Source organism: Actinomadura sp. WMMA1423, assembly GCF_006547145.1.
GTDB lineage: Bacteria > Actinomycetota > Actinomycetes > Streptosporangiales > Streptosporangiaceae > Spirillospora.
The window spans coordinates 2,357,022-2,469,994 of the sequence record NZ_CP041244.1 but is presented as its reverse complement, the minus strand read 5'-3'; the positions used below and the strand labels follow the sequence as shown (position 1 = coordinate 2,469,994).

At 72.8% G+C, this 112,973-nt stretch carries 101 protein-coding genes and 2 pseudogenes (2 of these 103 cut by a window edge); 56 read left to right on the top strand and 47 right to left on the bottom strand.

All coding sequences use genetic code 11. The annotated features are described in order from the left end of the window. The 5 genes from FKD65_RS11425 to FKD65_RS11405 form a co-directional block, all read left to right on the top strand. Window positions 1–1,054: the 3' portion of a pitrilysin family protein gene (locus tag FKD65_RS11425; protein ID WP_141577429.1), read on the top strand. The gene continues 266 nt to the left of window position 1, outside the view; the window shows 1,054 of its 1,320 coding nt (coding positions 267–1,320); its start codon lies off the left edge, out of view; it ends in the stop codon at window positions 1,052–1,054. A gap of 118 nt (window positions 1,055–1,172) precedes the next feature. After that, window positions 1,173–1,796 carry an FMN-dependent NADH-azoreductase gene (locus tag FKD65_RS11420; RefSeq protein ID WP_141577428.1) on the top strand — a complete coding sequence of 208 codons (624 nt, stop codon included), beginning with the start codon at window positions 1,173–1,175 and terminating at the stop codon, window positions 1,794–1,796. A 36-nt stretch (window positions 1,797–1,832) separates the two neighbouring features. After that, window positions 1,833–2,570, top strand: a complete 738-nt coding sequence (dapB, locus tag FKD65_RS11415; RefSeq protein WP_141577427.1) for a 4-hydroxy-tetrahydrodipicolinate reductase — start codon at window positions 1,833–1,835, stop codon at window positions 2,568–2,570. Beyond that, entirely contained in the window at window positions 2,570–3,097 is a 528-nt protein-coding gene (locus FKD65_RS11410) for a transglutaminase family protein (protein ID WP_141577426.1), read from the top strand. The genes dapB and FKD65_RS11410 overlap by 1 nt, the downstream gene beginning before the upstream one ends. After that, a complete protein-coding gene (locus tag FKD65_RS11405) occupies window positions 3,097–3,537 on the top strand; it encodes a GNAT family N-acetyltransferase (RefSeq protein WP_141577425.1) in 441 nt (146 codons plus the stop codon). The genes FKD65_RS11410 and FKD65_RS11405 overlap by 1 nt, the downstream gene beginning before the upstream one ends. Before the next feature lie 8 nt (window positions 3,538–3,545). Here the strand turns inward: FKD65_RS11405 and sigJ are convergent, their stop codons facing one another. Beyond that, window positions 3,546–4,427, bottom strand: a complete 882-nt coding sequence (gene sigJ / locus FKD65_RS11400) for an RNA polymerase sigma factor SigJ (protein WP_141577424.1) — start codon at window positions 4,425–4,427, stop codon at window positions 3,546–3,548. A gap of 100 nt (window positions 4,428–4,527) precedes the next feature. On the opposite strand from sigJ, the gene FKD65_RS11395 reads away from it, so the two are divergent. Then, entirely contained in the window at window positions 4,528–5,367 is an 840-nt protein-coding gene (locus FKD65_RS11395; protein WP_205718631.1) for a hypothetical protein, read from the top strand. Window positions 5,368–5,383: 16 nt separating this feature from the next. Here FKD65_RS11395 and FKD65_RS11390 read toward each other — a convergent pair whose 3' ends face one another. The 3 genes from FKD65_RS11390 to modA all read right to left on the bottom strand — a co-directional run bounded on the left by FKD65_RS11390 (window position 5,384) and on the right by modA (window position 9,160). Beyond that, window positions 5,384–6,073, bottom strand: coding sequence for a Uma2 family endonuclease (locus FKD65_RS11390; RefSeq protein WP_141577423.1), 690 nt, complete (start codon window positions 6,071–6,073; stop codon window positions 5,384–5,386). 92 nt (window positions 6,074–6,165) lie between these two features. Beyond that, on the bottom strand, window positions 6,166–8,235 hold the full coding sequence (gene ftsH, locus FKD65_RS11385; RefSeq protein WP_240810088.1) for an ATP-dependent zinc metalloprotease FtsH: 2,070 nt from the start codon (window positions 8,233–8,235) through the stop codon (window positions 6,166–6,168). Between the two features lie 145 nt (window positions 8,236–8,380). Then, window positions 8,381–9,160, bottom strand: a complete 780-nt coding sequence (gene modA, locus FKD65_RS11380) for a molybdate ABC transporter substrate-binding protein (RefSeq protein WP_141577421.1) — start codon at window positions 9,158–9,160, stop codon at window positions 8,381–8,383. Between the two features lie 113 nt (window positions 9,161–9,273). On the opposite strand from modA, the gene FKD65_RS11375 reads away from it, so the two are divergent. Together FKD65_RS11375 and FKD65_RS11370 are read left to right on the top strand one after the other, a co-directional pair. After that, window positions 9,274–9,948 carry a uracil-DNA glycosylase gene (locus FKD65_RS11375; RefSeq protein WP_141577420.1) on the top strand — a complete coding sequence of 225 codons (675 nt, stop codon included), beginning with the start codon at window positions 9,274–9,276 and terminating at the stop codon, window positions 9,946–9,948. Window positions 9,949–10,041: 93 nt separating this feature from the next. Then, the gene (locus FKD65_RS11370) at window positions 10,042–11,052 is read left to right on the top strand and encodes a DUF3995 domain-containing protein (RefSeq protein WP_141577419.1); all 1,011 of its coding nucleotides are present in this window, start codon (window positions 10,042–10,044) and stop codon (window positions 11,050–11,052) included. Here the strand turns inward: FKD65_RS11370 and FKD65_RS11365 are convergent. The 4 genes from FKD65_RS11365 to FKD65_RS11350 form a co-directional block, all read right to left on the bottom strand. Next, window positions 11,016–11,882, bottom strand: coding sequence for a 1,4-dihydroxy-2-naphthoate polyprenyltransferase (locus tag FKD65_RS11365; protein ID WP_141577418.1), 867 nt, complete (start codon window positions 11,880–11,882; stop codon window positions 11,016–11,018). The genes FKD65_RS11370 and FKD65_RS11365 overlap by 37 nt on opposite strands. A gap of 16 nt (window positions 11,883–11,898) precedes the next feature. Next, on the bottom strand, window positions 11,899–13,566 hold the full coding sequence (locus FKD65_RS11360; protein WP_240810087.1) for an MFS transporter: 1,668 nt from the start codon (window positions 13,564–13,566) through the stop codon (window positions 11,899–11,901). 48 nt (window positions 13,567–13,614) lie between these two features. Beyond that, window positions 13,615–14,175: a GNAT family N-acetyltransferase gene (locus FKD65_RS11355; protein WP_141577417.1), complete on the bottom strand. Its 561-nt coding sequence runs from the start codon at window positions 14,173–14,175 to the stop codon at window positions 13,615–13,617. A 68-nt stretch (window positions 14,176–14,243) separates the two neighbouring features. Beyond that, window positions 14,244–14,840, bottom strand: a complete 597-nt coding sequence (locus tag FKD65_RS11350) for a CGNR zinc finger domain-containing protein (protein WP_240810086.1) — start codon at window positions 14,838–14,840, stop codon at window positions 14,244–14,246. 105 nt (window positions 14,841–14,945) lie between these two features. Here FKD65_RS11350 and FKD65_RS11345 point away from each other — a divergent pair, with 105 nt between their 5' ends. Together FKD65_RS11345 and FKD65_RS11340 are read left to right on the top strand one after the other, a co-directional pair. Next, window positions 14,946–15,200, top strand: a complete 255-nt coding sequence (locus FKD65_RS11345; protein ID WP_141577416.1) for a hypothetical protein — start codon at window positions 14,946–14,948, stop codon at window positions 15,198–15,200. Next, window positions 15,197–15,550 (top strand): VOC family protein, encoded by a 354-nt coding sequence (locus FKD65_RS11340; protein ID WP_141577415.1) that lies wholly within the window; start codon window positions 15,197–15,199, stop codon window positions 15,548–15,550. The genes FKD65_RS11345 and FKD65_RS11340 overlap by 4 nt, the downstream gene beginning before the upstream one ends. Window positions 15,551–15,584: 34 nt before the next feature. Here FKD65_RS11340 and FKD65_RS11335 read toward each other — a convergent pair whose 3' ends face one another. Then, window positions 15,585–16,976: a PLP-dependent aminotransferase family protein gene (locus FKD65_RS11335; protein ID WP_141577414.1), complete on the bottom strand. Its 1,392-nt coding sequence runs from the start codon at window positions 16,974–16,976 to the stop codon at window positions 15,585–15,587. On the opposite strand from FKD65_RS11335, the gene FKD65_RS11330 reads away from it, so the two are divergent. Next, window positions 16,975–17,952 (top strand): DMT family transporter, encoded by a 978-nt coding sequence (locus FKD65_RS11330; RefSeq protein WP_141577413.1) that lies wholly within the window; start codon window positions 16,975–16,977, stop codon window positions 17,950–17,952. The two genes, FKD65_RS11335 and FKD65_RS11330, sit on opposite strands and share 2 nt — an antisense overlap. A 2-nt stretch (window positions 17,953–17,954) precedes the next feature. On the opposite strand, the gene FKD65_RS44135 is transcribed toward FKD65_RS11330, so the two are convergent. Then, window positions 17,955–18,131 carry a hypothetical protein gene (locus FKD65_RS44135; protein ID WP_168221009.1) on the bottom strand — a complete coding sequence of 59 codons (177 nt, stop codon included), beginning with the start codon at window positions 18,129–18,131 and terminating at the stop codon, window positions 17,955–17,957. Window positions 18,132–18,409: 278 nt separating this feature from the next. Between FKD65_RS44135 and FKD65_RS11325 the strand changes: the two genes are divergently transcribed. The 8 genes from FKD65_RS11325 (at window position 18,410) to pgsA (ending at window position 28,355) form a co-directional block, all read left to right on the top strand. Next, window positions 18,410–19,408 carry a hypothetical protein gene (locus tag FKD65_RS11325; RefSeq protein WP_240810085.1) on the top strand — a complete coding sequence of 333 codons (999 nt, stop codon included), beginning with the start codon at window positions 18,410–18,412 and terminating at the stop codon, window positions 19,406–19,408. Between the two features lie 136 nt (window positions 19,409–19,544). Then, window positions 19,545–19,766, top strand: a complete 222-nt coding sequence (locus tag FKD65_RS11320; RefSeq protein ID WP_141577412.1) for a hypothetical protein — start codon at window positions 19,545–19,547, stop codon at window positions 19,764–19,766. A gap of 155 nt (window positions 19,767–19,921) precedes the next feature. Further along, on the top strand, window positions 19,922–20,860 hold the full coding sequence (gene dapA, locus FKD65_RS11315) for a 4-hydroxy-tetrahydrodipicolinate synthase (RefSeq protein WP_141577411.1): 939 nt from the start codon (window positions 19,922–19,924) through the stop codon (window positions 20,858–20,860). Further along, complete coding sequence (locus FKD65_RS11310) at window positions 20,857–22,542, top strand: ribonuclease J (protein WP_141577410.1); 1,686 nt, start codon at window positions 20,857–20,859, stop codon at window positions 22,540–22,542. The genes dapA and FKD65_RS11310 overlap by 4 nt, the downstream gene beginning before the upstream one ends. A gap of 123 nt (window positions 22,543–22,665) precedes the next feature. Further along, on the top strand, window positions 22,666–25,329 hold the full coding sequence (locus FKD65_RS11305) for a DNA translocase FtsK (RefSeq protein WP_141577409.1): 2,664 nt from the start codon (window positions 22,666–22,668) through the stop codon (window positions 25,327–25,329). Window positions 25,330–25,474: 145 nt separating this feature from the next. Further along, a complete protein-coding gene (locus FKD65_RS11300; RefSeq protein ID WP_141577408.1) occupies window positions 25,475–26,224 on the top strand; it encodes a helix-turn-helix domain-containing protein in 750 nt (249 codons plus the stop codon). 107 nt (window positions 26,225–26,331) lie between these two features. Then, a complete protein-coding gene (gene rimO / locus FKD65_RS11295; protein WP_141577407.1) occupies window positions 26,332–27,765 on the top strand; it encodes a 30S ribosomal protein S12 methylthiotransferase RimO in 1,434 nt (477 codons plus the stop codon). Continuing rightward, window positions 27,762–28,355, top strand: coding sequence for a CDP-diacylglycerol--glycerol-3-phosphate 3-phosphatidyltransferase (gene pgsA, locus FKD65_RS11290; protein WP_141577406.1), 594 nt, complete (start codon window positions 27,762–27,764; stop codon window positions 28,353–28,355). Before rimO ends, pgsA begins: the two co-directional genes overlap by 4 nt. Window positions 28,356–28,359: 4 nt before the next feature. On the opposite strand, the gene FKD65_RS11285 is transcribed toward pgsA, so the two are convergent. Continuing rightward, entirely contained in the window at window positions 28,360–29,145 is a 786-nt protein-coding gene (locus FKD65_RS11285; RefSeq protein WP_168221008.1) for an MOSC domain-containing protein, read from the bottom strand. Window positions 29,146–29,232: 87 nt separating this feature from the next. Between FKD65_RS11285 and FKD65_RS11280 the strand changes: the two genes are divergently transcribed. The 5 genes from FKD65_RS11280 to FKD65_RS11260 all read left to right on the top strand — a co-directional run bounded on the left by FKD65_RS11280 (window position 29,233) and on the right by FKD65_RS11260 (window position 33,175). Further along, entirely contained in the window at window positions 29,233–29,745 is a 513-nt protein-coding gene (locus FKD65_RS11280; protein WP_141577405.1) for a DUF1990 family protein, read from the top strand. Between the two features lie 432 nt (window positions 29,746–30,177). Beyond that, window positions 30,178–31,473 (top strand): CinA family nicotinamide mononucleotide deamidase-related protein, encoded by a 1,296-nt coding sequence (locus FKD65_RS11275; RefSeq protein ID WP_141577404.1) that lies wholly within the window; start codon window positions 30,178–30,180, stop codon window positions 31,471–31,473. Between the two features lie 111 nt (window positions 31,474–31,584). Beyond that, entirely contained in the window at window positions 31,585–31,938 is a 354-nt protein-coding gene (locus tag FKD65_RS11270) for a helix-turn-helix domain-containing protein (RefSeq protein WP_141577403.1), read from the top strand. 128 nt (window positions 31,939–32,066) lie between these two features. Then, complete coding sequence (locus tag FKD65_RS11265) at window positions 32,067–32,534, top strand: Dps family protein (RefSeq protein ID WP_141577402.1); 468 nt, start codon at window positions 32,067–32,069, stop codon at window positions 32,532–32,534. 140 nt (window positions 32,535–32,674) lie between these two features. Then, window positions 32,675–33,175, top strand: a complete 501-nt coding sequence (locus FKD65_RS11260; RefSeq protein WP_141577401.1) for a hypothetical protein — start codon at window positions 32,675–32,677, stop codon at window positions 33,173–33,175. On the opposite strand, the gene FKD65_RS11255 is transcribed toward FKD65_RS11260, so the two are convergent. From FKD65_RS11255 to FKD65_RS11225, 7 genes are all read right to left on the bottom strand, one after another. Further along, entirely contained in the window at window positions 33,176–34,060 is an 885-nt protein-coding gene (locus FKD65_RS11255; protein ID WP_141577400.1) for a LysR family transcriptional regulator, read from the bottom strand. It lies immediately after the preceding gene. A 130-nt stretch (window positions 34,061–34,190) separates the two neighbouring features. Continuing rightward, entirely contained in the window at window positions 34,191–34,994 is an 804-nt protein-coding gene (locus tag FKD65_RS11250; RefSeq protein ID WP_141577399.1) for a DNA-formamidopyrimidine glycosylase family protein, read from the bottom strand. Between the two features lies 1 nt (window position 34,995). Further along, on the bottom strand, window positions 34,996–35,460 hold the full coding sequence (locus FKD65_RS11245) for an Rrf2 family transcriptional regulator (RefSeq protein WP_141577398.1): 465 nt from the start codon (window positions 35,458–35,460) through the stop codon (window positions 34,996–34,998). Between the two features lie 105 nt (window positions 35,461–35,565). Then, a complete protein-coding gene (locus FKD65_RS11240) occupies window positions 35,566–37,023 on the bottom strand; it encodes a glycoside hydrolase family 3 protein (RefSeq protein ID WP_240810084.1) in 1,458 nt (485 codons plus the stop codon). Further along, window positions 37,020–37,859 (bottom strand): carbohydrate ABC transporter permease, encoded by an 840-nt coding sequence (locus FKD65_RS11235; RefSeq protein WP_240810316.1) that lies wholly within the window; start codon window positions 37,857–37,859, stop codon window positions 37,020–37,022. The genes FKD65_RS11240 and FKD65_RS11235 overlap by 4 nt, the downstream gene beginning before the upstream one ends. A 44-nt stretch (window positions 37,860–37,903) precedes the next feature. Continuing rightward, entirely contained in the window at window positions 37,904–38,875 is a 972-nt protein-coding gene (locus FKD65_RS11230; RefSeq protein WP_141577397.1) for a carbohydrate ABC transporter permease, read from the bottom strand. A gap of 22 nt (window positions 38,876–38,897) precedes the next feature. Next, entirely contained in the window at window positions 38,898–40,169 is a 1,272-nt protein-coding gene (locus FKD65_RS11225; protein ID WP_141577396.1) for an extracellular solute-binding protein, read from the bottom strand. Window positions 40,170–40,423: 254 nt separating this feature from the next. Here FKD65_RS11225 and FKD65_RS11220 point away from each other — a divergent pair, with 254 nt between their 5' ends. Beyond that, entirely contained in the window at window positions 40,424–41,647 is a 1,224-nt protein-coding gene (locus FKD65_RS11220; protein WP_141577395.1) for an ROK family transcriptional regulator, read from the top strand. 79 nt (window positions 41,648–41,726) lie between these two features. On the opposite strand, the gene FKD65_RS46220 is transcribed toward FKD65_RS11220, so the two are convergent. Further along, window positions 41,727–41,861 (bottom strand): hypothetical protein, encoded by a 135-nt coding sequence (locus tag FKD65_RS46220; RefSeq protein WP_302931595.1) that lies wholly within the window; start codon window positions 41,859–41,861, stop codon window positions 41,727–41,729. Between the two features lie 235 nt (window positions 41,862–42,096). Between FKD65_RS46220 and secA2 the strand changes: the two genes are divergently transcribed. Further along, a complete protein-coding gene (gene secA2, locus FKD65_RS11215; RefSeq protein WP_141577394.1) occupies window positions 42,097–44,433 on the top strand; it encodes an accessory Sec system translocase SecA2 in 2,337 nt (778 codons plus the stop codon). Here the strand turns inward: secA2 and FKD65_RS11210 are convergent. Further along, window positions 44,414–44,986, bottom strand: a complete 573-nt coding sequence (locus FKD65_RS11210) for a TetR/AcrR family transcriptional regulator (RefSeq protein WP_141577393.1) — start codon at window positions 44,984–44,986, stop codon at window positions 44,414–44,416. The two genes, secA2 and FKD65_RS11210, sit on opposite strands and share 20 nt — an antisense overlap. 88 nt (window positions 44,987–45,074) lie before the next feature. On the opposite strand from FKD65_RS11210, the pseudogene FKD65_RS11205 reads away from it, so the two are divergent. Further along, window positions 45,075–45,908: pseudogene (locus FKD65_RS11205) on the top strand (DMT family transporter); the annotation flags it as partial. A gap of 29 nt (window positions 45,909–45,937) precedes the next feature. On the opposite strand, the gene FKD65_RS11200 reads toward FKD65_RS11205, so the two are convergent. After that, window positions 45,938–50,647, bottom strand: a complete 4,710-nt coding sequence (locus FKD65_RS11200) for a DEAD/DEAH box helicase (RefSeq protein ID WP_141577392.1) — start codon at window positions 50,645–50,647, stop codon at window positions 45,938–45,940. A 317-nt stretch (window positions 50,648–50,964) separates the two neighbouring features. Here FKD65_RS11200 and FKD65_RS11195 point away from each other — a divergent pair, with 317 nt between their 5' ends. Together FKD65_RS11195 and FKD65_RS11190 are read left to right on the top strand one after the other, a co-directional pair. Next, a complete protein-coding gene (locus FKD65_RS11195) occupies window positions 50,965–52,257 on the top strand; it encodes an alpha/beta hydrolase (RefSeq protein WP_141577391.1) in 1,293 nt (430 codons plus the stop codon). A 10-nt stretch (window positions 52,258–52,267) separates the two neighbouring features. Then, window positions 52,268–52,462, top strand: coding sequence for a DUF3046 domain-containing protein (locus FKD65_RS11190; RefSeq protein WP_141577390.1), 195 nt, complete (start codon window positions 52,268–52,270; stop codon window positions 52,460–52,462). Between the two features lie 6 nt (window positions 52,463–52,468). On the opposite strand, the gene FKD65_RS11185 is transcribed toward FKD65_RS11190, so the two are convergent. The 3 genes from FKD65_RS11185 to FKD65_RS11175 form a co-directional block, all read right to left on the bottom strand. Then, on the bottom strand, window positions 52,469–53,626 hold the full coding sequence (locus tag FKD65_RS11185) for a glutathionylspermidine synthase family protein (RefSeq protein WP_141577389.1): 1,158 nt from the start codon (window positions 53,624–53,626) through the stop codon (window positions 52,469–52,471). Window positions 53,627–53,629: 3 nt separating this feature from the next. Next, window positions 53,630–53,941, bottom strand: a complete 312-nt coding sequence (locus FKD65_RS11180; protein WP_141577388.1) for a hypothetical protein — start codon at window positions 53,939–53,941, stop codon at window positions 53,630–53,632. A 165-nt stretch (window positions 53,942–54,106) separates the two neighbouring features. Then, complete coding sequence (locus tag FKD65_RS11175) at window positions 54,107–54,976, bottom strand: ATP-grasp domain-containing protein (RefSeq protein ID WP_141577387.1); 870 nt, start codon at window positions 54,974–54,976, stop codon at window positions 54,107–54,109. A 241-nt stretch (window positions 54,977–55,217) separates the two neighbouring features. Between FKD65_RS11175 and recA the strand changes: the two genes are divergently transcribed. The 4 genes and pseudogenes from recA (at window position 55,218) to FKD65_RS11155 (ending at window position 60,898) form a co-directional block, all read left to right on the top strand. Continuing rightward, window positions 55,218–56,333: a recombinase RecA gene (gene recA, locus FKD65_RS11170; RefSeq protein WP_141577386.1), complete on the top strand. Its 1,116-nt coding sequence runs from the start codon at window positions 55,218–55,220 to the stop codon at window positions 56,331–56,333. Window positions 56,334–56,460: 127 nt separating this feature from the next. Beyond that, window positions 56,461–57,066 (top strand): annotated as a pseudogene (gene recX, locus FKD65_RS11165) (recombination regulator RecX); the annotation flags it as partial. 866 nt (window positions 57,067–57,932) lie between these two features. After that, window positions 57,933–59,504, top strand: a complete 1,572-nt coding sequence (gene rny, locus FKD65_RS11160; RefSeq protein WP_141577385.1) for a ribonuclease Y — start codon at window positions 57,933–57,935, stop codon at window positions 59,502–59,504. 131 nt (window positions 59,505–59,635) lie between these two features. After that, on the top strand, window positions 59,636–60,898 hold the full coding sequence (locus FKD65_RS11155) for a glycerophosphodiester phosphodiesterase family protein (RefSeq protein WP_141577384.1): 1,263 nt from the start codon (window positions 59,636–59,638) through the stop codon (window positions 60,896–60,898). Window positions 60,899–60,911: 13 nt separating this feature from the next. Here FKD65_RS11155 and FKD65_RS11150 read toward each other — a convergent pair whose 3' ends face one another. The 5 genes from FKD65_RS11150 to FKD65_RS11130 all read right to left on the bottom strand — a co-directional run bounded on the left by FKD65_RS11150 (window position 60,912) and on the right by FKD65_RS11130 (window position 66,539). Next, window positions 60,912–62,831, bottom strand: coding sequence for a prolyl oligopeptidase family serine peptidase (locus FKD65_RS11150; RefSeq protein ID WP_240810083.1), 1,920 nt, complete (start codon window positions 62,829–62,831; stop codon window positions 60,912–60,914). A gap of 283 nt (window positions 62,832–63,114) precedes the next feature. Beyond that, window positions 63,115–64,119: an amino acid ABC transporter permease gene (locus FKD65_RS11145; RefSeq protein WP_141577382.1), complete on the bottom strand. Its 1,005-nt coding sequence runs from the start codon at window positions 64,117–64,119 to the stop codon at window positions 63,115–63,117. Further along, entirely contained in the window at window positions 64,116–64,799 is a 684-nt protein-coding gene (locus FKD65_RS11140) for an amino acid ABC transporter permease (protein WP_141577381.1), read from the bottom strand. The genes FKD65_RS11145 and FKD65_RS11140 overlap by 4 nt, the downstream gene beginning before the upstream one ends. Window positions 64,800–64,908: 109 nt before the next feature. After that, a complete protein-coding gene (locus FKD65_RS11135) occupies window positions 64,909–65,778 on the bottom strand; it encodes a glutamate ABC transporter substrate-binding protein (protein WP_141577380.1) in 870 nt (289 codons plus the stop codon). Window positions 65,779–65,816: 38 nt separating this feature from the next. Beyond that, on the bottom strand, window positions 65,817–66,539 hold the full coding sequence (locus tag FKD65_RS11130) for an amino acid ABC transporter ATP-binding protein (RefSeq protein ID WP_240810315.1): 723 nt from the start codon (window positions 66,537–66,539) through the stop codon (window positions 65,817–65,819). A gap of 283 nt (window positions 66,540–66,822) precedes the next feature. On the opposite strand from FKD65_RS11130, the gene miaB reads away from it, so the two are divergent. Both miaB and FKD65_RS11120 read left to right on the top strand, forming a co-directional pair. Next, a complete protein-coding gene (gene miaB / locus FKD65_RS11125; RefSeq protein ID WP_302931594.1) occupies window positions 66,823–68,352 on the top strand; it encodes a tRNA (N6-isopentenyl adenosine(37)-C2)-methylthiotransferase MiaB in 1,530 nt (509 codons plus the stop codon). Window positions 68,353–68,407: 55 nt separating this feature from the next. Beyond that, window positions 68,408–69,118, top strand: a complete 711-nt coding sequence (locus FKD65_RS11120; protein ID WP_141577377.1) for a hypothetical protein — start codon at window positions 68,408–68,410, stop codon at window positions 69,116–69,118. Here FKD65_RS11120 and FKD65_RS11115 read toward each other — a convergent pair. Beyond that, a complete protein-coding gene (locus FKD65_RS11115; RefSeq protein WP_141577376.1) occupies window positions 69,115–69,450 on the bottom strand; it encodes an antitoxin in 336 nt (111 codons plus the stop codon). The genes FKD65_RS11120 and FKD65_RS11115 overlap by 4 nt on opposite strands. A 135-nt stretch (window positions 69,451–69,585) precedes the next feature. Here FKD65_RS11115 and miaA point away from each other — a divergent pair, with 135 nt between their 5' ends. Continuing rightward, window positions 69,586–70,497, top strand: coding sequence for a tRNA (adenosine(37)-N6)-dimethylallyltransferase MiaA (gene miaA, locus FKD65_RS11110; protein WP_141586739.1), 912 nt, complete (start codon window positions 69,586–69,588; stop codon window positions 70,495–70,497). An 8-nt stretch (window positions 70,498–70,505) separates the two neighbouring features. After that, window positions 70,506–71,303 (top strand): diaminopimelate epimerase, encoded by a 798-nt coding sequence (gene dapF / locus FKD65_RS11105; RefSeq protein ID WP_141577375.1) that lies wholly within the window; start codon window positions 70,506–70,508, stop codon window positions 71,301–71,303. A gap of 258 nt (window positions 71,304–71,561) precedes the next feature. Here dapF and FKD65_RS11100 read toward each other — a convergent pair whose 3' ends face one another. Together FKD65_RS11100 and FKD65_RS11095 are read right to left on the bottom strand one after the other, a co-directional pair. Further along, the gene (locus FKD65_RS11100; RefSeq protein WP_141577374.1) at window positions 71,562–73,523 is read right to left on the bottom strand and encodes a sensor histidine kinase; all 1,962 of its coding nucleotides are present in this window, start codon (window positions 73,521–73,523) and stop codon (window positions 71,562–71,564) included. A 297-nt stretch (window positions 73,524–73,820) separates the two neighbouring features. Next, complete coding sequence (locus FKD65_RS11095; protein WP_141577373.1) at window positions 73,821–74,432, bottom strand: TetR/AcrR family transcriptional regulator; 612 nt, start codon at window positions 74,430–74,432, stop codon at window positions 73,821–73,823. Window positions 74,433–74,535: 103 nt separating this feature from the next. Here FKD65_RS11095 and FKD65_RS11090 point away from each other — a divergent pair, with 103 nt between their 5' ends. From FKD65_RS11090 to FKD65_RS11070, 5 genes are all read left to right on the top strand, one after another. After that, window positions 74,536–75,543 carry a hypothetical protein gene (locus FKD65_RS11090; protein ID WP_141577372.1) on the top strand — a complete coding sequence of 336 codons (1,008 nt, stop codon included), beginning with the start codon at window positions 74,536–74,538 and terminating at the stop codon, window positions 75,541–75,543. A 90-nt stretch (window positions 75,544–75,633) separates the two neighbouring features. Next, window positions 75,634–76,626 (top strand): ABC transporter permease, encoded by a 993-nt coding sequence (locus FKD65_RS11085; protein ID WP_141577371.1) that lies wholly within the window; start codon window positions 75,634–75,636, stop codon window positions 76,624–76,626. Beyond that, window positions 76,623–77,432: an ABC transporter permease gene (locus FKD65_RS45455; protein WP_141577370.1), complete on the top strand. Its 810-nt coding sequence runs from the start codon at window positions 76,623–76,625 to the stop codon at window positions 77,430–77,432. Before FKD65_RS11085 ends, FKD65_RS45455 begins: the two co-directional genes overlap by 4 nt. Continuing rightward, the gene (locus FKD65_RS11075; RefSeq protein ID WP_141577369.1) at window positions 77,429–79,255 is read left to right on the top strand and encodes an ABC transporter ATP-binding protein; all 1,827 of its coding nucleotides are present in this window, start codon (window positions 77,429–77,431) and stop codon (window positions 79,253–79,255) included. The genes FKD65_RS45455 and FKD65_RS11075 overlap by 4 nt, the downstream gene beginning before the upstream one ends. 110 nt (window positions 79,256–79,365) lie before the next feature. Next, window positions 79,366–80,922 carry an ABC transporter family substrate-binding protein gene (locus FKD65_RS11070; protein WP_240810082.1) on the top strand — a complete coding sequence of 519 codons (1,557 nt, stop codon included), beginning with the start codon at window positions 79,366–79,368 and terminating at the stop codon, window positions 80,920–80,922. A gap of 34 nt (window positions 80,923–80,956) precedes the next feature. Here the strand turns inward: FKD65_RS11070 and FKD65_RS11065 are convergent, their stop codons facing one another. From FKD65_RS11065 to aceB, 5 genes are all read right to left on the bottom strand, one after another. Next, window positions 80,957–81,673, bottom strand: coding sequence for a hypothetical protein (locus FKD65_RS11065; RefSeq protein WP_141577367.1), 717 nt, complete (start codon window positions 81,671–81,673; stop codon window positions 80,957–80,959). Between the two features lie 104 nt (window positions 81,674–81,777). After that, entirely contained in the window at window positions 81,778–83,064 is a 1,287-nt protein-coding gene (locus FKD65_RS11060; protein WP_141577366.1) for a (Fe-S)-binding protein, read from the bottom strand. Next, window positions 83,064–84,260: an FAD-binding oxidoreductase gene (locus FKD65_RS11055; protein ID WP_141577365.1), complete on the bottom strand. Its 1,197-nt coding sequence runs from the start codon at window positions 84,258–84,260 to the stop codon at window positions 83,064–83,066. The genes FKD65_RS11060 and FKD65_RS11055 overlap by 1 nt, the downstream gene beginning before the upstream one ends. Continuing rightward, the gene (locus tag FKD65_RS11050; RefSeq protein WP_141577364.1) at window positions 84,260–85,708 is read right to left on the bottom strand and encodes an FAD-linked oxidase C-terminal domain-containing protein; all 1,449 of its coding nucleotides are present in this window, start codon (window positions 85,706–85,708) and stop codon (window positions 84,260–84,262) included. The genes FKD65_RS11055 and FKD65_RS11050 overlap by 1 nt, the downstream gene beginning before the upstream one ends. Before the next feature lie 97 nt (window positions 85,709–85,805). Further along, a complete protein-coding gene (aceB, locus tag FKD65_RS11045) occupies window positions 85,806–87,413 on the bottom strand; it encodes a malate synthase A (protein ID WP_141577363.1) in 1,608 nt (535 codons plus the stop codon). A 218-nt stretch (window positions 87,414–87,631) separates the two neighbouring features. Between aceB and hflX the strand changes: the two genes are divergently transcribed. From hflX to FKD65_RS11030, 3 genes are all read left to right on the top strand, one after another. After that, window positions 87,632–89,068 (top strand): GTPase HflX, encoded by a 1,437-nt coding sequence (gene hflX / locus FKD65_RS11040; protein ID WP_141577362.1) that lies wholly within the window; start codon window positions 87,632–87,634, stop codon window positions 89,066–89,068. A 474-nt stretch (window positions 89,069–89,542) separates the two neighbouring features. Continuing rightward, complete coding sequence (gene hutI / locus FKD65_RS11035; protein ID WP_141577361.1) at window positions 89,543–90,757, top strand: imidazolonepropionase; 1,215 nt, start codon at window positions 89,543–89,545, stop codon at window positions 90,755–90,757. A gap of 161 nt (window positions 90,758–90,918) precedes the next feature. Continuing rightward, window positions 90,919–91,782, top strand: a complete 864-nt coding sequence (locus FKD65_RS11030) for a DegV family protein (RefSeq protein WP_240810081.1) — start codon at window positions 90,919–90,921, stop codon at window positions 91,780–91,782. A gap of 15 nt (window positions 91,783–91,797) precedes the next feature. On the opposite strand, the gene FKD65_RS11025 is transcribed toward FKD65_RS11030, so the two are convergent. Continuing rightward, on the bottom strand, window positions 91,798–92,547 hold the full coding sequence (locus tag FKD65_RS11025) for an AraC family transcriptional regulator (protein WP_141577360.1): 750 nt from the start codon (window positions 92,545–92,547) through the stop codon (window positions 91,798–91,800). Between the two features lie 66 nt (window positions 92,548–92,613). Between FKD65_RS11025 and FKD65_RS11020 the strand changes: the two genes are divergently transcribed. The 4 genes from FKD65_RS11020 to holA all read left to right on the top strand — a co-directional run bounded on the left by FKD65_RS11020 (window position 92,614) and on the right by holA (window position 99,358). Beyond that, entirely contained in the window at window positions 92,614–93,924 is a 1,311-nt protein-coding gene (locus FKD65_RS11020; protein ID WP_141577359.1) for an MFS transporter, read from the top strand. A 67-nt stretch (window positions 93,925–93,991) separates the two neighbouring features. Further along, entirely contained in the window at window positions 93,992–94,717 is a 726-nt protein-coding gene (locus tag FKD65_RS11015) for a ComEA family DNA-binding protein (protein WP_141577358.1), read from the top strand. A gap of 650 nt (window positions 94,718–95,367) precedes the next feature. Then, a complete protein-coding gene (locus FKD65_RS11010) occupies window positions 95,368–97,455 on the top strand; it encodes a ComEC/Rec2 family competence protein (protein WP_240810080.1) in 2,088 nt (695 codons plus the stop codon). Window positions 97,456–98,404: 949 nt separating this feature from the next. Next, a complete protein-coding gene (holA, locus tag FKD65_RS11005; RefSeq protein WP_141577356.1) occupies window positions 98,405–99,358 on the top strand; it encodes a DNA polymerase III subunit delta in 954 nt (317 codons plus the stop codon). A gap of 575 nt (window positions 99,359–99,933) precedes the next feature. Here the strand turns inward: holA and FKD65_RS11000 are convergent. Continuing rightward, a complete protein-coding gene (locus tag FKD65_RS11000; protein ID WP_141577355.1) occupies window positions 99,934–100,338 on the bottom strand; it encodes a nuclear transport factor 2 family protein in 405 nt (134 codons plus the stop codon). A gap of 82 nt (window positions 100,339–100,420) precedes the next feature. Between FKD65_RS11000 and FKD65_RS10995 the strand changes: the two genes are divergently transcribed. Continuing rightward, the gene (locus FKD65_RS10995; protein ID WP_141577354.1) at window positions 100,421–100,966 is read left to right on the top strand and encodes a TetR/AcrR family transcriptional regulator; all 546 of its coding nucleotides are present in this window, start codon (window positions 100,421–100,423) and stop codon (window positions 100,964–100,966) included. 22 nt (window positions 100,967–100,988) lie between these two features. On the opposite strand, the gene FKD65_RS10990 is transcribed toward FKD65_RS10995, so the two are convergent. Beyond that, on the bottom strand, window positions 100,989–101,417 hold the full coding sequence (locus tag FKD65_RS10990; RefSeq protein ID WP_141577353.1) for an SRPBCC family protein: 429 nt from the start codon (window positions 101,415–101,417) through the stop codon (window positions 100,989–100,991). Further along, window positions 101,357–102,277, bottom strand: a complete 921-nt coding sequence (locus FKD65_RS10985) for a LysR family transcriptional regulator (RefSeq protein ID WP_141577352.1) — start codon at window positions 102,275–102,277, stop codon at window positions 101,357–101,359. Before FKD65_RS10985 ends, FKD65_RS10990 begins: the two co-directional genes overlap by 61 nt. 69 nt (window positions 102,278–102,346) lie before the next feature. Between FKD65_RS10985 and FKD65_RS10980 the strand changes: the two genes are divergently transcribed. Beyond that, window positions 102,347–102,874 carry a hypothetical protein gene (locus FKD65_RS10980; protein WP_141577351.1) on the top strand — a complete coding sequence of 176 codons (528 nt, stop codon included), beginning with the start codon at window positions 102,347–102,349 and terminating at the stop codon, window positions 102,872–102,874. On the opposite strand, the gene FKD65_RS10975 is transcribed toward FKD65_RS10980, so the two are convergent. Both FKD65_RS10975 and rpsT read right to left on the bottom strand, forming a co-directional pair. Then, a complete protein-coding gene (locus FKD65_RS10975) occupies window positions 102,816–103,352 on the bottom strand; it encodes an RNA 2'-phosphotransferase (RefSeq protein ID WP_141586737.1) in 537 nt (178 codons plus the stop codon). The genes FKD65_RS10980 and FKD65_RS10975 overlap by 59 nt on opposite strands. A 47-nt stretch (window positions 103,353–103,399) precedes the next feature. Further along, window positions 103,400–103,669 (bottom strand): 30S ribosomal protein S20, encoded by a 270-nt coding sequence (rpsT, locus tag FKD65_RS10970; protein ID WP_141577350.1) that lies wholly within the window; start codon window positions 103,667–103,669, stop codon window positions 103,400–103,402. Between the two features lie 242 nt (window positions 103,670–103,911). On the opposite strand from rpsT, the gene lepA reads away from it, so the two are divergent. Next, window positions 103,912–105,753, top strand: a complete 1,842-nt coding sequence (lepA, locus tag FKD65_RS10965) for a translation elongation factor 4 (protein WP_141577349.1) — start codon at window positions 103,912–103,914, stop codon at window positions 105,751–105,753. A gap of 6 nt (window positions 105,754–105,759) precedes the next feature. Here the strand turns inward: lepA and FKD65_RS10960 are convergent, their stop codons facing one another. The 3 genes from FKD65_RS10960 to FKD65_RS10950 form a co-directional block, all read right to left on the bottom strand. Further along, window positions 105,760–106,269, bottom strand: a complete 510-nt coding sequence (locus FKD65_RS10960) for a DUF4870 domain-containing protein (RefSeq protein ID WP_141577348.1) — start codon at window positions 106,267–106,269, stop codon at window positions 105,760–105,762. A gap of 148 nt (window positions 106,270–106,417) precedes the next feature. Next, window positions 106,418–107,824, bottom strand: a complete 1,407-nt coding sequence (locus FKD65_RS10955) for a hypothetical protein (protein ID WP_141577347.1) — start codon at window positions 107,822–107,824, stop codon at window positions 106,418–106,420. A 100-nt stretch (window positions 107,825–107,924) separates the two neighbouring features. After that, a complete protein-coding gene (locus FKD65_RS10950) occupies window positions 107,925–108,809 on the bottom strand; it encodes a hypothetical protein (RefSeq protein WP_141577346.1) in 885 nt (294 codons plus the stop codon). Window positions 108,810–108,994: 185 nt separating this feature from the next. Here FKD65_RS10950 and FKD65_RS10945 point away from each other — a divergent pair, with 185 nt between their 5' ends. From FKD65_RS10945 to FKD65_RS10935, 3 genes are all read left to right on the top strand, one after another. After that, window positions 108,995–109,435 (top strand): hypothetical protein, encoded by a 441-nt coding sequence (locus tag FKD65_RS10945; protein WP_141577345.1) that lies wholly within the window; start codon window positions 108,995–108,997, stop codon window positions 109,433–109,435. A gap of 39 nt (window positions 109,436–109,474) precedes the next feature. Beyond that, window positions 109,475–110,683 (top strand): radical SAM family heme chaperone HemW, encoded by a 1,209-nt coding sequence (gene hemW / locus FKD65_RS10940; RefSeq protein ID WP_141577344.1) that lies wholly within the window; start codon window positions 109,475–109,477, stop codon window positions 110,681–110,683. A 118-nt stretch (window positions 110,684–110,801) separates the two neighbouring features. After that, window positions 110,802–111,800, top strand: a complete 999-nt coding sequence (locus FKD65_RS10935; protein WP_141575150.1) for an IS481 family transposase — start codon at window positions 110,802–110,804, stop codon at window positions 111,798–111,800. Here the strand turns inward: FKD65_RS10935 and FKD65_RS10930 are convergent. After that, window positions 111,797–112,621, bottom strand: a complete 825-nt coding sequence (locus tag FKD65_RS10930) for a DUF3097 domain-containing protein (RefSeq protein WP_240810079.1) — start codon at window positions 112,619–112,621, stop codon at window positions 111,797–111,799. The genes FKD65_RS10935 and FKD65_RS10930 overlap by 4 nt on opposite strands. 204 nt (window positions 112,622–112,825) lie before the next feature. Here FKD65_RS10930 and hrcA point away from each other — a divergent pair, with 204 nt between their 5' ends. After that, window positions 112,826–112,973, top strand: the beginning of a protein-coding gene (hrcA, locus tag FKD65_RS10925) for a heat-inducible transcriptional repressor HrcA (protein ID WP_141577342.1). The gene runs 863 nt beyond the window's last position; 148 of the gene's 1,011 nt are visible here — the first part of the coding sequence; it begins with the start codon at window positions 112,826–112,828; its stop codon lies off the right edge, out of view.

Below are 112,973 nucleotides of genomic sequence, written 5' to 3'. Positions count from 1 at the left end.
GATCGACGCGGTCGGCGGCGACCTCAACGCGTTCACCGCCAAGGAGTACACCTGCTACTACGCGCGGGTCCTGGACTCCGACCTCCCCCTCGCCGTGGACGTGGTCTCCGACATGGTCGCGGCGTCGGTGAACCGCCCCGAGGACGTCGAGGCCGAGCGCGGCGTGATCCTCGAAGAGATCCACATGCGCGACGACGACCCGGGCGACCTGATCCACGACGAGTTCGCCACGGCGCTGTACGGCGACACCCCGCTCGGGCGCCCCATCCTCGGCACCGAGCAGTCGATCAACGACCTGTCCCGGGACCGGATCCACGGCTACTACCGGGAGCACTACGTCCCGTCCAACCTGGTGGTGTCGGTGGCGGGCAACATCGACCACGACGAGGTGGTCCGGCTGGTGTCCGGCGCGTTCGCCGAGCACCTGCACGGCGACGCCGCGCCCGCCGCGCCCCGGGTGGACGGCGCGCCCGTGCCCCTGGACCCGCGCAGCGTGGTGATCGACAAGGACACCGAGCAGGCCCACATCATCATCGGCGGCGCCGGGACGTCGCGCACCGACGAGCGCCGGTTCGCGCTCGGCGTGCTGAACGCGGCGCTCGGCGGCGGCATGTCGTCCCGCCTCTTCCAGGAGATCCGGGAGAAGCGCGGCCTCGCGTACTCCGTCTACAGCTACACGGCCCAGTACGCCGACTCCGGCGTCTTCGGCGTCTACGCGGGCTGCCAGCCCGCCAAAGCCGAGGAGGTCCTGTCGATCTGCCGTGAGGAGCTGGCCGGGGCGGCCGGGTCGGGCCTCACCGACGAGGAGCTGGAACGCGGCAAGGGCCAGCTGCGCGGCGCCATGGTCCTCGGGCTGGAGGACACCGGCTCCCGCATGAGCCGCATCGGCAAGAGCGAGCTGGTCTACGAGTCGCTGCTGCCCGTCGAGGAGGTGCTGGCGCGCATCGAGGCCGTCACGCTCGACGACGTCCGCGCCATCGCCCGCGACGTGCTGTCGGGCCCGCAGGCGCTCACCGTGATCGGTCCGGTGGGGGACCGCGAGTTCGGCGCCTGACGGCCGGCCTCCGGCCTCCCCGGGACGGACGGCCGCCGACTTGTTAAACGGACCGGGGTCCGCTACTCTCGCCAGAGTAAGCGGACTCTGGTCCGTATGCTTGCCGAGAGGATCCGTCATGTCCCGTCTGCTGCACATCTCCGCGTCCCCGCGGTCCGCCGCCTCCGAGTCCCTGGCGATCGCCGGGGTGTTCGCGGACGCCTACCGCGAGACCCACGGCGACGTCGTCGACCACCTCGACCTGTGGGATGCCGGCCTTCCCGCGTTCGGCCCCGCCGGGGCCGGGGCGAAGATGGCGGTGTTGGCGGGGGAGGAGCCGTCCGGCGAGCAGGCCGCCGCCTGGAGGGCCGCCTGGGAGGTCTTCGAGCGCTACGACGCCTACGACCGCTACCTGTTCAGCGTCCCGATGTGGAACTCCAGCGTCCCCTACATCCTGAAGCAGTTCATCGACGTCGTCTCGCAGCCCGGATGGGTGTTCCGCTTCGACCCCGAGAAGGGCTACACGGGCCTCCTCCAGGGAAAGAAGGCCGCCGTCGTCTACACCAGCGCCGTCTACGGCGAGGGCCGTCCGCCCGAGTTCGGCCGCGACCACCAGGCCCCGTTCCTCGAGGGCTGGCTGCGCTGGACGGGCGTCACCGACATCAGCACGGTCGAGTTCCGCCCCAACCTCGCCACGGCCGACGCCGACAGCGGCCGCCGCGCCGCGCACGCCGAGGCGCGGGAGCTGGGCAAGCGTTTCTGACGATAGGCTCGGGGCGAGGCCAACCAGGAGGAACACGTGACAAAGGTCGGGGTGCTGGGCGCGCAGGGGCGGATGGGCGCCGAGGTGTGCCGTGCCGTGGAGAAGGCCGACGACATGGAGCTCGTCGCGGCCGTCGACCAGGGCGACGCGCTCGACGCGCTGACCGCCGCCGAGGTCGTCGTCGACTTCACCCACCCCGCCGTCGTCATGGACAACCTCCAGTGGTGCGTGGAGCGCGGCCTGCACGCCGTCGTCGGCACCACCGGGTTCGACCCGCCCCGGCTCGACACGGTCCGCTCCTGGCTGACCGACGAGTCGTCCGGGAACGTGATCATCGCTCCGAACTTCGGGATCGGCGCGGTGCTCATGATGCACTTCGCGCAGAAGGCGGCCCCGTTCTTCGAGTCCGTCGAGATCGTCGAGACGCACCACCCGAACAAGGCGGACGCCCCGTCCGGCACCGCCTACCGCACCGCGGAGCTGGTGGCCGCCGCGCGCGCCGAGGCGGGCGTCGCCCCGTCCCCTGACGCCACCACCTCCGGGGTCGACGGCGCCCGGGGCGCCGACGTGGACGGCGTCCGCGTGCACGCCGTCCGCATGTCCGGCGCCGTCGCCCACCAGGAGGTGGTCCTCGGCGGCCACGGCGAGCTGTTCACCATCCGGCACGACGCGATGAACCGAGAGTCGTTCATGCCCGGGGTACTGCTGGCCGTCCGCAAGGTCCCCGAACTCGACCGCCTCACGCTCGGCATCGAGGCGCTCCTCGGCCTGTGATGGACTTCGACGCCGAGCCCTGGGACTACCTCGCCGCCTCCGAGGCGATCGACATCGAGCACCCGCTCGTCCAGTCGGTCGCCGCGCGGCTGCGCATCGGTGACGACATCGCCTTCGCGCACGCGGCCTTCGACCACGTCCGCGACGAGATCGCCCACTCCATGGACACCGGCGACACCCGCGTCCCCTGGCGGGCCTCGGACGTCCTCGAACAGCGCACCGGCCTCTGCTTCGCCCAGTCCCACGCCTACGTCGCCCTCCTGCGCGCGGGCGGCATCCAGGCGGGCCTGTGCTACCAGCAGCGCCCCGGCTTCGTCCACGGACTTGCCGCCGCCCTCATCGACGACCGCTGGGTCCGCCTCGACCCCCGCGACCCGGCCGTGGACTTCTCGGCCTCCGACGACGCCCTGGCCTATCCGGACGACCCGATCCACCCGACGGTCCACGCGGCCCCGCATCCCACGGTCCTGAACGCCCTGAAGGGCATGACGACCCTCGACGCCGCGGCCCTTCCCGCCGCCCTTTGATGCGCGTCCGCCCGGCGGCGCCCGCCGACTACGACCGCGTCGTCGCCGTGGTGGACGCCTGGTGGGGCCGCGAGGTCCACGGGATCCTGCCCCGCCTCTTCCTCGACCACTTGCACCGCACCAGCCTCGTCGCCGAGCACGGTGACGACCTCGCGGGCTTCCTCGTCGGGTTCCTCTCCCCGTCCGTCCCCGACACCGCCTACATCCACTTCGTCGGCGTGAACCCCGCCTTCCGCGGCACCGGTCTGGCCCGCCGCCTGTACGAGGACTTCTTCGCGCTGGCCCGGGCCGACGGCCGCACGACCGTCCGTGCCCTGACCTCGCCTCAGAACGCCGGCTCCATCGCCTTCCACGAGGCCATGGGCTTCAGCGTCGAGCACGCCCCCTCCCACGACGGCCCGGAGAGGCCCAGAGTCCTCTTCCAGCGCTCCCTCTCCTGAGGCGCGCCTCAGCCGGGGTAGGCGAGGTCGAGGGCGGCGAGGCGGTCCGGGTCGGCGAGGATGTCGATCGCGGCCACCCTGCCGCCGGCGACCGTGAAGCACAGGACCGAGCGCGGGCTTCCGTCCTCGAACCACACGCTCCCGGCGGTCCCGTTGACCAGGGCGGGCACGAGCACGCCCGGGGCCGTGCTGCGGAACATGAGGGCCTGGCCTGCGACGTTCCGCGCGCCGTCGACCTGCGTCCAGCCGCCGGGCATGGCGCCGACGTCGGCGCGCAGCACCACGTCCGGGTGCAGGACGGCGACGAGCGCCTCGAAGTCGCCGTCGTGGGCGGCGGCGTTGAAGGCCTCGACGACCGCGCGCTGCCGGGCGGGGTCGCGTTCGGGCTCCGGGGCCGTCCCGCGCACCCTGCGGCGGGCGCGGCTGGCCAGTTGGCGGGCGGCGGCGGGGGAGCGTCCGACGATGGACGCGATGTCCTCGAACGGCACCCCGAACGTGTCGTGCAGGACGAACGCCAGACGCTCGGCCGGTGTCAGGGACTGCAGCACCACCAGGAGCGCGAGCCCGACCGAGTCGGCCACCAGCGCCTCGTACTCGGGGTCGGGCCCGTTCAGGGAGCTGACGACCGGGTCGGGGAGGCGCTCCTCCAGCGGGTCCTCGCGGCGGGACGTGCGCGAGCGCAGCATGTCCAGGCACACCCGTCCCACGACGGTCGTCAGCCAGCCGCCCAGGTTCTCGATGTCGTCCGCGTCGGACCGGCTGAGCCTGAGCCACGCCTCCTGGACGGCGTCGTCGGCCTCCGCGAGCGAGCCCAGCATCCGGTACGCGACCGCCTTCAGATGCGTGCGGTGCCCTTCGAACCGCTCGGCCAGGAACTCGCGCTCGTCCATCACGTCCCCCTCTGTACCACTGGTCATTACCCTGACGGACGCCGCGGCGTGGATGTGACCGGGGTTGTGCGGGCCTCGCGGCGGGCCTAGCGTTCGGCGGGTGGATGCGACGTTCGCGCGGGACATGTGGAAGGTCATCGAGCCCCTGCACGCGGTGACCTACTTCGCCGAGGAGTGCCGGGCGGCCAACGCCGAGGCAGGCCTCAAGGGCTTCTGGATGGGCTACTTCGGAAGCCGGGGCGCGCCGCTCGGCGCGGTGTCGGCGGGGACGATCCAGGCCACCTTCTTCGGCTTCCACCCCGCACGGGTACGGCGGGCCATACCGGACGCGTGGAAGTTCGCATCCCCGGAGAGCATCCTCCGGGGAAGGAGCGACGCGGCGGCGCGCGCACTGCGCAGAACCTTCCCCGGCATCGAGGACGTGGCGCTCAAGGCCGCACCGCTCCTGGAAGAGGCCGTGATGGCGGCGGACGCCTCCGGCCGTCCGCTGTTCGCGGCAAACCGCGACCTGCCCGTCCCAGAGGACCCCGTAGAGGCGCTCTGGCAGACGACGACGTCCTTGCGCGAGCACCGCGGGGACGGCCACGTCGCCCTGCTCACCGCCGAGGGACTGAGCGGCTTGGAGGCGAACGTCCTGGTGTCGGCCCTGGGCACGGTCCCTCCGGAGCGGTTCTACGAAAGCCGCGGCTGGTCCCCCGAGGACTGGTCCGAGGCGACCGAGTCACTGGCCCGGCGCGGCCTGGTGGACCGGGGAGAGGCCACCGCGGCCGGACGCGACCTGAAGACGCGCATCGAACAACGCACGGACGAACTGGCAGCCGCCCCCTACCAGGCCCTGACGGACCCCAGAAGCCTCTACGAGTCCCTCCTGCCGGCGGCCAGGGCCGCGGCGAACGAGATGCCGTTCCCCAACCCGATAGGCCTCCCCAGACCGGCCTAGCGCGGAGAGCCGCCCCTCAGGCCTGCCCGCGCTGCCAGGGCTCCCACTCGTCGGTGGGAATCTCGAGGCCGAACGGCTCCGGCAGCTTGACCGCCTCACCGAACTCCCAGCTCACCGCCTCGACGTAGTCACCGGACGCGGTGTCGGGCGAACTGAAGAGCGTCGTCCGGGCTTCCCTGGGGTCGCGGTCGACCAGCAGGTAGAACGGGATCCCGACCCGCGCGTACCCGTTCCACTTGGTCGGCCTGAACCGCTTCTTACCGGGAAGGCGGTCCTCGGCGCCGGTACTCGGCGAGGTGACCTCGAGAACCAGCGTGAGATGGTGCGGGAGGATCTTCTTGAGCTGCGCCGAATTGGCCTGCTGGTCGTTCTGCTCGCTGAGTACGCAGAGGTCCGGGATGTATCCATCGTGGATTTCGCTCAGGTTCACGTCCTGCGTGTGGATGCAGCGCCACGGGAAGGCGGGGTCGAGCAGTTGGGCCGCGAAGAACCTCTCGTTGATGCTGCGGACGATGACATTGTGGGCGTAATCCGGCCCAGGCGACACGGTGATCTCCCCACCGACGATCTCGACACGGGTGCCGTCGTGGGGGAGATCCAGTACGTCGGCGAGCTCGTCCCGCATCCAGAGGTTGTAGGGGGTGTCGGGGAGCTCGCGGTGATAGTGAACCGGGGCAAGAATGTTCACTTTAGGTGATTCCTCCATCACGCTCGGCTCCCATCAGCTTAGAGACCGTGTGTAGTCAGCGTACCCAGGATCGGTTAACTCGCCGGAGACAACACGTGTGGAGGGGCGGGTCAGTGGTGGGATTTGGAGAGGTCCATCTCGCGGATGGTGCGGTCCACTCCGGCGGCGGCGTAGGCGGCGGCCTCGTCGAGGGTCTCGTTCTCCAGGAGGGCCGCGGCCAGGGAGTCCAGCTTGTCGCGGTTGGCGCGGAGGGTCTCCAGGGCCTCGGCGTAGCACTCGTCGACGATCCGGCGGGCCTCGAGGTCGACGGCGTCCAGGGTGCCCTGGGCGGCGTACTGGCCCATCGGGTCCGAGCCGTCCGGGGGCAGGATCGACAGCGGGCCGATCTTCTGCGACATGCCCCAGCGGCCCACCATGCCGCGAGCGATCTTGGTGACCTGCTCCAGGTCGCTCTCCGAGCCGGTGGTGATCACGCCGAAGACCAGCTCCTCGGCCGCCATGCCGCCGAGCGCGCCGATGATGCGGCCGCGCAGGTAGCGCTCGTCGTAGGCGTAACGGTCGTCGTCCGGGGTGGACACGGTGACGCCGAGCGCCCGGCCGTGCGGGACGATCGTGATCTTGCGGACGGGGTCGGCGCCCGGCTGCAGCATGCCGAGCAGGCCGTGCCCGGACTCGTGGTAGGACGTGCGGCGGCGCTCCTCGAAGGGCATGACCAGGGAGCGCCGGGTGCCGAGCTGCACCTTCTCCAGCGCGCTCTGGAAGTCGTCCATGTCCACGGCGCCCTTCTCGCGCTTCACGGCGAGCAGGGCGGCCTCGTTGACGAGGTTGGCCAGTTCGGCGCCGGTCATCCCGGGCGTCATCCTCGCGATCGACAGGAGGTCGGCGTCGGCGGCGAGCGGGACGTCGCGGGTGTGCACGCCGAGGATCGCGACGCGCCCGTCGAGGTCGGGCGGGGACACCGCGACCTGCCGGTCGAACCGGCCCGGGCGCATGAGGGCCGGGTCCAGGATGTCGGGGCGGTTCGTCGCGGCGATCACGACGACGCCCTCGGAGCCGGAGAAGCCGTCCATCTCGGTGAGGATCTGGTTGAGGGTCTGCTCGCGCTCGTCGTGCCCGCCCATGCTCGCGCCGCCGCCCCGAGCCCGCCCGATCGTGTCGATCTCGTCGATGAAGATGATCGACGGGGCGGTCTTGCGGGCCTCGGTGAACAGCTCGCGCACGCGGGCCGCTCCGACGCCGACGACCATCTCGATGAACTCCGAGGCCGCCGCGGAGTAGAACGGGACGTCGGCCTCGCCGGCGACGGCGCGGGCGAGCAGCGTCTTGCCGGTGCCGGGCGAGCCGGTCAGCAGCACGCCGCGCGGGACGCGGGCGCCCATGCGGCGGTACTTGCCGGGGTCCTTGAGGAAGTCGACGATCTCGCTGAGCTCCGCCTCGACCTCGTCGATGCCGGCGACGTCGGCGAACGTGGCGCGCTTGTCGTCGGGGGCCACGGGCTTGGGGGAGCGGTTGAAGCCGCCCATGAGACCGCCCCCGCCGCCGGCCATGCGGCGCTGCAGCCAGACCATGACGCCGATCCACAGGCCGACGAACAGCAGGGTCGGCAGCAGCGACAGCAGCAGGTTGGCGAGCAGGCCGCGGTCCTCGTTGACCGGCTTGGCCTCGACCTCGACGCCCTTGGCCACCATCTCCGTGTAGATCTTGTCGTCGGCGAACGCGGGACGCAGCGTCTCGAACGAGGCGTAGGTCTTCTCCCCGTGCCCGGGGACGGGCCGCTTGCTCTTCAGCTGGCCCTGGATCTGGTAGCCCTTGGTGTAGACGTCCTTCACGTTCCCCGCGGCGACCTGCTGGGTGAACGCCGTGTAGGGGATCGTCACCCGCTCCTTCTGCCCGGTGAGGTGCATGGAGACGTAGCTCAGCCCGAAGACGGCCAGCAGCAGCGCCCAGAAGACCGCGTTGTTCCTGTTCGGCCTCCACCCGCCCCCGCGCAGCCCGCGCGCCCGGCCGTCCCGCCGGTCGGGGACGCCTTCGGCGCGCCACGGCTGCTCGGGGTCGCGACGGGGCGGCACCGACTGGCGCCTGCCGGGCTCGGTCGTCCCGGAGCGCTGCGCCCCGTGCGGCGGCGTCCCGTTCGGTCGCGGTGTCCCGTCGGGCTGTGGCGCGGGTCGCTCGTCCGGCACGTGTCGCATCTCCCCGTCCAAGGCGTCCCGCGGGCCGGGGCGCTCAGGTGTTCACACTGGTGCCCGGCGCCGCGGCGCCGGGTCCGGAACCCGGGGGCTCCGGGGAGGTAAACGGAACGCGGTCCCCATCCGTTCCCCGCGCGGGTCACTGGGGGGCGGCCGGGGTGACGAAGCCGTACTTGTTGAACAGCCGTTGCGCCTCGGCCGTGAGCAGCCAGGAGACGAACGCGTTCGCGGCCTCCGCGTGGTCTCCGTCGCGGACGACGGCGGCGGGGAAGGCCGCGGTGACGTTGAGGTCCGCCGGGATGGGCACGCTGCTCGCCGCGATCCCCGCCGAGCGGAGGTCGGTGATGAAGACGAGCCCCGCGTCGGCCTCGCCCGAGCGGATCCGGTCCAGGACGGCCCGCGCGCTGATCTCCTCGCTGGTCCACCGGACGGTCACGCCGGCCTTGGAGAGGACCTGGCGGGTGTAGCGGCCGACCGGGACCGTCCCGGCGCCGACCGCCACCCGCAGGCCCGGCCGCGCGAGGTCCCGCAGGTCCCGGACGCGGCGCGGGTTGCCGGGCCCGACCGCGATCGTGAGCGCGTCGTGGGCGATGACGCGGCGGGGCCCGGCGAGGTACTCGCCGGCCTCCTGCATGCTCGCCGCGTCGGCCGTCACCAGGACGTCGGCGGGCTCGTGCTCGGCGAGGCGGTCGGCGATCTCGGGCGTCCCGCCGAAGGCGAAGCGCAGCCTGACGGCCGGGTTCTCCTGGTGGTAGAGCGTGCCGATCTCGTCCAGCACCTCGGTCATCGAGGAGGTCGCGAGGACGGTGAGCGTCGCCCGCCCGGACCGGTCGCCGCAGCCCGCGCCGAGGACGGGCAGGACCAGCGCGGCGAGCAGCGCGGACGCGCGGAGGCGGCGCCGACGGGGGGAATCGGGCATTTGATCTCATCCTAGGGTCGAGGCGCCCGCAGTCCCTGGATTCGGCCCTGGCGTGTCAGAGCCCCGCACTAGTGTTCCGGGCAACTGGAGATCACGTTCTCGGAGGCCCGACGATGTCCCTCGACCTGATGGAAACGCTTCCCGGCGACTGGCGCGAGCGGCTCGATCCGCTGCTCGACCCGATCGTCACCGCCGCGCTGGAGGCGTTCGTCGCGGGGGAGTACGCCGGGCAGACCGTCTACCCGCCGCGCGAGGACCTGTTCAACGCGTTCCGGCACTGCCCGTTCGACCGCGCCCGCGTCCTGATCCTCGGTCAGGACCCCTACCACGGCCCCGGCCAGGCGCACGGGCTCAGCTTCAGCGTGCGCGAGGGCGTCCGGCTGCCGCCGTCGCTGCGCAACATCTACAAGGAGCTGGCGGCCGATCTCGGCGTACCGGCGCCGGTGTCGGGCGACCTGACCCGCTGGGCCGACCAGGGGGTCCTGCTGCTGAACGCGGTGCTGACCGTCCGCGCCGGCGAGGCCGGCTCGCACGCGGGCAAGGGCTGGGAGGAGTTCACCGACGCCGCGATCCGCGCGCTGAACGACAAGAGCGAGCGCGTGGTGTTCGTCCTCTGGGGTGCCTACGCCCGCAAGAAGGCCCGCCTGATCACCGGCCCCCAGCACACCGTGATCGAGTCGGCTCACCCGAGCCCCCTCAGCGCGAAGAAGTTCTTCGGGACGCGCCCGTTCAGCGCCGTCAACAAGGCCCTCGTCGACGCCGGCCGCACCGAGGTCGACTGGGCCTAGCGGCGGCGGGCTCACCCGCGCGGGGGAACGCGCGCCCGGGCCTCCCCCCGCGGCGGGAGGCCCGGGGCGTGCGGTCCGGTGGATGGTCATGGCATGACCGTTTCAGTTCACCGGACCGCCGCACGGGCGCGCGCCGCGCACGGCGGGCCCGGGCCGCTGCGCCTCGCCGTCTGCGCGGTGACCGTCGCCGCGTGCGTCCCCTACCTCGCCATCAAGACCGCCTGGCTGTCCGGCAGCACGGTCGGATGGAACGACGCCGCCGCGGCGAAGGACTCCGCGCTCTACGTGGGCAACGCGATCACGCTGGGCATGGACGCGGCCGCCGTGCTGGTGGCGATGGCGTTCGCCTCCCGCTGGGGGCGGCGGATCCCCGCGTGGGCGGTGCTGGCGCCGATCTGGGTCGCGGTGGGCCTGCTGGCGCCGATCGTCCTCGCCGTCCCGCTGGGGACGCTGCTCCAGACGCTCTTCTCGTCCGAGCCCCTGACGGGCGGGGACAACGCGCTCCAGGGCTGGGTGTACGGCGTGGTCTACACCGGCTTCACCGTGCAGGGGCTCGGGCTGCTGGCGGGGTTCGTCCTGTATGCACGGGATCGCTGGCCCTGGGTCTTCACGGCCCGGACCGGGGAGGTCCCGGCCGGGGCGACCAGGCCGCTGCAGGTGCTCCTCGCGCGGGGAGCGACCGTTCCGGCCGCGGCGTTCGCGGCCGTGCACTTCTTCTGGGCGTTCGGCGGGACGGCGGGCCTCCGCCAAGAGGCGATCGACCACCGGAACCTGGCCCAGCAGTCGGCCGACGGCATGTGGGGCCTGCTGGCGCTCGCCGGCGCGGCCGCGCTCGTGCTGGTGGTCCAGCGCGCGGAGCGCCCGGGCCGGTTCGCGGTACTGCTCGCCGCCGCCTGGGCCGGCGCCGCCGCCACGTTCACCTGGTCCCTCTACGGGCTGCTCGTGACGATCGCCCGGCCTGCGATGCTCGCCTCGGACTCCACGGCCGCCGCCGACCTGACCGCCCTCACGGGCCTGCTCGCCGGGCTGGTCATGGGCCTCACCGGCGCGTTCCTACTGGCCGAGGGTCACAGCGCCAGGCCGATCGCCAGCAGCGCGCCGTAGGCGATCTGGAGCCGGCCGGTCTCGCCCAGCACCGGGATCAGGGCGGGGCCGGACGCGCCGCCCAGCACCTTCTGCGTCGGCGGCAGCGACAGCGGCGCCGCGAGCAGGGCCAGGAGCGCCCACGGGTGCGGGGCCGCAAGGGCCAGGACGAACATGAACGGCAGCGCGGTGCACGCCGCGTACAGGATCCGGGTCCAGCGGTCGCCGAGCACCACGGCGAGGGTCCGCTTGCCCGACTCCCGGTCGGTGGGGATGTCGCGCAGGTTGTTGGCGACGAGCAGCCCGCACGCCAGCAGCCCGATCGGCACCGCCGCCGCCCACGCCTCCCACGGCAGCTCCTCGATCAGGACGTAGGTCGTCCCGACCACGGCGACCAGGCCGAAGAAGACGAACACCGACACCTCGCCCAGCGCGCGGTACCCGTACGGCGTCCTGCCGCCCGTGTAGAACCAGGCCGCGAGGATCGCGAACGCGCCGACGAGGAGCAGCCACCACGTCGTCACGGCGGCCAGCACGAGCCCGGCGACGGCGGCGGCGAGGAAGCAGCCGAGCGCGGCGGCCAGCACCTGCTTGGGCGGGGCCGCTTTCGACCCGACGAGCCGCAGCGGGCCGACGCGGTCCTCGTCGGTGCCGCGGACGCCGTCGCTGTAGTCGTTGGAGTAGTTCACCCCGATCTGCAGCACGAGGGCGACGACCGCGGCGAGGACCGCGCGCCACCAGACGGGGTCGCCCGCTCCGGCGGCTACGCCGGTACCGACGACGACGGGGACGAGGGAGGCGGGCAGGGTGCGGGGCCGGGATCCGGCGACCCATTGGGAGAGCGTGGCCACGGTTACCGCTTGTTCTCTAGGACGACAGGGGGGACTGGTGCTTCGATTCTTCCCGATGATCATCAATGCTCGGGCGCAGCCGCAGCGCGGACCCGAGCCCGAGCGCGAGGATCGCCGCGGTGGCCAGGGCCGCGTTCCTGGCCGCGACGGCCAGGCTGGCGTCCGCGGCGTGCGCTTCGGCGGCCGTCCCCGGGTTCGCGTGCAGTTCGCGCCCGTACGTCCCGGCGCTGTCGCGCAGCTCGCGGGCGACCGCCGCCCGCTGCTCCGGGGCCAGCGACGAGCCCGCCAGCCGGTCGGTCATCGCGTGCCCGAGGCTGGTCGCGAACACCGTCCCGATCGCGGCGATGCCGAGCGCCGCGCCGATCTGCCGGGCCGTCGACTGGGTCCCGGACGCCTGGCCCGACTGCGAGGCCGGGACGTCCGCCAGCGAGACGTTGGCGAGCTGCGCCGACGTCAGCCCGAGGCCCAGCCCGTACAGCAGCATCCACGGGGCGAGCCCGAGCCCGCCCGTCGTCGCGGAGAGGGTGAGGGCCAGCGCGACGACGGCGGCGACCTCCAGCGCCATGCCGATCTGCACGACGCGGTGGGCGCCGCGCCTGTTCGCGAGCCTGCCCGCGTACCCGCCGGACAGGAAGGCGCCGACGGCCAGCGGCAGGATCGCCAGGCTGATCTGCAGCGGGTCGGTGCCGTGCACGCCCATCAGGAACAGTGGCAGGACGAACAGCAGCCCGAGCTCGCCGACGTTGATCAGCGCCGAGGTCAGGTTCCCGCGCCGGAAGTTCGGGATGCGGAACAGGGCGAGGTCGAGCATCACCGGCCGGCCCGCCGCCGCCCGGGCCCGCTCCACGACGACCAGTGCCGCGACCAGCACGCCGCCGAGCGCCAGCACCGCCGGGACGGGCGACAGGCCCGACTCCGGCCAGTCGAACCCGCCGACGCCGAACGGGCGGGTCGGGGCCCACCAGCCGTACGTCTGCCCCTCGATGACCCCCCAGACCAGCGCGCCGAGGCCGAGGGCGGCCAGCACGCCGCCGACCCAGTCGATCTCGCGCCGCGCGCCGCCCGGCGAGGGCGAGCGCGTCTCGGGCAGGTACCGCAGCGCCCCGGCGACCAGGCCGGCGCCGAGCGGCAGGTTGATCCCGAACGCCCACCGCCAGCCGCCGCCGGTGGCCAGGGCGCCGCCCGCGAGCGGCCCGAGCGCGGCCATCCCGCTGATCATCGAGCCCCAGACGCCGAAGGCGGCGGCCCGGTCCCGCCCGGTGAACACGGCGTTCAGGGTGGACAGCGTCGCCGGCATGATCATGGACGCGCCGACGCCCTGCAGCGCCCGCGCGCCGATGAGGACCGAGGCGCCGGGGGCCAGCGCGGCGCCGAGGCTCGCCGCCGCGAACAGCGTCACGCCGAGCACCAGCATGCGGCGCCGCCCGACCAGGTCGCCCGCCCGTCCGAACGGGATGAGCAGCGCGGCGAACACCAGCGAGTAGACCGAGGTCGCCCACTCGGCCTCGGACGTCGAAAGGCCCAGGTCGGCCACGATCCGGGGCAGCAGCACGCCCAGGATCGTGGCGTCCACCACGACCAGCGAGACGCCGAGGCTCATGACGACCAGGCCGAGCCGGCGATGCCGGCCGGAGGGCGCCGGTGCGGAGGCACGAGGCGGCGTCAGGGAGGTGGACTCGGGCACGACCTCAAAGATATGGCCGTGCCGCCGGTGCGTCTCACCGCCCCCTTGCTAGGCGGCGGGCCCCGCCTCCGGGGTGCTGATGTCGGTGTGCAGGCGGATCTGCCGGACGGGCTCGCCCATGTCGAGCGTGCGGGCCGTCCCGTCGGGGGCCCACCCGGCCGATCCGAGGAACGAGCGCGTCGCCTCGTCGCCCTCGAACGTCCAGGAGACCAGGGTGGCGAATCCGTCCTCGCGGAGCAGGTCCACGGTGGCGGCGAGCAGGCGGCTGCCGTGCCCGGCGCGCGTGTGCGGCGGGTCGACCAGCAGGGTGATCAGCTCGGCGGTGCCGGATGAGTCGAGGTCGGCGTCCTCGGCGGGGCCGTGCGCGGCGAACCCCACGACCAGGTCGGATGCCACGGCGACCAGCAGCCGGTGCCGGGGGGTCGGCGGCGCCGTCGCCGCCTCGGCCCACTTGTCCCGCCAGCGCTCCACGGCGGCGTCGCCGGTCACCTCGCTCAGGACGTCCGCCGGCAGCAGGTCGCGGTACCCGTGCCGCCACGCCCGCACCTGGACGGCGGCGACGGCTGCCGCGTCCGCGCGCCGCGCGGGCCGCACCCCCACATCCGCCATGCCGCCACACGTCCTCTCGCCGGAGTACGGCGTCCGCCGGACTCCCGGTCCACCCTAGCGAGCGCCGGCTACCCGGGAGCGCGCCGCCGTGCCCGGTAGGCGCGGGTCTTGGCGCGGTTGCCGCAGACCTTCATCGAGCACCAGGTGCGGGAGCGGTTCTTGGAGGTGTCGAGGAACGCCCAGCGGCAGTCGTCGACCTGGCAGGTCTTCAGGCGCGGCCAGGTCCCGGCCGCGACCGAGTCCATGATCGAGGCGGCGATCCGGGCCAGGCCGCCGGCGGCGGTGCCGGGCGCGTCGAGCGGGACGAGCGCGGGACGCGGGCCGGTCAGGACGACGCGCAGCGGCAGCGCGGCGAGGGCGTCCTCGAGATCGTCGGGTAGCTCGGCGTCGTGCGGCCCGTGGTGGGCGGCCATGGCCTCGCGGAGGCCCTCGCGAAGCGCGACGGCGGTGCCGAGGTCGGCCTCCCCGGACGGGGCGCCGGCCGGGGCGAGCCCGCGTCCGGCCAGCCAGCCGGCCAGCCCGGCGGGCGTCGCGATCTCGTCCTCGGCCGATTCGACGTCGAGCGTGTTGACGAAGTCGATCAGCAGCTCCGCGGGACCGGTCGGCGGCGGCGCGGGGTCATCGCCCGTGTGAGTGCCGCCCATCTCGCCCTCCTGCTCGTCCACGGGGAACTCTACCAAGCCTCGACACCGGCATAAAGCGTTCACTGGTTGCGCGAGGGGAGACACCGGCATTACGGTTTAGGTGGTGTCAACGAACGAGGGGACGACATGAACGAGCTGCCGTACTTCGGGGTGCTCGCGACGCGCCACGACTGGGCCGAGCGCGAGTACGCCCGCCTGCACGCCGACATCGTCGAGGCGAGGCTCGTCGCCCGCGCCCGGGCGGACGAGCGCGCCGCGCGGAGGCGGGCCCGGCTCCGCGAGAGGGTCGGCGGGCTGGTCCTGGTGCGGCGCACGCCGCCCGCCCCGTACTGCGCCCGCGCCGCTGCGCACTCCGCTCGGACGGCCGGGAGTGCGCGATGACCCCGAAGGTCGGCAACATCGTCATCGACTGCCTCGACCTGGAGGCCATGGCCGCCTTCTGGGGCGGTCTCCTCGGCATGAAGACGACGGCGGCGAGCGCCGACTGGCTCGACCTGGAGCCGCTCGGGGCGGGCGGCCCGATCCTGTCGTTCCAGCGCGTCCCCGACGAGAAGAAGGCCAAGAACCGGCTCCACCTGGACCTGGACGTCCCGGACATCCACCTCGCCGGCGAGCGGGCGGCGGCGCTCGGCGCGACCCCGGCGGCCGGGCCCATGGGGAAGCCGGCGCACCCGTTCCGCGTCTGGCGCGACCCCGAAGGCAACGAGTTCTGCCTCTGCACCGCCTCCTGACCGGCGGCGCCCGCTCAAGTCCCGCGGACCCGCCTCAGGACCGCAGGACGGCGGCGAGGCGGCGCACGCCCTCGGCGAGCTCCGCCTCCGAGGCCGCCGTGGCGTAGCTGATCCGCAGGTGCGGAGCGGGGGCCTCGGCGGGGAAGAACGGCCGCCCGGCGCTGACCAGGACGCCCGCGCGCAGCGCGGCCTCGGCCAGCGCGGTGTCGTCCACGCCGTCCGGCAGCCGGGCCCACAGGTGCAGGCCGCCTGCCGGCCGGTCGATCCGCAGCTCCGGCAGGTCGCGGGCGAACGCGGTGAGGAGGGCGTCCCGGCGCGACCGCAGGGCGGCCCGGACGCTCCGCAGGTGCCGCGGCCAGCCCGGCGAGCTGACCAGCTCCAGCAGCGTCTCCTGCAGCGGCCTGGCGGGGAAGAACTCCTCGACGAGCTGGGTCGCGCGGATCCGCTCGGCGACCGGGCCCCGGGCGATCACCGCGGCCACCCGCAGGCTGGGCGCGGTCGCCTTGGTGAGCGAGGCGATGTGCACGACCCGGCCGCCGGTGTCCTGCGTGATCAGCGGCGGCGGGGGCGCCTCGATGCCGAGGTACCGCGCGTAGTCGTCCTCCACCACGAACGCGCCCGCCGCGCGCGCCGCGTCCAGGACCCGCTCGCGCCGCTCGGCCGCGAGCACCGTGCCGGTCGGGTTGTGGAAGGCGGGCTGGGTGTAGAACGCGCGCGCCCCGCTCATCGCGAACGCCTCGGCGAGCAGGTCGGGACGGACGCCGCCGGCGTCCACCGGCACGGGCACCGGATGCAGCCCGCTCGCCCGCGCCACCGCGAGGACGCCCAGGTACGTCGGCGACTCGACCAGCAGCGGGGCGCCCGGCGGGAGCAGCGCCCGCAGCACGGTCGTCAGCGACTGCTGGCCGCCGCTCGTGATCAGCACGTCGGCGGGGGAGACGCCGCCGCCGACCGTGCGGGCGAACCAGGCGCGCAGCTCCGGCACGCCGCCGAGCCGCGGCATCTCCCACGCGTCCGGCCGGCGGGCCGCCCGCGCCGCCGCCGTCGCGAGCGCCCGCACCGGCTGGAGCGTCGGGTGCAGGTAGCCGCCGCTGAGCGTCGCCGTGCCGTCCGGCGCCGGGGTGAGCAGCCACGAGACCCCGGACGCGTCCACCGACCGGTCGCCGAGCGTCACCGCCTGCCAGTCGAGGTCGGCCGGTTCCCCGCCGGCCTCGGCCCGCGGCGCGGCGAACGCGCCGCTGCCGGGCCGCGTCACCACCAGCCCCTCGGCGGCCAGCAGCCCGAGCGCCCGCGACACCGTGACCGGGCTGACGCGGTGCCGGTCGACCAGCGCCCGGCTCGACGGGAGGCGCTCCCCGGGACTCATCCGGCGGACCTCCGCACGCAGCATGCCGGCCAGCGCCCCCACACTGCTATCGTCATTCATGAGGATCAAAGATAGCGCTACTGCGTCCGCGCCGATAGCGGGCATCGCCCCCGGCGCGGGTCTGGGGCTTGCGGCACTCGGCGTCCTGACCTTCTCCCTCACCCTACCGACGACGGCCTTCGGGCTCGAGGGGCTCGACCCGTACCTGATCGGAGTCGGCCGCAACGCCGCGGCGAGCGTCCTGGCCGCCGCCGCACTGCTATCGGTCCGGGCGCGCCCTCCGCGCCGCGGGCAGTGGGCGAGCTTCGCGGTCGTCGTCGCCGGAGTGGTCTTCGGGTTCCCGCTGTTCTCCACCCTCGCGCTCGACCACGGCGCGTCCGCCGGCCACTCGGCCGTCGTCGTCGGGCTGCTGCCCGCCGCCACCGCCGTGCTCGGGGTCCTGCGCGCGGGCGAGCGCCCGTCCCGGGCCTTCTGGCTGGCGAGCGCGGCCGGCGCGATCTGCGTCACCGGTTTCGCGCTGGTACGCGGGGCGGGCCGCGTCACCCCCGCCGACCTGCTGCTGTTCACCGCGCTGCTCACCTGCGCGGCCGGCTACGCCGAGGGGGCGCGCCTCGCCCGTGACATGCCGGGCTGGCGCGTCATCTCCTGGGCGCTCGTCCTGGCGGCCCCCGTCACCGTCCCGGTCACCGGGTGGCTGCTCGCCACGACCCACCCGTCCTGGACGGCGCACGCCGTGCTCGGCTTCGGCTACGTGTCCGTCTTCTCCGCCTACCTCGGCTTCTTCGCCTGGTACGAGGGACTGGCGCGGGCGGGGATCGCCCGCGCCAGCCAGATCCAGCTGACCCAGCCCATGCTCACCCTGCTGTGGTCGGGTGTCCTCCTCGGCGAACGGATCGACGCCACGACCGCGCTCGCGGCCGTGGCGGTGCTGATCTGCGTGGCCCTCACCCAGCGCGCCCGCGTCCGGCGCACCCTGCCGGGCGCCGCGCAGGACCGGGCGGTCGCGATGCCCGCCCGCCGCGCGCGGCGCGGGTGAGGTCAGTCCTTGACTATCTGGGCCAGGAGCGTGATGACCGCCACGCCCACCCCGATCGGGATCGCCAGATCCGGGGCGGCGGCGGCGAGCGCGGCGGCGCCGACCGCCACGAGGACGATCACGAGGGCCCGCGTGCTGATCAGGGGGCGGGGATCGCCCTGCCTCGGTGGGACTCGCATGCCGGTTGACCTCCATCCGTGTGGACGGTAAGGACCGGGCGGCTCCCCATCGAGACCAACGGGCCGACACCACGAGCCGCCTCGTGAATACAAGGTTCCCCCGTTGTCAACCGCTGCCGCGCGCGGCGCGCGAACACGTCCCAACCATGATCGTTTTATGGGCGGGCCGTGGGACGCGGCTGGGGCGCCGCTGGGGCGGCGGCGCGCCCGGCGCCCGGCTCATCCGCCATGATTGCGCGATGCGGGTTTTGGGGCGGGTCGGACGGATTCTGGGTTGGTTGGCGGCCTACATGCTCGGGCTCGCCGCGCTGGTGCCCGCCGGGGCCTGGGTGTGGTGGCAGGACGACCCCGAGGCGCGCGGCACCGAGGCCAACGCGCTGTGGGCGCGGCACCAGTGGGTGGGGGAGCCCCACAGCGACGCCGAGTACCGGGCGCTCGGAAGGCTGCTGACGGAGAACCGCATCACCGACGTCTTCTTCCACACGGGTCCGTTCGAGGCGGACGGCACCGTCCCCGAGTCCAAGTACCGCTACGCGCGGCAGCTCATCGCCGCCGTGCGCGAGTACGCGCCGGGCGTCCGCGCGCAGGCGTACCTGGGGCAGATCCGGATGGTGGAGGGCAAGGGCGTCATCGACCTCGACGACCCCGCCGTGCGGGCCCGGGTGCTCGGAACGGACGCGGCCCTCCTCGACCTGGGCTTCGACGGCATCCACTACGACTTCGAGCCGATCTACCCCGACGACCGCGCCTTCCTCGCGCTCATGGACGCCACCCGCGAGCTGACCCGGTCGAAGGGGCGGCTGCTGTCGGTGGCGCTCGAGCAGCCGGCGCTGGTGGACGCCGCCCAGCCGGTCTACAAGGCGCTCGTCCCGCGCACGGGGAAGGTCCACTACCCGCCCCGTCCGACGGAGGAGTTCCTGCGCGCGGTCGCCGACCGCTCCGACCAGGTCGCGATCATGACCTACGACGTGTCGCTGCCCACGCGCGCCCTCGCCGGCTGGCACTACGCCCGGCACACCCGCGCGACGCTGGAGCTCATCGGCGACCGCACGACGGTCTTCATCGGCGTCCCCACCTACCGTCCGCCCGTCGCGGGATGGGCGGAGGACCTGGCCGTCGCGCTGCGCGGCGTCCGGCGGGGGATCGACGACCTGGACCGTCCGCCCGAGCGTCCGTACGGGGTCGGGGTGTACGCGGACTGGACCACGGACCCCGCCGAATGGTCGCGTTACCGCGCAACCTGGCTACCCCGCGCGACAGGAAGTTTTGGCGGCTGAGAAACCCGCGCTGTCACGTTCCGAAACTCGCGTATCCGCAGGTAAAAAGGGGTGGATATCCGGACACACCCGGGGGTAGTGGACGGTGCGGAAGGTCAAGCCTCGACTGGCGGATGGCAAAGGAAGTGGGACGCCGATGGGCACTCAGCAGTCCGCGCGGTACGACGCCGACCGGCTCGGCGAACTGGCGGCCGAGTTCGCCGACTGGCGGATCGGCCGGGGCGGGTCCGGCCGATGGTGGGCCGTCCGCGGGAACGATCTCGTGCGCACCTCCGACGCCGAAGAGCTCCGAATCCGACTCCATGAGATGACCGATGGGTCACGTTATCCAACCGAGTCCGGGACGTGGCCGGACTGACCCCGTAACGCGGCATTTGCGTGCCACGATGTGCGTTGTGGGAGCCGCCGCCACGCGTACCCCCGAGCGTGTGGCGGCGGCTTCCTTCCGTTTTCTCCCGTTCCGCTTCGACCTGCGGGTCCAAGTGGATGGGCCGTAACGGTACCGTTCGTTGCATGGCACCCAGCACATCCACTGACGCTCCGTTCGGACGGATGCTGACCGCCATGGTCACCCCGTTCCTGCCCGACGGCGGCGTCGACTACGACGGCGCCGCGCGCCTCGCGACCCACCTGGTCGACGAGCGGCGCCATGACGGCCTCGTCGTCAACGGGACGACGGGCGAGTCGCCCACGACGAGCGACGAAGAGAAGAGCGAGCTCCTCCGCGCGGTCATCGAGGCGGTCGGCGACCGCGCCGTGATCGTCGCCGGTGCCGGGACCAACCACACCGAGCACAGCCTGAAACTCGCGCGCCAGGCCGAGGAGGCGGGCGCGCACGGCCTGCTCGTGGTCACGCCGTACTACAACAAGCCGCCGCAGGAGGGCCTCGTCCGCCACTTCACGGCGGTGGCCGACGCGACGGCGCTGCCCAACATGCTGTACGACATCCCGGGGCGCGCCGGCGTGCCGATCCAGACCGACACGCTCCTGCAGCTCGCCGAGCACCCGCGGATCGTGGCCGTCAAGGACGCCAAGGGCGACCTGTTCGGCGCGTCCATGGTGATGGCCGAGACCGACCTCGTCTGGTACTCCGGCGACGACAACCTCAACCTGCCGTGGCTGTCGGTCGGGGCGGCGGGGTTCGTCAGCGTGGTCGGCCATGTGGTCGGCGTCGAACTCCATGAGATGATCGACGCCTACCGAGCCGGTGAGCACGGGCGGGCGCTGGAGATCCACCGGCGGCTGCTTCCCGTGGTCGCCGCCATCATGACCCGTACGCAGGGCGCCATCGCCGTCAAGGCAGCGCTGAACCTGCTCGGCCTCCCCGGAGGCGGCCCGCTTCGCGCGCCGCTGGTGGAGGCCCCGCCCGAGTTCGCGGTGCGCCTGCGCGAAGACCTCACGATAGGGGGAGTCAAAGTGCCGGAGGTAGTCATCCCGGAGGTCGCCCGGTGAGCCATCCTCACCCGGATCTGTCGGAACCGCCCACGCAGCCCAAGGGAGGCCTGCGGATCGTCGCGCTGGGCGGGCTCGGGGAGATCGGCCGCAACATGACGGTGTTCGAGTACGGCGGTCGCCTGCTCATCGTCGACTGCGGCGTTCTCTTCCCCGAGACCGAGCAGCCCGGCGTCGACCTGATACTGCCCGACTTCGAGTACATCAGGGACAGGCTCGACGACATCGAGGCCGTCATCGTCACGCACGGCCACGAGGACCACATCGGCGCCGTCCCGTACCTGCTGCGCGAGCGCCGCGACATCCCGCTGGTCGGCTCGCGGCTGTCGCTGGCGCTGCTGGAGGCCAAGCTCACCGAGCACCGCATCAAGCCGGTGACCCACGTGGTCGCGGAGGGGGAGCGCCGCTCGTTCGGGCCGTTCGACTGCGAGTTCCTCGCCGTCAACCACTCCATCCCCGACGCCCTCGCCGTCGCCGTGCGCACGCCCGCCGGGCTCGTCCTGCACACCGGCGACTTCAAGATGGACCAGCTCCCGCTGGACGGCCGGCTCACCGACCTGCCCGGGTTCGCCCGGCTCGGCGCCGAGGGCATCGACCTGCTGATGTCGGACTCGACGAACGCCGAGGTCCCCGGCTTCGTCACCAGCGAGCGCAACATCGGGCCGGTCGTGGACGAGGTGTTCCGCACCGCGCAGGGGCGGCTCATCGTCGCCTGCTTCGCCTCGCACATCCACCGCGTCCAGCAGGTCCTGGACGCCGCCGTCGCCAACGGCCGCAAGGTCTGCTTCGTCGGGCGGTCCATGGTCCGCAACATGGGCGTCGCGCGCGAACTCGGGTACCTGAACGTCCCCGACGTGATCATGGTCGAGCAGAAGGTGATCGACGACATCCCCGGCGACCGGCTCGTGCTGGTGTGCACAGGGTCGCAGGGCGAGCCGATGTCGGCGCTGTCGCGGATGGCCAACCGCGACCACTCGATCCGCATCACCGAGCGCGACACCGTGATGCTGGCCTCGTCGCTGATCCCGGGCAACGAGAACGCGGTCAACCGCGTCATCAACGGCCTCACCCGGTGGGGCGCCCGCATCGTCCACAAGGGCAACGCGCTCGTGCACGTGTCCGGGCACGCCTCGGCCGGCGAGCTGCTGTACGTGCTCAACATGACCAAGCCGGCGAACTTCATGCCGATCCACGGCGAGTGGCGGCACCTGCGCGCCCACGCCAAGCTCGCCGCGCTCACCGGCGTGCCGGAGGACGGCATCGTCATCGCAGAGGACGGCGTCGTCGTCGACCTCGTGGACGGCCAGGCCAAGATCGTCGGTGCGGTCCCCGCCGGGTACGTGTACGTCGACGGCCTCTCGGTCGGCGAGGTCACCGAGACCTCCCTGAAGGACCGGCGCATCCTCGGCGAGGAGGGGTTCGTCTCCATCGTCATCGGCATCGACTCCACCTCCGGCAAGCTCGTCGCCGGGCCCGAGGTGCACGCCCGCGGCGCCGGCATCGTCAACGAGGACTTCGACGAGGTCATCGCGCGGATCGAGGGCGTCCTGCGGGACGCGGCCGGCGACGGCGTGAACGACGTGCACCAGATGAGCCAGCTCATCCGGCGCACCGTCGGCAAGTGGGTGAGCGAGAACTACCGCCGCCGCCCGATGATCATCCCGGTGGTCGTCGAGGTCTAGCGGCGCCGCCGAGCGGACGGCCGCGGACCGGCCCCGACCCGGGGCCGGCGGCCGCGGCCGTCCGCTCGACACGCCCGCCCGCCATCCCCGGAACCGCGAAGGTCCTTGGTTACTCTCATAACCATGGCCACACGTGCGTCCGGAGGCGCGAAACCCTCCTCGCGTGCGGGGGGCACGGCGGCTCGCAAGCCCGCAGGTTCGTCCCCCCGGAAGCGACCCAGCGGTACCTCCAAGGGGAGCGGTAGCTCCAGGGGGAGCCGCGGCTCAGGCCGCGGACGCCCTCCCCAGAAGCCCGACCCGTTCTCCCAGGCGGTGCTCGGGTTCTTCAAGCTCCTGTTCAGGCTGTACCTGCTCGCGGCGGTCGCGGTCGGGTCGGTGTTCCGCGCCTACGGCAACGGCGCCCGCAGCCTCGACCCCGAGCACCGCCGCGACGGCCTCGGGCTGGCGCTGCTCGGCTCCTCCATCGTGCTGGCCTCGGTGACCTGGTTCCGGCCCGACGGCGTCGTCACCATCGCGCTGGAGAAGGTCGCCCGCGGCGGCCTCGGCATCCTGGCGATGGCCCTGCCCGTGCTGCTGGCGCTGCTGGCGTGGCGGACGCTGCGCCACCCCGAGCACCACGAGGACACCGGCCGCGTCGTCATCGGCATGACCGCGCTCGGCGTCGGCGTCCTCGGCATCCTGCACATCGCCGCGGGCGTCCCGTCCCCAGCGAAGGACATGGACGGCGTGCGCGAGTCCGGCGGCGTGGTCGGCTGGCTGGTGTCGGCGCCGCTGGAGGCGGCGCTCAGCGGGTGGGTGGCCGTCCCGCTGCTGCTGCTCCTGTCCGGGTTCGGGCTGCTGGTCGTCACCGCGACGCCGATCGCGAAGGTCCCCGAGCGGGTGGCCGACCTGTGGGCCATGGCGACGCTCCAGAACCGCCCCGAACGCCCGTCCGACGATAAGGCCGAGGGCGAGGACGCGCCGAAGAAGCGGCGCCGCAAGGGCAAGTCCGAGGACGGCGAACTGGAGGTCGGCGAGCACTCCCGGCCCTACGACACGCCGCTGCTGGAGGACGAGCCGAAGAAGGCCGACCGCCCCCGCCGCGACCTCGCCGACGAGCTGTTCGAGCCCGACCCGTTCGGCGCGCAGGTCCCGCCCCCGGCCCCGCCCCACGACGACGAGCCGATGGACGAGCACGTGGCCGGCGAGTCCATGGCGGCCGATCCCATGGCCGCCGACCCCATGGCGGCCGAGGCGCCCACCGAGGCCGAGCTCCCCGAGGTGCGCGACCCGACGCCGGCGCCGCGCCGGACCGAGCAGCTGCCGCTGTCGTCCTCCGGGGAGATCTACGTCCTGCCCGACCCGACGGCGCTGCGGCCCGGCAGCGTGTCCAAGCCGCGCACGAAGGCCAACGACACGGTGGTGAACGCGCTCACCGGCGTGCTGGAGCAGTTCGACATCGACGCGCAGGTCACCGGGTTCACGCGCGGCCCGACGATCACCCGGTACGAGATCGAGCTCGGCCCGGCGGTGAAGGTCGAGAAGGTCACCGCGCTGACCAAGAACATCGCCTACGCGGTGAAGAGCGCCGACGTGCGCATCATCTCCCCGATCCCCGGCAAGTCCGCGATCGGCGTGGAGATCCCCAACACCGACAAGGACATCGTCAGCCTCGGCGACGTGCTGCGCTCGCCCGCCGCCACCAACGAGCACCACCCGATGATCGTCGGGCTCGGCAAGGACGTCGAGGGGCGCACGGTCGTGGCGAACCTGGCGAAGATGCCGCACATCCTCATCGCGGGCGCCACCGGGGCCGGCAAGTCGACGTGCATCAACGGCCTGATCACCTCGATCCTGATGCGCGCCACCCCCGACGAGGTGCGGATGATCCTCGTCGACCCCAAGCGGGTCGAGCTGACGATGTACCAGGGCATCCCACACCTCATCACCCCGATCATCACCAACCCGAAGAAGGCCGCCGAGGCCCTCGAATGGGTAGTCGGGGAGATGGACCGGCGCTACGACGACCTGGCCGCGTCCGGGTACCGGCACATCGACGACTTCAACAAGGCCGTGAAGGCGGGCAAGCTGGTCCCGCCGCCCGGCAGCGAGCGGGTCTACACCCCCTACCCCTACATGCTCGTCATCGTCGACGAGCTGGCCGACCTGATGATGGTCGCGCCGCGCGACGTCGAGGACTCGGTCGTCCGCATCACCCAGCTCGCCCGCGCCGCGGGGATCCACCTCGTCCTGGCGACGCAGCGCCCGTCGGTCGACGTCGTCACCGGCCTCATCAAGGCCAACGTGCCGTCGCGGCTGGCGTTCGCGACCTCGTCGCTGTCCGACAGCCGCGTCATCCTCGACCAGCCGGGCGCGGAGAAGCTCGTCGGGCAGGGCGACGCGCTGTTCCTGCCGATGGGCGCGAGCAAGCCCATGCGCCTCCAGAACGCCTACGTGTCGGAGAAGGAGATCCACAGCGTCGTCGACCACTGCAAGGGGCAGATGGAGGCGAGCTACCGGGAGGACGTCGCCGCCGCCGGCGCGCCGAAGAAGGAGATCGACGAGGAGATCGGCGACGACATGGACCTGCTCGTCCAGGCGATCGAGCTGGTCGTGTCCACCCAGTTCGGGTCGACGTCGATGCTGCAGCGCAAGCTCCGCGTCGGGTTCGCCAAGGCCGGGCGGCTGATGGACCTGATGGAGAGCCGCGACATCGTCGGGCCCAGCGAGGGCTCCAAGGCGCGCGACGTGCTGGCCAAGCCGGACGATCTTCCGGGGGTGCTCGCGGAACTGCGCGGCGGGGGCTGACCGCGCGGTGCCGGGGCATTGCGGAATGATGCGAAATCTTGCCCTGTTTCGAACGTGTTGGCTGTCGCCGAACGGGCACGCCCGTTCCTAGACTGGTTCCACAGTCATGCGGAATCGGCCACATGCTCCTCAGAGGAGGCCCGGCGTGAGCATCGGTGAGACCTTGGCGGAGGAGCGTCAGCGGGCCGGTCTCTCGGTGACACAGGTGAGTCTCCAGACGCGGATACGCGAGACCGTCGTCCGCGCGATGGAGGCCGACGACTTCTCCGCATGCGGGGGCAACTTCTACGCCCGCGGCCACATCCGCAGCATCTCGCGCGTGATCGGCATCGATCCGGAACCGCTCGTCGCCGAGTTCGACGCCGCGCACGGCGGCGCCCCGCAGCCCGTCTCGGCGGTGTCGGCGTTCGAGCCGGAGCAGCCGGTCGCGTTCCGCGAGCGCCGGTCGCCGAACTGGAGCGCCGCGATGGCGCTCGCCCTCGCGCTCGTGGTGATCTACGGGGTCGTGCAGGTGGTCGGGCACGGCGGCGGCGAGCGGCGCACCGCGCGGCAGGTCGCCGGGACGCCGGCCCCGCGCACCCCGTCCGCCGCGCCGTCCGCGCCGAAGAGCAACGCGCCGGTGGCCGAGGCGCCGCGCACCAAGGTCGAGGTGCGGGTCGAGGCGAAGCGGACCACGTGGCTGAACGTCCAGGGCGACAAGGGCAAGACGCTGTTCAGCGGGATGATCCGCGAGGGCGACCAGAAGGACTTCACCGCCAAGAAGAAGGTCCGGCTGGTGGTCGGCGTCGGCGGCAGCGTCAACCTGACCGTCAACGGCAAGGACCTCGGGTCGCCCGGCAAGGGCAAGGGCGTCCAGCGGCTGACCTTCGACCGGGGCGACCCCGAGTCGGCGTGACCGGAGTCGGGGCGGTCCGCTGAGGACGCGCCCGGCGCGGCATTCTCCCACGACGACGCAGCGGGCCGATGGTCCGCGGCGGCGCGGGCGCCCATTACCTTAGGGGCATGTCCACTCGCCGCAAGGTCTCACTCATCACGCTCGGCTGCGCCCGCAACGAGGTCGATTCCGAGGAGCTCGCCGCGCGCATGGAGGGCGCGGGCTGGGACCTTGCGGACGGCGCGGACGGCGCCGACGTGGTGGTCGTCAACACCTGCGGGTTCATCGAGGCCGCCAAGAAGGACTCGATCGACACGCTCCTGGCCGCGCACGACTCGGGCGCCAAGGTCGTCGCCGCGGGGTGCATGGCCGAGCGGTACGGCAGCGAGCTGGCCGAGGCGCTGCCCGAGGCCGACGCGGTGATCGGCTTCGACGACTACACCGCGATCGGGGAGCGCCTCGACGACGTCCTCGCGGGGCGCAGGCGCGACGCGCACACCCCGCGCGACCGGCGCACCCTCCTGCCGATCAGCCCGGTCGAGCGGCGCGGTTCCCAGGTCGCCGTCCCGGGCCACGGCGGTCAGGACGACCTGCCGGACGGCGTGGCCCCGGCGTCCGGACCGCGGGTGCTGCGGCGGCGCCTCGGCGGCGGCCCGGTCGCGCCGCTGAAGCTGGCGTCCGGCTGCGACCGGCGCTGCACGTTCTGCGCGATCCCCGCGTTCCGCGGCGCCTACGTCTCGCGCCCGCCGGCGGAGGTGCTGGAGGAGGCGCGCTGGCTCGCCGGGCACGGGGTCCGCGAGGTGGTCCTGGTCAGCGAGAACTCCACGTCCTACGGCAAGGACCTCGGCGACCTGCGGGCCCTGGAGAAGCTGCTGCCCGCCCTCGCCGCCGTCGACGGCATCGAGCGGGTCCGGGTCAGCTACCTGCAGCCCGCCGAGACGCGCCCCGGCCTCATCGAGGCGATCTGCGGGACGCCCGGCGTCGCCCCGTACTTCGACATGTCGTTCCAGCACGCGAGCGGCCCGGTGCTGCGCTCGATGCGCCGGTTCGGCGACCGGGAGCGGTTCCTCGGGCTGCTGGACCAGATCCGCGCGCTGGCGCCGGAGGCGGGCGTGCGCTCCAACTTCATCGTCGGGTTCCCAGGCGAGAGCGAGGACGACTTCGAGGAGCTCGTGGAGTTCATCTCGGCGGCCCGGCTCGACGCCGTCGGCGTGTTCGGCTACTCCGACGAGGACGGCACGGAGGCCGCGAACCTGGGCGGCAAGCTCGACCCCGCCGACGTCGCCGCCCGCGTCGAGGAGCTGTCCGGCCTCGCCGAGGAGCTGACCGCCCAGCGCGCGGAGGACCGCGTCGGCTCCCGGATCCGCGTCCTGCTGGAGGACAAGGCCGAGCAGGCGGTGGACGGGGCCGCGGACGGCGCCTTCGAGGGCCGCGCCGAGCACCAGGCGCCGGAGGTGGACGGGACGGTCCTCGTCCGCGGCGGGGGGCTCGCGCTCGGCGACATCGTGGAGGCCCGGGTCGTGGGCAGCGACGGGGTGGACCTCATCGCGGACGTGTCATGATCGCCGGTACCCCGGATCCGGTCGCGGGCGCGCAGGACCCGCCGCCGGCCGGCGTCTGGAACATCGCCAACGCCCTGACGCTCCTCAGGATCGCGCTGGTGCCGCTGTTCGTCTGGCTGTTCTTCCTGGACGGCACCGCCATGCGGCTCGCCGCCTTCGCGGTGTTCGCGGTCGCCTCGATCACCGACAAGATCGACGGTGACATCGCCCGGGCGCGCGGCCTGGTCACCGACTTCGGCAAGATCGCCGACCCGATCGCCGACAAGGCGCTCACCGGTGCGGCGCTGGTCAGCCTGTCGGTGATGGGGGAGCTGTGGTGGTGGGTGACCGCCGCCATCATGGTCCGCGAGATCGGCATCACGGTGATGCGGTTCGTCGTGATCCGCCGCGGCGTGATCCCGGCGAGCAAGGGCGGCAAGCTGAAGACGATGCTCCAGGTCCTCGCCATCGGCCTCTACATCCTGCCGGGCCCGCTGGACTACCTGCGCTGGGCCATGATGGCGGCGGCCCTCGTCGTCACGGTCGTCACGGGCGTCGACTACGTCGTGCAGGCCTGGCGCATGCGGCGTCCGTCCGGCGACGCGGCCTGAGCCCTCAGGACGCGGTCAGCTCGTCGCCCACGCGGAGGGCGCCGAGCGCGCGGGGGACGCCGAGCCTGCCGAACATGATCTCGCGGACGCCGGCGAAGCGCTCGGTGCGGTAGCGGGCGAGGGCGCGCAGCGGTCCGGGGGACCGGCGGGCGGTGTCCTGGTCGGTGTTGATGATGACGCAGCGCCCGCACGGCCTGATCAGCTCGATCTCCGCCCCGGCGCCGCGCAGCCGGGTGACGGCGTCCTCGCCGTAGGGGCCGAGACCGCGCAGGACGATGTTGGGACGGAAGCGCGCCATCGGGAGCGGGGCGTCCGCCCGCCGGTTCAGGTCGTCGAGCGACTCGGCCGACAGGACGGACACGGGGTAGCCGTCGGCGTACCTCAGGGTCCCGTCGCGGGCCACCGTGGGGCGGGTCCCGGTGAAGCGGACGAGGCGGCAGGGGAGCCCCAGTACGTCGGAGAACCATCCGGCCGCGTCGTCGCCCTGGTCCATCCCCTGGCAGGGGCGGCGGTGGACGGTCACGTCGAGGGCGGGCCCGTCCACCGCCTCGCACACCAGGGGCGAGGACGCGAGGGGGGTGTGGACGGTCAGCTTCACGCCGTCGAAGGCGGGGCGCAGCAGCGCCAGTTCGGGGACCTCCCGCTGCGACAGGTGCCGCCCGCCGGGCCGGACGAGCATGAACTCCCGGTCGTGGCGCAGCCCGTCCGGGGTCAGCTCGGCCTCGGCGAGCGGGACGGCGCCCGCGCTCTTGATCGGGAAGACGTTCAGCCCGGCGACGACGGCGATCATGCGACGGACGTTACGTACCGCTTCCCCGGACGGCCAGGGGCAGGGGCGATACTTGACGCGGATTCGTCAGTTTGGAGGCCGGAGGGCATGAGCGCGCAGGATTTCACCTACGCCGAGGTCGGCGCGACGCGCGACGCGGAGCGCCCGCCCGGGTACCGGCACATGCGGCATCGCATGCTCGTCGGGCAGGGGCCCGCGGCGTTCCGGAACGCCGCGGACGCGGTCATGGAGTTCTGGATGCACCGCGCGCTCCCGGTCCGCGTGGAGGCGTCCGCGCCGCGCGCCGCGCCCGGGGTGGGCGTCGTCATCGGGCTGGGCCTCGGGCCCCTGCGCCTGAAGGCCCCCTGCCGCATCGTGTGGACGCGTGAGGAGGAGCGGTACGCCGGATGGGCGTACGGCACGCTTCCGGGCCACCCGGAGTCGGGGGAGGAGTCGTTCCTCGTGCACCTGGACGAGGAGGGCGACGTGTGGCTGACGGTCACCGCGTTCAGCCGCCCGGCGACGGCGGCCGCGCGGCTGGCGGGCCCGTTCGGAAGGATGTTCCAGAGCTCCTACGCCCGCCGCTGCGGCGCCGTGCTGCGCCGCCTGTCGCGGCCCTAGGTGGGCCGCGGGACCACGCCCACCCCGGTCGTGGCCCCGCGGCCCCGATCAAGGGGGTGCCGCGCCATTCGATTATCCCTGCCGGCGTCGCCCCGCACGAATCAGCCGAATGAGTTTTGACTCACAATGTGACCTGCGCTTCCTTCGGTTGTCGGCCGACGGGCGGGGTGGCTTCCGGCGACGATGCGCGCTCCGGGCGGCGCCCCGGCCGCGTGCGGTGTCCCGCCGTCCGCGCCCGGCGGACAAAAGAGCGGCGGTCTCATTTCGCGACGACGGAAAAGCGTTATGCCGTTTGGACCGGTGCGAAGGGCCGCCGGGCGGCGGCGTCCTCATTCGGCCGGACCGCCCGGTGAACCGGCGGTCCGGCGGGCCCGTCGTCGGACCCCGCCGGTAGATTCGGGGACGCTTGCGCAACGGACGGATGGGGACGCGATGCGGGTCGAACTGCTCACCGTCGGGGACGAGCTGCTCCTCGGCGACACCGTCAACGGGAACGCGGCCTGGCTCGGCCGCCGCCTCGCCGACCACGGCGTGGAGGTCACCCGGAGCGTGGTCGTCGGCGACGAGCTCGATGTGATCGTCGCGGCGGTGGAATCCGCGCTCGACCGGGCCGACGCGGTCATCACCACCGGCGGGCTCGGCCCCACCTACGACGACGTGACCCGCGACGCGCTCGCCAAGGCGGCGGGCGTCGCCCTCGTCCGCGACCCGGCACTGGAGAGGCGGCTGCGCGAGCGGGTGGCCAGGGCGGGCCGCGAGCTCCAGCCGATGGCGCTGCGCATGGCCGACGTCCCCGAGGGCGCGCGGACGCTGGCCAACTCCGCCGGCTCGGCGCCCGGCCTGCGCGTCGAACTGCCGGGCGGGGTCGTCTACGCGCTGCCGGGCGTCCCGTTCGAGATGCGCACGATCATGGACGAGACCGTGCTGCCGGAGCTGGCGGAGATCGCCGGGCTGCCCGCGGTGGCGCGCCGCACGCTGCGCACCGCCCGGCTGTGGGAGTCGGTCGTCGCGACCGCCCTCGCCGAGGTGGAGGCGATGGACGGGGTGAAGCTCGCCTACCTGCCCGATCCCGCCGAGGTGAAGGTGCGCATCACCGTCACCGGCGACGACGCCGCCGCCCGGCTGGCCGGGGTGGAGTCGCGCGTCCGCGAGCTGCTCGGCCCCTCGGTCTACGGGGTCGAGGACGAGTCGCTCGGGCTGGTCGTGCACCGGCTCCTGCTCGACCGGGGCGAGACCGCGGCCACGGCGGAGTCGCTGACCGGCGGCCTCATCGGCGCCGAGCTGACCGGGACGCCCGGGTCGTCCGCGACGTACGCGGGCGGCGTGGTGGCCTACGCCACCGATCTGAAGCGGAGACTGCTCGGCGTGCCCGGCGAACTGCTCGCCGAGCACGGGGCCGTCCACCCGGACGTGGCCGCCGCGATGGCCGCCGGAGTCCGGGACGCGCTCGGCGCTGCCTACGGGCTCGCGGTGACGGGAGTCGCCGGTCCCGACCCGCAGGACGGCCGCCCCGTGGGAACGGTCTATATCGGTTTGGCCGGACCTGGTGATCCTCCGACGGTGCTCAGCCCGAGGCTCCCGCTGCCCGGGACGGGGCCGGAGAGCCGCGCGGTCATCCGGCGCATGACCGTCGTGCACGCGCTTGAGCTGCTGAGACGCCGCCTGCTCGGGCTTGACGTCGAGGACGGGAGCGGGGAGGCTCAGGCACATCGGGAAGACAGGGGCTGATTACAGCGTTACGTTCCGAGCGAACACGAAATCAACGGTCTGCCATCGCCGCCGCCAAGGCGGGTACGGTGGAACCGGCAGATGGTCCGAACTGAGGGAGGGAGCGAGACGATGGTCCTGCTTCGCCAGCTGCTCGGTGACGTACTGCGGCAGCTGCGGCTGCGCCAGGGACGCACCCTCCGTGAGGTGTCCGCGGCCGCGCGGGTGTCACTCGGCTACCTCTCCGAGGTCGAGCGGGGGCAGAAAGAGGCCTCTTCGGAGTTGCTGTCCTCTATCTGCAAGGCCCTTGGCGTACCGCTGTCGCACGTGCTGAGGGAAGTCGCGGATCAGCTCGCCCTCGCCGAGCTGCAGCACGAGCCCGTCATGGCGGGTGCGCCGGAGCACGAGCGGATCTCCGCCGAGAGCATTCCGGAGACCCCTGAGGAGATCACCGGCGAATTCCGCGCCGACATGGTCGCCGCCTGACCGCCGGCGCGTTCATGCCCCCTGGCCGGGGCCGCGGGTGTGCGCGGCCTCACGGCATGAACTCGGCATTCACGGGGATTTTTCCGTGTTGTAGCGGGTGACCGTAACGATGCGGAAGGAGCCTGTTCATGGCGTCGATTAAGAGCACGCTCACCGAGTCGGACCAGAAGGCCGCCGGGGACGCCCTGCAGGGCGCTCTCGTCGACCTGATCGATCTCGCACTGGTGGCCAAGCAGGCGCACTGGAACCTCATCGGACGCAATTTCAAGGTCGTCCACGAGCACCTCGACGAGGTCGTCGCGCTGGCCCGCAGCGGCCAGGACGACGTGGCCGAGCGGGCCGTGGCGATCGGGGTCAACCCCGACGGCCGTGTGCGCACGGTCGCCGACCGCACGAAGCTCCCGCAGCTGGAGGCCGGCTACCTCGACGACGACAAGGTCGTCGCCGCGGTCACCGACATCCTCGCGCAGATCATCGCGCGCTTCCGGGAGCGCATCGAGGCGACCGACGAGCCCGACCAGGTGACGCAGGATCTGCTCATCAGCATCACCGCCGAGCTCGAGAAGCAGCACTGGATGTTCCAGGCGCAGACCTGACGAAGCGTCCGGGACCCCGCCGGGACTCTCCGGCAGGGCCCGAACGCGAAGGATGAGCCCCGGCCCCGCCGTCTCCGGCGGGGCCGGGGCTTTTCCGCGTTCGGCCGTGGTCCGCCGGGCAAAGCGGTGATCATGGGGGTATGCGCTCCATCTCCCGAGCCGTGGCGCTCGCCGCCGCGCTGCTCGCCCTGGCCGCCTGCGGCTCCGAAGGCGAGGGCGCGGGCCGCCCCTGCACGTTGATCGGGTCGGATCCCGGGGTGAGCCTGACCGTCCCCGACGGCTCCCGCGCGGCGTCCGCGTCCATGCGGGTGTGCTGGAACGGCGCGTGCCAGGAACCCCCGATCGAGCTGACCCCGACGTCCAAGACCGTCTCGACCGGCTGCGACGGCGACGGCCCCGACGCCGCCTGCGGCGCCTCCGCCTCCCCTGACGGGGGCAAGGCGGGCTTCGCGCGCATCCAGGGGCTGCCCAAGGCGCCCGTGCAGGTGACGCTCAAGCTGCGCGACGCGCAGGGCCGGACGTTCGTCGACGAGCGCGTCGACGCCACGCCGAAGGCCACGTTCCCGAACGGCCCCCACTGCGACGAGGGCGCCCCGCAGGTCGGGCTGACCGTCACCGGCGGCCGGGTGACCGTGCGCTGATCACGTCCGCAGGTGCTCCAGGACCGTCTCGGCGAACTCGGCGGCGAGCGGGCTCAGGGCGTCCCAACGGCGCGCGGCCCAGCCGGCGGTGAGCGGCGGCAGATCGGGGATCGGCACCAGCCGCACGTCCCCCGACCCGGTTCCCCACCCGGGCAGCGCGGGCAGGATCGCCTGGCCGAGGTCCAGCTCGGCCAGCAGGAGCGCGGTGTCCCAGTCGGCGACGCTCGTCGTGGACGTGAGGCGCACGCCGTGGCGTTCCAGATGCGTCTCCAGGTGGGAGCGGGACGTCGAGTGCGCGGGCAGTTCGATGCAGCGGATCCCGGCCAGTTCCTCCAGCGCGACCGACGCCCTCGCGGCGAGCGGATCGCCGGCGTGGACGGCGAGCATCCACGGCAGATCCCGCGACGCCCGCTGCTCCACGCCCTCCAGCGGCGGCCCGATCGTCACCCACGCGAGATCGGCCGTGTGCGAGCGGACCGCCTCCAGGCAGCGGCGGCTCGACCCGGCTGTCTCGAACTGGAGCGCGGCCTCGGGGTGCCGGGCCCGGAACGCCGCGACCCCCGCCGCCATGAAGTGCCGCACGGTCGTCGCCCCGGTCGCGACGCGGACCGTGCCCCCCACCCCGCGGCGCAGGTCGTCGAGATGCCGCAGCGCGGCGTCCAGCCCCGCGATCCCCTCCGCCGCGGCCGCGTGCAGGATGCGCCCCGCACGGGTCGGCACCACGCCCCGCGGCCGCCGCTCCAGCAGCACGAGCCCGGTCTCGCGCTCGAGCCGCTTGACGTGCTGGCTGACGGCCGACTGGCTGCACGACAGGTCCCGCGCCACCGCGCTCAGGTTCCCCGCCGCGCAGACGGCCACGAACACGCGTAGGTCGTCCAGCGTCACGGATCCAAGCTAGACCTGGGAGGCCACCAAGAAAACCCGAGAATTGACTTGGAACGGGCCCTCGGCAGACGATCTCTGCGAGGGCGCAGGATCCGGCGACCCCGTCATGGCGGCGACCCGCCCTGGAGCCTCAGAGGACAGGGCGGGCGCCGACCGGCTGGCAGCGCGGGCACCAGAAGGTCACCCGCACCGCGCCGGGAGGCCCCTGCTCCCCTCGCTCGATCAGGGAGCCGCACCTCCGGCAGGGGCGTCCTGCCCGCCCGTACACCCAGTGCTCCCGCCCGCGCCCCAGCTCACCGGTCGTGATGTGGCCGTGCCGCTCCTTGTTGGCCTCCAGCAGCCGTTGAGAGAGCCGCACGAGGCCCGGAATGTCGGGAACGTTCCCGACGGCGGTCCACGGGTTCACGCCCCGCAGGAACAGGACCTCGGCCTTGTAGACGTTGCCGATCCCGGCGACCCTCGTCTGGTCGAGCAGCGCCTCGCCGATCGCCCGCTCCGGCTCCTGCTCCAGTCGCGCGACGGCCTCGGCCGCCAGCTCCGGCCCCCACCCGGGGTCGAGGAGGTCGGGCCCAAGATGCCCGACCGCCGCGTCCTCCTCCTCGGTGCGCAGCAGCTCGACCAGCCCCAGCGAGGATCCGACCGCCTGCCACTCGGCGTTCGCCAGCACCAGCCGCACCCGGTGGTCGCGCGGGGGCGGCCCGGCCTTGCGGATCTGCCAGCGCCCCTCCATCAGCAGGTGCGTGTGGACGGTCAGCCCGCCCTCCACCCGCACCAGGAGGTGCTTGCCGCGCGAGACCGCGTCCAGGACGGTCCGCCCGCGCAGGTCGGCCGTCGCGTACCGGGGCACGCGGAAGTCCGAGCGCGTCAGGACCCGCCCCTTCAACGCCTCACGCAGGCGCCGGGCGGTCAGCCAGACGACGTCGCCTTCGGGCATCTCAGATCAGGGAGGGGCTCTCCCAGGCGGACGGGTCCTCGGTCAGCTTCCGGACGGGCGCCGGCAGCTCCCCGGCGGCGATGTGCGCGAGCGTGACCTGCTCCAGGATCGCCCGCTCGCTGGCGCGCAGCGCGATCCACACCTCCTGCAGGGACCGCGCGGGCCCCTCGTACCCCACGTGCTCGGGCCGCTCGCCCCGCACGCCGAGCAGCGGCCCGTCGATGGCGCGGATGATGTCGGCCAGCGAGATCCGCTCGGCCGGACGCGCCAGCCAGTAGCCGCCCTCGGGCCCCCGCTGGCTCCGGACGAGACCGGACCGGCGCAGCTGTCCGAGGATGTTCTCCAGGAATTTGGGCGGAATCTGCTGGGCCTCCGCGAGCTGCACCGCGGTCACCGGATGACTCCCGGCGACCGCCAGCTCGGCGGCGGCACGCAACGCGTAGTCGACCCGGGCGGACAATCGCATACGTCCATTATCCCTTGCCGATCGGACCACTCGGGTAAGGGTTCCCGTGAACACGGCGCGCCCGCCGGAACCGGGCTCCCTGTCCGGCGGACGCGCCGTGGGCGATCAGCACAACCCCAGGAACTCCGCGGCGGCCTGGGCGTTGGCTGTGGCGGCGCCGTAGGTGGCCAGGTAGGTCGCGGAGGCCGGGCGCCAGACGGGGAGGCCCATCTCCACGACGACGGTGTCGGGGCGGGCGGCCAGGAGGGCCGTGGTCAGGGCGCGCTGGCCGGCGTGGCGGTGCGCGTCCCGCAGGACGACGACGAGCCCGCGGTCCTTGGCACGGTCCAAGACACCCTCCGCCGTCCCGTCCGCGCCGCCGGCCCGGACGGCGTCGGGCGCCCACGGGTGCAGGCCCCAGGGGGTCGGGCCGACCGCGATGTTGCCGGTCGACTCGGTCTCCACGACCAGGGGCGCCCCGTTCCAGGCGGGCGGCGCGCCGGTCAGGCGGAGGGCGCGGCGGGCGGCCTCCAGGCCGGCGGACCGGTCGACGACGGCGGGGCTGCGCCCGGCCAGCCACTCCCGGAGCAGGCGGGTGCGCTCGGCCGCGGCCGCCAGCCTGGCGAGGGGGAGGCGCCCCGTCCGGACGGCCTCGTCGATCGCCGCGAGGGTGGCCTCCACGGTCTCGGCGTGCTCCTTCGGGCCGAGGCACAGCAGGTCGGCGCCCGCGATGAGGGCCCGCACGGACGCCTCCGGTATGCCGATCGCGCCGCTCGCGCCCTCCATGTCGAGCGCGTCGGTGACGATCACGCCCTCGTAGCCGAGCCGCTCGCGGAGCAGACCGCTGATCGCCTCCTGGGAGAGGGTGGCGGGCGCCCCGCGGGTGATGGACGGCAGGTTGAGGTGCCCGGTCATCACCGCCCGGGTGCCGGCCGCGATCGCGGCCCGGAACGGGACCAGCTCGCGCCGGTCCAGCAGGTCCAGGTCGGCGTCGACCAGGGGGACCGAGAGGTGGGAGTCCTCCACGGTCGCGCCGTGGCCGGGGAAGTGCTTCGCGCAGGCGGCGACGCCCGCCTCCTGCGTGCCGGTGACGGCGGCGGCGGCGTGCCGCGCGACGAGCGCGGGGTCGGAGCCGAACGAGCGGGTGCCGATCACCGGGTTGTCGTCGGCGGTGTTGACGTCGACCGACGGCGCGAAGTTGAAGTTGACGCCCACCTCGGCGAGCTCGGCCCCGAGCGAGCGGTAGATGCGGCGGGTCAGCTCCGGGTCGTCCACGGCGCCGAGCGCGGCGTTGCCCGGGTAGGGGCTGCCGGTCGCGTGGCCGCCGAGCCGGGTGACGTCGCCGCCCTCCTCGTCGATCGTGACGAACGGGTCGCCGGCCTTGCGCATCTGCGCGGTGAGCGCGGCCAGCGACTCCGGGCTCGGGACGTTGCCGGTGAGCGCGAACAGCGTGACGCCGCCGAGTCCCGCCTCCAGCTCGTCCAGCAGCCAGCGCGGCGCGGTCGCGCCGGGGAACGACGGCAGCAGCGTGCCGCGGGCGAGCCGGGCGATCTCCGCCGTGGTCGCGATGTCGTCGGTCGTCACCCCTTCACCGCCCCGGCGGTGAGGCCGGACACCATGCGGCGCTGGACGACGAGGAAGAAGGCGATGACGGGAATGGTGAGCAGCGTGGACGCTGCCATGATGGGCCCCCAGGCGTTGCCGCTGCGGCCGAAGAAGAACTGCAGCATGATCGGCAGGGTGTACTTGGTCTGGTCGTCCAGGAACGTGAACGCGAAGATGAACTCGTTCCAGGCGGTGATGAAGGAGAAGATGCTGGTCGCCACCAGGCCGGGGGCGACGAGCGGGAGCAGGACCCGGAAGAACGTCCGGACGGGTCCGGCGCCGTCGATGGCGGCGGCCTCCTCCAGTTCGCGCGGCACCGCGGCGACGAAGCCGCGCAGCATCCAGATCGCGAACGGCACGGCGAAGCCGATGTAGACGATGACGAGGCCGGCCAGGCTGTTCAGCAGGTCCAGCTGCTTCAGGTCGAGGAACAGGGGGATGACCAGCGCCTCGCACGGGACCATCTGGACCACCAGCAGCATGATCAGGAACGTCGTGCGGAAGCGGAACCGGAAGCGGGCGACGGCGATGGCGGCCATCAGCGACAGCAGCCCCGACGCCAGGACGGTGACGAGCGCCAGGATCGCGCTGTTGCGGAAGTACTCCCAGAAGGAGACCTCGGCGATGCCGCCGTTCAGGACCAGGTCGAAGTGCTCGAGCGTCGGATGGGACGGCAGCGGCCTCGGCGTCGTGCTGAAGATCTCGGTGTTGGGCTTGAAGGCGGTGGAGGCCATCCAGAAGACGGGGAACACCGCGATCACGAAGACGAGCAGCCCCGTCCCGTTCAGCAGCACCTTGCGGGCCACGCGCCTCATCGAGCGAGGGCGGGGAGCGGCCGGGCGCCGCTCGGACTCTCGGCTCATCGGGTCTCCCCCTGACGGACCATGACCCGCACGTAGAGGGCCGTGACGACGAGCAGGATGAGCGTCAGCACGAGCGCGATCGCCGAGCCCATGCCGAGCTTCGGGTTCAGCGAGCCGAACGCCTCGGAGTAGCCGTACAGCGAGAGGTTGAACGCGTCGCGGTTGGCCATCCCGGCCATGATGAACAGCTGCGTGAAGACCTTGAAGTCCCAGATGATCGACATGACGATCAGCACGAGGAAGATCGGCTTGAGCATCGGGTAGGTGAGGCTCCAGAACGTCCGCCACGGGCCCGACCCGTCCACGCGGGCCGCCTCGTACAGCTCGCCCGGGACGCTCTTCAGCCCGGCCAGCACGGACACCGCGACGAACGGGCACGCCTGCCAGACGACGCACACGGTGAGGACGGTGTAGGTGGACAGCGGCGTGGCGAACCAGTTGTAGTCGCTCCACCCGCTGCCGACCAGGAAGTCCGGCAGCAGGTCCAGGCACCAGTTGACGAGGCCGCCGGTGGTGCCGAACAGCCAGCTGAAGATGATCGCGGCGGTGACCGGCGGGGTCGCCCAGGCGACCATCACACCGCCCGCGACGAAGCCCGACATCCGCTTGCCGAGCCTGTGGAGCAGCAGGCCCACCAGCGTGCCGACGACCAGGGTGAGGGACACCGCGACGGCGGCGAACAGCACGGTGTGCCGGAGGGTCTGCCAGAAGAACGGGTCGTTGAAGATCTTGTCGAAGTTCTCGGTCCCCACCGACTCGGCCGGCTCGCCGCGCAGCTGGCGGTTGCCGACCTTCTGGAACGACATGACCCCGATCTGGATCATGGGCCAGAACATCAGGACGGCGATCACGACCACGGTGGGCGCGATCAGCAGGTAGGGCCCGAAGCGGGGCCTGCGGCGGGGGCGCGCCTGGCCGGGCGTTCTCCGGCCAGGCGCTCTCCGCACCGCGGGAGCGGTGTCGAGCATGGACGTTCCGATCAGCCGGGTCCTACGGGTTCAGCAGGGTGTTGGCCTGCTCGTTCGCCTTCTTCATCTCCTCCTCGGCGGACTTGCCCTGCATGATCGCCTTGACCGCGTTCGGCAGCACCTTCTTGGCCTGCTCGAACTCGCCCCAGCCCGCGCTGATCGGCGGGAACTTGGTGTTGCCGGCGATCGAGGTGAAGACCTCCAGCTTGGGGTCGGAGAACTTCACGTCCGACCGCATGGAGGAGAAGCCGCTGTAGTCCGCCCAGCCCTTGGCGTTCTTGGCGTTGTTCAGGACCGTGATGTAGTCGAAGGCCGCGTCCTTGGCCTTGCTGTCGTTCCACACCGCGAGGTCGGAGCCGCCCGCCATGACCGGGGCGTTGCCGCCGGTCTTGCTCGGGATCGGGAAGACGCCCCACTTGTCGGCGTTCTTCTCGGAGATCTTCTTCATCTCCTTGAGCGCCCAGCTGCCGTCGACGTACATGCCGAGCTTGCCGAGCGCGAAGTCGCGCTGCGGGCCCTCCAGCTCGTTCTTGCCGACGTACTTCTCCGGCGCGACCTTCTCGGTGGTGACGAGGCCCGCGTAGTACTTGACCGCCTCGACCGCCTGCGGCTGGTCGAGCTGCCCCTTGAAGCCGCCCTTGCCGTCGTCGACGGCGACCTCGCCGCCGTTGCCCCAGACGAAGCTGAGCAGCGCGTTGGTCTGGTCGCTCGGGATGCCGATGCCGGGGACCTTCTTGGAGTCCTGCACCTTCTTCGCCGCGGCGGTCAGGTCCGCCCACGTCTTCGGCGGCTGGATGCCGAGCTCGGAGAACCAGTCCGTCCGGTACCAGACGCCGCGGACGCCCCCGTACCACGGCACGGCGTAGGTCTTGCCGTCCGCGGTGTCGTTCTCGAGCGCGGTCTTGTTCAGCGTCTTGCCGTCCGCCCAGCCCTTGAACCGGTCGGTGATGTCGGCCAGGCTGCCCTGCTCGATGTGGGACTGGACGTCGGTGTTGCCGAGCTCGGTGACGTCGGGCCCCTCGCCTCCGGCGGCCGCCTTCTGGAACGTGGTGGCGACCTGCGGCCACGGCACGTACTTGATCTGGACGTCGGTGTTCGGGTGCTTCTGCTTGAACTCGGCCTCGACGCCGTCGAGGAACTTGGTCTGCTCGGGCGTGCCGTCGCCCATCATCCAGACCTTGAGCTGCGCCGGGTCCTTGCCCCCGCCCGCGTCGCCGTCCTTGCTGTCGCCGCCGCAGGCCGTGGCGGCCAGGGCGATCGCGGCCGTCGCGGCCGCAACCTTGATGAACTTCACTGGGGATCCTTTCCGGCATCGCCTCGCGCGGCCTTGTGGCCTGCGGTGCGGGTGGAGACGGCACGGACCCTTTAGGGTCCCAGCCATGCCCACCTCGCGTTCGCATCGCTCGCGGGCGCCCTGCTCGCCAGTCCGCGCTCTGCGCGCGCCCCCGGCCCGGGGTACCGGGCCGGTCGGCGCTTGGGCGTAAACTAACAAGAAACTTTCCTAAACAAAACTGCTCGTTAGCGGATTGAGACATCAGGGGTGCGAGGATGGCAAGACGCCCGGGAACGCCGAGGCTGCTGCGTGAGCTGAACGACCGCGCGGCGCTGGACCTGCTCGTGGAGCAGGGCCCGCTGACCCGCGCCCAGATCGGCGAGCACACCGGGTTGTCGAAGGTGACCGCGTCCCAGCTGCTGTCCCGCCTGGAGGAGCGCGGGCTCGTCTCGGTCGTGGGGGAGCAGGCCGGGGGGCGGGGCCCGAACGCCGCGCTCTACGCGGTCGTCCCGTCCAGCGCGTACGTCGCGGGCCTCGAGGTGGGGCCGGACGGGGTCACGGCGGGCGTCGCCGACATCACCGGGCACATCGTCGCCCAGGTCACCGTCGACCCGAACGGCGCCGACGACCCGGTGAAGACGGTGCACAGCGCCGTCGTCAAGGCGTGCCGCTCGGCCAAGGTCGCGGTGTCGAGGCTGAGCGCGTTCGTCATCGGGACGCCCGGCGTGGTCGACCCGCGCTCGGGCGACGTCCAGTTCTCCTTCGACCTGCCCGCCTGGCACGAGGGCGTCCTCGCCGCGCTGCGCACCGACCTGCGCCGCCCGGTGACGATCGAGAACGACGTGAACCTCGCCGCCATCGCCGAGCGCGCCTACGGGGCCGCGCGCGAGGCCGACGACTTCGCGCTCATGTGGTTCGACCGCGGCATGGGCCTGTCGGTGATGCTGGGCGGGCGGCTGCACCGCGGCCGGTGGGGCGGCGCGGGGGAGATCGGCTACCTGCCCGTGCCCGGGGCGCCGCTGCCGGTCGGCTCGGCCCGGCGCGCCGCGCGGGACGAGGGCGTCACCGAGTCGAGGAGCTGGGGGATCCCGACCCTCGCCGGCGGCTACGGGGCCCTCGTGGGCGCGGACGCGGTCCGCGCGCTCGCCCACGAGCACGGCATCGCCGAGCCCACCGCCGTGGACTGCGTCCGCGCGGCCGCCGCCGACGAGGACCGCGGCGGGGCGTTCCTCGACGAGCTCGCCGACCGCATCTCCTACGGCGTGACCTCGGTCAACATCGTCCTGGACCCCGGCCTCGTGGTGCTGTCGGGGAGCCTCGGCCGGGCCGGCGGATGGCCGCTGGCCACCCGCATCGAGGAGATCGTCGGCCGGATCAGCCCCACCCGCCCCGCCGTCGCCGTCACCGGCGTCACGGGCGACCCCGTCCTGCGCGGCGCGCTGCACGCGGCGCTGGAGCAGGCCCGCGACGACGTCTTCTCGGCCGCGGGGGCATCGTAGGAGGCGCGCGTCCGCGAGATCGGGGAGCGCCCCCGCCCCGGCGGGCGGAGGCGCTCCCCGATCGCGTTTTGGACCGTTCCTACTTGGCGGGCGCCGCCGCGACGACGGCCTCCTTGTGGCGCCGAGGGTCGTTCAGCGCGCGGTCGATGACGGTCTGGCTGATGATCTGGCGCTTGCGCCGGAGCGCGGCGGCCTTGCGTGCCGTAGGTGTCATGCCGAAACCCCGTTCCGCGGTGGCGCTGTCCCCTTGGCCACCGCAAACCCCGTGATGTGCCCATGGTCTCAAACGAAAGGGCCGGGGGGTATCCGCCCGAGGAATGAATTCGAGGTCAGACCTCCAGCGGAGGACCACCCTGGACACCTCGGGGGCCGCCGCGCTGAGATCATGGGAACGCCGTCTTCCGACCGCCCGTTTGGGGGAACCGTGAGCGACGAACCGAGGGGACGCCATGGCGCTGCGTGACCGGCTGCGGCGCCTCGTCCAGAAGCCGGGGAGCGTCGACCTGGCGCCGCTGCGCGCCCTGGCCGACGAGGCGGGCGGGCGCGAGTCCCGCGTCCGGGAGCTCTCCGACGCGGAGCTGACCGCCGCCGCGTCCGCGCTCCGCGAGAAGGAGGATCTCGCGGAGCTGTGCGCGCTCGGCAGGGAGGCCGCCCGCCGGACCCTCGGCGAACGACCCTTCGACGTGCAGCTCGTCGGGACGCTCGCGCTGCTGTCGGGGCACGTCGCGGAGATGGCCACGGGCGAGGGCAAGACCCTGTCCGGCGCCCTGGCGGCGGCCGGGTACGCGCTGCGCGGGAACCGGGTCCACGTGATGTCGGTCAACGACTACCTGGCGCGGCGCGACGCCGAGTGGATGGGCCCGCTGTACGCGATGCTGGGGGTCACCGTCGGCTGGGTCGGCCAGGCGTCCACGCCCGACGAGCGGCGCGAGGCGTACGGGGCGGACGTGACGTACGCGCCGGTCAGCGAGGTCGGGTTCGACCTCCTGCGGGACCGGCTCGCCACGAGCACCGCCGACCTCGTGCTGCCCGAGCCGTCCGTCGCCCTGATCGACGAGGCCGACTCCGTGCTGGTGGACGAGGCCATGGTGCCGCTCGTGCTCGCGGGCGCCGCCGACTCGGGCGAGGCCGACCCCCGGCACGCCGAACTCGTCCGGCGGCTGCGCCCCGGGCTGCACTACTCGACCGACGACGAGGCCCGCAACGTGCAGCTCACGGCCGCCGGGGCCCGCGAGGTGGAGCGCGTCCTCGGGCTCGACCTCTACGCGCCGGAGAACCTCGCCGCGCTCACCGCGGTGAACGTGGCACTGCACGCGGAGGTCCTGCTCCAGCGCGACGTGGACTACATCGTCCGGGACGGCGCGGTGAAGCTGATCAGCGAGTCCCGGGGCCGGGTCGCCCTGCTGCAGCGCTGGCCGGACGGCCTCCAGGCGGCGGTCGAGGCGAAGGAGGCGCTGGACGCCTCCCCGAGCGGGGAGATCCTCGACTCGATCACCGTGCAGGAGCTGATCGGCCGCTACCCCGTGCGGTGCGGCATGACGGGCACGGCGATGGCCGTCGCCGGGCAGCTGACCGAGTTCTACTCGCTGCAGATCGCGGTCGTCCCGCCGAACCGGCCGTGCGTCCGCGTCGACGAGCCCGACCGCCTCTACGCGACCGCCGCCGACAAGGAGGTCGCGATCGTCGAGGAGATCGCCGCCGCGCACGCCGGGGGCCGCCCGGTGCTGGTCGGGACCGGCGACGTCGCCGAGTCCGAACGGCTCGCCCGCCGCCTCGCCCGCGCCGGGCTTGACCGGGTCGTCCTCAACGCCAAGAACGACGCCGAAGAGGCGGCGATCATCGCGGAGGCGGGCGCGTACGGCGCGATCACCGTCTCGACGCAGATGGCGGGGCGGGGCACCGACATCCGGCTCGGCGGCAGCCCCTCGCCGACCGCCCCCGGGACGGCCCCGGCCGAGCAGGACGGGAGCGACCACGACCGGGTCGCCCGGGCCGGCGGCCTGCTGGTCATCGGGACCGGCCGCTACCACAGCAGCCGCCTGGACGACCAGCTCAGGGGCCGTGCGGGCCGGCAGGGCGACCCCGGCGGATCGGTGTTCTTCACCAGCCTCCAGGACGACCTCGTCACCCGGTACGCGCCGGACGAGGAGTCCAAGGCGTCCGCCGGAGACGACGGGCTCATCACCGACAAGGGCGCGCACTGGATCGTGGGCCACGCCCAGCGCGTCGCGGAGGGCGTCGACCTGGAGCTGCACCGCAACACGTGGCGGTACAACCAGCTGATCGGGCTCCAGCGGCGGGAGGTGCTCGCCGAGCGCGACGCCGTCCTGCGCGGCGACGCCGCCGACCGGGCCATGGCCGCCGAGGCCCCCGGGCGGCACGCCGAGCTCACCGGCGTCGCGGGCGCCGACGCGGTCGCGGCCGCGGCGCGGCAGATCGTCCTGTACCAGCTGGACCGCTGCTGGGCCGAGCACCTGGCCTTCCTCGCCGACCTGCGCGAGGGCATCCATCTGCGCTCGCTCGGCCGGGGCCTGGACCCACTGGTCGAGTTCAACCGGGAGGCCGTCCCGGCGGGCAAGCGGCTCCTCGCCGACGCGCGGAGGCGGTCGGTGGCCGCCTTCGAGGCCCTCACGGCGTCCGCCGAGGACGGTATCGACCTCGACTCCGCTGGGCTGAAGCGCCCCTCGGCGACGTGGACCTACCTCGTCCACGACAACCCGTTCGGGTCCCTGGACGAGCGGGCCCTGCGCGGGTTGATCAATATGTTCAGGGGGCGCCGGCGCTGAGCCGCCGGGGGACGATCGCCTCGGCGGCGGAGCGCGCGGCGGCCGCGGCGTCGCGGATGCCCGCGACGCTGAACGCGACCACGGCGCCCTCGTGCAGGATGAGCAGCTGGTCGGCCAGGACCCCGTCGCCGGCCAGGTCCGCGTAGAGGCCGCGCACCCAGGCCTTCTGCTCGGCGGCGACCCCGTGGACCGGGTGGGACGGGTCGGGCAGCTCGGCGCAGGCGTTCACCATCGAGCAGCCGCGCCCGCACTCGGTGGCCAGCCACTCGCCGAGGGCGTCGAACGTGGCGAGGACCCGCTCGCGGGGGCCGACCGCCCCGGCTATCCGCTCGGTCGTGTAGGCGCGCCACCGCTCGTCGCGGGTGCGCAGGTAGGCGAGGATCAGCGCGTCCTTGGAGCCGAACCGGTCATAGACGGTCTTCTTCGTCACGCCCGCCTCTGCCGCGATCAGCTCCATGCCTACCGAGCCGATGCCGCGCTCGTAGAACAGCTCGCTCGCGACCTGGAGCACTCGCCGGGCCGCCGGGGTGAGCGGCCGGTCCTGCACGGGCATCGCGGCTCCTTCGAAGGGGTGACTTCAAGTATACATACCGGTATGGCTACGGTGTAGGTATACCGGTATGTATACCTGAGGAGGATCCGTGGATCAGCGCCGATCGGACGTCCTGCTGGGCGCCGCGTTCGTCGTCATGTGGAGCTCCGGGTTCATCGCGGCCGAGCTCGGCGCCCGGTCAGCGCCCGCGAGCGCGCTGCTGGCCTGGCGGTTCATCATCGGCGGCGGCGCGCTCGGGGCATGGCTGCTGTGGCGCCGGCGCCGGATCCCGCCCCGGGACCTGGCCCTGCACGCCCTCATCGGGATGCTGAGCCAGGTCGGTTACCTCTCCGGCGTGTTCCTCGCCGCCGAGTACGGCGTCGCCGCGGGGATCAACAGCCTCGTGACGGCGTTGCAGCCGCTCGTCGCGGTCGCGCTCGCCGGGCCCGTGCTCGGCGAGCGCGTCGGCCGCCGCCGGTTCGCCGGGTTCACCGCGGGACTCGGCGGCGTCGCCCTCGTCGTCGGTGGCGACCTCGGCGGCGGCGCCCCGGCCTGGGCGTACGCGCTGCCGTTCGCCGCGATGCTCTCCCTCGTCTGCGCCACCCTCGTCGAACGGCGCGTCCGGCCCTCGCTCGGGCTCCCGGAGGCCCTGGCCGTCCAGGCGCTCGTGAGCGCGGTGGTCTTCTCGGGCTTCGCCGGTGCGGCCGGGTCCCTGCTCCCGCCGACCGGCCCCGTGTTCTGGACGGCCATCGCCATCTCCGTCCTGCCTGCGATGCTCGGCGGGTACGGGCTGTACTGGGTCAACGTCCGGCGGACGGGCATCGCCCGCGTCTCCGCGCTGCTCTACCTCACCCCGCCCACGACGATGCTGCTGGGCTGGCTGATGTTCGGCACCACGCTCACCCTGCCGTCGCTGCTCGGCGTGCTGGTGTGCGCCGTCGCCGTGACGGTGGCCCTCCGGGACCCGGAAGGTCAGGAGCGCAGCCGCAGCCCGCGCGGAGTGGGATGGAACCCCGCCGACTCCAGGGCGGCCGCGAGCGGGGAGTCGCCGATCGCCTCGCCGTCCGCGCGTTCCACGGTCAGCTTGCCGAGCGCCCCCTCGCGGACCGCGAGGGCGAGCGCGTCCACGGCCGGTTGCAGGACGCGCGAGTCGTCGTCCCAGGTCAGGAGCGTCCGGCCGCCGCGTTCGACGTAGAGGGCCAGGCGGCCTTCGACGAGGACGACGAGGGCGCCCGCCTTGCGGCCGGGCTTGTGACCGCTGGCGACCTCGTCGTCGCGCTCCGGCCACGGCAGGGCCGCGCCGTACGGGTTGGCGGGGTCGGCCGCCGCCAGGACGAGCGCGCGGACCTCGGGCTTGGAGGGCGTCTCCCAGAGGGCGGAGATGTCGTCCGGTGCGGCGGCCGCCGCCGGGCGGAGCGCGCGGAGCCGGTCGACGGCCCCCGGCAGCGCGAACTGGGCGGCCCCCAGGCCCTCGACGAAGTACCCCCGCCGGCAGCGGCCCGTCTCCTCGAAGGCGCGCAGGACCGGGTACACGGCGGAGAAGCCGCCGGGGGTGCGTTCGGCCGCTACGGCACCGCGTATGACGATGCCGTACCGCTCCAGGAGCGCTTCGGCGAGGGCGTGCGAGCGCAGAGTCGCGGTGGGCTCGCGCTCGGGGAGCGGCCACCAGCGTCCCGCGACGGTGGGCGGACCCGTCCGGGACGGCAGGACGGGACGCCCGCGGCGCGTCGTGCGGGAACGGTGCGTCGGGCGGCCGGAGCCGAGCGCGGAGCGCAGCGGTGCCAGCGTGTCGTTGGTGAGGTGACCGGACCAGACGAGATCCCACACGGCGGTGACGAGGTCGGCGTCGCTCGCGGTGACCTGCTTGTTCACGCGGTCGGACAGCGTGCGGAAGAACAGCGCGCCCCCGTCGCCGAGCGCGTCCAGGACGGCCTCGTGCGCGGGGGTGAGCGTGATCTCGGCCGGTTGCGGCATGAGCAGGGGTGCCGTGTCGGCCAGGTACAGCGCCACCCAGCCGTCGCCACCCGGCAGACCGCCCTGGCCCGCCCACACGACCTCGCCCGCGGAGGTCAGCTCGTCGAGCATGGCGGGGGTGTAGCCGGGCACCCGCGACGGCAGGACCAGCGACTCCAGCGCGGACGCGGGCACGGCCGCGCCCTGCAGCTGCTCGACCGCCTGCACGAGCGCGTCGATGCCCCGCAGCCGCGATCCCCCCGAGATGCCGTGCCAGGCGGGGAGGAACCGGCCGAGCGACTCCGGCGGGGACGGCTCGACCTCGGCGCGCAGGCGCGCCAGAGAGCGGCGCCGCAGCATGCGCAGCACGCCGGTGTCGCACCATTCGGTCGTCAGCGGACCCGCCACGGACCCGACCGGCAGGAACTCGCCCTCGACGACCCGCCCCGCGCCCGACAACCGCCGCAGGGTCTCGGCGACCACGGCGACGCCGAGCCCGAAGCGGGCGGCGGCGTCGGCCGCCCGGAAGGGCCCGTGCGTGCGCGCGTACCGGGAGACCAGGTCGCCGAGCGGGTCGTCGACCGGTTCGAGGAACGCCTCGGGGACCCCCACCGGCAGCGGCGCGCCGAGCGCGTCCCGCAGCCGCCCGGCGTCCTCGATCGCGGCCCAGCGCTCCTGCCCGGCGATCCGCACCCGGATGGCCCGCCGCGTCGCCTCCAGCTCCGCCAACCACCGCGAAACCTGGACGAGCACCCCGTCCGGGACACCCCCGCCCACCGCCGCGGCGCCAGCCTCCCCCACACGGGCCTCTTCCGAGGCGACGGTCTCCGCCCCGGCCGGGGCCGGACCGGCCGTCTCCGCCTTGGCTGCCGCGTCCGGTGGGGCGCCGGCCCCCGCGGGGAGGGTGCGTTCGACAGCCTCGGCCGTGGTGAGCGGGCCGAGGGCGCGCAGGAGGTCGGCGACGCCCTCCATGTCGCGGGCGCGGCGGTCGGCGGCGAGCCGCTGGAGCTCGCGCTCGGTCTCGGCGACGGCGTCGGGGTCGAGCAGCTCTCGCAGGTCGGCCTGGCCGAGCAGCTCCGCGAGGAGCGCCGAGTCGAGTGCGAGGGCCTGCGCGCGGCGCTCCGCCAGGGGCGAATCACCCTCGTACATGAACGCGCCGACGTAGTGGAACAGCAGGGAGCGCGCGTAGGGGGACGGCTCGGAGGTCTCCACCTCCACCATGCGGACCTTGCGGCCCGACATGTCGCGCATGAGCTGCACCAGGCCGGGGACGTCGAACACGTCCTGCAGGCACTCGCGCATGGTCTCCAGCACGATCGGGAACGACGGGTACTTGCTCGCCACGGCCAGGAGCTGCGCGGCGCGCTGGCGCTGCTGCCAGAGGGGCATGCGCTTGTCGGGGCGGCGGCGGGGGAGCAGCAGCGACCGCGCCGCGCACTCGCGGAACCGGGCGGCGAACAGCGCCGAGCCGCCGAGCTCGTCGACGACGATGCGCTCGATGTCGTCGGCGTCGAAGACGGCCAGGTCGAGGCCGGGAGGCTCGTCCATGTCCGGGATGCGGATGACGATGCCGTCGTCGGCGTGCATGGCCTGCGCGTCGACCCCGTACCGCTCGCGCAGGCGCCCGGCTATGGCGAGCGCCCAGGGCGCGTGCACGCGCGCGCCCAGTGGGGAGTGGACGACCATGCGCCAGTCGCCGAGCTCGTCGCGGAAGCGTTCGACGACCATTGTGCGGTCGTCGGGCACGTGGCCGGTGGCCTCGCGCTGCTCGTTCAGGTAGGAGACGAGGTTGGCGGAGGCCCAGCCGTCCAGGCCGGAGGCGGCGACGCGACCCTGCGCCTCCTCCGGGGAAAGCCCGAGCAGCTCCCGGGTGAACGACCCGAGCGCGCGGCCCAGTTCGGCGGGACGCCCCAGCGTGTCGCCGTGCCAGAACGGCAACTTGCCGGGCTGGCCCGGGGCAGGGGAGACGAGCACCCGGTCGGGGGTGATGTCCTCGATCCGCCAGGAGCTCGCCCCGAGGACGAACACGTCCCCCACGCGCGACTCGTACACCATCTCCTCGTCGAGCTCGCCGACGCGCGACGCCTTCTCGCCGACGAGGAACACTCCGAACAGGCCGCGGTCGGGGATCGTCCCGCCGCTGGTCACGGCGAGCCGCTGGGCGCCGGGACGGTCGCGCAGGACGCCGGTCACGCGGTCCCAGACGAGGCGGGGGCGCAGCTCGCCGAACTCGTCGCTGGGGTAGCGCCCGGCGAGCATGTCGAGGGACGCCTCCAGCGCCGAGCGGGGGAGCGTGGCGTAGGGGGCGGCGCGCTTGACGAGGGTCTCGAGGTCGTCGACCGTCCACTCGTCCATGGAGACCATCGCGACGATCTGCTGGGCGAGGACGTCGAGGGGGTTGCGCGGGTACCGCAGCTCCTCGATCTCGCCGCCGCGCATGCGCTCGGCCACCACGGCCGTCTGGACGAGGTCGCCCCGGTACTTGGGGAAGATGACGCCCTTGGACACGGCGCCCACCTGGTGGCCGGCCCGCCCGACCCGCTGGAGCCCGTTGGCCACCGAAGGCGGCGACTCCACCTGGACGACGAGGTCCACCGCGCCCATGTCGATGCCCAGTTCCAGGCTGGACGTCGCCACGACCGCGGGGAGGCGGCCCTCCTTCAGGGCGTTCTCGATGCCCGCCCGCTCCTCCTTGGAGACGGAGCCGTGGTGCGCTCTGGCGATCTCTGTGGGCGCCCCCTTGGCGGCACCCGCCTGGGCCATCGTCTCCGCGGGGGAGTGGCCCTCCGGCAGGGGTTCGCCCATGGCACGTTCGTAGGCGAGCTCGTTCAGCCGCCCGCACAGCCGCTCGGCCAGGCGTCGGGAGTTGGCGAACACCAGCGTCGAGCGATGCGCCTGGATCAGGTCGAGCAGGCGGTCTTCCACGTGGGGCCAGATGCTGCGCTGGCGCGGGTCGGCCGTGCCCGAGTCGTCGACGAACCGGCCCACCTCGCCCATGTCCTCCACGGGGACGACGATGTCGAGATCGAAGACCTTCTCCGAACGCGGCTGGACGACGGCGGCCGGCCGCGGCCCGCCCAGGAACGCCGCGACCTCGCCGGCGGGACGGACCGTCGCCGACAGGCCGATGCGCTGGGCGGGGCGTTCGAGGAGCGCGTCCAGCCGTTCGAGGGACAGCGCGAGGTGCGCGCCGCGCTTGGTGCCCGCCACGGCGTGCACCTCGTCGACGATGACGGTCTCCACCCCGCGCAGCGACTCGCGCGCCCGCGAGGTGAGGATCAGGAACAGCGACTCCGGCGTCGTGATCAGGATGTCGGGCGGCTTGACGGCCAGCCGGCGGCGCTCGTCGGCCGGGGTGTCGCCCGACCGCATTCCGACGCGGACGCCGGGTTCGGGCAGGCCGAGGCGGCGCGCCGCGTGGCGGATGCCGGTCAGCGGGGCGCGCAGGTTGCGCTCGACGTCGACGGCGAGGGCCTTCAGCGGCGACACGTACAGGACGCGGCAGCGGCGCAGCGCGTCTTCGGGGACGGGCTCGGTGGCGAGCCGGTCGAGGGACCAGAGGAACGCCGCGAGGGTCTTGCCTGACCCGGTCGGCGCCACGACGAGCGTGTTGTCGCCGCCGGCGATGGACTCCCAGGCCCCGGACTGGGCGGGGGTGGGCGCGGCGAACGCCCCGGTGAACCAGGCACGGGTCGCCGGGGAGAAGCGTTCGAGCACGTCACCGCCCATGGCGCCATACTGCCTCGCGCGTCGGACAGAATGCGCCCGCGTGGCGCGCGTCACAAAAACCCGAGCGAAGCGAGGCGGGGGTGTGGGGGTCGTCCCCCACAGGGGGCAGGTGCGAAGCGAGGCCGGGGGTGTGGGGGTCGTCCCCCACAGGGGGCTGGTGCGAAGCGAGGCCGGGGGTGTGGGGGTCGTTCCCTCCAGGGGGCAGGTGAGCGGAGCGAGGCGGGGGTATTGGGGGGCGTGCTGCCGCAGGAAGTATTGTAAGCAAGCGCTTGTGTGGGCAAGGTGGGGCAGGCCCATGTCCCGTATAGGGAGTCGCGATGTCTTACGTCCTTCTCGCCTTGGGCGTGCTGTTCGCCCTCACGGCCGTCAACGCCTACGCGCCGCGGCGCAGCCCGGTCCTGCTGGCGGGCAGCTTCTTCGTGGGCTGGCTCACGATCGAGTTGGCGCCGCACGTCCTGGTCGCCTGGGCCGCCGCCACGGCGCTCGTTGCGGGCTTCGGCGGGCTGGACGGCTGGGCGGGCTGGACCGGGCTCGTCCTGGCGGTCCTCGCCATGGCGGGAGTGGCGGCCACTCTCGCCGCGTCGCGCCGCACGGTCGTCACGCTGCGGGACAGCGGCGCGCCCCTCGACCTCGACCCGGAAGGCGCTCCGCGCTATCCCGTCGGGCACCTGATCGTTCCTCCGCTGTGCCTGATCCCGCGCAAGGGCGTGGAGGTCGAACGCAACATCGTGTACCGGCGGGAGGGCCGCCTGCGCCTGAAGCTGGACGTCTTCCGCCCCGCCGGCGAGGCCCCCGGCGGCGAAGGCGCGGACGGCGGGCTGCGTCCCGGGCTCATGCAGATCCACGGCGGCGCCTGGGTCATCGGCGACAAGCGGGAGCAGGGGCTGCCGCTGCTCAACCACATGGCCCTCCAGGGGTGGGTCGGCTTCAACGTCAACTACCGGCTCAGCCCCCGCGCCACCTGGCCGGAGCACCTGGTCGACCTGAAGCACTTCGTCGCCTGGTACAAGGAGCACGCCGAGGAGTACGGCGCCGATCCCGACTTCCTCTGCGTGACCGGTGGCTCCGCCGGTGGGCACCTCACCGCGATGGTGGCGCTGACCGCGAACGTCGCGGACTTCCAGCCGGGGTTCGAAGACGCAGACACCACCGTGCAGGGCGCGGTCCCGTTCTACGGCGTCTACGACTTCGTCGAGCCGGGACCCTGGCCCCGCGCCATGGGCGACACCCATCTCCTCGAACGCATGGTCGTCAAGAAGCCCTTCGCGGAGAACCGGGAGCTGTACGCCAAGGCCTCCCCGGTCACCTACATCCGCGAGGACGCGCCGCCCTTCTTCGTCGTCCACGGCAGCCGCGACTCGCTCATCCCGGTGGCGGAGGCCCGCCGGTTCGTCGAACGGCTGAGGGAGGTCTCCGACTCACCCGTCCTCTACGCCGAGATGAAGGGCGCCCAGCACGCCTTCGACGTCTTCCCCTCCTACCGGACGGCCCGGGTCATCGAGGGCGTCGAGCGTTACCTGACCGGCCTGCACCGCCAGTACCGCCAAGGCCGCGAGCCCGAGGTGCCCGGCGAGGTGACGCGGTCCTTGGGGGAGCCGTCCGTCGGATAGCGTGGGCCACGTGCGGCTCACAGTTTTCTGGGATCGGATGAACCAGCAGTTCGGCGAGCACTACGCCGAAAGCGTGGCCAAGGACTACGTCCTGGCCGAACTGGGCGGGCGCACCATCGAGCAGGCCCTCGCCGACGGAGAATCCGCCAAGAGGGTCTGGCGGGCGGTCGTCGCCACCTTCGACGTCCCCTCGACCCTGCACTAGGCCCCGCTACAGCGGGATGCGGTGCGGGACGAACGACGACGTGTCGTCGGTGATGAGCCCGGACGTCTCCCTGATGCCGATCCCGGCCGCTCCGTCATGGACCACCCAGGCGCCGAGCACGGGGTGCTCGCCGTCGAACTCGGGCAGCGCGCAGAACTCCTGGAAGACGTACCCCTCCGCGCCGTAGTCGCCCTGGGTGCGCTGCTCCGAACCGTCCGGCGTGACGATGCGCATGCTCGCCCCCTCCCGTCCGAGCAGCGGCTTCTGCACGTAGGAGGTGAGGTTCGACGGCGTGTTCAGGTAGGTGGGCAGCAGGTTCGGGTGACCCGGGAACAACTCCCAGAGCAGGACGAGCAGCGCCTTGTTGGACAGCACCATCTTCCAGATCGGCTCTATCCACGACGTGGGCGCGCCCGGGATGTCGCGCCCGAACGGCTCGGCGACGATCCACTCCCAGGGGTAGAGCTTGCAGAGCGTCCGGATCTCCCGCTCGTCGAGGTCGACGAACCGCCCGCGCGCGTCGTCCCAGCCGACGTCCTCCATGGCGATCGCCACCCCCGGCAGGCCCGCCTCCTCGGCGGTCTCCTGCATGTAGGCGATCGTCATGACCTCCTCGCCGGTCTCGTCACCGGTCGTCCAGGCGAAATGGACCGGCTCGCCGCCCGCGGTGGGCGCGATCTCCTTCCAGCGCGCCACGAACCGCTCGTGGATGGAGTTCCACTGGTCGTCCCCGGGATGAGTGTCCTGCAGCCAGTACCACTGGACGACGGAGCTCTCCACCAGAGCGGTCGGCGTATCGGCGTTGTACTCCAGGAGCTTGGCGGGGCCCCGGCCGTCGTAGCGCAGATCGAACCGCCCGTAGAGGTGCGGGTCGCCGCGCCGCCACGACTCCTCGATCAGGGGCGCCACCCAGTCCGGGATGCCGAGGACGTGGTAGCGGCCGGTGGAGACGACGTGCTCCACCACGTCCAGGCACATCCGGTGCAGTTCCTCGACGACGCCTTCCAGGGCCAGGACCTCGTCCATGTCGAAGACGTAGTGCACGGACTCGTCCCAGTAGGGCCGGGTCAGGTGCTCGGGGTGCGCGGTGCGGTGGAAGGCCAGGCCGTGTGCCTCGACCTTCTCCGCCCAGCCCTCGCGCGGCTCGGAGCGAACGCGGCGCACGGGTCAGCTCCCGCCCCGGCCGCCGCCGCCGAACCCGCCCCGGCTCAGCGTCCGCCCGCCACTCGACTTGATCTTCCCCTCCGGCCGGGACTGGCTGCCGCCCGACACGAAGCCGGAACGGCTCTTCCCGCCGTAGTACCAGAAGTAGCGGCCGTAGGCGGGGGACCCGTGGTCGATGTCGTCGGTGTCGCAGTAGCCGTCCGAGACGACCTTGTAGCCGCCCTTGCCCTTGGCCGGCGCGTTCCGGTCCACGCACCTCGCCGTGGTCGAACCGGAGCCGCAGGCGACGAGCGCCAAGGACAGGGCGCTCACCATCCCCACCTTCACGGCGCGGGAGCTGAGCCGTCGAGAGGGCTCCTGTGGGGGCAAGAGAACACGTCCTTCTCACGCAGGGACCGACCGTGCGGCCATGGCCGCACGGTCATGAGACGGTGAAGACCCTAATCCGGTTCGATCACGCCCGTATCACCTGGGCGGGGACTAGTCCGGCACCGGGAGGTGCGCGTAGAGGTCCATCGCGTCAACAGATGACGGCAGGTCGCTGACCTGCCCGTCCCCGACCTCGACGACGCGCCAGACCCCGTCGGTGCGGCGGGCGAGGTCGGTGGTGATGAAGCGGCATCCGAGCGCGCGGACGGCGGGGGCCACCGCGCTCAGGTCGGGATCGAGTTCCACGCCCGGACTGTCGGGGTGCGGGCCGATCAGCGCGGGCTCACCGTCCACCCACCACACGCGCGCCTCGCCCTCGTCGTCGTACTGCTCGAACTCCCGCACGACGAGGCCGCCGGCGAGATGGTCGTCCCGCAGTGCGACCATCTTGGCCGCGATGTCGTGCAGCCGGGCGAGGTTCTTCACGTCGGGGACGAAGCACGCCTCCTCCCACTCGTGCTTGCACGACTTCACGTAGTCCTTGACCACGCCGGGCCCGCCGCGCAGCGGCTTCACGAGCTCGCCCAGCTCGCTGAGGGCGCCCGGGTCCTGGCCGGTGCCGAGAGGGCGCCACACGCTGTGCGGCGTCAGCCCGGCGAACGTGTCGTGCCAGCCCGGCAGCTCGTGCGCGCGGCGGTAGTCGTCGGGGTGCGTCAGGAGCACCGTCCCGCGCCGCTTCAGGGCGGCGGACATGGCGCCGTACTCCTCCGCGGAGAGCATCCAGCCGCGGTACCAGACCGGGCCCAGGGCCGAGGGGACCGCGTCGACCGCGTCCTCGACGTCCCCGCGGCGCAGCGCGTCGTGGTCGATCAGGCCGATCTCGCCGTAGTGGTCCCGCACGGCGGCGGCCTCGCGGGCGAAGTGGGGGTCAACGCGCCGGGGGTGGAGCGGATCGACGCAGAAGAGGACGGTCAGCGTCATGATTGGAACCCTCCGTCAACTCCGCCAGGTTACGGGTCGGGGCCCACGATCGCACGGAGATTCCGCCGCAAATCGGCATGTGAGACGATGATCGAACGGATGTTCGGTAAGCTGGTCGCGGTCCGCGGCACCGCCTTCGGAGCGCGCCGCGGTCGAAAGTGTCGGTGGCCCGCCGTAACGTCGCCCTCGACATCGCAAGCAGCGGCCGAGAGCCGACACACCACAACGAGAAGGACATCTCATGGCAGCGAACGACCGGGAGAAGGCTCTCGAGACCGCACTCGCCCAGATCGAGCGGCAGTTCGGCAAGGGGTCGGTCATGCGGATGGGCGAGGAGGCGCGGGCGCCCGTCGAGGTGATCCCCACCGGCGCGATCTCCCTCGACATCGCCCTCGGCATCGGCGGCCTGCCGCGCGGCCGCGTGGTCGAGGTGTACGGCCCCGAGGGCTCCGGCAAGACCTCCATCGCCCTGCACGCCGTCGCGAGCGTCCAGAAGAAGGGCGGCATCGCCGCGTTCGTCGACGCCGAGCACGCGCTCGACCCCGAGTACGCCGCCAAGCTCGGCGTCGACATCGACGCCCTGCTGGTCTCCCAGCCCGACACCGGCGAGCAGGCCCTGGAGATCACCGACATGCTGATCCGCTCCGGCGCGATCGACATCGTCGTCATCGACTCCGTCGCCGCGCTCGTCCCCCGCGCCGAGATCGAGGGCGAGATGGGCGACAGCCACGTCGGCCTCCAGGCCCGGCTCATGTCGCAGGCCCTGCGCAAGCTCACCGGGGCGATCAACCAGACCAAGACCACCGCCATCTTCATCAACCAGCTCCGCGAGAAGGTCGGCGTCATGTTCGGCTCCCCGGAGACCACGACCGGCGGCCGCGCGCTGAAGTTCTACGCCTCCGTCCGCCTCGACGTCCGCCGCATCGAGACGCTCAAGGACGGCACCGAGGCCGTCGGCAACCGCGTCCGCGTCAAGGTCGTGAAGAACAAGATGGCTCCGCCGTTCCGCGTCGCCGACTTCGACCTCCTCTACGGCCAGGGCATCAGCCGCGAGGGCGGCCTGATCGACCTCGGCGTGGAGCACGGCTTCGTCCGCAAGTCCGGCGCCTGGTACACCTACGACGGCGACCAGCTCGGCCAGGGCAAGGAGAACGCCCGCAACTTCCTCAAGGCCAACCCCGACCTCGCGGACGGCATCGAGAAGAAGATCAAGGAGAAGCTCGGCATCGGCCCGAAGGTCGACAAGGAGGCCGAGCCCGCCGCTCCCGCCGCCGCGCCCGAGCCCGCCGCGGCCGCCCCCGCGAAGGCCCCGGCCGCCAAGAGGGGCGCCAAGGCGGCCAAGGCGGGTGATTCCTGACCGGGAATCTCCCGAGACGGGTGACTCTTGACGAAGAGTAGGCGATGATCTCGTATGCAGGGCGGCGGCGCCTTACCCGGCACCGCACGACCGGTGCCCGGAACTTCCCCGATGGCGCCGCCGCTCCCACGGCGACAGCTCCCACGACCGCCGCTCCCACCGCTGGTCCCATGGCCGCTCCCACGACCGCCGCTCCCGCGCGGGCCGGCCGCCGATGACGGCCGCGCGCGAGGGCGACCCGGAGGCGAGGGCCCGCGAGATCTGCCTGCGCCTCCTGTCCTCCTCGCCCCGCACGCGCGCCCAGTTGGCCGACGCGCTGCACCGCAAGCAGATCCCCGGCGACGTGGCCGAGCGCGTGCTGGGCCGCTTCACCGACGTCGGCCTCATCGACGACGAGGCCTTCGCCCAGGCCTGGGTCCAGTCCAGGCACACCGGCCGCGGCCTGGCCAAGCGCGCCCTGGCCGCCGAGCTCCGCCGCCGCGGCGTCCCCGACGAGGCCGTGAACGACGCCGTGGAGACCCTGGACCCCGCCCAGGAAGAGCAGACCGCCCGAGCCCTGGTCGCGCGCAAGCTCCCGGCGACCCGAGGCGCCGACCCCGCCAAACGCATGCGCCGCCTGGTCGGCATGCTCGCCCGCAAGGGCTACTCGCCCGGCCTGTCCTACCGAGTGGTCAAAGAGGCCCTGTCCGAAGAGGGCACCGACCCGGAAACCCTCCCCACCCCGCCCGACTGACCCACCCACCCCCCGCGGCGGGCCCACGACTGGCACGACCCCCAAGGCCACGCGAGCCCCAAGACCGCGAGGGTCCGGGAGACCGCGAGGGTCCGGAAGGCCGCGAGGGTCCGGAAGGCCGCGAGGGTCCGGAAGGCCGCGAGGGTCCGGAAGGACATGCGGGGCCAAAGGGGTGTCAGGTCGGGGGAGCGGTGCGAGTCCGGGGGCCGTGCGAGTCCGGGGGCCGTGCGAGTCCGGGGGCCGTGCGAGTCCGGGAGGTCGGGAGGTCGGGAGGTCGCCTGGAGCCAACGGGTGTGGCAGGCCAGTAGGTCGCGTGGGGTCGGGGGAGTTGGCCGAGTATGACGGGTCGGGGCGGTGGGCGGGTGTGGGGATCGGGACTGGGGGAGGGCGCGGGTGCTGGGGAGGGCGGCGGTTGGTGGAGGGACGGGAATGTGGCGGGGGCGGGAGTGTGGGGCGCGACACGCCGGGGGTGGGGAGGCGATGACTGGGGGCGATCGGGCCGTGACCGCGGTGGAGGCGCGATGGCGCAGGTCGGGGCGGGTCAGGGCGGTCAGGGGAGGCGGTAAGGAAGGAGTCACGCAGACGTTCGGTTAGTCCGGAATGCCCGTCGTTTGCTTGCTCATTACCTCTGTGCCGCTTACCGTTACGGCAGTGAGGAGTTACTCCGCGTCTTGCGGATTGCCATACGACCGAGCACGTTCCAGTAGCTGAGAGGCATAAAGGACACGTTCGTCGACCGGATCCGGCCGGGTCGCCGGGACGCGCCGCGCGCGGTCCCGCGATGTCGTGCATCCGCGTGCGAGTAAGTCCTCGCTAGGCAGGGCCCCGTACTCCGGACGGGCCCGCGGCGAGGAAGGATCTGCCTCATGGAGAGCGTCCTGCTGGGTGCAGCGCTGCTGGTGACCCTGGTCGCTCTCGTGATCGTCGTCGTGCGGCGCCCCGGCACGCCCGGCAAGGCCGCCGCGGAGATGGCCCGGGCGCAGGGCGAGGCGGACGAGGTCAGGGCGAAGGCCGCCAAGGAGGCGCGCACCGTCCTGGAGAAGGCCGAGCAGGAGGCGCAGCAGGTCGCCGCCGCCGGGCGAGCGGAGCTCGACGAGGAAGGGCGCGCCCAGCGGGAGGATCTCCGCACCCTCCGGGAGGACCTCGAGCGCCGGGAGGCGCGCCTCGCGGAGCGGGAGCAGCGGCTGGACGCCGAGATGCGCCGCCTGGAGGAGTGGCAGGGGCGGCTCGCGGAGACCAAGAAGGCGCTGGAGGCCCGCGGGCAGGAGCTCGACGGCATCGCCGAGGAGCGGCGCAAGGTGCTGGAGCAGGCGGCCGGGTTGACCGCCGAGCAGGCCAAGGGCGAGCTCGTCGCGGCGATCGAGAACCAGGCCAAGCGCGAGTCCATCCCGATCGTGCGGGAGATCGAGAACGCGGCGAAGGCGGAGGGCGACAAGCGCGCCCGGAAGATCGTGACGCTGGCGATCCAGCGGGTCGCCAGCGAGCAGACGGCCGAATCGGTGGTGTCGGTCCTGCACCTGCCGAGCGACGAGATGAAGGGCCGCATCATCGGCCGCGAAGGGCGCAACATCCGCGCCTTCGAGACGACCACGGGCGTGAACCTCATCATCGACGACACGCCGGAGGCGGTGCTGCTGAGCTGCTTCGACCCCGTGCGCCGCGAGGTCGGGCGGCTGACGCTGGAGAAGCTCGTCCTGGACGGGCGGATCCACCCCCAGCGGATCGAGGAGATCTACGAGCGCAGCCGCAGCGACGTCGAGCAGCTCTGCGTCCGGGCCGGCGAGGACGCCCTGGTCGAGGTCGGCATCGCCGACATGCACCCGGAGCTGATCGCGCTGCTCGGCCAGCTGCGGTACCGGACGTCCTACGGGCAGAACGTGCTCAAGCACCTGATCGAGTCCGCGCACATCGCGGGCATCATGGCGAGCGAGCTGCGCCTGCCGGTGGAGGTCGCCAAGCGCTGCACGCTGCTGCACGACATCGGCAAGGCGCTCACCCACGAGGTGGAGGGCAGCCACGCGCTGATCGGCGCCGAGATCGCCCGCCGCTACGGCGAGCACGAGGACGTCGTCCACGCTATCGAGGCGCACCACAACGAGGTCGAGGTCCGGACCGTGGAGGCCGTGCTCACCCAGGCCGCCGACGCGGTGAGCGGCAGCCGGCCGGGGGCCCGCCGCGAGTCCCTGGAGGCCTACGTCAAACGTCTCGAACGGCTCGAGGAGATCGCCCGCGACCGGCACGAGGGCGTGGAGAAGGTCTTCGCGATGCAGGCCGGCCGCGAGATCCGGGTGATGGTGAAGCCCGACGCGGTCGACGACATCCAGGCGCAGGTCATCGCCCGCGACATCGCCAAGCAGGTCGAGGACGAGCTGACCTACCCCGGCCAGATCCGCGTCACCGTCGTCCGCGAGTCCAGGGTGATCGAGTTCGCCCGCTGATCAGGCGGAACGCGGACGCCCTCCGAGGGCGCGAGGTCTGGAGCACGCAGATTAAGCCGGAGTTCGGCGGCCGGACTGGCGCTCGCAAACTCCCGCGGTGATGATCAAGTCATTCCAGGCGGGAGGATCTCGTGAACAGGATCGCCATGACCGGGGGCGGGGCCGTGCTGGCCGCCGCCCTCGCCCTCACCGGCGGCGCCCTCACCGGCAGCGGCCTCACCGGCAGCGCGCAGGCCGCGCCCGAGACCGCGGGGAAGCGGACGCACGTCGTGGTCCTCGGGCATCGCGGATCTCCGGGGCAGGCCCCGGAGGAGACGCTTGCCTCCTACCGCGCCGCGCTGCGCGACCGGGCGGACGCCCTCGAAGGCGACGTGCAGCTCACCTCCGACAAGCAGATCGTGCTCCTGCACGACGACACCCTCGCCCGGACCACCGACGTGGAGCAGGTCTTCCCCGACCGGGCACCCTGGCGCGTGGGCCAGTTCACGCTGGCCGAGATCAAGAGGCTGGACGCGGGGTCCTGGTTCGACGCGCGGTACGCGGGCCAGCGGGTGCCGACCCTGAAGGAGCTCCTCGCTCTGAGGGACGCGCGGACAGGGCTCAGCCTGGAGCTGAAGTCCCCGGCCAACAGCCCGGGCATCGCCACGCTGCTCGCCCGCGAGCTGAACGCGGCGCGCCTCACCGACGGCGAGACGCTCCCCTCGGGGGCCTACCGGGTGCAGGTCCACTCGCGTGACCAGGCGGCGCTCAAGGAGTTCCACGAGTCCGCGCCCAAGGTGCCGCTGTCCTACCTGACCGGCGGGAAGATGCTCGCCGACGACGAGCTCGCCGCCCTGGCGGGCTGGACGGTCAGCGTCTACGCCCACCCGCGGGTGACCAGCGCGGCCGACGTCGAGCGCGCGCACGCCAAGGGGCTGAAGGTGTTCAGCGACCCGGTGGACAGCCCGGCCGAGGTCACCATGGGGGCGCACCAGGGCTACGACTGGCTCGCGACGAACTTCCCCGCCACGACCCGGCGGATCCTGGACGGCCGGACGCCGTTCCCTCGGGCGAACGGCGTCGTCGTCGACAGCGTCTTCCCCGACCCGAGCGGCGACGACGTCCAGCCGGAGAAGAGCGAGCACGTGGTGCTGCGCAACACGACGTCGAGGCCGGTCGACGTGGGCGGCGGCTATCTGCGCGACCAGGCGAGCAACCTCATGAGGATCGGCCCCGGCTACGTGATCCCGCCGGGCAGCCTGCTGCGCGTCCACGTCGGCCCCGGCATTGACCGCCCCGACGCCTACTACAACGGCCTGACGGTCGGCTTCCTGAACAACACCTCAGGCGACACGGTGTCGCTCTTCGGGGCCGACCACACCCTGCTCGACATCTCCTCCTACGTCCTGCCCTGAGCGCCCTGAGCGGTCAGCCGACCGTCAGATCGATGGGCTCGACGCCGCGCGGCTCGAACCCGAGGGTCTGGCCGTAGAACGCCAGCTCCGCCTCCAGGCAGCGGACGACCGTGTCGGCCTTGCGGAAGCCGTGCGACTCGCCCTCGAAGGTGAGGTAGGCGTACGGCATCTTCTTCTCGGCCAGCGCATGCGCGAACCGCTCGGACTGGTCGGGCGGGACGATCGGATCGTTGAGCCCCTGCAGCAGCAGGACGGGGCAGGCGGTCCGGTCGGCGCGGTTGATCGGCGAGCGCTCCTCGTAGGCGCGCTCGAAGCCGGGCAGGGGGCCGATGAGGCCGAACAGGTAGTGGGACTCGAAGTCGTGGGTGCTCTCGGCGAAGCGCTTCAGGTCGCTGATCCCGAAGTAGGACGTGGCGGCCTTGAACACGTCGGTCTGGGTGACCGCCGCGAGCGTCGTCCAGCCCCCGGCGGATCCGCCGCGTATCGCCAGCCGCTCCGGGTCGGCGATGCCGCCGTCGACGAGGGCCCGGGCGGCGGCGACGGCGTCCTCGACGTCGACCACGCCCCACTGGCGGCGCAGCCGCTCGCGGTAGGCGCGGCCGTAGCCGGCCGACCCGCCGTAGTTGACGTCGATGACGCCGATGCCGCGGCTGGTGAAGTACGCGCGCTCCATGTCGAGCACCGTGGACACCCGGCCGGTGGGGCCGCCGTGCACGAACACCACGTACGGGGGCAGCTCGCCCTCCGGCCCGGCCGCCTCCGGGTTGGTCGGCGGGAAGACGTAGGCGTGGACGGGACGCCCGAACGGCCCTTCCAGGCGTTCGGCGCGCGGGACCGACAGGTACGCGACGTCGGGCAGCTCGGCACGCTCCCGGCGCAGCCCCTCGACGCGCCCGGTCGTGGTGTCGACCCGCACCACCGAGGCCGGCAGGTCCGGGCCGCCGGCGATCCCCACGATCGTCGTGCCGTCCGTGGACAGCTGCGGCGCCCAGTGCTGGTAGGGGACCTCCAGGTCGACCAGGTCGAGCGTGTCGGTGTCGTAGACGCCGAGCCGCATGTCGCCCTCGCCGTGCAGGACGGCGAGGCGCCCGTCGCCGAGCAGCGCGTACGGCATCCCGCCGAGCTGCCACAGCGGCGCGGCGAACTCCTCCTCGGCCGGGTAGAGCGCCTGGGCGGACTCGCCGTGCAGGCCGACCTGGTAGATGTTCCACCAGCCGGGCCAGTCGGAGATCACGTAAAGGGACTCGTCGTCGCGCCACAGCGGCGCCAGGGCCGATTCGGTGAGCCCGCCCTTGACGGTCCGGGGCGCGACCGCGGCGCCGTCCTCGATGGCCGCCACGCGCACCTCGGTGCCGTCCCACGGCATGCGCGGGTGGTTCCACTGGACCCAGGCCAGGTGGCCCCCGCCGGGCGAGGGGACCGGACCCGCGTAGAACTGCGCGCCCGACACCATCTCGCGGATCGCTCCGGCGTCCCCGGCGGCGCTGCCGTCCAGCGGGACGGCGACGATGGCGCGCCGGATGCCCGTCACGGGCTGCTCGTCCGCGGCCTCCTCGCCCTCGGCGCCCTCGGGGGCGGGTTCGGCGATATGACCCTCGCAGACGCACCAGATCTCCGTCCCGTCCGGGGACAGGACGTAGTCGGCGTACCGCAGCCCCGCCGGCACGGCCGGTTCGGGCGTCAGCGGGTACGGCTTCGGGTCGCCCTCGTCGAGCCGGTGGAGCCGCTGGTCCTCATAGTTGGAGAACACGACGGACCAGCCCGCGGCCGTGCGGACCGGCAGGTACGACCGCCCGCCGTACTCGTGGACGCGGGTACGCGCGTCCCACGGCGCCTGCAGCAGCTCGGTGCGATGACCGTCCTTCAGATGGATGACCGTGGCCCGTCCGCCTTCCTCGGGCCGCGTCTCCTGCCACCACACGTCATCACCCATGACGGTGGGAAAGCTGAGGCGCAGCCGAGCGCGGGCGACATCGGCCGCAGAGATGGGTGAAGGCCATGAGCCGTAGGGAAGGGTCGCACGAGCGGTCATAACAGGAATCGTCCCGCATACGGGGATCGGTTGGGGCCATGACGGGCCGTTTGAGGTCGGAAAGATACAACCCCGTCCCCGGAAAACCCGCCGGTAACACCAGGGTTCGCCAGGTTCGACGCGTGAGGGGTGCCGCCGGAGTCCGGCGGCACCCCTCACGCGTCAGACCGGGGCGCGGTAGTCCTCAGGGGCGTGCCGCGCCCCCGCCGATCTGGCCGGTCGCGGCCATGCCCGGAGCGGGCGGGGCTCCGACGTCACCGCCCATCGTCCTGCCCGCCGTCTTGCGGCTGCGGCGTCCCCGGGCCTCCAGCCACGTGGCGAGCCGGCTCACCAGCATGTTGAGCGCGATGTAGATGATCGCGACGACGATGCCGGCCTGGAGCTTGTTGTTGTGGTAGTTGGCGGGCACCTGCCGGAACCCCGCCGACAGCAGCTCGGAGTAGGCGATGATGAACCCGAGCGCTGTGTCCTTGAGCAGGACCACGAGCTGGCTCACGATCGCCGGCATCATGACCGTGACCGCCTGCGGCAGCAGCACCAGGCGCATGACCCCGTTCTTGCGCAGGCCGATCGCGTAGGCCGCCTCGGACTGCCCCTTCGGGATCGACTGGACGCCCGCGCGCACCACCTCGGCGAGCACCGAGCCGTTGTACATCACGAGCCCGAACACGACGGCGGCGAACGCCGGCACCGTGATGGTCCCCGCGTTGATCTCCACGCCGAAGATCGAGAAGAAGTTGTCCACCAGCAGCCGCTGCAGGGTGCCGAACTGCGAGTCCGCGATGACCGGGCTGATCTTGTTCGGGACGAAGAACGCCAGGAAGATCAGGATCAGCAGCGGGATCGCCCGGAAGAACTCCACCACGACGCCGGCCGGGACCCGCAGCCACCAGTGGTCCGACAGCCGGGCGAGGCCGAACACCACGCCGAACAGGAGCGCGAGGACGGACGCCACCGCCGCGGCCTTCAGGGTGCTCCACAGGCCGGGCAGGATCAGCTTGTCCCAGACCGTCCACTCGAGGAACGGGGTCCACAGCTCGCTCTCGAACTGTCCCCGCTCGTCGAAGCGCCAGATCAGCGCCGCGAGGAGGGCGAGCAGCACGGCGGTCGTGACGACGGTCACCGCTCTGTTCCGCGCGCGCGCCCGGGGCCCGGGGGCGTCGAACAGGACGGTCGCTTCCTTGCTCATCGGGCCACCGCCATCCGCTTGTGCAGCCAGCCGAAGAAGAATCCGGTCGGCAGGGTGAGGATCATGAAGCCGATGGCCACGCCGATGAACAGCGGGAGCGCCCCGCTGGTGAACGAGGGCAGGTCCAGCAGGTCCTTGGTGACCGCGGCGGCCTCGCCGTAGCTCGCGGCGGAGGCCACGGTGGTGTTCTTGATCATCGCGATGAGGACGCTGCCCAGCGGCGCGATGACCGAGCGGAACGCCTGCGGGAGGATGATGATCCGCAGCGACTGGGTGAAGGTCAGCCCGATCGAGCGGGCCGCCTCCGCCTGCCCCAGCGGCACGGTGTTGATCCCCGCCCGCAGCGACTCGCAGACGAACGCCGCCGTGTACCCGGACAGGCCGAGTACCGCCCACCAGTAGTACGTGGTGGAGGTGGAGTCGGAGAACTTCAGAGCCAGGACGTCGTTGAGCCCGAGGCTGCACAGCAGCAGGACCAGGGTCAGCGGCGTGTTGCGCACGACGTTGACGTAGGTGGTGCCGATGACGCGCAGCAGCGGAACCGGCGCGACCCGGAAGCTCGCGAGAACCGTGCCGATCAGCAGGGACAGGACCGCGGAGAGGGCGGCGAGCCGCACGGTCGCGTAGAACCCGTCGAGGATCTTGTCGAAGTTGTCGAAAAACGCGCCGAAGTCAAACATTGCTCAGCTGTTCCATGGCGGTCCAAGGGGTCGGGCCATACCGGGACCCTCCGGGGAGACGCGTACGCCTTCCCGGGAGGGCCCCGGCGTGACGATGTTCAGCCCAGGATCAGGCACAGCCTTCCATCTGCGGCGCGGTCGTGACGAGCTTGAGCCCGGTGCCCGCGAAGTGCTTGTCCAGCAGGGTCTTGGCCGTGCCGTCGGAGTACATCTGGGCGATGGCCTTGTTGACGGCCTCGCAGGTCTCCGTGTCGCCCTTCTTGAGGCCGACGCCGTACTTCTCGTCGGTGAAGGGGTCGTTGATGACCTTGAAGGCGCCCTTCTGCTGGTTGGCGAAGCCGGCGAGGATCAGGTCGTCGGTGCTGACCGCGTCCACCGCGTCCGACTTCAGCTTGGCGACGCAGTCGGAGTAGCTGGAGGCGTCCACGAGGGTGACGCCCTTGATGTTGAGCTTGCCGTCCGGCGGGCCCTCGGTGATGCGGCGGAAGGAGTTGGAGCCGGCCGCCTTGCAGAGCTTCTTGCCCTTGAGGTCGGTGGCCTTCTTGATGTTGGTGTTGTTGGCCTGGACCATCGTGTCCTGGTGGGCGACGTAGTACGGGCCGCCGAAGGTCACCTGCGCCTTGCGGGCGTCGGTGATGGAGTAGGTGGCGACCACGAGGTCGACCTGCCCGCCGCCGAGGAACGACTCGCGGTTGGCGGAGGTGGTCTCCTTGAACGTGATGCCGTTCTCGGGGACGCCGAGCGACTTGGCGATGTACTTGGCGACGTCGACGTCGAAGCCGTCGTAGCTGCCGTCGGGCTTCTTCAGGCCGAGCGCCGGCTGGTCGAACTTGATGCCGATGGTCAGCTTCTTGTCGTCCTTGGCCTTCTGGACGACCGTCTTGGCCTCGGTCTTCTCGGTGTCGCTGCCGCACGCGCTGAGCGCCAGCGACAGCGCCATCCCCGCCCCGATGAGGGCGCCGAAACGACGTACTCGCATTTTCGTCCTACCTCTGCTCTCTGCCGGAGCCCCGCGGCTCAGTGCGTGAGGATCTTGGAAAGGAAGTCCTTCGCGCGCTCGGTCCGCGCGTTGGTGAAGAACTCGTCGGGGGTGTTCTCCTCGACGATCTGGCCGTCCGCCATGAACACGACCTTCTGGGCGGCCCGGCGCGCGAACCCCATCTCGTGCGTGACGACGATCATGGTCATGCCCTCGCGGGCCAGTCCCGTCATGACGTCCAGGACCTCGTTGACCATCTCCGGGTCCAGCGCCGAGGTGGGCTCGTCGAAGAGCATCACCTTGGGCTTCATCGCGAGGGAGCGCGCGATCGCCGCCCGCTGCTGCTGCCCCCCGGACAGCTGGGCGGGGTACTTGTGCGCCTGGTTGGCGATGCCGACCCGGTCGAGCAGTTCCATCGCGTGCTTCTGCGACTCCTGCTTGCCCTGCTTGCGGACCTTGATCGGCCCGAGCATGACGTTCTCGAGGATCGTCTTGTGGGCGAACAGGTTGAACGACTGGAACACCATGCCCACGTCGGCGCGGAGCCTCGCCAGCTCCTTGCCCTCCTTGGGCAGCTCCTTGCCGTCCACGAGGATCTTGCCCTCGTCGATCGGCTCCAGCCGGTTGATCGACCGGCAGAGGGTCGACTTCCCGCCGCCGGAGGGGCCGATCACGACGACGACCTCGCCGGAGTCGACGGTGAGGTTGATGTCCTTGAGGACGTGCAGCTCGCCGAAATGCTTGTTGACGTGCTCGACCACGACGAGGGGCCGGTCACCTGCGGCGGCCGGCTCGGGGAGGGAGTCCTCCGGCCCGGTCTCGGTGAGCTCGGGCCCGCTTTCGCTGTCCGTCATGGGCTCGGACTTTACGTCATCGCCGCTGCTGCCCGAGTTGCCCTGCGGTACCGATACGATCACGAATACCCACGTCGGACGGGGTTCGGCCGTGGCGGAGAGTGATCATCAAAGCTGGCGGCGGGGTGCGTCGCCCGTTCGGCCATGTCCCGGTGGGCCCGTACCCTGGATGACTGTCATGAGTGCGCCTATGGAGACGGCACCGCGTACGTACGAGATCCGTACCTACGGCTGCCAGATGAACGTCCACGACTCCGAGCGGCTGTCCGGTCTGCTGGAGTCGGCCGGGTACGTCCGCGCGGCCGACGCCGAGCCCGACGTGGTGGTGTTCAACACCTGCGCGGTGCGGGAGAACGCCGACAACCGGCTCTACGGCAACCTCGGCCACCTGCGGCCCGTCAAGGACGGGCATCCCGGCATGCAGATCGCCGTCGGCGGATGCCTGGCCCAGAAGGACCGCGACACCATCGTCAAGCGCGCCCCCTGGGTGGACGTCGTCTTCGGCACGCACAACATCGGGTCGCTGCCCGCGCTGCTCGAACGCGCGCGCGTTCAGAGCGAGGCGCAGGTCGAGATCGAAGAGTCGCTGGTGACCTTCCCCTCGACGCTGCCGACGCGCCGCGAGTCCCCCTACGCCGCGTGGGTGTCGATCTCCGTGGGGTGCAACAACACCTGCACGTTCTGCATCGTCCCGTCCCTGCGCGGCAAGGAGCGCGACCGCCGGCCGGGGGAGATCCTCGCCGAGGTCGAGGCGCTGGTCGCCGAGGGCGCCCTGGAGATCACGCTGCTCGGGCAGAACGTCAACGCCTACGGCTCGGGCTTCGGGGCGCTGTCGGCGGCGCCCGACGAGGTCCGCGCGATGACGCACGGCGGGCAGTCGGCGTTCGCCGGGCTGCTGCGGGCCTGCGGCGACGTCGAGGGCCTGGAGCGGGTCCGGTTCACCTCGCCGCACCCCAAGGACTTCACCGACGACGTGATCGCCGCGATGGCGGAGACGCCGAACGTCATGCCGTCGCTGCACATGCCGCTGCAGTCCGGCTCGGACGGCGTGCTGCGCGCGATGCGCCGCTCGTACCGGCAGGCGCGCTACCTCGGCATCATCGAGAAGGTCCGGGCGGCGATCCCGGACGCGGCGATCACCACCGACATCATCGTCGGCTTCCCCGGCGAGACCGAGGCCGACTTCGAGGAGACCCTGCACGTCGTGCGGGAGGCCCGGTTCGCCTCGGCGTTCACGTTCCAGTACTCCAAGCGCCCCGGCACCCCCGCGGCGACCATGGACGGCCAGCTGCCGAAGCAGGTCGTCCAGGAGCGGTACGAGCGGCTCGTCGCGCTGCAGGAGGAGATCTCCTGGGCGGAGAACCGCAAGCAGCTCGGCCGGACGCTGGAGGTGCTGGTCGCCGAGGGCGAGGGCCGCAAGGACGAGGCGACGCGCCGGCTCTCCGGCCGGGCGCCCGACAACCGCCTGGTCCACTTCGGCGTGCCGGAGGAGCCGGTCCGTCCCGGCGACATGGTCACCGTCGAGATCACCTACGCCGCGCCGCACCATCTGGTCGCCGACAAGCCCGCGCTGGGCGTCCGCCGCACCCGCGCGGGCGACGCGTGGGAGGCCCGCCAGGGCGGGGACGGCGGGGCCAAGGGCGTGTCGCTGGGCATGCCGTCGATCGGGCGGCCGGCCACGCCGGCCGCGCCCGCGCCGGGCTGCTCGACCCGCCCCTGAACTCCGCCATGATCGGGTCGACCTTCGCGGCCCCGCCCGCCCTCTAGGAGGCAGCGTGCTCGTATCGGCGGCGGTGTGCCCGCATCCGCCCCTCCTCGTCCCGGAGATGGCCGGGGAGGCGGCAGCGGAGCTGGACGCGCTCAGGGGGGCATGCGACCAGGCCGTCCGCCGCCTGGCGGGAGGCGACGCCCTGATCGTGGTCGGTGGAGGGCCGGAGACCCGCCCCTACGAGGCGGACGCCTACGCGACGCTGCGCCCCTACGGTCTCGACTGGACGATCCCCAGCCGGGTCAAGAGCGGCGCCGAGGCGCTGCCGCTCTCGCTCACCCTCGGCTTCTGGCTGCTGGAGCGGCAAGGCCTGGGCGCAGGGGCGCGCTACCAGGCGGTCGCCTTCGACGCCCGTCCTGAGGACTGCCTGGCGCTGGGGCGGGAACTCGCCGAGTCGGCCGACCGCGTCGCGCTCCTGGTGATGGGGGACGGGTCGGCGTGCCGGTCGGAGAAGGCCCCCGGTTACCTCGATGAGCGCGCCGCCCCCTACGACGAGAGTGTGGCGCGCGCGCTCGGCCGGGCCGACGCCGGAGCCCTGGCCGCCCTGGATCCGGAACTCTCGCGGGACGTCCAGGCGGCCGGTCGCGCGGCGTGGCAGGTGCTCGCCGGCGCGGCCGCCAAGGGCGGCGCCTTCACCAGTGAGCTCCTCGCCGACGAGGCGCCGTACGGCGTCGGCTACCTCGTGGCGGGCTGGTCGCTGACCGGCGGGCCCGCCTAGGAGGGCTGCCCGCCCGTTCCGCCGGGGCGCTCTCCGGTGCCGCCGGGGCGCTCTCCGGTGCCGCCCGTGCCGCCGGGCTGCTCGCCCGTGCCGCGGGGCTGCTCGCCCGTGGCGCCGGGCTGCTCGCCCATGCCGCCCTCGTGCCCAGGCTGCCCGCCCTCGCCGCTCTCGCGGTCGATGTACTTGCCGGCCTGCTCCTGGACCCGGTCGACCTTGTCGGCGTACTTGCCGCCGGTACGCTGGTCGAACATGTCACCGGCCTTCTCGACGCCCTCCCTGGCCTTGTCGGAGTGCTGCCCGAGCATCTGCTTGACCTTGTCGACGATCGACATCGAATCCCCCCGGATCCCTCGTGCCGTTCGGCGCGGCGGGCCCGGTCCGGCGGGCCCGGCTCGGCGCCCGTTCATTCCGGCCATACCCGTTCTGTTGCCACAATCAATCCCGTGACCCCACCCAATGCCCCGCACGTGATCGCGGTCGTCGGCGCGACGGCGGCCGGCAAGTCCGACCTGGCCGTGGAGCTGGCGCTCCGCCTGGACGGCGAGGCCGTCAACGCCGACTCGATGCAGCTGTACCGCGGCATGGACATCGGCACCGCGAAGCTGCCGGCGGACGAGATGCGCGGGGTCCCGCACCACCTCCTTGACGTGTGGGACGTCACGGCCACCGCGAGCGTCGCCGAGTACCAGCGGCTCAGCGCGGAGGCCATCGCAGGGATCAGGGGCCGGGGGCGGCTGCCGGTCCTGGTCGGCGGGTCCGGGCTGTACGTCCGCGCCGCCCTCGACCACCTGGAGTTCCCGGGGACGGACCCGGCCGTGCGCGGGCGCCTGGAGGAGGAGCTGGCCCAGGCCGGGCCCGGCCCCCTGCACGAGCGGCTGCGCGGCCTGGACCCCGCCGCCGCCGAGGCGATCCTGCCGAGCAACGGGCGCCGGATCGTGCGGGCCCTGGAGGTGATCGAGATGACCGGCCGCCCGTTCACCGCGACGCTGCCCGAGCACCAGTACCGCTACGACTCGGTCGTGCAGATCGGGCTGAGCGTGCCCCGAGACGAGCTGGACGAGCGCATCGCCCTGCGGGTGGGGCGGATGTGGGAGGCGGGCCTCGTCGACGAGGTCCGGGAGCTGGAGAAGCGGGGGCTCCGCGACGGCCTGACCGCCGGGCGCGCCCTCGGCTACGCGCAGGTGCTGCGGTTCCTCGCGGGGGAGTGGAGCGAGGAACAGGCCAGGGAGGACACCGTCCGCACGACGCGGCGCTTCGCCCGCCGCCAGGAGTCGTGGTTCCGCCGCGACCCGCGCGTCGAATGGCTGACCTACGACGCCCCGGACCTGGTCGATCGCGCCCTGGCGCTGGTGAGCCGGGGGGCGCCGGACCCCATATGATCGAAGCCATGCGGTTCGTCAAGGGGCACGGCACCGAGAACGACTTCGTGATCCTCCCCGACCCCGACGGCGTCCTCGACCTCACCGCGGAGGCCGTCAGGCGGCTCTGCGACCGGCGCGCCGGGATCGGCGCCGACGGCGTCCTGCGCGTGGTCCGGACGAAGGCCACCGGGTCCGACGCCGACGCCGAGTGGTTCATGGACTACCGCAACGCGGACGGCAGCATCGCCGAGATGTGCGGCAACGGGGTCCGGGTCTTCGCCCGCTACCTGGTCGACGCGGGCCTCGCCCCGCCCGGGGAGTGGGACCTCGCCACCCGCGCGGGCCTGCGTCGCGTGACGCTCGGCCCGTCCGGCGACGTCAGCGTGGAGATGGGCCGGCCGGAGCTCCTCGGCCCCGCCGAGGCCTCCCTCGCGGGGGCGGCCTTCGCCGGCGAGCGGGTCAGCGTGGGCAACCCCCACCTGGCCTGCCGCGTCACCGGGCCGGTCGCCGCCCTGGACCTGTCCCGCGCCCCCGGGTTCGACCCGGCCGTCTTCCCCGACGGGGTGAACGTCGAGTTCTTCCGCGGCGTCGGGGAGCGGCACGTGGAGATGCGGGTGTTCGAGCGAGGCTCGGGCGAGACCCGGTCGTGCGGCACCGGGACCGTCGCGGTCGCGGCGGCCGCCGCCGGCGGCACCGGCGGCGGCGAATGGACGGTGGACGTCCCGGGCGGCCGGGTGACCGTCGTCCTCGACGGCGCCACGAGCCACCTGAGGGGCCCGGCCGTCCTGGTCGCCGAGGGCGAGACCCGGCCCGGCTGGATCTGACCGGCCTTTACTCCCACCTGCACTGGTATGGGCGCCGGTGCGGGTCCCGGCACAGACGGGACAACTGTCCCTCTCCAGCGGGACCATCCGCCGCATAACTTCTCTCTTGCACACCCTCTGGTGAATGGCCCGTATGGACCGGGATGGGAGCCCCGGGGCCGTACGGAGCCTGAGGGCCGGTGGCGACCTTCTTGGCGGGGGGCGGTCACCGGCCCTCCCACCAGGAGGTGCGGCGCCTCAGGGCTCTCGGGGGAGCCCTCAAGGTGAGACGCCGTTGACCGGCAGCCTGGCGCGGACGAGAGTCCCGCCCTTGGGGCCCGGTCCCACCGTGCACGAGCCGCCGAGTTCGGCCGCACGTTCTCGCATGGAGGACATGCCGATGCCGGAGCGCACCTGATCGGGAAGCCCCACACCGTCGTCGTCGACGGTGACGTGCAGATCGCCGTTGAGATGCAGCAGCACCTCGGCGCAGCCCGCGTTGGCGTGCCGGTGGACGTTCGTCAGCGCCTCTTGGACGATCCTGTACGCGGCGACCTCCGCGGCGGCCGGCAGGCCCTTCAGGTCCCCGACCACGCGCACGTCCACCTGCGGGCCGTCCCCGCCGGCGACGACGCCGCCGAGCGCCTTGATCGCGCCCTCCAGCCCGAGGTCGTCCAGCGCGGGCGGGCGCAGGCCGTACACGAGCTCCCTGATGTCGCCGATGGTGCGCCCCATGGTGGCGCGCAGGTCCTCCAGCAGCCCGTCGACCGCCTCGGGGTCGGTCTTCAGCGTGATGCGCGCGGCGTCCACCGTCATGGCGAGGCTGGCCAGCGTCGGGCCGAGTCCGTCGTGCAGGTCGCGGCGCAGCCGCCGCCGCTCCTCCTCGCGCGTGCGCAGGATGTGCTCGCGGGACCGCTGGACGTCCGCGGACAGCCGCGCCGCGTTCGCCAGCTCGGCGAGGTTGCGGGCGAGGACGTTCGACAGCCGCGCGTCCGGCGTGCGGGTCACGCCGAACAGCAGCCGCCCCACCGGCTCGCCGTGCCACACCAGCGGGATGAGCTGCGGGCGTTCGCCGAGCACGCCGTCCTCCGCCGAGACCGTCCGGCCGTCGCGGTCCAGCACCTCGATCACGACGCCGGTCGCGTGCAGGGCCGAGCGCGCGACCTCGGCGGCGACGGCGAGCGCGGCGCCCGGGTTCGCGGCCGTCTGCAGCCGCCGGTTGAGGCGGTCGGCGATCCGGTACGGGTCGCGCTCCCCGTGGATGAACGAGTCCACCATGCGCTGGAGCCGCCGCCGGACGGGTTCGAACACCGCGCCCGCGACGATCGCCCCGGCGAGCCCGGCGAGGGTGCCCCGGCCGTGCGCGAGCAGGCTCGCGGTGCCGACCAGGGCGAAGTAGACGCCGGTGATCACGACCACGAGGCCCGCGTACACCAGCGTCCGGCTGACCACGAGGTCGATGTCGTACAGCCGGTAGCGGGTGATCGCGATCGCGATGCAGATGGGGACGGCGACGATGGTGAGGTCGCGCAGCGGGTCGCCGATCGGGCTGTTCTCTCCGACGAAGATGATCGCCTCGGCGACGATGCCCGGGTAGACCACCCACGCGATCTGCCGCCGGACGTCGGGCGGCGCCTGGACGAACCGCACGGCCACCGAGAACAGCCCCGCGGCCAGGGCGGTGATGATGAGGGCGCTGATGGGGAGCGGGATCCGGTCGAACGGGTAGACCGAGACGCCGTTGTGCCAGGTCCGCACGTCGGGGTCGATGGTCAGGTGCACGCAGACGACGACCGGGACAAGGCAGGCCAGGAGGAGGACCGGGCGGAACCACCGCGACACCAGGCGACCGTCCGGGAAGACCAGCGGCAGGACCAGTGTCAGGGCGTAGGTGTCAACGGCCCACAGCCAGACCGCCAGCCATTGGACGAAGCCCGCCCCGGGCCGATGGTGCAGCTCCAGCCAGGGGCCGAGGTTGAGGGAGAGCACGTAGAGCGAGGCGCTGAAACCCGCGCCCACCATGAGCCATGCGACCTTCAGCCCCGGCCGGTGGCGCAGCAGGACGGCGCCCACGGGCGTCCAGGCGAGGGCGACCAGGATCTCGGGGTGCCACCACACCATCCGCATGTCGGACGGGAGGACGCCGCCGATGACCAGGGACGCCGCGACGGAGGCGACCGCGGCCAGCGCCAGGAGGGCGCCCGTGCGCCCGGCTGCGCGGTCGTGCTCTTCCGTCTGCATGCACTCTCCCCGCCCGAAAGTAATGGAATGTTAAAACGCCCAGCTCCCTGTCCAGCAGTCCAAAACGCGTCCGCCTCAGGACACCGCTGATCGGGTTGGGCGGAGAACTCCCCGTCGGCGGGTGCTGGCGGACGTGTCGTGATGGTAACCGGGCAAACGCCCGAATAGAACGGAAAGCCCAGGTCAGCGTCCCGTATCGGCCGCATCCCGGATGCTCCCGCGCACTCTGCGTGGCGATGCGGGCGCGGTCGGCGCGCCGGACGCGGGCGGGACCGGGGTTTCGGGCGGGGTCGCGCGTCAGGTCGTGAGAGTCAACATGCTGTCGCGCGTCAGGGCCTTCACCCCGCGCCTCATGTCCTCGGGGGTGAAGTCCTTGAGGAGGAGGCGCTGGATCAGGAAGCCGGGGAAGAGCGCGAACAGCGTCTTTCCGGCGGCCGCGACGTCGGTGTCGGCGGGAAGCAGGCCCGCGTCGACCAGCCGGCGGACGTAGCGGGTCCAGGTGTCGCGCAGGCCGGTGACGTTGTCGGCGACGTACGCGGCGATCTCGGGGTCGTGCGTGGCGAGTGCCCAGGCCTGGGGCGCGAGCCGGAGCGGGCCGTCCTCGTCGGACAGGGCGACGACCCGGGCGGCGAGCCGCTCGGCCACCTCGTCGACCGGGAGTAGCGGGTCGCTCTCGGCGAGCGCCGCGAAGAACGCGCGCAGGTCGCCGATCACGGTGGCGATGTTCGCCTCGATGATCTCGTTCTTGCTCTTGAAGTACCGGTAGACGGCGCCGGCGGAGAGCCCGGCCTCGGCGAAGATGTCCTGCATGGACGTCGCGTGGATGCCCTTGCGGATGAAGCACGTGCGGGCCGCCTCCAGGATCTGGCGGCGGCGGCGCTCCAGGTGCTCCTCGCTGACTCTCGGCATGGGTCCAATTTAAAACGAACGTTCGTTTCTTGACAAGCCCGGAGCGCGGTGCGACCCTGGCGGCGACCAAAGAGAACGGACATTCGTTTTTTTGGAGGAGATCTTGCGGTCCTCCTTAGCCGCACGCGCCGCCGCCGTAGCCGTCGGCGCGGCCCTTCTGCAGCTCGTCATGATCGTCGCCTTCTCCTGGCCCGCCGCGCGGACGGCGCCGCGCGACGTCCCGGTCATCGTGGCCGGCCCGCGGGCCGCCGCGGTCGCCGACCTGCTCGACCGGCGGCGGCCGGGCGCCTTCGACGTCCGGATCCGTCCCGACGAGGCCGCCGCGCGGGCCGCGATCGCCGATCGCGAGGCCTACGGCGCCATCGTCACGGCGCCGTCCGGCCCGAAGGTGCTCACCGCCTCCGCGGCCTCGCCCCTCGTCGCGCAGCAGCTCGGCGCGATGGCCGCGGGGCTCCGGCCGGAGGGCGCGGGGGCCTCCGCGCCCGTCCGGGACTCCGCCTCCGCCGCCGTCCAGGACGTGGTCGCCGCGGATCCCGACGACCCCCGCGGGGCCGGTTTCGGCGCCCTCGCGCTGCCGCTGGTCATGTCCGGGCTCGCGGCCGCGGTGCTGCTGACGTTCGGCGTCCCGTCCCTCGCCTGGCGCTTCGCCGCCGCGGTGCTCTTCGCCGTGCTGGGCGGGCTGGACGTCGCCTGGATTGCGCAGGGCTGGCTGTCGCTGCTTCCGGGGTCCTACGCGACGCTCGCCGGGGTCATGTCGCTGAGCATCCTCGCCGTGACCGGCACCGTCGCCGGCCTGGCCGCCGCCGTGGGCCGCGCCGGGCTCGGCCTCGGCGCGCTCACGCTGCTGCTGCTCGGCAATCCGCTGTCGGCGGCGACGTCGGCACCGGAGCTGCTCCCGCAGCCGTGGGGGACGATCGGCCAGTACCTGCCGCCGGGGGCCTCGGCCACACTGCTCCGGTCGGCCGCGTTCTTCGACGGCGCCGGGGGAGCGGGCCCTCTCGCCGTCCTGGCCGCCTGGGCCTGCGCCGGTCTCGCGCTGATGGCTCTGGGCGGGCTGCGGCGGCGTTCGAGGGGCGAGGCCGTACCCGACCGCGAACCGGTGCCCGCCTGACCTTCCCCGGGGTGAATCCCGGCGATCGCATGCGCTTTGCGTGCCTACTCAATAGCATTCTGTGACTCTTGGGTGGTCGGAGGGAGGCCGGTGGCGGCGTTCGTGGTCCGGAGGCTGGCGAGCCACGCGGTGCTGGCCGTGCTGGCCGCCAGCCTCGGCTACCTGCTCGCCGCCGCGGCGCTCGATCCGCGGGCCGCTCTCGAAGGCCGCGCCGCCCGTCCGCCGGAGGCCGTCGTCGACGCCCGGCTCGGTGCTCTCAACCTCGATGACGGAACGCCCCTGGCCGAGCGGTACCTCACCTGGGCCGGGGGCGTCCTGCGCGGTGACTTCGGCCGGACCTGGGACGGCGAACCGGTCGGCGCCGAACTGTGGCGCCGCCTCGGTGTCAGCCTCCGCCTGGTTCTCCCAGGGGCCGTCCTGGGAGGCGCGATGGGGGTCGCCCTAGGCGCCTTTGCCGCCGTCCGGCATGGCCGTGCCGCCGACAGGCTGATCTCAGGCGGTTCCTACCTGCTGCTGGCGGTTCCCGTGTTCGTGCTGGCGGTGCTCTTACAGATCCTCGCCGGGACGGCGAACGACGCCGTGGGCATGCGGATCTTCGCATGGGTGGGCGAGGCCACGCCGGGGGCGTCTCACGGCGTGGTCTGGGGCGTCGCGGATCGAGCGCGCCATCTGCTGCTTCCCACGGCCACGATCGCGCTCTGCCAGGCGGCTCTCTACGCCCGCTACCAGCGGGGCCTGATGCTGGACGTGCTGCACGCCGATCACGTGCGCACCGCGCGGGCCAAGGGGCTCCGGCGGCGCGACGCGCTGCTGCGGCACGGGCTGCGGACCGCGCTCGTCCCGATGGCGACCTACTTCGCCTACACGGCGGGCCTGGTGCTCCTCGGCGGGGTCTTCACCGAGACGGCGTTCGGCCGGCACGGCCTCGGGGAGTGGCTCGTCGACTGCGTCTCCCGGGGAGACGTCAACGCCGTGGCCGCCGTCGAATGCCTCGCCGCCTGCGCCGTCGTCCTGGCGGCTCTAGCATCCGACGTGCTGAGCGCCGCGCTGGACCCCCGCGTCCGCGCCGGGGCCGGGCCATGACCGGCCGCCGGAGCGCGGTGGCCGGGGCCGTCCTGCTCGTGCTGCTGGCACTGCCGGCGTTCGCCGGGCCGCTGGTGTCGCCGTGGGGCTGGGACGAGACCGACTTCGCGGCCTTCCGGCAGGGGCCGTCCGGCGACCACTGGCTCGGCACGACGCAGAGCGGGCGGGACGTCCTCGCGCTCACCCTGCGCGGGGCGCGGAACTCGCTGTCGGTCGGGTTGTGCGCCGCGGTCCTGTCGACCGGGATCGCCGCCGTCGCCGGTACCGCGGCCGGATTCCTGGGCGGGCGCGCCGACCGGATGCTGATGCTGGGCGCCGACCTGCTCCTGGTGCTCCCGTCCTTCCTCGTCGTCACCGTACTGGCGTCCCGGCTCACCGGAGGATGGCCCGTCCTCGTGCCGGTGCTGGCCGCGTTCATGTGGATGGTCACCGCCCGCGCGGTGCGGGCCGCGACGCTCTCGCTGCGGGAGCGCGAGCACGTGCTGGCCGCCCGGTTCCTCGGCCTGGGCGCGCCGCGCGTCGTCGCGCGCCACGTGCTGCCCCATCTGGCGTCGCTGCTGGTCGTGGACGCGAGCCTGAACGTCGGCGTCGCGATCGCCGCCGAGAGCGGGCTGTCCTACCTCGGGTTCGGGGTGCGGCCGCCCGACGTCTCGCTCGGCGCGGTCATCGCCGACGGCCAGGGCGGGGCGACCGCGCTTCCGTGGGCGTTCGGGTCCGCCGCCGGGACGCTCGTCCTGATCGTCGTCGCGGTGAACCTGCTCGGGGACGGGCTGCGGGACCTCCTCGACCCGGAGGCGCGGCGTTGACGGTCCTGCGGGTCGAGGGACTGACCGTCCGGCACGCGTCCGGGGCGCGAGCCGTGCGCGGTGCGGGCTTCACGGTCGACGCGGGGGAGGCGCTCGGGATCGTCGGCGAGTCCGGAGCGGGCAAGACCGCCCTGGCGCTCGCCCTGACGGGCCTGCTGCCGGAGGGGGCCCACGCGGCGGGGAGCGTGCGGCTGCGCGGTGAGGAGCTGCTGGGACGGACCGACGCCGAGCTCTCCCGCGTGCGCGGCAAGGATCTGGCGATGGTCTTCCAGGATCCGCTGTCGGCGCTCTCGCCCGTCCGGACGGTGGGCGACCAGATCGCCGAGGCCGTCCGGATCCACTCGGCGGCGAGCCGTCCGGCGGCGCGCGCCCGTGCCGCGGACCTGCTCGGACTGGTCGGCGTGCCCGACGCGGCGCGGCGTGCCCGCTCCTACCCGCACGAGCTGTCCGGCGGGATGCGGCAGCGCGTGATGATCGCCATGGCCGTCGCCAACGACCCGGCCGTCATCGTGGCCGACGAGCCCACCGCCTCCCTGGACCCGTGCGTCCAGGCGCGGGTGCTGGACGTCCTGCGGGCGGCCCGGGAGGCGACCGGCGCCGCGATCGTTCTGATCAGCCACGATCTCGGCGTCGTCGGGGGGTTCGCCGACCGCGTCCTGGTGATGCGCGCGGGGGAGGTGGTGGAGGCGGGCGAGGTGGAGCAGGTCTACCGGCGGCCCCGGACGCCCTATGCGAGCGGCCTGCTGCGCTCGTGGCCGCGTGCGGGTGATGTGCGGGTCTCCCGGCCCCGGACCGGCCGTCCGGTCGTACTCCAGGTGGACGGCCTGGTCCGCCGCTATCCCCGCCCCAGAGGGGTGCTGGCACGGCGGCGGACCGGGGAGGTGCGGGCCGTGGACGGTGTGAGCTTCGACGTCCGAGAGGGGGAGACGCTCGCGCTGGTAGGGGGGTCGGGGTCCGGCAAGACGACGACGCTGATGGAGATACTGCGGCTCTCCCGCCCGCAGGAGGGGCGCGTCACCGTCTTCGGCCACGACACGTCCGCCTTGCGTCCTGCCCAGCGCAAGGCGCTGCGGAAGGACGTCCAGGTCGTGTTCCAGGACCCGTATGCCTCCCTGAACCCTCGGATGCGGGTGTCCGACATCATCGCCGAACCGCTTACCACGCACCGCGTGCCGATCGGCGGTCGCGTTGAGGCGCTCCTGGCGCTGGTGGGCTTGGAGCCCGGTCATGCGCGGCGCTATCCTCACGCGCTTTCAGGGGGGCAAAGGCAGCGTGTGGCCCTTGCCAGAGCGCTCGCCTTGGAACCCCGCTTGCTGCTCTTGGACGAACCTCTGTCGGCCCTGGACGCCGTCGTGCGGGCGGACGTCCTGAAGGTCTTGGAGGGGCTCCGGGAACGCCTCGGCTTGGCGTGCCTGTTCGTGACCCATGACCTCGCCCTGATCGGGGGCTTCGCCGACCGGGTCGCGGTCATGCACAAGGGCCGCGTCGTGGAGCTTGGGCCGGTCGCCGATGTGTATGCCGCCCCCGCCCACCCGTACACGCGGACGCTGCTGGACGCGATTCCCTGGCCCAGTCCGGTGCGTGACCGACGTCCCCGCTTCCTTCCGCTTGGCGACCCGTCCGATCTCGAGCCCGCGGTCCTGCCGCTGGGCTGCCGCTTCCGGGCCCCCTGCCCGTCCTACGCCGCGCTCACCTCCGACGACAGGCAGTTATGCGAAGACCACGATCCGATGCCGCGTGCTCTGGGAGCGGACCACTCCGCCGCCTGCCATCATCCGCTCGTCTCGGCGGCGGCCCAGCAACGAGAGAGGGCCGAGCCATGAGGCGCGTCCTGGCCGCGGTCCTCCTCGGGACCGCGCTCTTGGCCGGTGCCGGGTGCACGGCCCCCGAAGGGCCTGCGTCGAGCGCGTCCGGGCGGCTGCCGGCGGCGGACATGAATCCGACCCCGCGCGACCGTGTCGCGAACGGCGGGACGCTCCGCTGGCCGCTGCCCGAGTTCCCGTCCCAGTGGAACTCGGGCCACGTCAACGGCGCCAAGGGCGCGGTCGAGCACGTCCTCCAGGGTGTCATGCCGTATCTGATGCGCTTGGACGAGAAGGCCGTCCCGCGTCCTGTTCCGGAGTATCTGGAATCGGCCGCCCTGAAGCGGACCCGTCACGGCCAGACCGTCACCTACAGGCTCAACCCGCGCGCCCAGTGGTCGGATGGGAGACCTATCGGATACGCCGATTTCCGGGCGCAGGCCCATGCCCTGTCTGGACGCGACCCCCGGTACGAGGTCTCGGCCGTCACCGGTTACCAGCAGATCCAGCGGGTCGAACGCGGCTCCGACGAGCACGTGGTCGAGGTGACGTTCGCCCATAGGTACGCGGACTGGCGCGGCCTGTTCAGCCCCCTGTATCCGGCCGCCGCCTACTCCGACCCACGCGCGTTCAACACCGCATGGGCGGACCGCATACCCGTCACGGCCGGGCCGTTCAGGTTCCAGGGGATCGACCGCACGGCCAAGACGCTCACTCTGGTGCGGGACCCGGCGTGGTGGGGCGCGCCTGCGAAACTCGACCGGATCGTTTACCGCGCCATGGCCACCAGCGCGATGCCCGGCGCGTTCGCCAGCAGCGAGATCGACCTGATGGACGTCGGCCTCGACGCGGACGCACTGGAACGCGTCCGGCGCGTCCCCGGCGCCACCGTCCGGAGGGCGGGCGGGCCGGACTGGCGGAACTTCACCCTCAACGCCGCCGGACCCGTCCTGTCCGACGCACGGGTGCGGCGGGCCGTGATGCTCGGCATCGACCGGCGCGCCATCGCGCGGTCGGACCTGTCCGGCCTCGGCGTGCCGGTCCAGCCGCTCGGCAACCACTTCTACGTCGGTACCCAGGCCGGCTACCAGGACAATTCCGGTGAACTCGGCGCGTACGACCCCGCGCGGGCCCGGCAGCTCCTGGACGAGGCGGGCTGGAGACCGCACGGCAGGTACCGCGCCAAGGCGGGCCGCACGCTCGCGCTGCGGTTCGTGGTGCCGTCGGGGGTCCCCATCAGCAGGCGGGAGGGGGAGCTGACACGCGCACTGCTCGAACGCGTGGGCGTCCGGGTGGACATCCAGGCCGTCCCCGCCGACGACGTCTTCGAGCGGTACGTCACGCCGGGGAACATGGACATCGTCCCGTTCTCCTGGCTCGGCACCTCGTTCCCCGCCTCGGAGATGAAAGCGGTGTTCGCGCGGCCGCGCGGAGGCAACGTCCAGCAGAACTACTCCAGGATCGGGAGTGCCGCCATCGACGCCGTGATCGACCAGGCCATCGCGGAGGTCGAGCCGGACAGGGTCCACTCCCTGGTGAACAGGGCGGACCGGCTCATCTGGCGCCAAGCGTCGGTCCTGCCGCTGTACCAGCGCCCCCAGATCGTCGCCGTGCGCGCGGGCCTCGCCAACGTCGGTGCCGGCGGCTTCCTGGACCCCGTGTATCAAGACATCGGCTTCACCCGGTGAAGCGCGGGCCCGTGGGGCTCTCGGATCGGTCGGGTCAGGGGAAGGCGAGCTCGATGCCCTTGCGGTCGCTGGTGTAGCGGGCGTTCCACACGTACAGGCGCAGGTCGTCCGCGGAGAGCCCGTCCTCGACCGGCAGGTCGGAGGCGATGCGGACCACGTAGGAGGCGCCCGCCGGCATCATCGTGTCGCCGCCGTCCTCGACCGGCGCCTTCGCCCCGGCGACCCTGGCGGTGATCTTGCTGTGGTTGGGGAGCGTGCACATGTCGTCGGGGATGCCCGCCTGCGGCATGCACCGCTCCTGCGCCGACGAGGGGACCTGCGACTTCGGCATGAACAGGTCGGCGGGGAAGTCCAGCAGGACGGGCCGCCGCTGGCTGTTGGTGAGGACGTAGTCGGCGTAGGCGTAGGTCGTCCCGGACGGCGGGGCCTGCGTGGCGCCGAGCGGCTGCCGGGACGTCCCCGCCATGACGGCGGCGAGGTTGTAGCCGTAGCCCTCGGGGGTCGTGAAGCCGAGCGGCGGGCCGGCCTTCGGGGCGGGCACGGACGGGCCGGCCCCGCCGTCGCCCTGGCCGGCGAGGCTGGGCGGTGCGGAGGCCCCGCGCTCGCCCGTGCCGGGCCGCACATACACGATCACGCCGGCCACCGCGGCGATCCCCAGGGCGCCGGTGACGGCCCCCGCGAGGCCGAGCCTTCCTGCCTGGCTCTTCTTCCTGCGGCGGTGCGAGCGGTACGGCTGGCGGGTGTTGGCCATGTTCGCTCCCTCGGGCCCTCTCCGGCTCGGTCGGCGTGTCCCTGCTCACGGCGGGCAGGTCACGATACCGGACGGCCGGATCGGCGGCGGTCCCGGTCTGCGGGTTACGAACCGCGCGCCGTGAGGGCGTCGCGGCCGAGTCCCCGCAGGGAGGCGTCCAGCACCTGCGCGGTATGCGCGACGGCGATGGCGGCGCCGCGCCCGCGCAGCGCGGTGGCGATCTGCATCGAGCAGCCGGGGTTGGCGGCGACGAGCAGTTCGGCTCCGGTGGCGTCGACGTTCACCGCCTTCCGGTCGCCGAGTTCTCCGGCGGCCTCCGGCTGGAACAGGTTATAGGTCCCGGCGGAACCGCAGCAGACGTCGGGTTCGGCGATCTCCCGGACGGTCAGCTTGGGGATCGCGGCGAGCAGTTCGCGGGGCTGGCTACGCACGCCCTGCGCGTGGGCGAGGTGGCACGCGTCGTGGTAGGCCACCGTGACCGGAAGTGGCCTGCGTTCCGCGCGGGGCCCGAGTTCCACCAGGTACTCGGCGAGGTCGCGGGTCCTGGCCGAGAGCGCCTCGGCCCGCCCGGACCACCGCGGGTCGTCGGCGAGCAGGGCCCGGTACTCCTTCATCGCCGATCCGCAGCCCGCGGAGTTCACCACGATCACGTCGACGGCCTCAAAGGTCTCGACCGTCCGCCGGGCGAAGGCGCGCGCCTCGTCCTCGCGTCCGGAGTGCAGGGAGAGCGCGCCGCAGCACCCCTGGCCCTTGGGGATGACGACATCGCAGCCCTCCATCGCCAGGACCCTGGCCGTGGCGGCGTTGACCTCCGGGAAGAACTCGCCCTGGACGCATCCGGTCAGCATCCCGACCGTGGCGCGGCGCTCGCCGCGCGCGGCGACCCGCTCGGGCAGCCTGGGCGTCCTGCCGAGGGGCGGGGCGAGCCGTTCCATGGCGGCGAGGGACGGCGAGACGCGTTCCAGGACGCCGCTGCGCCGCACGAGCCGTTCCAGGCCCGACTTCTGGTAGGCGCGGAGGGGCCCGCGCAGGGCGCGGAGTCTCCGCTTGTACGGGAACAGCTGGAAGACCATCTCCCGTATGACGCGCTCCTTCACTGGACGGGGGTGCTCACGCTCGACTTCGGCCCGGGTCATCTCGATGAGGCGGTCGTACTGCACGCCGGACGGGCAGGACGTCACGCACGCCATGCACCCGAGGCAGCGGTCGAAATGCTCGACCATCGGCCCGCTGAGCGGCTCGCCGTCCTCGTGCTGCTGCATCAGATGGATGCGGCCCCGGGGCGAGTCCATCTCCTCGCCCCACAGCACGTACGTCGGGCACGTGGGAAGGCAGAACCCGCAGTGCACGCAGTCGTTGAGCAGGTTCGGGAGGTCGTCCTGGGCGCTCATCAGATTCCTCCCACGAAGCGGCCGGGGGACAGCCGGTGATCCGGGTCGAACTGGTCCTTCACGCGCCGCATCAGCGCCAGCGCCGGAACCGGCCCCCACAGATCGATCTCGCTGCGCACCTCTTGCGGCGCGTAGCGGACGACGGCGTGACCGTTGTGCCTCCTCAGCACGTCCCGTAGACGTCCGAGGACATCGGCCACCTCGTTAGGGCCGAACTCCGCGGGAAGGCCTACGTGGCCCTGCCCGCTGCCGCTCCAGGTGGCGGCGGCCCCTGGGCCGAGCACGGTGATGACGTCGCGGAGCGAGGGGGGCGGGGCGCCCATGTCGACGAGGGTGGTGCCGTCCGGGTACAGGCCCCAGCCGTCCGGCGCGGTGTCGGAGATCTCGGCTTTCTCTCCAAGGAGTTCTGCGGTCTGCCCAGCGCGCGCGGCGACACCGTCGGGAACGCCTTCCAGGAAGACCGCGACCGTCCCTGGGCTGATGTATTCGAGCGCGCTCGGCGCGACAGGGGAGTGGAGGACGGTCTGGACCGCGTCGTGCGCGTCCTCGGCCCCGTCCACGGCACACGTCACGTAGGCGGTCGCGGCCGGGACCGGGTGCAGGCGGAACGTGGCCTCCACGATCAGGCCCAGCGTCCCGTAGGAGCCGCAGAAGAGCCGTCCGAGGTCGTACCCGGCGACGTTCTTGACGACCTTGCCGCCGGACTTCGCGACCTGCCCGTCCGCACGGACCACCGTGAGCCCGATGACCAGGTTCCTGGGCGTCCCGTACAGGGTGCGCAGCGGGCCGGCCGCGCCCGCGGCGATCGTCCCGCCCACGGTGGAACCCGGCAGCGGCACGTCGAGCGCGAGCCGCTGCCCGCGCTCGGCCAGCCTCTCGGCGAACCCGTCCATCGCGAGCCCGGCCTCCGCCTTGGCCACGAGGTCCCCGGCCGTGTGCTCGACGAGCCTGCCGAGCCGGTGGCTGTCGATGAGCAGGTCGCAGCGCTGCGGGGGCTCGCCCCAGTCCAGCCGGGTCTCGGCCCCGCGCGGGACGACGGCCAGCCCCTTCTCGGCGGCCACGCGCATCACGTCGGCGGCCTCGGTCAGGTTCTTCGGCGCCGCGACGAACGCGGGCTCCACGCCGAGCACGCCCTCCGCGGGCTCACCGGGCCGGACGTCACCGCAGACCTTCGCCAAGGCGTCCAGGGGCAGCATCAGAAGATGTCCGCCTTTCCCTCGTAGGGGTGCGGGCCCTTGCGCTTGCCGGGCACCTCGCCGCACAGCCGCGGCGTGGGGAAGACCTTGCCCGGGTTGCACAGCCCCGCCGGATCGAAGCCGCAGCGGACCATCTGCATCGTGTCCAGGTCGGCGTCGGTGAACATGCGCGGCATGTAGCGGGCCTTGTCCACCCCGACGCCGTGCTCGCCCGTGATGGAGCCGCCGTGCTCGATGCACAGGTCGAGGATCGCTCCCGACACCTCCTCGGCGCGCTGCTCGGCGCCCGGTTCGGCGTCGTCGAACAGCACCAGCGGATGCAGGTTGCCGTCGCCCGCGTGGAACACGTTCGCGACCCGCACGCCCGACTCGGCCGACAGGGCGTCGATGCGGGCCAGGACGTCGGGGAGCACCGTCCTCGGGATGACGCCGTCCTGGACGAGGTAGGCCGGGCTGATCCGGCCCACGGCCGCGAACGCCGACTTGCGCCCCTTCCAGATCAGCGCCCGCTGCGCGTCGTCGGCGGCGATGCGGATCTCGAACGCCCCGGCGCCCCGGCACAGCCGCTCCACCTCGGTGAACTGGGCGGCGACCTCCGCCCGCGGGCCGTCCAGCTCCACGATCAGCACCGCGCCCGCGCCCGGCGGGTACTCGCAGCGCACCGCCGCCTCGGCCGCCTCGATCGCCAGGGCGTCCATCATCTCGATCGCCGCCGGGACGACCCCCGCGCCGATGATCGCCGACACCGCCGTGCCGCCCGCCTCGATCGACCCGAACGCGGCCAGCAGCGTCTCCACGGTCTCGGGGACCCGCGTCAGCCGCACCGTGATCTTGGTGGTGATGCCGAGCGTGCCCTCCGCCCCGACGAACACGCCGAGCAGGTCGTAGCCGGGCCCGTCCGCCGCGAGCTCGACCAGCTCCCCGTCGGGGGTGACGACCTCGCAGGACAGCACGTGGTGCGCGGTGAACCCGTACTTCAGGCAGTGCGCGCCGCCGGAGTTCTCCGCGACGTTCCCGCCCACCGAGCAGATCTGCTGGCTGGAGGGGTCGGGCGCGAAGTAGTACCCGTACGGGCGCACGGCCCGCGTGACGTCCAGGTTGATCACGCCGGGCTCCACCACGGCCCGCTGCCCCGGGATGTCGATCTCCAGGATCCGGTTCATCCGTGACGTGACGATCAGCACGCCGTCCGCGCGGGGGAGCGCGCCGCCCGACAGGCCGGTCCCCGACCCGCGCGCGACGTAGGGGACCCCGGCGGCGGCGCACTCCCGCACGATCGCGGCGACCTGCTCGGCCGTGTCGGGCAGCACGACGACGCCGGGCGTCGACCGGTGGTTGGTGAGGCCGTCGCACTCGTAGGTGCGCAGCCGCACCGGATCGGTGATGACCCGGTCGGCGCCGAGCAGGGCCTCCAGCCGGGGCCCGAGCGCCGTGAGCATGGTCTCCATCCTCTCCACGATCCCCCGCCCGCCGACCCGTCGCAAGATCCGCGGTCCGTCCGGGAACCCCCTCCCGGACGGACCGCGCCGCCCGAGCCCTGCCCCCTTACGGGAACTGCTGGTAGGCCGGGGTGGTGAGGAACTCGGAGTACTCGTCGGCCAGCGTGACCTCCTTGAAGAGCTCCACGGCCTGGTTGTAGCGGGGCTCGTTGTAGGCCTGGCCCAGCTCCTCGCGGATCCTGGCGAGCTCCTCGTCCAGGAGCTGCTCGACCCACTCCTTGGTGATCTTCTGGCCCTCGGCGGTGGCGACCCCGTTGTAGATCCACTGCCACACCTGGGACCGGGAGATCTCCGCGGTGGCGGCGTCCTCCATCAGGTTGTGGATCGCGACCGCGCCGGCCCCGTCCAGCCAGGTGGCGAGGTAGCGCAGCGCCACGTCGATGTTGTTGCGCAGGCCCGCCTCGGTGATCTCGCCGGGGGTGGCCTTGACGTTGAGCAGGTCGGCGGCCGAGACGTGCACGTCCTCGCGGAGCCGGTCGCGCTGGTTCGGCTTGTCGCCGAGCACGCCGTCGAACACCTCGCGGCAGACCGGGACGAGGTCGGGGTGGGCGACCCAGGAGCCGTCGAAGCCGTCCCCGGACTCGCGGGTCTTGTCGGCGCGGACCTTCTCCAGCGCGACCCGGTTGACCTCCTCGTCGCGGCGGGACGGGATGAACGCCGCCATGCCGCCGATCGCGTGCGCGCCGCGCTTGTGGCACGTCCGGACGAGCAGCTCGGTGTAGGCCCGCATGAACGGCGCGGTCATCGTGATCGCGTTGCGCTCGGGCAGCACGAAGTCGGCGCCCCGGTCCCGGAACTTCTTGATCACCGAGAAGAGGTAGTCCCAGCGGCCCGCGTTCAGGCCGGCGGAGTGGTCGCGCAGCTCGTAGAGGATCTCCTCCATCTCGAACGCGGCGGGGATCGTCTCGATCAGCACGGTGGCGCGGATGGTGCCGCGCGGGATCTCCAGGGCGTCCTGGGCGAGGTTGAACGCGTCGTTCCAGAGCCGCGCCTCGAGGTGGCTCTCCATCTTCGGCAGGTAGAAGTAGGGGCCCTTGCCCTTGGCCAGCTGCCTGCGGGCGCTGTGGAAGAAGTAGAGGCCGAAGTCGAACAGCGACCCGGACATGGGCTCGCCGTCGACGAGGAGGTGCTTCTCCTCCATGTGCCAGCCGCGCGGCCGGACGACGATCGTCGCGAGCTCCCCGTCGTCCTTCAGCGCGTAGGACTTGCCGCTCTTGGGGTCGGTGAAGTCGATGGTGCGGTCGAGGGCGTCCCGCAGGTTGAGCTGCCCCTCGACCATGTTGTTCCACAGCGGGGTGTTGGCGTCCTCGAAGTCGGCCAGCCACACCTTCGCGCCCGAGTTCAGCGCGTTGATCGTCATCTTGCGGTCGGTCGGACCGGTGATCTCGACGCGGCGGTCCTCCAGGCCGGGCGCGGGCTGGGCGACGCGCCAGGAGTCGTCGCCGCGGACCCCGGCGGTCTCGGGCAGGAAGTCCAGGGTCCCGCCCGCGGACAGCTTGCGCTGGCGCTCGGCGCGGGCCTCCAGCAGCTCCTTGCGGCGGGTGCCGAACTCGCGCTGCAGGGCGGCGAGCAGGCCGAGCGCCTCGGGGGTCAGGATCTCCTCGTACCGCTCGCCGAGGGGTCCGGTGACCTCGATGCCTTCCAGTCCAGCCATCTGCTGCCCTTTCGTATAGCGAAATTCGACTTCTGTTACGTGGAGAACGGTACTCGGCGGTCCGGAGACCGGTCAAAGCGGGGTTCCCTGCAGACCTCCCCGCGCGCGCTTCCGTCAACCCAAGTGGAAACCGGGCCATAACCAGGTGACCGCCGGGGAGGGTGCGTGAGACGATCCGGGGGAAGATACGGCCGCGAAGCGGCGTTCTACGAGGACATATGACTGAACCTTTCTCTGCAGACCAGACCCAGGCTCCGGAAGCGCTCGAGTACGAGCCCCTGACGGGCGAGCTCGATCTCGAAGACCGGCGGGCACTGCGCCGCGTCGCGGGACTGTCCACCGAACTGACCGACGTGACCGAGGTCGAGTACCGCTCCCTGCGACTGGAGCGGGTCGTCCTGGTGGGCGTCTGGACCGAGGGGACGGCCGAGGCGGCCGAGAACTCCCTGCGCGAGCTGGCGCTGCTCGCCGAGACCGCGGGCTCGCAGGTGCTCGAAGGACTCGTCCAGCGCCGGTCCCGCCCCGACCCCGCGACCTACATCGGCTCCGGCAAGGCCGCGGAGCTGCGCGACATCGTGATCTCCACCGGCGCGGACACCGTCATCTGCGACGGCGAGCTGGCCCCGAGCCAGCTGCGCCACCTGGAGGAGACCGTCCAGGTCAAGGTGATCGACCGGACGGCGCTGATCCTGGACATCTTCGCCCAGCACGCCAAGAGCCGCGAGGGCAAGGCGCAGGTCGAGCTCGCGCAGCTCGACTACCTGCTGCCGCGGCTGCGCGGCTGGGGCGGCAACCTGTCCCGGCAGGTCGGCGGGCGCGCCGCGGGCGGCGTCGGCATCGGCGGCCGCGGCCCCGGCGAGACCAAGATCGAGCTGGACCGGCGGCGGATCCGCACCCGGATGGCCAAGCTGCGCCGGCAGATCGCCGAGATGTCCAAGTCGCGCGACACCAAGCGCGGCGAGCGGCGCCGCCACCGGGTGCCGGCCGTCGCCATCGCCGGCTACACCAACGCGGGCAAGTCGTCCCTGCTCAACCGGCTCACCGGCGCCGGGGTGCTGGTGGAGGACGCGCTGTTCGCCACCCTCGACCCCACCGTCCGGCGCGCCGAGACGCCGGGCGGCCGCGCCTACACCCTGGCCGACACGGTCGGTTTCGTCCGGCACCTGCCGCACCAGCTGGTCGAGGCGTTCCGCTCGACGCTGGAGGAGGTCACCGACGCCGGGCTGGTCCTGCACGTCGTCGACGGCTCCGACCCCGACCCCGAGTCGCAGATCGACGCCGTCCGCGAGGTGCTGCGGGAGATCGGCGCCGACCGCATCCCCGAGATCATCGTGATCAACAAGGCGGACGCCGCCGACGAGCTCGCGGTCGCGCGGCTGCGGCGCCGCGAGCCGCACAGCGTCGTGGTGTCGGCCCGCACCGGGTTCGGCATCGAGGAGCTGCGCGCCGCGATCGAGGCCGACCTGCCGGGCCTGGAGAGCGAGGTGCACGTCCTCATGCCCTACGAGCGCGGAGACCTCGTCGCCCGCGTGCACGACCGCGGGGAGGTGCTCAAGCAGGAGCACGTCGCCGAGGGCACCGTCATGCACGCCCGCGTGCCCGCCGACCTCGCGGGCGAACTGGCCCGGTACGAGACCGTCTCCCCGACGGCCTGAGTCACCGTCTCTCCGACGTTCTGAATCCCGTTCCCACCGGGCCCCTCGCAGGGCCCGGTGGGTTTTGGGTCAGGTCGTCGGGCCGGTTCGAGATCGTCCGAAGGTGCGCTCTGGTCGCCGAACGGTGACAGCTTGTCCAATCCGCTTGACCATGCTGTTGAAATCCGTACCGTCGAAGGACCAAGGGGCGGGGTGATGGGTGTCGATGCGCGGCGAGCAGAGGTTGTCGGACGGGCCTTCGGTGCACTACCGTGACGAAACCGATATCTCCGGTCTCGTTGCCAGTGGTGGCCCCCCGGTCACCCGACCCTCCACAGGTGGAGTCGCCGGCACCCAGCCGGCGTTTCGGATCGAGAGCAGGTGGCCCAACCATGGCAGGTCCGAACGCTGGCGCGAGGGCCCGAGGCCCGCGCCGTCGCCCCGCATCCTGCAACGCGCCCGCGTGCGCACGGCCCCACCCAGGTCGGTGACCCTATGACCGTACGGCTGTTGACGAACATCGGCAGGCTCTGGACGGGCACCGACGTCTGCAGCAACGCCGCGGTGCTCATCCACGACGACCGGGTCGTCTGGGCCGGGCCCGCCTCCGACCTCCCGCAGAGCGTCCCCGGCATCATCGACGACATCGTCGACGTCGACCATGTCGAGAACCTCGGCGGCGGCCTCGTCACGCCCGGTCTCATCGACGCGCACTCCCACCCCGTCTACGCGGGCAACCGGTGGGCCGAGCTCGCGATGCGCACCAGCGGCTCGTCCCACTCGGCCATCACCGCGGCGGGCGGCGGCGTCAACTCCACCGTGACCGTCACCCGGGGCACCGACCCCTGGACGCTGTGCAACGGCGTCCGCGAACGGCTCCGCCAGTGGATCCTCGCCGGCACCACGACCGTCGAGGCCAAGACCGGCTACCACCTCACCCGCGACGGCGAGCTCGCCGACATCCGGATGCTGCGGTCGCTGGAGGGCGAGCCCTCCATGCCCCGCATCCACGCCACGTTCCTCGCCGCGCACATCCTGCCGCCCGAGTTCTTCGGGCGCCGCCGCGACTACATCGAGGCCGTCCGCCTGTGGGCCGGCGACGCCGCCGTCGCCGGGGCCGACTCGATCGACGTCTACTGCGACGAGGGCCACTTCACCGCCGAGGAGGCCCGCGCCCTCCTGCTCACGGGCAAGCGCGCCGGCCTCAAAGCCCGCATGCACGCCTGCGCCAACGAGCGCATCGGCGCCGCGCAGGTCGCCGCCGAGGTCGGCTGCGCGTCCGCCGACCTGCTCACCCAGGCCAACGACGACGACATCAAGGCCCTCGCCCACGCCGGCGTCACCGCCACCGTCTGCCCCGGCAGCTCCCTCAACAGCAGCCGCGCCCCCGCGCCCGTCCGGCAGATGCTCGACCGCGGCGTCACCGTCGCCCTCGGCACCGACCACAACCCCGGCCAGTGCGGCATCACCTCCATGCCGCTCGTCATCGGGCTGTCGGTCGCGATGTTCGGGCTCAGCGTGACCGAGGCGCTGCGCGCCGCCACCCTCGGCGGAGCCGCCGCGCTGCGCGTCGGCGACCGCGGCTCCCTCGCCCCGGGAATGCTCGCCGACATCGTCCTGTGGGACGCCGACCACGAGGGCGCCTTCGCGTGGGCGTTCGGGCTCCGCGCCCTGCGCATCTGGCGCGGCGGCGTCCCCGTCCAGCCCTGACGGCCGCACTGCCTGAGGGCCCGCATTGCCTGAGGGCCCGCACTGCCTGAGGGCCCGCACTGACGCGGAGCCGCACTGCCTGACGGTCGCACTGACGGGGAGCCGCACTGACGGGGAGCCGCACTGACGCGGGGCCCGCGGCGGCGGGTAGTGTCGCCGCCATGGGCGGTGCGGTCGGTATGGGTGGTTCGGTCGTGGTCGTCACCGACTCCACGGCCTACCTTCCGCCGGGGCTCGCCGAAAGGCACGGGCTGACCGTCGTCCCCCTGCAGATCGCCGTCGGCGGCATCATGCGGGACGAAGGCGACATCGACACCGCCGAGACCGCCCGGGCGCTGAGGGAATGGCGTCCCGTCACCACGTCCCGTCCCGCGCCCCAGCGGTTCGCGGACGCCTACAAGGCAGCCGCCGCCTCGGGCGCGCGTGCGGTGGTGTCGGTGCACCTCGCCGCGGCCATGTCCGGGACGGTCGAGGCCGCGCGGCTCGCCGCCGAGGACGCGCCCGTTCCCGTGCGGGTCGTCGACAGCGGGACCATCGGCATGGGCCTCGGTTTCGCCGCCCTCTCCGCGGCGGCCGTCGCGATGGAGGGCGGGTCGGCGGAGGAGGCCGTGTCCGCCGCCGTCCGGCGGGCCGCGCTCACCCGCTCCCTCATCTACGTCGACACCCTGGAGCATCTGCGGCGGGGCGGGCGGATCGGCGCCGCCGCCACCCTGTGGGGGTCCGCGCTGATGGTGAAGCCGCTCCTGGAGATCACCGACGGCCGCATCGCGCCGCTGGAGAAGGTCCGCACGTCGTCGCGGGCGCTGGCCCGGCTGGAGGAGCTGGCCGTGACCGAGGCCGGCGACCGGCGCGTCGACCTCGGCGTCCAGCACCTGTCCGCCGCCGCCCGCGCCGAGACCCTGGCCGCCCGGCTCCGTGAACGCGTCCCGCACGTCCAGGACGTCTACGTCGGCGAGGTCGGCCCCGTCATCGGCGCCCACGTCGGCCCCGGAATGCTGGGCGTGGTCGTGGCCCCCCAGCTCTGACCCTCCCCGGGGGCGTCAGGGGCGCAGGAGGCCGCGCAGGACGGCCGGCGGGTGACCGGTCTCCGCCCTGATCGTGCGCGTGAGGTGCGCGTGGTCGGCGAAGCCGAGGTCGGCGGCGAGGCCGGACAGGTCCCGTTCGCCCTGTTCCAGGCGGTCGAGGGCGCGCCCGACCCGGATCCGGTTCCGGTAGCGGGTGACCGACATGCCGGTCTCCCTGCGGAACGTCCGGCTCAGGTGGGAGGGGGAGACCTCCAGCAGGCGCGCCAGCGGGACGAGGCCGGCCGCCTGCGGATGGCCGCTCGCGATGGCCTCGCGCGCCTCGTCGGCCAGGGCGCGGCGCCTGCCGCCCTGCTCGTCCACGGCCAGGTGGGCGAGAAGGCCCATGAGCCGCTCGGCTGTCTCGTATCCCACGTCGGGGCCGGACCGCAGTAGGAGGCGATGGGCGACGTCCGCGCGCGCGCTGACCCTGACCGTCCCGGACGGGCGTCGCCAAAGGCCGGGCGACAGGATGATGGCCGTGCACACGTCGCCGCCCGCGGGATGGGCGAACTGGCCCTCCTCCCCGGAGGCCTGCGTGTAGCCCGTCGTGGGGTCGAGGACGGCGCGCCCCTGGCGGGACCGCATGCGGAACCGCCCCGCCCGCACCAGGACGATCTGGTCGCCGTGGAACGGCTCGGGCTCCGACCACCCCGGCCGGTGCTCCGCGCAGCGCACCGCGTGGACGGCGAAGTCCTCCGTCTCCGCCACGGTGCTCGACTCGCGCATGCCGCCATCGTACGCAGGGGCAAACATGTTCAAGCGCCGGTGGAAGCCGTCCCGCACACTCGCGGAATGGTCAAACGATGGCTGCTGGCGGTGCTGCTCACCGGGCAGACGATGGTGTCGATGGACGGCTCCATCGTGGCGGTCGCGATGCCGGACATCGCGGAAGAGCTGCACGCGTCCGGCTCCCTCCTGCAACTCATCACGGGCGGCTACATCTTCGCCTTGGCCGTCCTCGTGGTCACCGGCGCGCGCCTTGGCGACGGCTACGGGCACCGCACGATGTTCTTCCTGGGGCTGTTCGGCTTCACGGCCTCGTCGCTGGCCTGCGGGCTGGCACCGACCGGCGCCCTCCTGGTCGCGGCGAGGGTGTGCCAGGGGGCGTCGGCCGCTCTGCTGCTGCCGCAGGTCCTGTCGCTCATCCAGCTGGCCTTCCAGGGGCCCGCCAGAGCGCGCGCGCTCGGCCTCTACTCCATGGTGCTGGCGCTGGGAGTCGCCCTGGGGCAGGTGGCAGGCGGGCTCATCGTGACACTCGGCGGCAGCTGGCGGCCCATCTTCCTCGTCAACGTGCCTGTGGGAGCCGTGCTCCTCGCCATCGGACCGCGCCTGATACCGCCGGAACGCACGAAGTCCGTCCGCCTGGACCTGTCCGGCGTGGTGCTCCTGTCCATCGGGATGGCCGCGTTCGTCGTGCCCCTGGTACTCGGCAGGGAACAGCACTGGCCGCTGTGGACGTGGCCGTCCATCGCCGTGGGGTGCGTCCTGCTCGCCGTCTTCTGCGTCCACGAGCTGAGGACGGCGTCACCGCTGCTGGACCTTTCGGTACTGCGCCGGCCCTTCGTCGCACCCGGCCTGTTCGCGGCCTGCGCGGTGATGGGCGCCTACACGGGGCTCCTGTTCTCGCTCGCGCTCTACTTGCAGAACGAGCTCGGCTTCTCGCCGCTCCAGGCCGGGCTCACCTTCATCCCCTACACGGCCGGTTTCGCCACGGCGGGCCTGGGATGGACACGTCTGCCTCTACGGGCGAGGACGAACCTCCCCGTTTTCGGCCTGCTCTCCTTCGCCGTCGCCGCGTCGGGGCTTGCCTTCCTGACCGGGGACGGCTGGCCGGTGCTTCTGTCGGTGCCGCTCCTGTACACCGCCGGGTTCGGGCACGCCGCGGGGTTCAGCCCCCTGGTCGACCGGATCACCGGGGCCGTGGGGCCCGGTCAGGCCTCTTCCGTGTCCGCTCTGACGAACACGGGCACGCTGCTGTCGAACGTCCTCGCGATCGCCGTCTTCGGCGGCGTCTACCTCTCCTCGCCGGGGACGCTGACCCGCGTCACGGCCCTTCTGGTGGCGCTGCTCGTGCTCGCGGCCACGGCCTCCCGGCGCCGTTGACGCAGGGTTGTCCACAGTTTCCGATCCGCGCGTCCGCGCTCGTCCGGCCTCCCTAACGTCGGGCTCCATGAGATCCGACACGGAAGATCGACTGCACGCCGTCACCGGCCGGTGGAAGCCGCCCGCCCCTCCTGCCGACGCGCCTCCGGCGGCACGGGTGCGCGCGGCGCCCGAACGCTCGAACGTCCGCCTGCTCGTCATGCTCGGCGTGCTCGCGGCGCTGGTGGCGGCCGGCTACCTGTGGCTCGCCCGGCCGCGTCCCGAGCCGGCGGCGCCCACCGCAACCGCCGCCCTCACCGAGCCGCGCCCCGCCCTCACGGCCAGCCCGGCGGTCGCCGCCTCCTCCTCGGCGGCCTCCTCGGTGGTCGTCCACGTCCTCGGCAAGGTCGAGCGGCCGGGCGTGGTCACCCTGCCATCGGGGTCACGGGTCGCCGAGGCCATCAAGGCCGCGGGCGGGGTGCGCCCGGGCGCGAAGACCGGCACCCTCAATCTCGCCCGCCCGCTGGTGGACGGCGAGCAGATCCCGGTCGGAGTCCCCGCGCCACCGCCGTCCCCGCCGCCTCCCGGTGGCCCGCCCTCGCCCGCCGCGGGCGCACCCGGCACCCCGCTCGACCTCAACGCGGCCACCCCCGACCAGTTGGACGACCTCCCCGGTGTCGGGCCCGTCCTCGCGCAGCGCATCGTCGCGTACCGCACCCAGCACGGCGGCTTCCGCTCCGTCGAGCAACTCCAGGACGTCAGCGGCATCGGCTCCCGGCGCTTCGCCGACCTGAAACCGATGGTCCGCGTATGACCCCCGACCTACGCCTCCTCGCCCCCGCCCTGGCCACCTGGCTGGCCGCCGCCGCGACCATAGGCCTACCCCAGCCCCTGACCTATGGCCTGGCGACGACCACAGCAGCCGCCTCCGCCTACCTCCTGACCACCCGCACCCCATCAACCCCCCGCCTCCTCAACCGGTTGAGGCGGATCTTCCCCGCGCCCCGGCCGAGCGGCACCACCAGACGCCCCCAAGACGACTGCTGGCACGAGCGCGCCTTAAGGCGGATCCTCCCGGCCGGGTGGCCAGAGAGGGGTACGAGCCGAGCCCCGGCGGGCTGGTGGCGCGAGCGCGCCTTGAGGCGGATCTTCCCGGCCAGATGGCCAGACAGGGGCACGAGCAGAGCCCCGGACGGCTGTTGGTGTGAGCGTGTCTTGGAGCGGATTCTCCCGGCCGGGTGGCCGGAAGGGGGCGCGAGCCGAGGCCCGGTGGGCTGGTGGCGCGAGCGCGTCTTGAGAAGGATTCTCCCGATCGGGTGGATGGGGGGCGGAGCGACGGGACGCCCAGGTGGGAGTTGGCATGGACACGCGTTGAGACGGGTGGTTCCGGCAGGGTGGTGGGCGGACGGCTGCCCCGTACGGCACCACCCGGGGGACGGGCGGCGGCTTCTTGTCGGAACTGCCTTGGCTTGTGCTGCTGCGTCCGCCTTCGGGGTGGCGCTGCGGACGACGGCCGTCGGCTCGGGCCCTGTCCGGGACCTGGCCCGAGCCGGGCGGTTCGCGACGGCCGAGGCCGTGGTGACCGGAGATCCGCAGGCGCGCCCCGGCAAAGGGCGGCCGATGATCATCATTCGCGCCCGTGCGGAGGCCGTGGATCGGACCGGGGTCCGCGTCCCGGTCCTGCTCATCGCCTCGGATCCCCGCTGGCTCCGGTCGATTCCCAGCCAGCGTGTCCGGCTCCGCGGGCGCTTCGTGCGCCCCAGGGGCCCCGATCTGCTGGCCGCGGTGGTGATCGTCCGCGGGCCGCCCACCATGCTCGGGTCGCCGTCCACGGTCCAGCGGGCCGCGGAACACCTCCGGGCAAGGCTGCGGGCGGCGGTCGCACGCCTTCCGCCCGACCAGCGCGGAGTGCTGCCGGGCATGGTCGTCGGCGACACCTCGCGGATGGACCCGGCCCTGGCGGAGGAGTTCGGGACCGCCGGGCTCACCCACCTCCTGGTGGTCTCCGGCGCCAACTTGGCGATCGTCGTCGGGGCGGTCCTCGCGCTGTGCCGGCTCGCCGGCCTCGGACGGCGCCGCGCCCCGCCCGTCGCCGTCCTCGCGGTGTGCGCGTTCGTCGTCGTCGCCCGTCCGGAACCGAGCGTCCTACGCGCGACCGTCATGGGCCTGATCGGCCTCCTGGCGCTGTTCACCGGACGCGGGCGACAAGGCCTCCCCGCGCTGGCCGCGGCGGTGCTGCTGCTCGTCCTGATCGACCCGGAACTGGCGCGCTCCTACGGGTTCGCGCTGTCGGTCCTCGCGACGGCCGGCCTCCTCGTCCTCGCCCCGCCCTGGCGCGAGCGGCTCGCCCGCCGGATGCCGGGCCCGCTCGCGGACGCCCTCGCCGTCGCGGCCGCCGCCGAGGTGGCCGTCGCGCCCGTCCTGGTGCTGCTGTCCGGCGAGGTCGGAGTCGTCTCGGTGTTCGCGAACCTGCTCGCTGCCCCCGCCGTCGCCCCCGCCACCCTCCTGGGCGCGCTCGCCACCGTCACCGCACCCGTCTCCCTACCGCTCGCCCGCCTGATCGTGCGGCCCGCCGGCCTGGCCGTCGGCTGGATCATCTGGGTCGCCCGGACGGCGGCGTCCGTGCCCTACGCGACGATCCCGTGGGCCGGGGGCGCCCTGGGCGCCTCCACGCTTCTCCTGGGGGCGGTGGCGGCGGCCCTGATCCTGCGCAGCCACCGGTTGCGCCTGCTCGCCGCCGCGGCCATGGCCGGCATCCTCATCGCGGTCGTCGCCATGCGCGTGTTCGCCCCTTCATGGCCGCCACCCGGCTGGCAGATGGCTGCCTGCGACGTCGGCCAGGGCGATGCTCTGGCACTGGCGGCGGGCCCGGGCCAGGCGGTCGTCGTGGACACGGGGCCGGAGCCCGCGCCGGTGGACCGCTGCCTGCACCGCCTCGGCGTGACGGACGTCCCGCTCCTCATCCTCACCCACCCGCACGCCGACCACATCAACGGCGTCTCCGGCGTCCGCCACGGCCGCACCGTCCACAAGGTCCTGATCACGCCCCGCACCTCAGGCCGCGAGGCCCGGCACACCTCCGGCCTCCGCACCGCCCCGGCCGAGCCCGGGCAGCAGTGGCGCGTGGGCGACCTCACCCTCTCCGTCCTCGCCCCGCTGACCACGGCCCCCGCCCTCTCACCCGACGACGACGGCACTGTGATCAACAACGCGAGCGTGGTCCTGGTCGCCCGCAGACCGGGCTTCAGCGCCCTCCTCGCCGGCGACGTGGAGTTGGAGGCACAGCGCGCCCTGGAAACGAGCGTCCCCCACGTCCAGATCCTCAAAGTTCCCCACCATGGCTCTCGCAGCCAGGACCCCGCCTTCCTGGCCGCCGCCCACGCGTCCATCGCCCTGATCTCGGTCGGCGCCCACAACGACTACGGCCATCCGTCCTCCACCACCCTCGCCCTGCTCCACCGCCTCCGCACCCAGATCCACCGCACCGACAAGGAAGGCGACATAGCCATAGCCCGCACCCGCGCCGGCCTCACCACGATCCCGCGCCACTAACAGGCCCGTCGGGACCCACGACAACGGTCCACCCCGAAGGACGGGCCAACACCGACAGGCGACCCGTCCACCCCACCCGGCGGACGACGCGCCCTGGAGGCGGTAGTCGCTGCCGAGTCAACCGGCGGAAGATCCCTTGGAGGACTTAACGGCCCTGATGGCATGCCCCTCGTCCCGCTGACGGCACCTCCGCGCAGCACCCCACGCTCGCCCCCGCACTGCCCGAGGGTCTGGCCCTCCGCCGCTCAACGCGCGGCCTGGTCTGCTGCAACTCGGCGCGGCCTGCTGCTCTGCGCGTCGCAGCCCGCCCCCCACCTCGCAGCCCGCCCCCGCACCTCGCAGCCCGTCCGCAGCGTCGCGTTCAATGCGCGGTGCGGCGGTTCAAGCGCGGTGCGGCCCGTTCCCGCGCGGCGCGGTCCGCTGCTGAGGCGACCAGGCGGGAAGATCCGCTTGGAGGAGTCAACGGCACCGAGGGCGTGCCCCTCGGTCGGCTGGCGGCATCGCCGCGCAGGGCAGCACGCCTGCCCCCGCGCGGCGCGACGACGTGGCCCGCTGGGGCTCGGCTTGGCCCGCCGCCGCTCGGCGTGGCCCGCTGAGGGCTTGGGGTGGCCCGTTGTCGCTCGGGGTGGCCCGTTTCCGCGGGGTGCGGCGGTCTGGCCTGCTGCCGTTCGGTGCGGCCTGCTGCTGCTCCGCGCGGAGGTGCCTTGTTCTGCTGCCGCCCGGCGTGGCGGGCTGGTCTGCTGCTGTACGGCGTGGCGGGCTGGTCTGCTGCAGCGCGGCGCGGCCGCCCCAGTTCGGTGGGGCGGCCTGATCTGTTGCTGTTCGGCGGGCGGCTTTTCTAGCCCGTTCGGTGGGAGGGGCGCCGCTGGGTGGTGCGTGGGCGCGAGGGTGGGCGGGGTGGTGGCGTGGGACGGGCGCGGGGGGTGGGGGAGCGTGGCATGCTGCTGGTGTGTCGGTTGAGTCCATCATTCTGATCGTCGGTGACGAAGAGCTGCTCGTGGACCGGGCGGTCGGGGACGTCGTCGCGTCCGTGCGGGCGGGGGATCCGGAGATCGAGGTCATCGATCTTGCGCCCGGTGGCCTGGAGCCCGGCCGCATCTCGGAGCTGACGTCGCCGTCGCTGTTCGGCGGCGGGAAGGTGCTCGTGCTGCGGTCGGCGCAGGACCTGGGCAAGGACCTGACGGCCGAGGTCCTGAAGTACGCCAAGGCCCCGGCGGAGGACGTCGTGCTCGTCGCCGTCCATCCCGGCGGCGCCAAGGGCAAGGCGCTCGTGGACGGGCTGACCAAGCTCAAGGCGCGCAAGATCACATGCCCGAAGGTCACCAAGGCCGGCGAGCGGGTCGACTTCGTCCGGGGCGAGATCCGCAGGGCCGGCGGGAAGATCTCGGCGGACGGCGCGCGGGGACTGATCGAGGCCGTCGGCAACGACCTGCGCGAGCTGGCCGCCGCGTGCAGCCAGCTCGTCGCCGACACCGGGGGGAAGATCGACGATGCGGCCATCGCCCGCTACTACCGGGGACGCGCCGAGGTCAGCGGTTTCACCGTGGCGGACAAGGCCATCGAAGGACAGCTCGCTGAGGCCCTCGAACAGCTCCGGTGGGCTCTCGCGACGGGTGTCGCGCCCGTTCTGATCGTCAGCGCGCTCGCCCAGGGCGTGCGCGGGCTGGCGAAGGTCGGTGGGGCGCCGCGAGGCGCGCGGGGTGCGGCGCTGGCGAAGGACCTCGGCATGCCGCCCTGGAAGATCGACCGGGTGCAGAGGCAGTTGCGCGGCTGGACCGGAGACGGGGTCGCGCGCGCCTTGACCGCCGTGGCCGAGGCCGATGAGGCGGTCAAGGGCGGCGCCGCCGACCCCGCCTACGCCCTGGAACGGACCGTCGCCCAGATCGTCGCCGCCCGCCGCTGACCCGCCAACCCCAAGGTGGCGCTGGGCGTTCGGCGCGGCACTGATCGGAGCCGGCCGCGCCGGTGCGGCGGTGTCAGGGCGGCGACCTCGACGAGTCCGGGCAGGTTCTGCGGCGCTGCGCCCTCCCGGAACCCCGCGCCGGGCGAGGACCAGGCCGTCGCCGTCGCGGCGACCAGGCCCAACGCTGACCCGCCAACGCTGACCCGCCAACGCTGACCCGCCAACGCTGACCCGCCAACGCTGACCCGCCAACGCTGACCTGGCCAACGCTGACCTGGCCAACGCTGATCCGGCCGATGTTGCACTGGTGAGACTCGCCATCGGCTGGGGCCGCTTCACGTGCGGTCACTGTGATTGAGGCCGTCGTGCTATTTAGGGTGCTCCGGCTCTTGAGGGCTTCGTGTGCGGTCCACTGCGCGTTTGAGGCTGTCGTGCTGGTAGGGGCGCTCTATCGTTTTGGGGCCGCTCCGCTTGCGGTCACTGTGTCTGCGGCTGCCGGTCTGGGGAGGGTGCTCTGCGCCTGTGCTGGGGGCGGTCCGCCTGGGCCGCTTGTGTGCGTGGGGGCTTTGGGGTGGTCAGGTCAGGGCTTGCATTATCGCCAGGGTGTTCTGGTATTCGCGCCAGAGGGTGATTTTGCCGTCGTGCACTGTGAGGACGCCGATGAAGGCGGCGGTGGACTGCTTGGCAGTCCTGGTGTGCGTGCCGGTCAGTTCGTACTCCACGACGATGGTGTTCGGGTCGGTGGTGTCGTGGACGGCGACGGTGCGGCAGTCGTCGAAGCGGACGGGGAACGCCGCGCGTTGCGGGTCGGCGAACTCCAGGAACGTCTGCCTGCCCTCGAATCTGGTCGGCCCGCCGGGCGGCGCGAACGGGGTCTCGATGACGACGTCGTCGGCGAGGAGGTCGTCGATGAGGGCGGTCGGGTGGTCGAGCCAGCGCTGCTGCATCCGCTGGAACATCCCGCGCGGTGTGGTGTGCATGGCGTACGTCTCCTAACATGAGTGGGCACTCATGATGGGAAGATAATGAGTCCAGACTCATCTTGTCCAGGGGAGGTCGGGGATGCGCGCGGACGCGCAACGCAACCGGGAGCGGATCCTGGAGGCGGCGGACGAGGTGTTCGCCGGGGCCGGGCCGGACGCTTCGACCGAGGAGGTGGCGCGGCGCGCGGGGGTGGCGGTCGGCACCGTGTTCCGGCACTTCCCGACGAAGGCCGACCTGCTGCGCGCGCTGATGAAACGGCTGTTGCGGCAGGTCACGGACGACGCCGCCGAACTCATGGCGCGCGGGGACCCGGCGACCGCGCTCTTCGAGTTCTTCGCGCGGCTCGTGGAGCGGACGGCGGCGAACCGGACGGTCGTCGGCCTCCTCGCCGCCGAAGGGATGGAGGTGCCGATCACCGGACCGCTCGGATCGCTCGCCGACGCGGTGGGAGAGCTGCTCGTCCGCGGGCAGGAGGCGGGAGCGGTCGCCCGCGGGGTCCGTCTCGACGAGGTGATGGCCCTGCTGGTCAGCGCGTGTCAGGGTGCCCTGATGGGCGGTTGGGACGCCGACCTGCGCGGGCGGACGCTCGACCTCATGCTCGCCGGCCTCCGGCCGGCCGCCTGACCGCGGGCGGGAACCGCGCGCTCTAACCGGTGGGCTGCTGCTCGGCCTTGGTCTTCAGGCCCTGGGCCTCCATCACGACATAGCGGCGGGTGAGGCGCCCGGCCAGGAGGTTGAAGACGGGGGCCAGCGCGCCCTTCTGGTCGAGGGTGAGGCGGACGGTGACCTTGCCGTCGGGGGCGGGGACGATCTCGTGGGCGCCGGTCGTGGTGACGCCGGGGGAGCGGGACTCCCAGGTGAAGGTGCGGTTCTCCTCGAAGGCCGTGACCGTCCAGACGGCGGTGGGGAGCTTCGGCTGGCGGACGCGGGCCCGGCTGCCCAGGGTGAACGGCTCGTCCAGGACTTCGACCTCCTCCATCGAGGCGGTCATGTCGGGCCAGCGCTCGACGTCCTTCAGGAGGTTCCAGACGGTCTCGGGGGCGGCGTCGATGTCGACGGAGGTCTCGAAGCGCACGGCGTGCTCCTCAGCGAAGTGCGGATGGCGGCCAGGAGGCCGGTGACGAGGGGGTCGTCGGCCCTGTCCGGGAGGTGGAGGGCGTAGTAGGGGACTGCGGGCAGGTCGATGATCTCGCGGGCCGTCAGGCCGGGGGGAGGCGGGACGCAGCCGTTGACGACGGCGAGTCCGACGCCGAGGGACGCGAAGTGCAGCATCAGGGGCCACCCCGCGGCCTCGACCGCCAGCGTCCAAGGCACCTCGGCGGCGCGCAGGGCGCGTTCGAGGGTGACGCGGTGCGGGCCCTCGGCGGGCGGGACGACGAGCGAGGCGCCGGCGAGGTCGGCGAGGGTGAGGCGCGGCTCGGCGGCGAGCGGGTGGTCGTCCGGCATGACGAGCGTCTGGGGGTAGGACGCCAGCGGGACGGCCGTGACGTCGGCGGGCAGGACGTCGAGGACGGCGACGCCGAGGTCCGCGCGGCCGGTGCGCACGGCGGCGAGGGTGCGGGCGCGGTCGCCGTTGATCAGGCGGAGGCCGGGGCGGATCACGCCGCCGAGGAGGTAGAGGTAGGCGCCCTCCCCGGCGGCCAGGGTCGGGACGCGGGACGGGGACGCGCCCCGCACGTCCTCGAGGAACGCCGCCATCCGGGCGTCGAGGTCGCGGGCGAAGCGGGCGACCTGCTCGCCGGCGGGAGTGAGGGCGAGGCGGCGGCCGTGCCGGGTGTAGAGGGGGCGGCCCAGGGTGTCGGCGAGCTTCTGCACCTTGACGTGGAGGGCCGGCTGAGAGATGTGGAGGGCCTCGGCGGCGCGGGTGAAGTTGAGGTGGTCGGCGAAGACGGCGAAGGAGGCGAGCGCGTCGGTGGACAGGCGGCTCAGCTCCATAGGTAATGACTATAGCCTAGGAAGAGGTTAATAGTTCTGGATTAGCGGGTCCGGGTCGAAGGTTGGGTCATGGACATCGAACCGAGACTCGGCGTCGACTTCGGCCGGGTCATCCATGGCGGGCTCACGGCCCCCGGTGAGAACGACACCGCCTTCCTCGACGGAAGCTTCGAGGAGGCTCTCGCCTCCCCCGCGACGGACGGCGTCTACGAGGTGCTGCCCGGCCTGGTCGAGGCGTTCGGCGGACGGGCGTGGATCATCTCCAAGTGCGGCGACCGGGTACGGGAGAGGACCCTCGCCTGGCTCGACCACCACGACTTCTACGAGCGGACGGGCCTGCCGCGGGCCAACGTGCGGTTCTGCCGCAGGCGGCAGGACAAGGCCCGGCACTGCGCCGAACTCGGGATCACCCACATGATCGACGACCGGCTGGACGTGCACCGCGCCATCCGCGAGATCGTCCCTTACCGGTACCTGTTCGGGCCGAAGGAAGGCCCCGAATGGGTGCGGCACGTCCCCGACTGGGCCGCCGCGGAGGTCATTCGCTCAGATATCGCGGCGGCACCGTGTCGGCCAGCCACACGCCGTTCGCGCTGACGCGGAACTCGTGGCCGTCGGCCGCCATCCGTCCGGCCTGGACGGTCAGCACCACGGGGACGCCGCGCCGGGCGCCGACGCGCCGGGCCGTCTCGCGGTCGGGGGACAGGTGGACGGCGTGCCGCCCCATGGGGAGCAGGCCGTCCCGCAGGATGGCCTCGACGGAGCGGCGCACGGTGCCGTGGTAGAGGAGGTCCGGCGGGGCCGTCACCGGAAGGTTCAGCGAGACGGGGACCGAGTGGCCCTGGACGGCGCGGATCCGGTCCCCTGAGAGCTCGTAGCGCTTCTTGTCGTTGACCGCCACCACGTGTTCGAGTTCGGCGCGGGTGAGCGCGAAACCGTGGGCCGCGGCGGCCGAGAGCAGTTCGGCGACCTCCGCCCACCCCTCGGGGTCGAGGGTGAGGCCGATCCGCTCGGGGCGGTGCCGAAGGTGCTTGGCGAGGTACTTGGAGATCTTGACCGCGCGGCGCTCGTCCATGGACATGCGTCGGGGCCGGCGCGCGGCCGGCCCCGGGCGTGCGGCTCTTACTTGGCCTGCAGGGCGGCGGCCTGCCGGGCGATCGCCGACTTGCGGTTGGCGGCCTGGTTCTTGTGGATGACGCCCTTGCTGACGGCCTTGTCCAGCTTGCGAGCGGCGAACCGCTGCGCGGCGACGGCGTCGTCCACGTTGCCGGCCTCGGCGGCCTCGCGGAACTTGCGGATCGCCGTCTTCAGCTCGGACTTGACGGCCTTGTTGCGCAGGCGGGCCTTCTCGTTCTGCTTGTTGCGCTTGATCTGGGACTTGATGTTAGCCACGTCGTAGAGCCTCAGCTTGGTCGCGATCCTGGGCCTGCGCGTATCGGCAGGCGCTGACGAAAATGTCTGAACGGGGGCGGGACGGTGCCCCCGGGGCACGACGCTACGCCACACGCAGTCGCACAGCTTACCAATCACCGGGGCCCGTCCCAAACCGGGCCGTGCACGGAGCATCGCGCGGGACATGGGATTATGGGGGACACAGATCCCTGTCCACCTGTGAGCATTGCGAACGGACCCCGGTGCCAGCGCCCCAGCCTGACAAGACCGATCCCGCGATCATCCGCAACTTCTGCATCATCGCGCACATCGACCATGGCAAGTCGACCCTCGCGGACCGGATGCTGCAGCTGACCGGGGTGGTCGAGGGGCGCCAGATGCGCGCCCAGTACCTCGACCGCATGGACATCGAGCGCGAGCGCGGCATCACGATCAAGAGCCAGGCGGTCCGGCTGCCCTGGACGTCGGGCGGCGTCGACCACGTCCTCAACCTGATCGACACCCCCGGGCACGTCGACTTCTCCTACGAGGTGTCGCGGTCGCTCGCGGCGTGCGAGGGCGCGGTCCTGCTGGTGGACGCGGCGCAGGGCATCGAGGCGCAGACGCTGGCGAACCTCTACTTGGCGCTCGAGGCCGACCTGCACCTGATCCCCGTCCTCAACAAGATCGACCTCCCGGCGGCGCAGCCGGAGAAGTACGCCGAGGAGCTGGCGGGGATCATCGGCTGCGACCCCTCGGACGTGCTGCGCGTGTCGGGCAAGACGGGCGAGGGCGTCCGCGAGCTCCTCGACAAGATCGTCGAGGAGGTGCCCGCGCCGGTCGGCGACCCCGACGGTCCCGCCCGCGCGCTGATCTTCGACTCGGTGTACGACACCTACCGGGGCGTCGTCACCTATGTCCGGATCATCGACGGGCACCTGTCGCGGCGCGAGAAGAGCCTGATGATGTCGACCGGGGCCGCCCACGAGACCCTGGAGGTCGGCGTGATCTCCCCGGAGCCCAAGCCCGTGCAGGGCCTCGGCGTCGGCGAGGTCGGCTACCTGATCACCGGGGTGAAGGACGTCCGGCAGGCGCGGGTCGGCGACACCGTGACCGGCGCGTCCCGGCAGGCGCCCGAGGCGCTCGGCGGCTACCGCGACCCGAAGCCCATGGTGTTCTCGGGCCTGTACCCGGTGGACGGCGACCAGTACCCCGAGCTGCGCGACGCGCTCGACAAGCTGCGGCTGAACGACGCCGCGCTGGTCTACGAGCCGGAGACGTCGGCGGCGCTCGGGTTCGGGTTCCGCTGCGGCTTCCTCGGCCTGCTGCACATGGAGATCGTCCGGGAGCGGCTGGAGCGCGAGTTCAACCTGTCGCTGATCTCGACCGCGCCGAACGTGGTGTACCGGGTCGTGATGGAGGACGGGACTGAGCACACCGTCACCAACCCCAGCGAGTTCCCCGAGGGCAAGATCGGCACGGTGTACGAGCCGGTGGTGAAGGCGACGCTGCTGTCCCCGTCCGACCACATCGGCGCGATCATGGAGCTGTGCCAGGGCCGCCGCGGCGTGCTGCTCGGCATGGACTACCTGTCGGAGGACCGCGTCGAGATCCGCTACACGCTGCCGCTCGCTGAGATCATCTTCGACTTCTTCGACCAGCTGAAGTCCAAGACGCGCGGGTACGCCTCGCTCGACTACGAGCCCAGCGGCGAGCAGGAGTCCGACCTCGTGAAGGTCGACATCCTCCTGCAGGGCGAGTCGGTGGACGCCTTCAGCCAGATCGTGCACAAGGACAAGTCCCGCGAGTACGGCCTGATGATGACGGCCAAGCTCAAGGAGCTGATCCCCAGGCAGCAGTACGAGGTGCCGATCCAGGCCGCGGTCGGGGCGCGCATCATCGCCCGGGAGAACATCCGTGCCATCCGCAAGGACGTCCTCGCCAAGTGCTACGGCGGCGACATCTCCCGCAAGCGCAAGCTGCTGGAGAAGCAGAAGGAGGGCAAGAAGCGGATGAAGACCATCGGGCGGGTGGACGTCCCGCAGGAGGCCTTCGTCGCCGCCCTCTCGACCAGCGGCGGCGAGGCCGACAAGGGCAAGAAGTAGCCGCCGCTACTTGAGCAGGGGCCAGGCCACCGCGGACGGCACGCGCCGGAACTCGCCGCGGTTGGCGGCCCTGCCCGCGTACACCAGGAAGAACATCACGACGGCCGTGAACAGAAGCGGCACCCAGATGAAGAAGTCGACGGCCAGCGACAGCAGCCCGAAGACGACCCAAACGGCGATGGACGCGATCCCCATGTTGAGGCCCTGCGCGGCGTGCCTGCGCACGAACGGCGACCGGGCCTTGCCGAGGTAGACGACCGCCGGGGCGATCGCTCCGAGGAGGAACTGGCCCACGTACGCCATCAGCGACCACGTCTTCTCGTCGTCGGTGACGGGGCCGAAGTGGCCGGGCATCTGGGCGGTGCCGTTCCCGCCCTGCGGCTGCTGCTGCCAGCCCATGCCGGACTGGGGCTGCTGCGGCTGCTGCCAGGCGTTTCCGGGCTGCTGCCAGGGGGCCTGCTGCTGCCATTGGGGCTGCTGTCCCTGACCGGGCGGCGGGGGAGGCCCGTAGGCCATGGCGGTCGTCCTCTCCGGGGTTCGCTATGCAAGCTATTGGCGAAGTGTATGACTCCTTGGACGCGCGTGGAGTTCGCCCCGGTTCCCTATGAACAGGGGCCCGTGGCCGGTTCGCGCCACGGGCCCCTTCACGGTGCCTGGAGTGGGGTCAGGGACGCCAGAGGACGGCGGAGGGGTTCGCCTGCGTGAGCGTGACCGACCCGTTCCACTCGACGGACGAACGCTGAGGCAGGAACGAGTCGTCCAGGAAGAACCCGCGGTTGACGGACGTCACGGTGGCCGGCGCGCCGTTGTCCCCGAACCCGGTGGGACGCCGGACGGCCTCGATGCTCGCGATGTCGGAGACCGTCGTCCCCTCCGGCAGTTCCACGGTGGTGGCGACGGCGCCGTCGCGTTCGATCGACCAGGTCGGCTCGTCGTGGTCGGAGCGGTACAGCCGGGACGGGTCGGACCTCAGCCGCACGCCCAGTGCGACGCCCGGAGCGGACCCGGCCCCGGTCGCGGCGCCCGTCGTCTTGGAGAACTCCGCGAACAGGTACGTCCGCGGGTCGCCGACCTCGCGCGTCGCGGGGTCGGACGGCTTCTCGATCTTCCCTTCGCGGAGCATCTCCTGCGCCGCGATCCGGTAGGTCCACGGTTCCCGGTCCATGACGACCTCGCGGGCGCGGCCGTCCGGGCGCGTCCCGGAGGAGTCCAGCAGGAAGCGCAGCGGAGGGGCGGGCGAGACGGCGTCGCACATGTTGTTGTTCTGGGTGCAGGTCTGGAGCACCGGGTGGTCGCCCTCGTAGCGGCCCGTGAACTTCAGGGTCAGGTGCATGGGCGCCTGGTAGACGGCGGTGCCGTCCACGCGCCGGCCGGACGGGTCGACCTCGACCCGGTAGATCCACTCGATGTCGGTCGTCCGGCCCCAGCGGGCCATCAGCGCGGGGGTGTCGGTGCCGCCGTCCTCGTTGCTCCACACCACGGAGTACTCGATGATCCGATGGCCGGGAGCGGCGGCGGGACGGGTCTCGTGCCAGGCGATCAACGGGGTGTCGGTGGTCGCGTTCTGGTAGGGGTCGCCGGTCGGCCACCCCGTCCGGCCGACGACGACGGGCGCGTGGCGCAGGGCGAGCGCGTCCGCCGCGGGCATGGTGACCCGGGTGCGCCGGAGCGTGACCCGGCGGGCCGCGGGCGCGCTGCCCTTGGCGAACCGCAGGGTCACCCTGTGGCGCCCCTTGCCGACGTGCCCGAGCCCGAGGCTGCGGGGGATGGGTTCGGACGAGGGGACGACGAGGTCGGTCACATGGCGCCCGTCGACGGCGATCGACACGACGGCCGACTCGGCGCCCTCGCGGACCCAGGAGACGCCCGGGGCGGAGGCGCTGAAGGAGATCAGCGCCTCCCCGTCCCGGCGGGCGGTGAACGGCAGCGACCCGGCGGGGCCGCCGCGGTGGACGTTGATCGTGCCGGGCGTCCCGGCGGCGTGGGCGGGGGAGGGGAGGAGGGCGAGGGGAGCACCGGCGAGGGCTGCGCCGGTCACGGCGAGCACGGCATGGCGCGCGCGGCTTCTCATGATCGGCGAACCTAGGCCGCCCCGGTTGCGTTCCGGTGACGGCGCGGTCCCCCGTGGGTGTCGGCTCCGTGTGCGCCGGGTGCGCGGGGGTCCGCGCGCGTCAGGAGCCGCTCCACAGTGGCGACAGCGCCGCGGGCACCCCCAGGGACACGCCGGTGAACCGCTCCGCCTCCTCGGCCCCGTCGGGCGCGTGGAGCGTGAGCCCGCAGCCCTCCAGCCGGACGGAGCGGCCGCGCCTGACGATCTCGTGGTCCAGTTCCCGGAGCAGGGCGACGACGTCGCCGGCGGGCTCGTCGAGCAGGTCGACGCCGTCGAGCCGGAACCGCATCTCGGGGTTGCCGCTCCAGCCGGGCGCCCGCGTGCCGCAGATCTGCGCGAGCCGCTCCACGCCGTCCTCGCCCCGGCCGGTGGACAGCGACAGCGTCCCGCGCCCCACGCGTACGCTGCGGTGCCCCGCCCAGCCGCACAGGAACGACGGCTTCGGCGGGAGGGTGCCGCAGCGCTCGGCGACCGCGTCGAGGGTCGTCCAGGCGTCGGCGGCGCTGGTGGAGAACAGCAGGCTCGCGTCCGGCAGCAGCGCCCCGCGCCCCGGCTCCAGCGTCACCAGGAACGGCGGCACCCGGCCGGGGAACCGGGCCGGGTCGGCCTCCCGCAGGGTGACGATCCCCTCCCACTCGACGGGCTCCTCCACCGCGAACCAGGTGATCGCGGCCTCGGCGCCGAACCGGCGGAACGTCGTGTCGGTCAGCCGCTCGGCGACCGCCTCCCGCAGTCCCTCGGCCGTCTCGGCGAGCCTGCTGCGCCACCACGCCGGTTCCGGGTCCGGGCGCCCGCCGGCGGACCAGCGCGTCCCCGCGCCGGCGAAGTCCGAGCGCAGCTCGGCTCCCGCCTCGTCCACCAGCACCCAGTGCCAGCCGTCCGGCTCGCCTCGCAGCAGGACGCGGGCGGGCACGCGCTCCCGGCCGGTCGCACCCTCATTTCGCATCCGGACGACCATATCCGTATTCGTTGCGGTGTCTCAGGCGGTCGGCGGCCGAAGCGGCGGCGGCCTCGCCGCGACACGGCCTCGCCGCGACACGGCGGCGGCTGCTCGACTCGGACGCGGACGCCGGTACGGTCGGACGGGTACGGTGCCTGATCGATCGAACCGGCCCACCTCGCGGAGGCAGCGTGACCCACCCCGAGCAGGTTCTGCGTTCCGAGGAGGAACGGGAGACGGTGAACGGCGCCGTCCGCGCGCTGCGCTCCGCCGCCCCGGCGGGGTGGCAGCGGCTCGACTTCGAGTTCCGCGCGACGGTCGGCATCGACAGCGCCTCGCTCGAGGTCGAGGGCCCCGACGGCGGGCGCCGCACGGCCCTGCCGCCGGGCCAGGCCGTGGGGAAGATGGACGAGCTGCGCCGCGCCATGTACCGGTCCGGCAAGGGGGCCTGGTTCACCGCGCGCCTCCAGATCGAGCGCTCCGGCCACTTCAGCGCCGAGTTCGACTACGACGGCGAGCCCGAGTTCACCCCGCCGCTGGCCCCGTCCGCCTACGTCCAGGACCTCGACCGCTTCCCCCGCGCCGACGAGCACATCCCCGACTGGCTCCGCGAGAAGCTCGGGAACGCCTGACCGGCCGAAGCAGGCGGTGGAGCGCGGCAGACTTGAGGGGTGCCCTCGACGCTTCCTGACGGCGACCCCGTACCGGCCGACGGCGCGCTTCCCGCCAGTGCCCTGCGCGGCCTGGGAGAGCGCCCCTTCGCGTTCTACGTGCACGTGCCGTTCTGCGTGACCCGGTGCGGGTACTGCGACTTCAACACCTACACGGCCACCGAGCTGGGCCCTGGGGCGAGCCGCGAGTCCTACGCCGACACCGCCGTCCGCGAGGTCCGGATGGCCCGGCGCGTGCTCGGCGACGCCGACCTCCCCGTGGAGACCGTCTTCGTGGGCGGCGGCACGCCGACCCTGCTCTCCCCTGACGACCTCGGCCGCGTACTGGCCGCGATCGACTCCGAGTTCGGGCTCGCCCCCGGCGCGGAGGTCACCACCGAGGCCAATCCCGAGTCGGTGGACGAGGCGTACATCGCCAGGCTCCGCGAAGCCGGGTTCACACGCGTCTCGTACGGCATGCAGAGCGCGCGCGAGCACGTCCTCGCCGTCCTGGAACGCGCGCATACGCCTGGACGCGTCCCCCAGGTCGTCGAGTGGACGCGCAAGGCGGGCTTCGAGCACATCAACCTCGACCTCATCTACGGGACGCCAGGGGAGACCGACGACGACTGGAGAGGCTCCCTGGAAGCGGCCCTGGCGGCGGAGCCCGACCACGTGTCCGCCTACGCGCTCATCGTGGAGGAGGGCACCCGCCTGGCGGCGCAGGTGAGGCGCGGCGAACTGACCGCGCCCGACGACGACGCCATGGCCGACCGCTACCTGATCGCCGACGAGCTGCTCAGCGCCCACGGCCTGCACTGGTACGAGATCTCCAACTGGGCCGCGGACCCCCGCGCCGCCTGCCGGCACAACATGCTCTACTGGACGGGCGCCGACTGGTGGGGCGTCGGCCCGGGCGCCCACAGCCACGTCGGCGGAACCCGCTGGTGGAACGTCAAGCACCCCGCCGCCTACGCCTCCCGCCTGGCCGAGGGCACCACCCCCGCCCACGCCAGGGAGATCCTCACCGACGAGGACCGGCACATCGAGCGCGTAATGCTCGAACTACGCCTGGCCCAGGGCTGCCCCACCACCCTCCTGGACGACAAGGCCGCCCGCGGCCTGATGGACGAGGGCCTCCTAGACCCGATCCCCTACGAGCACGGCCGAGCAGTACTAACTCTCAAGGGCCGCCTACTAGCCGACGCAGCAGTAAGAGCGCTGTGCTAGCTGTACTGCCCACGGAGGTTGGGAACACGGCGGCGCGGTTGGATGATCTTGATATGAGGGAGGGCCTCCGGGTTCGGTGTGGATTGCGACATCTGCACCGGCACCACAGGAGGCCCTCATGCCCCACCGTAATGCCCCGCTGACCGAGACCGGACGCCTGCGCCTGGCCCGCTGCGTGGTCGATGGCCGCTGGCCGCTGCGGCGGGCCGCCGAACGGTTCCAGGTCTCGGTCGGCACCGCCCGGAGATGGGCCGCGCGGTATCGGGAGCTGGGCGAGGCCGGGATGGCCGACCGGTCCTCGCGCCCGCACCGCAGTCCGCGCCGTACCCCCACCCGGACCGAGCGGCGGATCATCAAGGTGCGGGTACTGCGCCGGTGGGGACCGGCCCGCATCGCCTACCTGCTCGGCCTCAACCCCGCCACCGTCCACCGTGTCCTGACCCGCTACGGCCTGCCCCACCTACGGCACCTGGACCGCGCCACCGGCCGCACCGTCCGCCGCTACGAGCATCCCGCGCCCGGCGACCTGGTCCACGTCGACATCAAGAAACTCGGCAACATCCCCGACGGCGGCGGCCACCGCGTGCACGGCCGCGCCACCGGCGGCCGCAACTCCTCGGCCCACCGCGACCCCCACCGGTCCCGCACCGTGCACGGCCGCCCCAACCTGGGCTACGGCTACCTGCACAACGCCGTAGACGACCACTCCCGCCTGGCCTACACCGAGATCCTGCCCGACGAGACCAAAGAGACCGCCGCCGCGTTCTGGCAGCGGGCCCAGGCATTCTTCACCGACGCCGGCATCACGGTGCAGCGCGTGCTGACCGACAACGGCTCGTGCTACCGCTCACGGCTATGGCACGACACCCTCACCGCCGCCGGCATCGCCCACAAACGCACCCGCCCCTACCGGCCCCAGACCAACGGCAAGGTCGAACGGTTCAACCGCACCCTTCTCGACGAATGGGCCTACAACCAGCCCTACCCCTCAGAGACCCAACGCCGCCAGGCACTCCCGCACTGGCTGCACACCTACAATCACCACCGCGGACACACCGCACTCGGCGGCCACCCACCCGCCAGCCGCGTCCCCAACCTCACGGGACAGAACAGCTAGCCCTGGGTTTGCACGGTCACGAAATCGATCAGTTCTTCTACGCGGCCTAGGAGGGCGGGTTCCAGGTCGGTGTAGGTGTTCACCGAGTTGAGGATGCGCTTCCAGGCGGCGGGCGGGTCGTCGGGCCAGCCGAGTTCGGCTATCACGCCTTCCTTCCAGGGGATGCCGCGGGGGATGCGGGGCCAGGCGCGGATGCCCACGGCCGCGGGCTTGACGGCCTCCCAGATGTCGATGAACGGGTGGCCGGTGACGAGGACGTAGGGCGAGGTGACCTGGGCGGCGATCCGGGACTCCTTGGAGCCCTCCACGAGGTGGTCGACCAGGACGCCGAGGCGCCGGCCCTCGTCCGGTGCGAACTCCTCGACGATGGAGGGGAGGTCGTCCACGCCTTCGAGGTACTCGACGACGACGCCCTCGACGCGGAGGTCGTGGCCCCATATCTTCTCGACCAGCTCGGCGTCGTGGAGGCCCTCCACGTAGATGCGGCTCTCCTTGGCGACCTGCGCCCGCAGGCCCTGGACGGCGATGGAGCCGGAGGCGGACCGGGCGCGGCCCTTCGGCGCGGCGCCCGGCCGGACGAGGGTGACCGGCTCGCCGTCGATGAGGAACCCGGACTTGGTCAGGGGGAAGACCCGGCGCTTGCCGAACCGGTCCTCCAGGGTGACCCCGAACTTGTCGCAGCCGACCACGGCGCCGCAGAAACCGCTGCCCGGGTCCTCCGCGACGAGCCCCGGCTCCGCGGGGACCTCCGGGATCTGGCCCTTGCGCGGCCTGCGCCAGTCGCCCGCCAGCACGTCGTTTCCGTACTTCTTACTCCGCACGGGTCCGCACATTAACCCGCCGGGCCGCCCGTGCCCCGCCGCCCCGGGTTCCTCGGCGTGGCGTCCGCTCCGGGGCCGGATAGGATCACGCAGCCATGCGGAGAGTGCGGGGGCGCTCCAGCCGAGCCTTCCGGGCCGTAGACTTGGCACTCGAAAGCAAGGAGTGCCAGGAGCACGGCCCGGCCGGACGAAGGAGGTGACAACGTGCTGGACGACCGGAAGCTAGCGGTCCTGCGCGCCATCGTCGAGGACTTCGTCTCCACCAACGAGCCGGTGGGGTCCAAGGCGCTGGCCGACCGGCACAACCTCGGGGTGTCGCCCGCGACCATCCGCAACGACATGGCGGTGCTGG

Coding starts and splice junctions, on each gene's coding strand:
- FKD65_RS11345 (WP_141577416.1), top strand. CDS start 14,946: ATGAACGAGCTGCCGTACTTCGGGGTGCTCGCGACGCGCCACGACTGG.
- FKD65_RS11390 (WP_141577423.1), bottom strand. CDS start 6,073: ATGGAGGAATCACCTAAAGTGAACATTCTTGCCCCGGTTCACTATCAC.
- FKD65_RS11405 (WP_141577425.1), top strand. CDS start 3,097: ATGCGCGTCCGCCCGGCGGCGCCCGCCGACTACGACCGCGTCGTCGCC.
- FKD65_RS44135 (WP_168221009.1), bottom strand. CDS start 18,131: ATGCGAGTCCCACCGAGGCAGGGCGATCCCCGCCCCCTGATCAGCACG.
- FKD65_RS11195 (WP_141577391.1), top strand. CDS start 50,965: ATGTCTTACGTCCTTCTCGCCTTGGGCGTGCTGTTCGCCCTCACGGCC.
- aceB (WP_141577363.1), bottom strand. CDS start 87,413: ATGGCTGGACTGGAAGGCATCGAGGTCACCGGACCCCTCGGCGAGCGG.
- FKD65_RS11000 (WP_141577355.1), bottom strand. CDS start 100,338: ATGCACACCACACCGCGCGGGATGTTCCAGCGGATGCAGCAGCGCTGG.
- FKD65_RS11270 (WP_141577403.1), top strand. CDS start 31,585: ATGGTCCTGCTTCGCCAGCTGCTCGGTGACGTACTGCGGCAGCTGCGG.
- FKD65_RS11335 (WP_141577414.1), bottom strand. CDS start 16,976: ATGAATGACGATAGCAGTGTGGGGGCGCTGGCCGGCATGCTGCGTGCG.
- FKD65_RS10995 (WP_141577354.1), top strand. CDS start 100,421: ATGCGCGCGGACGCGCAACGCAACCGGGAGCGGATCCTGGAGGCGGCG.
- FKD65_RS11220 (WP_141577395.1), top strand. CDS start 40,424: ATGGCAAGACGCCCGGGAACGCCGAGGCTGCTGCGTGAGCTGAACGAC.
- FKD65_RS10955 (WP_141577347.1), bottom strand. CDS start 107,824: ATGAGAAGCCGCGCGCGCCATGCCGTGCTCGCCGTGACCGGCGCAGCC.
- FKD65_RS11065 (WP_141577367.1), bottom strand. CDS start 81,673: ATGGCCAACACCCGCCAGCCGTACCGCTCGCACCGCCGCAGGAAGAAG.
- FKD65_RS11250 (WP_141577399.1), bottom strand. CDS start 34,994: ATGCCCGAAGGCGACGTCGTCTGGCTGACCGCCCGGCGCCTGCGTGAG.
- FKD65_RS45455 (WP_141577370.1), top strand. CDS start 76,623: ATGACCGGCCGCCGGAGCGCGGTGGCCGGGGCCGTCCTGCTCGTGCTG.
- FKD65_RS11145 (WP_141577382.1), bottom strand. CDS start 64,119: ATGAGCAAGGAAGCGACCGTCCTGTTCGACGCCCCCGGGCCCCGGGCG.
- FKD65_RS11030 (WP_240810081.1), top strand. CDS start 90,919: ATGGGCGGTGCGGTCGGTATGGGTGGTTCGGTCGTGGTCGTCACCGAC.
- FKD65_RS11060 (WP_141577366.1), bottom strand. CDS start 83,064: ATGAGCGCCCAGGACGACCTCCCGAACCTGCTCAACGACTGCGTGCAC.
- FKD65_RS11330 (WP_141577413.1), top strand. CDS start 16,975: ATGAGGATCAAAGATAGCGCTACTGCGTCCGCGCCGATAGCGGGCATC.
- FKD65_RS11025 (WP_141577360.1), bottom strand. CDS start 92,547: ATGCGCGAGTCGAGCACCGTGGCGGAGACGGAGGACTTCGCCGTCCAC.
- FKD65_RS11200 (WP_141577392.1), bottom strand. CDS start 50,647: ATGGGCGGTGACGTGCTCGAACGCTTCTCCCCGGCGACCCGTGCCTGG.
- pgsA (WP_141577406.1), top strand. CDS start 27,762: ATGATCGCCGGTACCCCGGATCCGGTCGCGGGCGCGCAGGACCCGCCG.
- FKD65_RS11210 (WP_141577393.1), bottom strand. CDS start 44,986: ATGCCCGTGCAGGACCGGCCGCTCACCCCGGCGGCCCGGCGAGTGCTC.
- FKD65_RS11070 (WP_240810082.1), top strand. CDS start 79,366: ATGAATCCGACCCCGCGCGACCGTGTCGCGAACGGCGGGACGCTCCGC.
- FKD65_RS46220 (WP_302931595.1), bottom strand. CDS start 41,861: ATGACACCTACGGCACGCAAGGCCGCCGCGCTCCGGCGCAAGCGCCAG.
- FKD65_RS11410 (WP_141577426.1), top strand. CDS start 2,570: ATGGACTTCGACGCCGAGCCCTGGGACTACCTCGCCGCCTCCGAGGCG.
- FKD65_RS11340 (WP_141577415.1), top strand. CDS start 15,197: ATGACCCCGAAGGTCGGCAACATCGTCATCGACTGCCTCGACCTGGAG.
- hflX (WP_141577362.1), top strand. CDS start 87,632: ATGACTGAACCTTTCTCTGCAGACCAGACCCAGGCTCCGGAAGCGCTC.
- FKD65_RS10975 (WP_141586737.1), bottom strand. CDS start 103,352: ATGGACGAGCGCCGCGCGGTCAAGATCTCCAAGTACCTCGCCAAGCAC.
- FKD65_RS11055 (WP_141577365.1), bottom strand. CDS start 84,260: ATGCTGCCCCTGGACGCCTTGGCGAAGGTCTGCGGTGACGTCCGGCCC.
- FKD65_RS11275 (WP_141577404.1), top strand. CDS start 30,178: ATGCGGGTCGAACTGCTCACCGTCGGGGACGAGCTGCTCCTCGGCGAC.
- FKD65_RS11375 (WP_141577420.1), top strand. CDS start 9,274: ATGTCCCTCGACCTGATGGAAACGCTTCCCGGCGACTGGCGCGAGCGG.
- FKD65_RS10980 (WP_141577351.1), top strand. CDS start 102,347: ATGGACATCGAACCGAGACTCGGCGTCGACTTCGGCCGGGTCATCCAT.
- sigJ (WP_141577424.1), bottom strand. CDS start 4,427: ATGGACGAGCGCGAGTTCCTGGCCGAGCGGTTCGAAGGGCACCGCACG.
- rny (WP_141577385.1), top strand. CDS start 57,933: ATGGAGAGCGTCCTGCTGGGTGCAGCGCTGCTGGTGACCCTGGTCGCT.
- FKD65_RS11370 (WP_141577419.1), top strand. CDS start 10,042: ATGACCGTTTCAGTTCACCGGACCGCCGCACGGGCGCGCGCCGCGCAC.
- FKD65_RS10935 (WP_141575150.1), top strand. CDS start 110,802: ATGCCCCACCGTAATGCCCCGCTGACCGAGACCGGACGCCTGCGCCTG.
- FKD65_RS11320 (WP_141577412.1), top strand. CDS start 19,545: ATGGGCACTCAGCAGTCCGCGCGGTACGACGCCGACCGGCTCGGCGAA.
- FKD65_RS11175 (WP_141577387.1), bottom strand. CDS start 54,976: ATGACGCTGACCGTCCTCTTCTGCGTCGATCCGCTCCACCCCCGGCGC.
- FKD65_RS11280 (WP_141577405.1), top strand. CDS start 29,233: ATGAGCGCGCAGGATTTCACCTACGCCGAGGTCGGCGCGACGCGCGAC.
- rimO (WP_141577407.1), top strand. CDS start 26,332: ATGTCCACTCGCCGCAAGGTCTCACTCATCACGCTCGGCTGCGCCCGC.
- FKD65_RS11265 (WP_141577402.1), top strand. CDS start 32,067: ATGGCGTCGATTAAGAGCACGCTCACCGAGTCGGACCAGAAGGCCGCC.
- FKD65_RS11020 (WP_141577359.1), top strand. CDS start 92,614: ATGGTCAAACGATGGCTGCTGGCGGTGCTGCTCACCGGGCAGACGATG.
- FKD65_RS11135 (WP_141577380.1), bottom strand. CDS start 65,778: ATGCGAGTACGTCGTTTCGGCGCCCTCATCGGGGCGGGGATGGCGCTG.
- FKD65_RS11140 (WP_141577381.1), bottom strand. CDS start 64,799: ATGTTTGACTTCGGCGCGTTTTTCGACAACTTCGACAAGATCCTCGAC.
- secA2 (WP_141577394.1), top strand. CDS start 42,097: ATGGCGCTGCGTGACCGGCTGCGGCGCCTCGTCCAGAAGCCGGGGAGC.
- recA (WP_141577386.1), top strand. CDS start 55,218: ATGGCAGCGAACGACCGGGAGAAGGCTCTCGAGACCGCACTCGCCCAG.
- FKD65_RS11100 (WP_141577374.1), bottom strand. CDS start 73,523: ATGCAGACGGAAGAGCACGACCGCGCAGCCGGGCGCACGGGCGCCCTC.
- modA (WP_141577421.1), bottom strand. CDS start 9,160: ATGCCCGATTCCCCCCGTCGGCGCCGCCTCCGCGCGTCCGCGCTGCTC.
- FKD65_RS11095 (WP_141577373.1), bottom strand. CDS start 74,432: ATGCCGAGAGTCAGCGAGGAGCACCTGGAGCGCCGCCGCCGCCAGATC.
- FKD65_RS11260 (WP_141577401.1), top strand. CDS start 32,675: ATGCGCTCCATCTCCCGAGCCGTGGCGCTCGCCGCCGCGCTGCTCGCC.
- FKD65_RS11245 (WP_141577398.1), bottom strand. CDS start 35,460: ATGCGATTGTCCGCCCGGGTCGACTACGCGTTGCGTGCCGCCGCCGAG.
- FKD65_RS11050 (WP_141577364.1), bottom strand. CDS start 85,708: ATGGAGACCATGCTCACGGCGCTCGGGCCCCGGCTGGAGGCCCTGCTC.
- miaB (WP_302931594.1), top strand. CDS start 66,823: ATGGAGACGGCACCGCGTACGTACGAGATCCGTACCTACGGCTGCCAG.
- FKD65_RS11150 (WP_240810083.1), bottom strand. CDS start 62,831: ATGGGTGATGACGTGTGGTGGCAGGAGACGCGGCCCGAGGAAGGCGGA.
- hutI (WP_141577361.1), top strand. CDS start 89,543: ATGACCGTACGGCTGTTGACGAACATCGGCAGGCTCTGGACGGGCACC.
- FKD65_RS11420 (WP_141577428.1), top strand. CDS start 1,173: ATGTCCCGTCTGCTGCACATCTCCGCGTCCCCGCGGTCCGCCGCCTCC.
- FKD65_RS11180 (WP_141577388.1), bottom strand. CDS start 53,941: ATGGTGAGCGCCCTGTCCTTGGCGCTCGTCGCCTGCGGCTCCGGTTCG.
- dapA (WP_141577411.1), top strand. CDS start 19,922: ATGGCACCCAGCACATCCACTGACGCTCCGTTCGGACGGATGCTGACC.
- FKD65_RS10950 (WP_141577346.1), bottom strand. CDS start 108,809: ATGCGAAATGAGGGTGCGACCGGCCGGGAGCGCGTGCCCGCCCGCGTC.
- dapF (WP_141577375.1), top strand. CDS start 70,506: ATGCGGTTCGTCAAGGGGCACGGCACCGAGAACGACTTCGTGATCCTC.
- FKD65_RS10960 (WP_141577348.1), bottom strand. CDS start 106,269: ATGGCCTACGGGCCTCCCCCGCCGCCCGGTCAGGGACAGCAGCCCCAA.
- FKD65_RS11355 (WP_141577417.1), bottom strand. CDS start 14,175: ATGGCGGATGTGGGGGTGCGGCCCGCGCGGCGCGCGGACGCGGCAGCC.
- FKD65_RS11235 (WP_240810316.1), bottom strand. CDS start 37,859: ATGAGGCGCGTGGCCCGCAAGGTGCTGCTGAACGGGACGGGGCTGCTC.
- FKD65_RS11015 (WP_141577358.1), top strand. CDS start 93,992: ATGAGATCCGACACGGAAGATCGACTGCACGCCGTCACCGGCCGGTGG.
- FKD65_RS11230 (WP_141577397.1), bottom strand. CDS start 38,875: ATGCTCGACACCGCTCCCGCGGTGCGGAGAGCGCCTGGCCGGAGAACG.
- FKD65_RS11305 (WP_141577409.1), top strand. CDS start 22,666: ATGGCCACACGTGCGTCCGGAGGCGCGAAACCCTCCTCGCGTGCGGGG.
- FKD65_RS11285 (WP_168221008.1), bottom strand. CDS start 29,145: ATGATCGCCGTCGTCGCCGGGCTGAACGTCTTCCCGATCAAGAGCGCG.
- FKD65_RS11115 (WP_141577376.1), bottom strand. CDS start 69,450: ATGTCGATCGTCGACAAGGTCAAGCAGATGCTCGGGCAGCACTCCGAC.
- FKD65_RS10985 (WP_141577352.1), bottom strand. CDS start 102,277: ATGGAGCTGAGCCGCCTGTCCACCGACGCGCTCGCCTCCTTCGCCGTC.